Origin of the sequence: Alkalilimnicola ehrlichii MLHE-1 (assembly GCF_000014785.1) — a bacterium.
In the GTDB taxonomy this organism is placed as follows: Bacteria; Pseudomonadota; Gammaproteobacteria; order Nitrococcales; family Halorhodospiraceae; genus Alkalilimnicola; species Alkalilimnicola ehrlichii.
The window spans coordinates 2,787,771-2,899,737 of the sequence record NC_008340.1 but is presented as its reverse complement, the minus strand read 5'-3'; the positions used below and the strand labels follow the sequence as shown (position 1 = coordinate 2,899,737).

General features: G+C 68.6%; 104 protein-coding genes, 1 tRNA gene and 1 other RNA gene (2 of these 106 only partly in view). 55 read left to right on the top strand and 51 right to left on the bottom strand.

All coding sequences use genetic code 11. From position 1 onward, the window contains the following. A protein-coding gene (locus tag MLG_RS12925) for an RNA ligase partner protein (RefSeq protein WP_011630289.1) crosses the window boundary here: on the top strand, nt 1-363 show its 3' portion. Its footprint begins 216 nt before the window's first position; 363 of the gene's 579 nt are visible here — the last part of the coding sequence; the start codon falls outside the window, past its left edge; its stop codon occupies nt 361-363. Here MLG_RS12925 and MLG_RS12920 read toward each other — a convergent pair. After that, nucleotides 360-1,142: a TIGR01458 family HAD-type hydrolase gene (locus tag MLG_RS12920; RefSeq protein WP_011630288.1), complete on the bottom strand. Its 783-nt coding sequence runs from the start codon at nt 1,140-1,142 to the stop codon at nt 360-362. The two genes, MLG_RS12925 and MLG_RS12920, sit on opposite strands and share 4 nt — an antisense overlap. Nucleotides 1,143-1,389: 247 nt before the next feature. Between MLG_RS12920 and MLG_RS12915 the strand changes: the two genes are divergently transcribed. Then, a complete protein-coding gene (locus MLG_RS12915) occupies nt 1,390-2,706 on the top strand; it encodes a pyridoxal phosphate-dependent aminotransferase (protein WP_011630287.1) in 1,317 nt (438 codons plus the stop codon). A gap of 22 nt (nt 2,707-2,728) precedes the next feature. Here MLG_RS12915 and MLG_RS12910 read toward each other — a convergent pair whose 3' ends face one another. Next, nucleotides 2,729-3,829, bottom strand: a complete 1,101-nt coding sequence (locus tag MLG_RS12910) for an RNA ligase (protein WP_011630286.1) — start codon at nt 3,827-3,829, stop codon at nt 2,729-2,731. A gap of 54 nt (nt 3,830-3,883) precedes the next feature. After that, nucleotides 3,884-4,825, bottom strand: a complete 942-nt coding sequence (gene rluD, locus MLG_RS12905) for a 23S rRNA pseudouridine(1911/1915/1917) synthase RluD (RefSeq protein WP_011630285.1) — start codon at nt 4,823-4,825, stop codon at nt 3,884-3,886. Between the two features lie 70 nt (nt 4,826-4,895). On the opposite strand from rluD, the gene MLG_RS12900 reads away from it, so the two are divergent. Continuing rightward, nucleotides 4,896-5,660 carry an outer membrane protein assembly factor BamD gene (locus MLG_RS12900; RefSeq protein WP_011630284.1) on the top strand — a complete coding sequence of 255 codons (765 nt, stop codon included), beginning with the start codon at nt 4,896-4,898 and terminating at the stop codon, nt 5,658-5,660. Between the two features lie 60 nt (nt 5,661-5,720). Here MLG_RS12900 and glnB read toward each other — a convergent pair whose 3' ends face one another. The 4 genes from glnB to sucC form a co-directional block, all read right to left on the bottom strand. Beyond that, the gene (glnB, locus tag MLG_RS12895) at nt 5,721-6,059 is read right to left on the bottom strand and encodes a nitrogen regulatory protein P-II (protein ID WP_011630283.1); all 339 of its coding nucleotides are present in this window, start codon (nt 6,057-6,059) and stop codon (nt 5,721-5,723) included. A 126-nt stretch (nt 6,060-6,185) separates the two neighbouring features. Further along, a complete protein-coding gene (locus MLG_RS12890) occupies nt 6,186-7,811 on the bottom strand; it encodes an NAD+ synthase (RefSeq protein WP_011630282.1) in 1,626 nt (541 codons plus the stop codon). A gap of 108 nt (nt 7,812-7,919) precedes the next feature. Further along, nucleotides 7,920-8,792 carry a succinate--CoA ligase subunit alpha gene (sucD, locus tag MLG_RS12885; protein WP_011630281.1) on the bottom strand — a complete coding sequence of 291 codons (873 nt, stop codon included), beginning with the start codon at nt 8,790-8,792 and terminating at the stop codon, nt 7,920-7,922. Between the two features lie 29 nt (nt 8,793-8,821). Then, the gene (sucC, locus tag MLG_RS12880) at nt 8,822-9,997 is read right to left on the bottom strand and encodes an ADP-forming succinate--CoA ligase subunit beta (protein ID WP_011630280.1); all 1,176 of its coding nucleotides are present in this window, start codon (nt 9,995-9,997) and stop codon (nt 8,822-8,824) included. A gap of 148 nt (nt 9,998-10,145) precedes the next feature. On the opposite strand from sucC, the gene MLG_RS12875 reads away from it, so the two are divergent. Continuing rightward, nucleotides 10,146-10,412 carry a PP0621 family protein gene (locus tag MLG_RS12875; protein WP_011630279.1) on the top strand — a complete coding sequence of 89 codons (267 nt, stop codon included), beginning with the start codon at nt 10,146-10,148 and terminating at the stop codon, nt 10,410-10,412. Nucleotides 10,413-10,421: 9 nt separating this feature from the next. Further along, complete coding sequence (locus MLG_RS15895) at nt 10,422-12,089, top strand: sensor histidine kinase (RefSeq protein ID WP_049753596.1); 1,668 nt, start codon at nt 10,422-10,424, stop codon at nt 12,087-12,089. Here MLG_RS15895 and MLG_RS12865 read toward each other — a convergent pair. From MLG_RS12865 to MLG_RS12850, 4 genes are read right to left on the bottom strand one after another with little or no spacing between them, the layout of a single operon-like run. Further along, a complete protein-coding gene (locus MLG_RS12865; RefSeq protein ID WP_011630277.1) occupies nt 12,040-13,263 on the bottom strand; it encodes a UbiH/UbiF/VisC/COQ6 family ubiquinone biosynthesis hydroxylase in 1,224 nt (407 codons plus the stop codon). The two genes, MLG_RS15895 and MLG_RS12865, sit on opposite strands and share 50 nt — an antisense overlap. Continuing rightward, the gene (ubiH, locus tag MLG_RS12860) at nt 13,260-14,501 is read right to left on the bottom strand and encodes a 2-octaprenyl-6-methoxyphenyl hydroxylase (protein WP_011630276.1); all 1,242 of its coding nucleotides are present in this window, start codon (nt 14,499-14,501) and stop codon (nt 13,260-13,262) included. The genes MLG_RS12865 and ubiH overlap by 4 nt, the downstream gene beginning before the upstream one ends. Next, entirely contained in the window at nt 14,498-15,811 is a 1,314-nt protein-coding gene (gene pepP / locus MLG_RS12855; RefSeq protein WP_011630275.1) for a Xaa-Pro aminopeptidase, read from the bottom strand. The genes ubiH and pepP overlap by 4 nt, the downstream gene beginning before the upstream one ends. Nucleotides 15,812-15,822: 11 nt before the next feature. Then, nucleotides 15,823-16,398: a UPF0149 family protein gene (locus tag MLG_RS12850; protein WP_011630274.1), complete on the bottom strand. Its 576-nt coding sequence runs from the start codon at nt 16,396-16,398 to the stop codon at nt 15,823-15,825. 147 nt (nt 16,399-16,545) lie between these two features. Here MLG_RS12850 and MLG_RS12845 point away from each other — a divergent pair, with 147 nt between their 5' ends. The 5 genes from MLG_RS12845 to MLG_RS12830 all read left to right on the top strand — a co-directional run bounded on the left by MLG_RS12845 (nt 16,546) and on the right by MLG_RS12830 (nt 18,783). After that, a complete protein-coding gene (locus MLG_RS12845; protein ID WP_011630273.1) occupies nt 16,546-16,761 on the top strand; it encodes a TIGR02449 family protein in 216 nt (71 codons plus the stop codon). A 25-nt stretch (nt 16,762-16,786) separates the two neighbouring features. Next, nucleotides 16,787-17,071, top strand: a complete 285-nt coding sequence (locus MLG_RS12840; RefSeq protein ID WP_011630272.1) for a cell division protein ZapA — start codon at nt 16,787-16,789, stop codon at nt 17,069-17,071. Between the two features lie 73 nt (nt 17,072-17,144). Then, nucleotides 17,145-17,330, top strand: a non-coding RNA gene (gene ssrS, locus MLG_RS15270) — 6S RNA. Nucleotides 17,331-17,379: 49 nt separating this feature from the next. After that, nucleotides 17,380-18,009 (top strand): 5-formyltetrahydrofolate cyclo-ligase, encoded by a 630-nt coding sequence (locus MLG_RS12835; RefSeq protein WP_011630271.1) that lies wholly within the window; start codon nt 17,380-17,382, stop codon nt 18,007-18,009. A gap of 297 nt (nt 18,010-18,306) precedes the next feature. Then, nucleotides 18,307-18,783, top strand: coding sequence for an EVE domain-containing protein (locus tag MLG_RS12830; RefSeq protein WP_011630270.1), 477 nt, complete (start codon nt 18,307-18,309; stop codon nt 18,781-18,783). A gap of 71 nt (nt 18,784-18,854) precedes the next feature. Here the strand turns inward: MLG_RS12830 and MLG_RS12825 are convergent, their stop codons facing one another. Then, nucleotides 18,855-19,064 carry a cold-shock protein gene (locus MLG_RS12825; protein ID WP_011630269.1) on the bottom strand — a complete coding sequence of 70 codons (210 nt, stop codon included), beginning with the start codon at nt 19,062-19,064 and terminating at the stop codon, nt 18,855-18,857. Nucleotides 19,065-19,288: 224 nt separating this feature from the next. Between MLG_RS12825 and MLG_RS12820 the strand changes: the two genes are divergently transcribed. From MLG_RS12820 to prlC, 3 genes are all read left to right on the top strand, one after another. Beyond that, a complete protein-coding gene (locus MLG_RS12820) occupies nt 19,289-20,113 on the top strand; it encodes an alpha/beta hydrolase (protein ID WP_011630268.1) in 825 nt (274 codons plus the stop codon). 81 nt (nt 20,114-20,194) lie between these two features. Continuing rightward, nucleotides 20,195-21,550, top strand: coding sequence for a glutathione-disulfide reductase (gene gorA, locus MLG_RS12815; RefSeq protein ID WP_011630267.1), 1,356 nt, complete (start codon nt 20,195-20,197; stop codon nt 21,548-21,550). A gap of 346 nt (nt 21,551-21,896) precedes the next feature. Beyond that, a complete protein-coding gene (gene prlC / locus MLG_RS12810) occupies nt 21,897-23,936 on the top strand; it encodes an oligopeptidase A (protein WP_011630266.1) in 2,040 nt (679 codons plus the stop codon). A 495-nt stretch (nt 23,937-24,431) separates the two neighbouring features. Here the strand turns inward: prlC and MLG_RS12805 are convergent, their stop codons facing one another. After that, entirely contained in the window at nt 24,432-24,905 is a 474-nt protein-coding gene (locus MLG_RS12805) for an REP-associated tyrosine transposase (protein WP_011630265.1), read from the bottom strand. 183 nt (nt 24,906-25,088) lie between these two features. Here MLG_RS12805 and ubiD point away from each other — a divergent pair, with 183 nt between their 5' ends. The 3 genes from ubiD (at nt 25,089) to MLG_RS14955 (ending at nt 28,382) form a co-directional block, all read left to right on the top strand. Continuing rightward, entirely contained in the window at nt 25,089-26,555 is a 1,467-nt protein-coding gene (gene ubiD / locus MLG_RS12800; protein WP_011630264.1) for a 4-hydroxy-3-polyprenylbenzoate decarboxylase, read from the top strand. 28 nt (nt 26,556-26,583) lie between these two features. After that, on the top strand, nt 26,584-27,612 hold the full coding sequence (locus tag MLG_RS12795) for a CDP-6-deoxy-delta-3,4-glucoseen reductase (RefSeq protein WP_011630263.1): 1,029 nt from the start codon (nt 26,584-26,586) through the stop codon (nt 27,610-27,612). Between the two features lie 119 nt (nt 27,613-27,731). Further along, entirely contained in the window at nt 27,732-28,382 is a 651-nt protein-coding gene (locus tag MLG_RS14955) for an OmpA family protein (RefSeq protein WP_011630262.1), read from the top strand. Between the two features lie 36 nt (nt 28,383-28,418). Here MLG_RS14955 and MLG_RS12785 read toward each other — a convergent pair whose 3' ends face one another. The 7 genes from MLG_RS12785 to folB form a co-directional block, all read right to left on the bottom strand. Beyond that, the gene (locus MLG_RS12785; RefSeq protein ID WP_011630261.1) at nt 28,419-30,170 is read right to left on the bottom strand and encodes a potassium channel family protein; all 1,752 of its coding nucleotides are present in this window, start codon (nt 30,168-30,170) and stop codon (nt 28,419-28,421) included. A gap of 4 nt (nt 30,171-30,174) precedes the next feature. Further along, a complete protein-coding gene (locus tag MLG_RS12780) occupies nt 30,175-30,558 on the bottom strand; it encodes a DUF6394 family protein (protein WP_011630260.1) in 384 nt (127 codons plus the stop codon). After that, nucleotides 30,555-31,238, bottom strand: a complete 684-nt coding sequence (gene nfi, locus MLG_RS12775; RefSeq protein ID WP_011630259.1) for a deoxyribonuclease V — start codon at nt 31,236-31,238, stop codon at nt 30,555-30,557. Before nfi ends, MLG_RS12780 begins: the two co-directional genes overlap by 4 nt. A 9-nt stretch (nt 31,239-31,247) precedes the next feature. Continuing rightward, complete coding sequence (locus MLG_RS12770) at nt 31,248-31,538, bottom strand: DUF6763 family protein (RefSeq protein WP_011630258.1); 291 nt, start codon at nt 31,536-31,538, stop codon at nt 31,248-31,250. 286 nt (nt 31,539-31,824) lie between these two features. Then, a complete protein-coding gene (locus tag MLG_RS12765; protein WP_011630257.1) occupies nt 31,825-33,036 on the bottom strand; it encodes a class I SAM-dependent methyltransferase in 1,212 nt (403 codons plus the stop codon). Then, the gene (gene folK, locus MLG_RS12760) at nt 33,033-33,521 is read right to left on the bottom strand and encodes a 2-amino-4-hydroxy-6-hydroxymethyldihydropteridine diphosphokinase (RefSeq protein ID WP_011630256.1); all 489 of its coding nucleotides are present in this window, start codon (nt 33,519-33,521) and stop codon (nt 33,033-33,035) included. The genes MLG_RS12765 and folK overlap by 4 nt, the downstream gene beginning before the upstream one ends. Beyond that, nucleotides 33,518-33,874 (bottom strand): dihydroneopterin aldolase, encoded by a 357-nt coding sequence (folB, locus tag MLG_RS12755; RefSeq protein ID WP_011630255.1) that lies wholly within the window; start codon nt 33,872-33,874, stop codon nt 33,518-33,520. Before folB ends, folK begins: the two co-directional genes overlap by 4 nt. A gap of 385 nt (nt 33,875-34,259) precedes the next feature. On the opposite strand from folB, the gene plsY reads away from it, so the two are divergent. Beyond that, a complete protein-coding gene (plsY, locus tag MLG_RS12750; protein ID WP_041718069.1) occupies nt 34,260-34,856 on the top strand; it encodes a glycerol-3-phosphate 1-O-acyltransferase PlsY in 597 nt (198 codons plus the stop codon). 24 nt (nt 34,857-34,880) lie between these two features. On the opposite strand, the gene tsaD is transcribed toward plsY, so the two are convergent. After that, entirely contained in the window at nt 34,881-35,900 is a 1,020-nt protein-coding gene (tsaD, locus tag MLG_RS12745; RefSeq protein ID WP_011630253.1) for a tRNA (adenosine(37)-N6)-threonylcarbamoyltransferase complex transferase subunit TsaD, read from the bottom strand. Nucleotides 35,901-36,025: 125 nt separating this feature from the next. On the opposite strand from tsaD, the gene rpsU reads away from it, so the two are divergent. The 7 genes from rpsU to ggt all read left to right on the top strand — a co-directional run bounded on the left by rpsU (nt 36,026) and on the right by ggt (nt 43,752). After that, the gene (gene rpsU, locus MLG_RS12740) at nt 36,026-36,241 is read left to right on the top strand and encodes a 30S ribosomal protein S21 (RefSeq protein WP_011630252.1); all 216 of its coding nucleotides are present in this window, start codon (nt 36,026-36,028) and stop codon (nt 36,239-36,241) included. A gap of 26 nt (nt 36,242-36,267) precedes the next feature. Further along, complete coding sequence (locus MLG_RS12735) at nt 36,268-36,726, top strand: GatB/YqeY domain-containing protein (protein WP_011630251.1); 459 nt, start codon at nt 36,268-36,270, stop codon at nt 36,724-36,726. Nucleotides 36,727-36,772: 46 nt separating this feature from the next. After that, nucleotides 36,773-38,626, top strand: a complete 1,854-nt coding sequence (gene dnaG / locus MLG_RS12730) for a DNA primase (protein WP_011630250.1) — start codon at nt 36,773-36,775, stop codon at nt 38,624-38,626. A 98-nt stretch (nt 38,627-38,724) separates the two neighbouring features. Next, entirely contained in the window at nt 38,725-40,521 is a 1,797-nt protein-coding gene (gene rpoD, locus MLG_RS12725; protein ID WP_011630249.1) for an RNA polymerase sigma factor RpoD, read from the top strand. A 68-nt stretch (nt 40,522-40,589) separates the two neighbouring features. Next, nucleotides 40,590-40,666 (top strand) — tRNA-Ile (locus MLG_RS12720). A 167-nt stretch (nt 40,667-40,833) separates the two neighbouring features. Next, nucleotides 40,834-41,772 carry a ring-cleaving dioxygenase gene (locus MLG_RS12715; RefSeq protein WP_011630248.1) on the top strand — a complete coding sequence of 313 codons (939 nt, stop codon included), beginning with the start codon at nt 40,834-40,836 and terminating at the stop codon, nt 41,770-41,772. A 213-nt stretch (nt 41,773-41,985) separates the two neighbouring features. Further along, the gene (gene ggt / locus MLG_RS12710; protein WP_011630247.1) at nt 41,986-43,752 is read left to right on the top strand and encodes a gamma-glutamyltransferase; all 1,767 of its coding nucleotides are present in this window, start codon (nt 41,986-41,988) and stop codon (nt 43,750-43,752) included. Between the two features lie 45 nt (nt 43,753-43,797). On the opposite strand, the gene fdhF is transcribed toward ggt, so the two are convergent. Beyond that, nucleotides 43,798-46,581 (bottom strand): formate dehydrogenase subunit alpha, encoded by a 2,784-nt coding sequence (gene fdhF, locus MLG_RS12705; RefSeq protein WP_011630246.1) that lies wholly within the window; start codon nt 46,579-46,581, stop codon nt 43,798-43,800. Further along, the gene (locus MLG_RS12700) at nt 46,581-48,182 is read right to left on the bottom strand and encodes an NAD(P)H-dependent oxidoreductase subunit E (RefSeq protein ID WP_232209258.1); all 1,602 of its coding nucleotides are present in this window, start codon (nt 48,180-48,182) and stop codon (nt 46,581-46,583) included. The genes fdhF and MLG_RS12700 overlap by 1 nt, the downstream gene beginning before the upstream one ends. Before the next feature lie 298 nt (nt 48,183-48,480). Here MLG_RS12700 and MLG_RS12695 point away from each other — a divergent pair, with 298 nt between their 5' ends. After that, on the top strand, nt 48,481-49,740 hold the full coding sequence (locus MLG_RS12695; protein WP_011630244.1) for a sensor domain-containing diguanylate cyclase: 1,260 nt from the start codon (nt 48,481-48,483) through the stop codon (nt 49,738-49,740). Then, nucleotides 49,725-50,717 carry a hydrolase gene (locus MLG_RS12690; RefSeq protein ID WP_011630243.1) on the top strand — a complete coding sequence of 331 codons (993 nt, stop codon included), beginning with the start codon at nt 49,725-49,727 and terminating at the stop codon, nt 50,715-50,717. The genes MLG_RS12695 and MLG_RS12690 overlap by 16 nt, the downstream gene beginning before the upstream one ends. Here MLG_RS12690 and MLG_RS12685 read toward each other — a convergent pair. Together MLG_RS12685 and MLG_RS12680 are read right to left on the bottom strand one after the other, a co-directional pair. Continuing rightward, nucleotides 50,689-51,720, bottom strand: coding sequence for a DUF6352 family protein (locus MLG_RS12685; protein ID WP_011630242.1), 1,032 nt, complete (start codon nt 51,718-51,720; stop codon nt 50,689-50,691). The two genes, MLG_RS12690 and MLG_RS12685, sit on opposite strands and share 29 nt — an antisense overlap. A 29-nt stretch (nt 51,721-51,749) precedes the next feature. Next, complete coding sequence (locus MLG_RS12680; protein ID WP_011630241.1) at nt 51,750-52,118, bottom strand: DUF6164 family protein; 369 nt, start codon at nt 52,116-52,118, stop codon at nt 51,750-51,752. 338 nt (nt 52,119-52,456) lie between these two features. On the opposite strand from MLG_RS12680, the gene MLG_RS12675 reads away from it, so the two are divergent. From MLG_RS12675 to MLG_RS12660, 4 genes are read left to right on the top strand one after another with little or no spacing between them, the layout of a single operon-like run. Further along, nucleotides 52,457-52,972 carry a glycine zipper 2TM domain-containing protein gene (locus MLG_RS12675; RefSeq protein WP_011630240.1) on the top strand — a complete coding sequence of 172 codons (516 nt, stop codon included), beginning with the start codon at nt 52,457-52,459 and terminating at the stop codon, nt 52,970-52,972. Between the two features lie 52 nt (nt 52,973-53,024). Beyond that, on the top strand, nt 53,025-53,258 hold the full coding sequence (locus tag MLG_RS12670; RefSeq protein ID WP_011630239.1) for a PepSY domain-containing protein: 234 nt from the start codon (nt 53,025-53,027) through the stop codon (nt 53,256-53,258). Continuing rightward, entirely contained in the window at nt 53,258-53,938 is a 681-nt protein-coding gene (locus MLG_RS12665; protein WP_011630238.1) for a response regulator transcription factor, read from the top strand. Before MLG_RS12670 ends, MLG_RS12665 begins: the two co-directional genes overlap by 1 nt. Beyond that, nucleotides 53,938-55,269, top strand: coding sequence for an ATP-binding protein (locus tag MLG_RS12660; RefSeq protein ID WP_011630237.1), 1,332 nt, complete (start codon nt 53,938-53,940; stop codon nt 55,267-55,269). Before MLG_RS12665 ends, MLG_RS12660 begins: the two co-directional genes overlap by 1 nt. On the opposite strand, the gene MLG_RS14950 is transcribed toward MLG_RS12660, so the two are convergent. Beyond that, on the bottom strand, nt 55,266-55,805 hold the full coding sequence (locus MLG_RS14950; RefSeq protein ID WP_011630236.1) for a hypothetical protein: 540 nt from the start codon (nt 55,803-55,805) through the stop codon (nt 55,266-55,268). The genes MLG_RS12660 and MLG_RS14950 overlap by 4 nt on opposite strands. Next, nucleotides 55,789-56,838, bottom strand: coding sequence for a DUF3179 domain-containing protein (locus MLG_RS12650; RefSeq protein WP_011630235.1), 1,050 nt, complete (start codon nt 56,836-56,838; stop codon nt 55,789-55,791). The genes MLG_RS14950 and MLG_RS12650 overlap by 17 nt, the downstream gene beginning before the upstream one ends. A 230-nt stretch (nt 56,839-57,068) precedes the next feature. On the opposite strand from MLG_RS12650, the gene MLG_RS12645 reads away from it, so the two are divergent. Further along, entirely contained in the window at nt 57,069-58,295 is a 1,227-nt protein-coding gene (locus MLG_RS12645) for a DcaP family trimeric outer membrane transporter (RefSeq protein WP_011630234.1), read from the top strand. A 26-nt stretch (nt 58,296-58,321) separates the two neighbouring features. Here the strand turns inward: MLG_RS12645 and MLG_RS14945 are convergent, their stop codons facing one another. The 4 genes from MLG_RS14945 to MLG_RS12620 form a co-directional block, all read right to left on the bottom strand. Then, the gene (locus tag MLG_RS14945) at nt 58,322-58,963 is read right to left on the bottom strand and encodes a ribbon-helix-helix domain-containing protein (protein WP_011630233.1); all 642 of its coding nucleotides are present in this window, start codon (nt 58,961-58,963) and stop codon (nt 58,322-58,324) included. Between the two features lie 126 nt (nt 58,964-59,089). Further along, nucleotides 59,090-59,635, bottom strand: coding sequence for a sulfur carrier protein DsrE2 (gene dsrE2, locus MLG_RS12630; protein WP_011630232.1), 546 nt, complete (start codon nt 59,633-59,635; stop codon nt 59,090-59,092). A gap of 40 nt (nt 59,636-59,675) precedes the next feature. After that, nucleotides 59,676-60,989: an OmpP1/FadL family transporter gene (locus tag MLG_RS12625; protein ID WP_011630231.1), complete on the bottom strand. Its 1,314-nt coding sequence runs from the start codon at nt 60,987-60,989 to the stop codon at nt 59,676-59,678. 220 nt (nt 60,990-61,209) lie between these two features. Then, nucleotides 61,210-61,863, bottom strand: a complete 654-nt coding sequence (locus MLG_RS12620) for a DNA-J related domain-containing protein (protein ID WP_232209257.1) — start codon at nt 61,861-61,863, stop codon at nt 61,210-61,212. Between the two features lie 31 nt (nt 61,864-61,894). Here MLG_RS12620 and MLG_RS12615 point away from each other — a divergent pair, with 31 nt between their 5' ends. Next, nucleotides 61,895-64,111, top strand: a complete 2,217-nt coding sequence (locus MLG_RS12615; RefSeq protein WP_011630229.1) for a primosomal protein N' — start codon at nt 61,895-61,897, stop codon at nt 64,109-64,111. 155 nt (nt 64,112-64,266) lie between these two features. Beyond that, a complete protein-coding gene (locus MLG_RS12610) occupies nt 64,267-64,494 on the top strand; it encodes a hypothetical protein (protein WP_011630228.1) in 228 nt (75 codons plus the stop codon). Nucleotides 64,495-64,530: 36 nt separating this feature from the next. On the opposite strand, the gene ruvA is transcribed toward MLG_RS12610, so the two are convergent. The 5 genes from ruvA to MLG_RS12585 form a co-directional block, all read right to left on the bottom strand. After that, nucleotides 64,531-65,157 (bottom strand): Holliday junction branch migration protein RuvA, encoded by a 627-nt coding sequence (gene ruvA / locus MLG_RS12605; RefSeq protein WP_011630227.1) that lies wholly within the window; start codon nt 65,155-65,157, stop codon nt 64,531-64,533. Beyond that, nucleotides 65,154-65,651, bottom strand: a complete 498-nt coding sequence (gene ruvC / locus MLG_RS12600; RefSeq protein ID WP_011630226.1) for a crossover junction endodeoxyribonuclease RuvC — start codon at nt 65,649-65,651, stop codon at nt 65,154-65,156. The genes ruvA and ruvC overlap by 4 nt, the downstream gene beginning before the upstream one ends. Then, nucleotides 65,651-66,391: a YebC/PmpR family DNA-binding transcriptional regulator gene (locus MLG_RS12595; RefSeq protein ID WP_041718068.1), complete on the bottom strand. Its 741-nt coding sequence runs from the start codon at nt 66,389-66,391 to the stop codon at nt 65,651-65,653. The genes ruvC and MLG_RS12595 overlap by 1 nt, the downstream gene beginning before the upstream one ends. A 68-nt stretch (nt 66,392-66,459) precedes the next feature. Then, nucleotides 66,460-67,500, bottom strand: coding sequence for a patatin-like phospholipase family protein (locus MLG_RS12590; RefSeq protein ID WP_011630224.1), 1,041 nt, complete (start codon nt 67,498-67,500; stop codon nt 66,460-66,462). 82 nt (nt 67,501-67,582) lie between these two features. After that, nucleotides 67,583-69,328, bottom strand: coding sequence for an AMP-binding protein (locus tag MLG_RS12585; protein ID WP_011630223.1), 1,746 nt, complete (start codon nt 69,326-69,328; stop codon nt 67,583-67,585). 104 nt (nt 69,329-69,432) lie between these two features. Between MLG_RS12585 and pabB the strand changes: the two genes are divergently transcribed. Then, nucleotides 69,433-70,785: an aminodeoxychorismate synthase component I gene (gene pabB, locus MLG_RS12580; protein WP_011630222.1), complete on the top strand. Its 1,353-nt coding sequence runs from the start codon at nt 69,433-69,435 to the stop codon at nt 70,783-70,785. A 43-nt stretch (nt 70,786-70,828) separates the two neighbouring features. On the opposite strand, the gene MLG_RS12575 is transcribed toward pabB, so the two are convergent. Next, nucleotides 70,829-71,656, bottom strand: a complete 828-nt coding sequence (locus MLG_RS12575; RefSeq protein ID WP_011630221.1) for an HDOD domain-containing protein — start codon at nt 71,654-71,656, stop codon at nt 70,829-70,831. 199 nt (nt 71,657-71,855) lie between these two features. Here MLG_RS12575 and phaR point away from each other — a divergent pair, with 199 nt between their 5' ends. Both phaR and phbB read left to right on the top strand, forming a co-directional pair. After that, nucleotides 71,856-72,383, top strand: coding sequence for a polyhydroxyalkanoate synthesis repressor PhaR (gene phaR, locus MLG_RS12570; protein WP_041718665.1), 528 nt, complete (start codon nt 71,856-71,858; stop codon nt 72,381-72,383). A gap of 189 nt (nt 72,384-72,572) precedes the next feature. Next, nucleotides 72,573-73,319, top strand: coding sequence for an acetoacetyl-CoA reductase (gene phbB / locus MLG_RS12565; protein ID WP_011630219.1), 747 nt, complete (start codon nt 72,573-72,575; stop codon nt 73,317-73,319). A 492-nt stretch (nt 73,320-73,811) separates the two neighbouring features. Here phbB and MLG_RS12560 read toward each other — a convergent pair whose 3' ends face one another. The 3 genes from MLG_RS12560 to MLG_RS12550 form a co-directional block, all read right to left on the bottom strand. Beyond that, nucleotides 73,812-74,903, bottom strand: coding sequence for an alpha/beta fold hydrolase (locus tag MLG_RS12560; RefSeq protein ID WP_011630218.1), 1,092 nt, complete (start codon nt 74,901-74,903; stop codon nt 73,812-73,814). After that, the gene (locus MLG_RS12555) at nt 74,900-75,775 is read right to left on the bottom strand and encodes a poly(R)-hydroxyalkanoic acid synthase subunit PhaE (RefSeq protein WP_011630217.1); all 876 of its coding nucleotides are present in this window, start codon (nt 75,773-75,775) and stop codon (nt 74,900-74,902) included. Before MLG_RS12555 ends, MLG_RS12560 begins: the two co-directional genes overlap by 4 nt. Nucleotides 75,776-75,858: 83 nt before the next feature. Further along, nucleotides 75,859-77,316 (bottom strand): M48 family metalloprotease, encoded by a 1,458-nt coding sequence (locus tag MLG_RS12550; RefSeq protein ID WP_156774680.1) that lies wholly within the window; start codon nt 77,314-77,316, stop codon nt 75,859-75,861. Between the two features lie 130 nt (nt 77,317-77,446). Between MLG_RS12550 and MLG_RS12545 the strand changes: the two genes are divergently transcribed. Further along, nucleotides 77,447-78,526 carry an AI-2E family transporter gene (locus MLG_RS12545; protein WP_011630215.1) on the top strand — a complete coding sequence of 360 codons (1,080 nt, stop codon included), beginning with the start codon at nt 77,447-77,449 and terminating at the stop codon, nt 78,524-78,526. 111 nt (nt 78,527-78,637) lie between these two features. On the opposite strand, the gene MLG_RS12540 is transcribed toward MLG_RS12545, so the two are convergent. The 3 genes from MLG_RS12540 to MLG_RS12530 are packed head-to-tail and all read right to left on the bottom strand — an operon-like array spanning nt 78,638 to nt 81,097. After that, a complete protein-coding gene (locus MLG_RS12540) occupies nt 78,638-79,990 on the bottom strand; it encodes a PhoH family protein (protein WP_011630214.1) in 1,353 nt (450 codons plus the stop codon). A 44-nt stretch (nt 79,991-80,034) separates the two neighbouring features. Further along, entirely contained in the window at nt 80,035-80,505 is a 471-nt protein-coding gene (locus MLG_RS12535) for a peroxiredoxin (protein WP_011630213.1), read from the bottom strand. A 40-nt stretch (nt 80,506-80,545) separates the two neighbouring features. Continuing rightward, complete coding sequence (locus tag MLG_RS12530) at nt 80,546-81,097, bottom strand: glycine cleavage system protein R (RefSeq protein ID WP_011630212.1); 552 nt, start codon at nt 81,095-81,097, stop codon at nt 80,546-80,548. A 143-nt stretch (nt 81,098-81,240) separates the two neighbouring features. Between MLG_RS12530 and MLG_RS12525 the strand changes: the two genes are divergently transcribed. From MLG_RS12525 to MLG_RS14940, 8 genes are all read left to right on the top strand, one after another. Further along, nucleotides 81,241-81,852, top strand: a complete 612-nt coding sequence (locus MLG_RS12525) for a bactofilin family protein (protein ID WP_011630211.1) — start codon at nt 81,241-81,243, stop codon at nt 81,850-81,852. A gap of 18 nt (nt 81,853-81,870) precedes the next feature. Then, nucleotides 81,871-82,497: a hypothetical protein gene (locus MLG_RS12520; protein ID WP_011630210.1), complete on the top strand. Its 627-nt coding sequence runs from the start codon at nt 81,871-81,873 to the stop codon at nt 82,495-82,497. Between the two features lie 115 nt (nt 82,498-82,612). After that, a complete protein-coding gene (dapA, locus tag MLG_RS12515) occupies nt 82,613-83,485 on the top strand; it encodes a 4-hydroxy-tetrahydrodipicolinate synthase (protein WP_011630209.1) in 873 nt (290 codons plus the stop codon). 12 nt (nt 83,486-83,497) lie between these two features. Then, entirely contained in the window at nt 83,498-84,538 is a 1,041-nt protein-coding gene (gene bamC / locus MLG_RS12510; protein WP_011630208.1) for an outer membrane protein assembly factor BamC, read from the top strand. A gap of 23 nt (nt 84,539-84,561) precedes the next feature. Continuing rightward, complete coding sequence (gene purL, locus MLG_RS12505; protein WP_011630207.1) at nt 84,562-88,449, top strand: phosphoribosylformylglycinamidine synthase; 3,888 nt, start codon at nt 84,562-84,564, stop codon at nt 88,447-88,449. 56 nt (nt 88,450-88,505) lie between these two features. Beyond that, the gene (gene galU / locus MLG_RS12500; protein WP_011630206.1) at nt 88,506-89,384 is read left to right on the top strand and encodes a UTP--glucose-1-phosphate uridylyltransferase GalU; all 879 of its coding nucleotides are present in this window, start codon (nt 88,506-88,508) and stop codon (nt 89,382-89,384) included. A gap of 61 nt (nt 89,385-89,445) precedes the next feature. Then, nucleotides 89,446-90,423 carry a quinone oxidoreductase family protein gene (locus MLG_RS12495; RefSeq protein ID WP_011630205.1) on the top strand — a complete coding sequence of 326 codons (978 nt, stop codon included), beginning with the start codon at nt 89,446-89,448 and terminating at the stop codon, nt 90,421-90,423. Nucleotides 90,424-90,668: 245 nt separating this feature from the next. Beyond that, on the top strand, nt 90,669-92,168 hold the full coding sequence (locus tag MLG_RS14940) for a biotin-independent malonate decarboxylase subunit gamma (RefSeq protein ID WP_011630204.1): 1,500 nt from the start codon (nt 90,669-90,671) through the stop codon (nt 92,166-92,168). 62 nt (nt 92,169-92,230) lie between these two features. Here the strand turns inward: MLG_RS14940 and MLG_RS12485 are convergent, their stop codons facing one another. Further along, nucleotides 92,231-92,854 (bottom strand): winged helix DNA-binding protein, encoded by a 624-nt coding sequence (locus MLG_RS12485; protein ID WP_011630203.1) that lies wholly within the window; start codon nt 92,852-92,854, stop codon nt 92,231-92,233. Between the two features lie 110 nt (nt 92,855-92,964). Beyond that, the gene (locus tag MLG_RS12480) at nt 92,965-93,522 is read right to left on the bottom strand and encodes a winged helix DNA-binding protein (protein WP_083761880.1); all 558 of its coding nucleotides are present in this window, start codon (nt 93,520-93,522) and stop codon (nt 92,965-92,967) included. Nucleotides 93,523-93,913: 391 nt separating this feature from the next. Here MLG_RS12480 and MLG_RS12475 point away from each other — a divergent pair, with 391 nt between their 5' ends. From MLG_RS12475 to MLG_RS12455, 5 genes are all read left to right on the top strand, one after another. Then, a complete protein-coding gene (locus MLG_RS12475) occupies nt 93,914-95,029 on the top strand; it encodes a WD40/YVTN/BNR-like repeat-containing protein (protein ID WP_011630201.1) in 1,116 nt (371 codons plus the stop codon). A gap of 6 nt (nt 95,030-95,035) precedes the next feature. Continuing rightward, the gene (locus tag MLG_RS12470) at nt 95,036-97,414 is read left to right on the top strand and encodes an efflux RND transporter permease subunit (protein WP_011630200.1); all 2,379 of its coding nucleotides are present in this window, start codon (nt 95,036-95,038) and stop codon (nt 97,412-97,414) included. Nucleotides 97,415-97,462: 48 nt separating this feature from the next. Continuing rightward, nucleotides 97,463-99,001: a DUF1302 family protein gene (locus MLG_RS12465; protein ID WP_011630199.1), complete on the top strand. Its 1,539-nt coding sequence runs from the start codon at nt 97,463-97,465 to the stop codon at nt 98,999-99,001. Between the two features lie 20 nt (nt 99,002-99,021). Further along, nucleotides 99,022-100,287 carry a DUF1329 domain-containing protein gene (locus tag MLG_RS12460; protein WP_011630198.1) on the top strand — a complete coding sequence of 422 codons (1,266 nt, stop codon included), beginning with the start codon at nt 99,022-99,024 and terminating at the stop codon, nt 100,285-100,287. Nucleotides 100,288-100,425: 138 nt separating this feature from the next. Further along, entirely contained in the window at nt 100,426-101,172 is a 747-nt protein-coding gene (locus MLG_RS12455) for a glutathione peroxidase (protein ID WP_011630197.1), read from the top strand. A gap of 143 nt (nt 101,173-101,315) precedes the next feature. Here MLG_RS12455 and MLG_RS12450 read toward each other — a convergent pair whose 3' ends face one another. The 4 genes from MLG_RS12450 to dmpE form a co-directional block, all read right to left on the bottom strand. Continuing rightward, complete coding sequence (locus MLG_RS12450; protein WP_011630196.1) at nt 101,316-101,924, bottom strand: FMN-dependent NADH-azoreductase; 609 nt, start codon at nt 101,922-101,924, stop codon at nt 101,316-101,318. Nucleotides 101,925-101,985: 61 nt separating this feature from the next. Beyond that, nucleotides 101,986-103,014, bottom strand: coding sequence for a 4-hydroxy-2-oxovalerate aldolase (gene dmpG, locus MLG_RS12445; RefSeq protein WP_011630195.1), 1,029 nt, complete (start codon nt 103,012-103,014; stop codon nt 101,986-101,988). A 10-nt stretch (nt 103,015-103,024) separates the two neighbouring features. Further along, nucleotides 103,025-103,927 carry an acetaldehyde dehydrogenase (acetylating) gene (locus MLG_RS12440; RefSeq protein ID WP_011630194.1) on the bottom strand — a complete coding sequence of 301 codons (903 nt, stop codon included), beginning with the start codon at nt 103,925-103,927 and terminating at the stop codon, nt 103,025-103,027. Nucleotides 103,928-103,959: 32 nt separating this feature from the next. Further along, entirely contained in the window at nt 103,960-104,742 is a 783-nt protein-coding gene (dmpE, locus tag MLG_RS12435) for a 2-oxopent-4-enoate hydratase (protein ID WP_011630193.1), read from the bottom strand. A gap of 211 nt (nt 104,743-104,953) precedes the next feature. On the opposite strand from dmpE, the gene MLG_RS12430 reads away from it, so the two are divergent. Both MLG_RS12430 and MLG_RS12425 read left to right on the top strand, forming a co-directional pair. Further along, on the top strand, nt 104,954-106,012 hold the full coding sequence (locus tag MLG_RS12430; RefSeq protein WP_011630192.1) for a ring-hydroxylating dioxygenase ferredoxin reductase family protein: 1,059 nt from the start codon (nt 104,954-104,956) through the stop codon (nt 106,010-106,012). A 51-nt stretch (nt 106,013-106,063) separates the two neighbouring features. Continuing rightward, a complete protein-coding gene (locus tag MLG_RS12425; protein ID WP_011630191.1) occupies nt 106,064-106,939 on the top strand; it encodes a VOC family protein in 876 nt (291 codons plus the stop codon). A gap of 76 nt (nt 106,940-107,015) precedes the next feature. Here the strand turns inward: MLG_RS12425 and MLG_RS12420 are convergent, their stop codons facing one another. After that, the gene (locus tag MLG_RS12420; protein WP_011630190.1) at nt 107,016-107,651 is read right to left on the bottom strand and encodes a NifU family protein; all 636 of its coding nucleotides are present in this window, start codon (nt 107,649-107,651) and stop codon (nt 107,016-107,018) included. A gap of 26 nt (nt 107,652-107,677) precedes the next feature. Next, nucleotides 107,678-108,514 carry an alpha/beta fold hydrolase gene (locus MLG_RS12415; protein WP_011630189.1) on the bottom strand — a complete coding sequence of 279 codons (837 nt, stop codon included), beginning with the start codon at nt 108,512-108,514 and terminating at the stop codon, nt 107,678-107,680. A gap of 162 nt (nt 108,515-108,676) precedes the next feature. On the opposite strand from MLG_RS12415, the gene MLG_RS14935 reads away from it, so the two are divergent. The 3 genes from MLG_RS14935 to MLG_RS12400 all read left to right on the top strand — a co-directional run. Further along, nucleotides 108,677-109,273: a hypothetical protein gene (locus tag MLG_RS14935; RefSeq protein ID WP_011630188.1), complete on the top strand. Its 597-nt coding sequence runs from the start codon at nt 108,677-108,679 to the stop codon at nt 109,271-109,273. Nucleotides 109,274-109,394: 121 nt separating this feature from the next. Then, the gene (locus MLG_RS12405; RefSeq protein WP_011630187.1) at nt 109,395-110,660 is read left to right on the top strand and encodes a Rieske 2Fe-2S domain-containing protein; all 1,266 of its coding nucleotides are present in this window, start codon (nt 109,395-109,397) and stop codon (nt 110,658-110,660) included. Nucleotides 110,661-110,732: 72 nt separating this feature from the next. Then, nucleotides 110,733-111,967 carry the 5' portion of an amidase gene (locus MLG_RS12400; protein ID WP_011630186.1) on the top strand. 169 nt of this gene lie beyond the right edge of the window, so the window shows 1,235 of its 1,404 coding nt (coding positions 1-1,235); the start codon lies at nt 110,733-110,735; its stop codon lies beyond the right edge, outside the window.

The following is a 111,967-nucleotide window of genomic DNA, read 5'->3' as shown; positions in this document are numbered from 1 at the left end:
TCACCGCGCCGGTTCAGCATGACCATCCCGGCGGAGATCCTCTACGAGTTCATCCACGAGCTGCGCGGCCGCATCGACCGCGGGCTGCGGATCGCCGAGGAGCACACTCGCCAGGCGGGGGCGGCCACCGACATGCGTCCGGAGCTGATCGCCAGCCTGCGCGAGCGCTACCGGGAGGCCATGCGCAAGGGGCTGGTGGACTCCCGCGAGGACGTGGACGCGGTGCTGCTGGCCATGGAGCTGGACGCCGAGCTGGTCAGCGCCGACGAGGGCATGCGCAAGTTGGGCAATCGGATGGGCGTGAAGCTGCTCACCGCGGACTATCTGCGCCAGGTGATGGAGAACCTGGGTGCCGGCCATTAGCCGTTCTCGCCCCCGGCGCCGAGCAGCCAGTCCACCAGCGCCGGGAAGTCCTCCAGCACCGGGGCGCGGTCGGCCAGGGTGGTTTCGTCCTCCGGACTGAACTTGCCGGTGCGCACCAGGGCCGCCTGCAGGCCGGCGTCCAGGGCGCCGATCACGTCCGATTCCACGTCATCACCCACCATCAGCAGCCGCTCCGGGGCCACCCCTAGGGCCTCCGCCGCTTCCCGGAAAAAGCCCGGGGCGGGTTTGCCGTAGACCTCCGCCGCCACACCGCTGGCATACTCCAGCGCCGCCACGAAGGGGCCCACGTCCAGCGACAGCCCGTCCTGCTCCCGGAAGTAGCGGTTGCGCGCCAGGGCGAGCAGCGGTGCCCCCTCCATCAGCAGCCGGAAGGCCCGGTTCAGGCCCCGGTAATCGAAGTGCTCACCGGCGTCGCCGATGAGCACGGCGTCGGGTGGGCCATCGGGGAAGCCGGTGAGATCGGGGCCGAGATCCGGGTGGACCAGCAGCAGCGGCCGCAGGCCCCGCTCGCGGATGGTCTGCACCGCGGCGAGCGGTGCGGTGAAGATCTCCTCGGCCGCCACGTCAAAGCCCAGCCGGCCCAGCTTTTCGGCCAGGGCGGCGCGGGTGGTGCGACTGGTATTGGTGGCGAAGCGCAGCGCCAGCCCGCTGGCGCGCAGGCGCTGCATCGCCTCCGGTGCACCGGGCAGGGCCTCTGCACCTTGATAGAGCACGCCGCCGATATCCAGCAGGAGCCCGTCCACGGGGGGTCTGGTCATAGCTGCCTCCCTTTATCTTTGTCATGACCACGAGGCGCACCGGCCCATGCGGCCGGCTACGCCGCGTTTCTGATAACCAAAACGGTAGCAGGAAGTGTGCCCGGTTCCCGTCCGGGAAGGGTGGGCATGACAGGCGGACGGGAGCGGCTAACCTTCGGGGAAAGGGGGGCGCTCGCCGTGGCGATGCGCTGCCCGGTGATGGTGAGCGGCCGGTCCGCCGGTCGCAGTCAGCAAGGGGGGCATCGCTGTGCCGCAATACGCTAACCACCCCGGGCGTCGCAACCACGCCCCGGAGATCCACCTTAATCTCAACGTCCGCGGGCTGGGCCAGTCCGCCACCCTCGTCATCAACGAGCGCAGCGCGGCCCTGGCCGCGCAGGGGCGCCACGTCTACCGCTTCGGTCTCGGCCAGTCCCCCTTCCCGGTCCCGGGGCCGGTGGAGGCCGAGCTCAAGGCCAATGCCCACCAGAAGGACTACCTGCCGGTGGAGGGCCTGCGCAACCTGCGCGAGGCGGTGGCCGAGTACCACCGGCGCAGCCAGGGCGTGGAGCTGTCGGCCGAGGATGTGCTGATCGGTCCGGGCTCCAAGGAGCTGATGTTCATCCTGCAGTTGGTCTACTACGGCGACCTGGTCATTCCCACCCCCAGTTGGGTCTCCTACGCCCCCCAGGCCCACATCATCGGCCGGCAGATCCGCTGGGTGCAGACCCGCTACGAGAACGACTGGCGCCTGCTGCCCGAGGAGTTGGAGAAGCTCTGTGCGGAGGATCCCTCCCGGCCCCGCATCCTGATCCTCAACTACCCGAACAACCCCACCGGCGAGAGCTATACCGCGGACGAGCTGCGGGGGCTGGCCCGGGTCGCCCGCAAGTACCGGGTGGTCCTGCTCTCGGACGAGATCTACAGCGAGCTGCACCACCGGGGCCAGCATGTCTCGGTGGCGCGCTTCTACCCGGAGGGCACCATCATCAGCAGCGGGTTGAGCAAGTGGTGCGGGGCGGGGGGGTGGCGGCTGGGTACCTTCGCCTTCCCCCGCGGGCTGCACTGGTTGCTGGAGGCCATGGCGGTGGTGGCCAGCGAGACCTACACCTCCACCAGCTCTCCGATCCAGTATGCGGCGGTGCGCGCCTTCCAGGGCGGCCTGGAGATCGAACAATACCTGCAGCAGTCCCGGCGCGTGTTGCAGGCACTGGGCCGGTACTGCTGGCGGCGCCTCGATCAGGCGGGCCTGTCCACGCCCCGTCCGGTTGGCGGGTTCTACCTGTTCCCCGACTTCAGCCCACAGCGCGAGCGGCTGGTGGCGCGCGGCATCCACACCGCGCCGGCGCTCTGCAACCGGCTGCTGCAGGAGACCGGCGTGGCGCTGCTACCGGGCAGTGCGTTCGGGCGGCCCGAGGCGGAACTGTCGGCCCGGCTCGCCTATGTGGACTTCGACGGCGCCCGGGTGCTCACTGCGGCGTCGGCGGAACCGGCGGGCAAGCTCTCCGAGGAGTTCCTCGAACATTGCTGTCCCAACGTCGTGGCCGGGATGGAGCGCATCGTGGATTGGGTGCAGCGCGCCTAGCGCGCCGGGGCGGGGTAGGCCGTCAGTCGAACTGGGCGCCGCCGGAAAGGCTGTGGGCCAGGGTACCGGTCATCCGCGGCAGCACGCGCTCAAACTCCAGCACCCAGTAGCCGTCCTCCTGGTGCGTGGGCTGGTAGAGGATCTTGACGTGCTGCGGGCCGCCGGTGGCCTCCAGGTGGGCGACGAAGTGCTCCAGGTTGCGCTTCTCGCGGAATCGGCAGCGGTAGCGGTGACCGACCCGGCCCACGCTGCGGCTGCGCTCCACCGCCCGGCCGAGGCCCCGGAGCAGGGCCCGGCCCAGCTCCTGTTCCAGCGCCGTGTCGTCGCCGCGGTGCTCACTCTCGAACAGCGCCAAGCGCATCAGGCGGTGGGTGAAGTACTCCGGTGGCAGGTCGAGCAGGGCGTCGCTGACCAGGGCGATATCGGTGATATTGGACCGGGCGGTGACGTACTTGCTGCGTGCCCCGCGTGTCTCGCCCTTGAACACCAGGCCTTCACAGCCGGCCTCATCCAGTTCCAGGATCAAGGCGTGCAGCGCCTGCTGGTCGTCGGCCCGGTAGCGACCAAAGACCCGGGCCAGGGGCAGCCGGTAGCGCTCGGCCAGGGCCAGCTTCTCCTCCTGCGGGAGGAAGCCGTTGGCACCGGCGCGCCGGATGTCGAAGACGAACAGGGCCACGTCCTCGGTGACGTGGGGCGGGCTGCCTTCCATGTAGGGGTTCTCCGGCCCTGCCAACTCGGCACACAGGATCAGCCCCGGGTGGTCGTCGAACAGGGTGGGGTCAAGCAGCTCGGGAACGCGGTCGGTGCTGAACGGGCAGAGATACCCGCCGCGGCTGAAGGCCAGCAGCCGGCCCTGGTGGGCGAGGATGCGGATGTTGAAGCCATCGATCTTCTCTTCCGCCCAGAAGAGCTCATCACCGTATTGCTTCGCCAGACCGGGGCCCAGGGCCTGGATGCGGCCGATGGAGGGGTAGCCCGGGACGACGGTGCCATCGTCGAGTCGCACGCTGCCCTTGGGCAGCCGGGCCACGCTGTCGTGCAGCCGGATGTAGTGCAGGCCCTCGAACTCGTGCCGACTGGCCTTACCCTTCTCCAACGCGGTCTTCGCGGTGAGTGCGTCCATGCCCCAAGCGTAGCGTGGTTGTGCCCGCGGCGGGAAGCACCGGCACCGGGGGTGTCAGGACCGCAGACAGGCCAGCAGCGCGGCCATGTCTTCGGGCAGGGGGGCCTCCCAGCTCAGGCGCTCGCCGCTCTCTGGGTGGTCCAGGGCCAGTCGGGCGGCGTGCAGGGCCTGGCGCTGGAAGGCGCGCAGGGCCTGGCGCTGCGCCTCGGTGGCCCGCGGCGGCAGCCGCAGCCGCCCGCCGTAGACGGGATCGCCCACCAGCGGGTAGCCGGCATGGGCCATGTGCACCCGGATCTGGTGCGTGCGTCCGGTCTCGAGAAAGCAGCGCAGGAGGGTGTGGGCGGCCAGGCGCTCCTCCACCCGGTAGTGGGTGGTGGCCGGGCGCCCGCGCTCGACCACCGCCATGCGTTTGCGGTCCCGCGGGTGGCGACCGATGGGGGCCTCCACGGTACCGCCGGCCACCGGACAGCCGTTCACCAGCGCCAGGTATTCGCGCCGGACGCTGCGGGCCTGCAGCTGGGCCACCAGGGCGGTGTGGGCGGCCAGGCTGCGCGCCACCACCATCAGCCCGGAGGTGTCCTTGTCGAGCCGGTGTACGATGCCGGACCGCGGCAGCTCGGCCAGTTGCGGGTCGTGGTGGAGCAGGGCGTTCTGCAGGGTGCCCTCGCGGTTGCCGGCCCCGGGGTGAACCACCAGGCCCGCGGGCTTGTCTATGACCAACAGGTGGCGGTCCTCGTACTGGATGCGCAGGGGGATCGGCTCGGCACTGACCCGTTGCTCTTCCTCCAGTTCGGCCCGTATCGTGACCTGTTGCCCGGCAGCGACTTTGTCCCGCGGCCGGGGGGCGGTGCCCTCCAGCCGGACCGCCCCCTCGCGGATCCACTGCTGGATACGGCTGCGGGAGTAGTCCGGCAGCAGGGCGGCCAAGGCCTGGTCCAGCCGCTGACCGGTCTGCTGCTCGTCGATGAGGATGTCGTGTTCTATGCGAGTGCCCATGGTGCTGTTCCGCTGCGCGCAGGCGCGTAGAATAAGCGCTTTCCCGCAGAATGTCAGATTGAGGTCCCCTATGTCGCGCAAGCCCTGGCTGTGGTCGCTGCTCCTGATCGTGCCGCTGTTGCTGGCCGGCGGCTGTTCCTCCAACGGTCCGGAGCGCCAGGAGGAGCAGGCCACCGCGGAGGAACTCTATCAGCAGGCGCGGCGCCAGCTGGAGAATGGCAACTACACCATGGCCGTGGAGACGCTGGAACGCCTCCAGGGGCGCTTCCCCTTTGGGCCCTTCGCCACCCAGGCGCAGCTGGATATCATCTACGCCTATTACCAGGCCGGTGAGCTGGAATCGACCATCGCCGCCGCCGACCGCTTCATGCGGCTCTATCCCCGCGACCCGAACGTGGCGTACGCCCGGTACATGCGTGGGCTGGCGAACGCGGGCGTTGGCGATGAGTTCTTCACCCGGGTTTTCAATCTCGACCGCAGTCTGCGCGACCCGCAACCGTTGCGTCGCGCCTTTGTGGATTTCCGGGAGCTGATCCAGCGCCATCCGGACAGCGAATACGTGGACGACGCCCGAGAGCGGATGCAGGAGATCCGCGACCTGCTGGCGCGGCACGAGATCTACGTGGCGCGCTTCTACCTCCGGCGGGATGCGCCGGTGGCGGCGGTGGGCCGTGCCCGCACGGTGCTCCAGGAGTACCAGGGCACCGGAGCGGTGGAGGACGCCCTGGAGGTGCTGGTGGAGGCCTACGGGATGCTAGAGCTGGCGGACCTGCAGCAGGACGTGCGCCGGGTGATCGGCGAGAACTTCCCCGGCCACCCGTTGGCCGCCCAATGACGGGACGGGGCCGGTGATGCCGCGGGCCGGGCCCCGGCGTCCCGGCCCGCTCGGCGGGGCTCAGATGGCGTTTTCGTCCTCCTCGCCGGTGCGGATGCGGATCACCCGCTCCACGTCGCTGACGAAGATCTTGCCGTCACCGATCTTGCCGGTGTGCGCGGCCTTGGTGATCACCTCCAGGCAGCGGTCCACCTGATCGTCGGCGATGACCACCTCCAGGCGCATCTTGGGCAGGAAATCCACCACGTACTCGGCGCCGCGATAGAGTTCCGTATGGCCCTTCTGGCGCCCGAAGCCCTTGACTTCGGTGACGGTCATGCCCGTGATGCCGATGTCCGAGAGTGCCTCGCGCACATCGTCCAGCTTGAAGGGCTTGATGATGGCCTCAACCTTTTTCATGCCTTGATTCTCCCTGGTCTGCGGGGCCGGGATGGTTCCGGCGTGCCCCGAGAGTTTACGCGCGTTCCCGCCGGCGTGGCCACGCCGGCCGGGGTGCAGCACCCCCTCGGGTCGATCTGAACGCCCTCAGGAGGTTACCGGTACGCCCGGCCAACCTGAGCTGATGGGATAGCGGCGGTCGCGCCCGAAGGCCCGGGGGGTTACCTTGGGGCCGGGGGCGGATTGGCGCCGCTTGTACTCGTTGCGCCGCAGCAGCCGGGTGACCTGGGCCACGGTGGCCGGTTCATGGCCGGCGGCGACGATCAGTGCCTCGCTCTCGTCGTGCTCCACGTACCTCTCCAGTATATCGTCCAGCACCGGATAGGGTGGCAGGCTGTCCTCGTCCTTCTGGCCCGCCGCCAGTTCGGCGGTCGGTGGGCGTGAGAAGATGTTGTCGGGGAATGCCGGTTTGAGGCTCTGGCGGTAGCGGGCCAGCCGGTAGACCTCGGTCTTGTAGACATCCTTGAGCGGTGCATAGCCGCCGCACATATCGCCGTAGAGCGTGGCGTAGCCGACGGCCAGTTCGCTCTTGTTGCCGCAGGCCAGCACCATGCGCCCGGTCTTGTTGGACAGCGCCATGAGCAGGGTGCCGCGGATGCGCGATTGCAGGTTCTCTTCGGTCACGTCCGGGTCCAGCCCCTCGAAACTGGGGGCCAGGCTGCTGAGAAAGCTCTGGAAGATGGGCTCGATGGAGGTGGTCTGGTAGCGAATGCCCAGCATGCGGGCGATGGCCTGGGCATCGTCCAAGCTCATGGGCGCGGTATAGCGGCTGGGCATCATCACCGCCTGGACCCGGTCGGCGCCGAGGGCATCCACGGCCACTGCCGCAGCAACGGCCGAGTCGATCCCCCCGGACAGCCCCAGGACTACGCCGGGGAAGCCGTTGCGCTGCACGTAGTCACGCAGACCGGTGACCAGCGCCTGGTACACGGCCCCCTCCTCCGAGGGCTGGGTGCTCTGCTCGCCGTTGACATTGCCGTGATCCGTGTCCACCTCCACGGTGCAGAGCCCGCTTCGGAAGCGGGGGGCGCGCGCCTGGACGGTGCCGCCGGCATCCACGGCCAGCGAGCCACCGTCATAGACCACCTCGTCGTGGCCGCCGACCATGTTCACGTAGAGCAGGGGGCGGTGGGTGTCCAGCGCGCGCTCGCGCAGGACCGCCTCGCGTTCCGCCTGCTTGCGCCGGTGGAAGGGCGAGGCATTGAGGTTGACCACGAACTCGGCCCCGGCGGCCACCGCCTCGCGGGCCGGTGTCGGCCACCAGATGTCCTCGCAGATGCTGAGCCCCACCCGGGTGCCGGCCACGTCGACCACACAGGGGCTGTCGCCGGCGACGAAGTGGCGGCTGTCGTCGAACACACTGTAGGTGGGCAGTTCCCGTTTGGCGTAACGCGCGATCACCCGGCCGTCCTGGACCACCACGGCGGCGTTGTGCAGTCCACGGCGATCGCGCAACGGCACGCCGACCACGGCGGTGACACCCCGACTGGCGGCCTGGATGGCCTGCAGTGCGTTCTCCGCGGCCCGGGTGAAGTCGTCTCGCAGCAGCAGGTCGTCCGGCGGGTAGCCGGTGACGGCCAGCTCGGGGAAGACGACCAGTTGAGCGCCCTCCCTGTCGCGGGCGGTCTCGATGGCCCCGACGATGCGGCGGGTATTGCCTTCGATGTCGCCCACCGGGCAGGTCAGTTGGGCCATGGTGACGCGCAGGCTCATGTCGCGGTTCTCCTGGGTTGGTGGCCGGACGTGCGAACGGCCCGCCCCGTCGTGCGGGTGCGGGCCGTTCGGCTGCCGGCAATGGCGTGGGCCATCGCGCGGCGGGGCTCAGCCGCTGAACAGTTCGTTCAGCTTCTGGCCGATCTCGGCCGGGGAGCGCACGGTGGCGACCCCGGCGCTCTCCAGGGCGGCGAACTTGTCGTCCGCAGTGCCCTTGCCGCCGGCGATGATGGCACCGGCGTGGCCCATGCGCTTGCCGGGAGGTGCGGTGACCCCGGCGATGTAGGCCACCACCGGTTTGTCCACGTTCTGCTGGATGTACTCGGCGGCCTCCTCCTCGGCGGTGCCGCCGATCTCACCCACCATGACGATACCCTTGGTCTGCGGATCGGCCTGGAAAAGCTCCAGGGCGTCGATGAAGGACATGCCGTGGATCGGGTCGCCACCGATGCCGATGCAGGTGGACTGGCCCAGACCGATGTCGGTGGTCTGCTTGACCGCCTCGTAGGTCAGGGTGCCCGAGCGCGAGACGATGCCGATGGAGCCGGCCTTGTGGATGTGACCGGGCATGATGCCGATCTTGCACTCGCCGGGGGTGATGACGCCCGGGCAGTTGGGGCCGATCAGGCGGGCGTCGTACTGCGCCAGGGCGGCCTTCACCTTGAGCATGTCCAGCACCGGGATGCCCTCGGTGATACAAGCGATCACCTTGATGCCGGCGTCGGCGGCCTCCAGGATGGCGTCCGCGGCAAAGGCGGCCGGCACGTAAATCATGCTGGCGTCCGCGCCGGTCTCCTGGACGGCATCTTCCACGGTGTTGAACACCGGGAGGTCCAGGTGGGTTTGGCCGCCGCGACCGGGGGTCACGCCACCCACCACGTTGGTGCCGTAGGCGATGGCCTGCTCGGCGTGGAAGGTGCCCTGCTTGCCGGTGAAGCCCTGGACGATGACCTTCGTGTTCTTGTCTACAAGTACGCTCATGTCGATTGGATCCTCTTCTCCGGCGTGGTTCAGGCGGCCTTGCCGACGGCGGCCACAACCTTCTTGGCGGCGTCGGTGAGATCGTCGGCGGGGATCAGGTCCATGCCGCTGTCAGCCAGCATCTGCTTGCCCTGCTCGACGTTGGTGCCCTCCAGGCGAACCACCACGGGGACATCCACGCCCACCTCCTTGACGGCGGCGATGATGCCCTCGGCGATCACGTCGCAGCGCACGATGCCACCGAAGATGTTCACCAGGATGCCCTCCACCGTGTCGCTGGAGAGGATCAGCTTGAAGGCCGCGGTGACGCGTTCGGTGGTGGTGCCACCACCCACGTCCAGGAAGTTGGCCGGCGAGCCGCCGTGCAGGTTGACCACGTCCATGGTGGCCATGGCCAGACCGGCGCCGTTGACCATGCAGCCGATGTTGCCGTCCAGGGTAATGTAGTTGAGGTTGTGCTCGGCGGCTTGGACCTCGGCCTCATCCTCCTGGGTGATGTCGCGCATGTCGGCGATCTGCGGCTGACGGCCGATCTCGACGGCGTTGTCGTCCACGTTGACTTTGGCGTCCAGGGCCAACAGCTGGCCATCGCCGGTCACGATCAGCGGGTTGATCTCGATCATGCTCAGATCCTTCTCCTCAAAGATCCGATACAGGCTTTTCATGATCTTGACCAGTTGGCCGATCTGCTTGCCTTCGAGGCCCAGCGCAAAGGCCATCTTCCGGCCCTGGTAGGCCTGGAAGCCGGCGGCCGGGTCGACGGCCAGGGTGAGGATCTTCTCGGGGGTGCTGGCGGCGACCTCCTCGATGTCCATGCCGCCGGCCGCGGAGCCCATGAAGGTGACGCGCTTGCTCGCGCGGTCCACTAGGGCGCCCAGGTAGAGTTCGCGGGCGATGTCGAGGCCCTGCTCGACCAGAACGGCGTGGATGGGTTGACCCTTGGCATCGGTTTGGTGGGTGACGAGGCGGGAGCCCAGGAGGGAGTCGGTGAATTCTTCTACTTCTTCTTTGGTCTTGAGGACCTTGACCCCGCCTGCCTTGCCGCGCCCGCCGGCGTGTACCTGTGCCTTGACGACCCAGACGGAACCGCCCAGCCGACCGGCGGCTTCGACCGCCTCGCCGCTGGAGCGGGCCACGTAGCCCTGTGGGATGGGGATGTCGTAATCAGCAAACAGGTGTTTAGCCTGAAATTCATGGAGATTCATGGATGGCCTGCCTCCTCCTCGTGAAAAGCCTGCGTATTCTCTATCAAAGCCCGGTCCAAAAGCAAAAAACGCGGCAAATTGTCGCCCCGGTGTGGAATCCGATGGGGTAAAGTGGGGGCTGAAGCGTCGATTCGCCCACGGAGACCCCATGCTCGGACAGATCCTCGTCATTATAGTGCTCATCCTGGCCTGGTTGGGGCTGCGCTCGGTGCTGCGCCAGCTGCGCGAACAACGGGAGCGGGCAGCGGTGGCGGACGAGCAAAGCCAGCGCCGGGGTCGGGGGCGTGACCGGGTGGAGGCGATGGTGCGCTGCGAGCACTGCGGGGTCTACGTGCCGCGCAACGAGGCGGTGGAGGACGCCGGGCGGTGGTACTGCAGCGACGGCCACCGTGACGCCGCCCGCTGGGAGGGCTGAGCGCCGGTGATGACCACCGCGCGGGCGAACGATTGGGCGGCGCTGCAGGTCTTCTGCGGCTACCGCCTGGTGGTGGTGCTGGCGCTGCTGTTGCTCTTCATCTGGGCCCGGGGCGAACCCTTACTGCTGGCCGTGCGCTGGACGGACGTCTTCCTGGCCACCCTGCTGGCCTACCTCGCCTGGTCGGTGGTGGCCTTATGGCTGCAGCAGCGACGGGTTCCGGCCTTCTCCCTGCAGCTTTACGCCCAGTTGGGCGTGGATGTCCTGGCACTGAGTCTGCTGGTAGCGGCCACCGGTCGGATGGACGGCGGGCTTGCCCTGCTGGTGTTGATCGTGGTGGCCGGTGGCAGCCTGATGCTGGCCAATCTGCGCCTGGCGCTGGGGTTGGCGGCCATGGCCACGCTCGCCCTGCTGGCGGTCCAGGGCTTCGTGGCCCTCTACGCCGACGGCGCCGCTGAGGGCTACACCCTGGTGGGGATGTACGGCATGGGCCTGTTTCTGCTCGGCGCCGGCGGTAGCCTGCTGGCCATCCGCGTGCGTACGGCGCAGGCCCTGGCCGAACGCCGCGGGGTGGACCTGGCCAACATGCAGGCGCTAAACGAGCACATCGTCCAGCACATGGAACCGGGGGTGGTGGTGGTGGACGGGGCCGGCATCATCCGGCTGCTCAACCATTCCGCCATGGGCTGGCTGGCCAGCGGCCGCGGCGCGGCGCTGGAGCATGTGGCGCCGACCCTGGATCTCGCAGTGCGGCGCTGGCGGCGGGGCCGGGTGGGTTCCGGCCTGGTGGTGCCGGTGCAGGCGCGTGGCGCCGAGGTGCGGGTGAACATCTCCGCGCTGGGCGCGGACCCGGAGGGGCCGTTGTTGCTGTTGCTGGAGGACCAAGCGGAACTGCGTGCCCGGGTGCAGCAGGCCAAACTGGCCGCCCTCGGCCGGCTGACGGCCAGTATCGCCCACGAGATCCGCAATCCGCTCAGTGCCATTCTGCATGCCGGGCAACTGCTGGCCGAGTCGCCGGATCTGAGCGAGGATGACCGGCGGTTGCTGGACATCGTTCGCCGCCACGGCCGGCGGCTCAACACCATCGTCGAGGACGTGCAGCAACTCTCCCGGCGGGGACGGGCGCGGCGGGAGGCGGTGGCGCTGGACGCCTTTCTTCAGGAGTTCCTGCAGCGCTGGGGCGAGCAGCACGGCCGGGAGGGGGCCCGCATCCGCTGTCGGGTGACGCCGGCGGGGCTGTTGGTGCTGTTCGACCCCAACCACCTCCACCAAGTGTTGACCAACCTGGTGGAGAACGCCGTTCGCCACGCCTCGGACGGCCGCCCGAGGGTGACGGTCACCCTGAGCGGACGGCAGCCGCAAGCCGGGGAGGCGTGGCTGGAGATCTGCGACGATGGCCCCGGTGTCGGGCGGGATATCGCCAACAGTGTGTTCGAGCCCTTTTTCACCAGCCGGCCGTCCGGGTCTGGGCTGGGGCTCTTCATCTGCCGGGAGCTCTGCGAGAGCAATCGGGCCGATCTCCGCCTGAGCAACCCGGGCGAGGCGGGGGCCTGCTTCCGGCTGACGTTGCAGATGGCGCCAGCGGGGGTACCGGCGGGCTGGCAGGAGCCGGAGACCGAGGTCCGGCTCAGCCGGTCTGCGGATGGGGACGCGCCAGCGCCGGCAGCTCGCCGCTGAGTCCCATGGCCCGCGCCATGAACAGCGACTTGGCCGGCGCCAGCCGGTCAGTGAGACTCAGCCCCAGGCTGCGCAGCACCACCAGCGGTGGCAGGTCGTTGGCGAACAACCAGTGGAAGGCGTCCATGCCGGTCTGCATCAGGTGGTTGGCGCCCAGGCGCCGGCGCTGGAAGCGCTGCAGCACCGCCTGGCCGCCCGGGTCGCGGCCACGCTCGTGGGCCGCCAGCATCTCCTCGGCGAGGGTGGCGGCGTCCATGAAGCCCAGGTTGACCCCCTGGCCGGCCAGGGGGTGGATGGTGTGGGCGGCGTCGCCCACCAGGGCCAGGCGCCGGTCGATATAGCGCCTGGCGTGGCTGCGCCGCAGCGGGAAGGCCGCCCGCGGGCCGCAGGCGTTGATCGGCCCGAGCACGGCCTCACTGGCCTGGGTGAGCTGTTCGCGAAAGCGCGCCTCCGGCAGCTCGAGCAGCTCCGTGGCCTGGGCCTCCGGGCAGGACCAGACAATGGAGCAACTGCCGTCGGCTAGCGGCAGCAGGGCCAGCGGCCCGGTGGGCAGAAAACGCTGGCGGGCGATGCCGCCGTGGTGGTGCTCCGGCCAGACCGTCCCCACCACGCCGTGCTGCCCGTAAGGGCGCACGCTGTGGCCGATTCCGGCTAGCTCCCGCAGGCGCGAGCGGGCGCCGTCCGCGCCCACCAGCAGCCGGGTGGTGCACTCGCCACCGTCGTTCAGCCGTACCCGCAGGCCCTCCGGCTCCGCATCCCAGCCCTCGACGCTGCCGGGCACCATCAGGCGTACGTTGTCGTGTCGGGACAGGTGCTGCCAGAGGGTGGTCTGGATCAGCCGGTTCTCCACGATATGACCCAGGTGGGGCTCGCCGTAACGGTGGGCGTCGAAGTGGATGGCGCCACCGCCCTCGCCGTCCCAGGCATGGATGCCGTGGAAGGGACAGGCGCGGGCGCGGCGGATGTCCGCCCAGGCACCCAGCCGGCCCAGGTAGCGCTCCGAGGCCACCGAGATGGCGGAGACGCGCTGATCCACCGGGTCCTCGCGGCGCCAGCGCCGCGGGGTGTGGGCCTCCAGGACGGCCACCGGCAGGCCGGCCCGTGCCAGGGTGAGGGCCAGGGCCAGGCCCACCATGCCGCCGCCCTGGATGACGGCCTCGTAATCGATCTTCATCGCCGTTCCTCGCGATTCAGCGGGCAGCCCGCGGCCAGTGCCGGCAGCGGCGCCCCCAGTCCCATACCCAGTCTCATGAAGGCCCGCCGCGCCGGCGGTATGACGTCCAGCCATTTCAGCGCCAGGTTGCGCCCGGCACGCAGTCCGGGCAGGCGGTTGCCGAAGCTGCCCAGTAGCAGATGGGTGAAGCCCATGATCAGGCGGGTGTCCGCCTGGCGCTGGCGGGCATAGCGTTGCAGCAGGGCCGGGTGGCCCACGTCCTCGCCGGCCCGCTCCGCCTCGGCCAGCAGTTGGGCGAGCCAGGCGACGTCGCGCAGGGCCAGGTTGAGCCCCTGACCCGCCACCGGATGCATGGTGTGGGCGGCATTGCCGATCACGACCCCCCGGGGCGCCAGCGGCTGGGTGACCCGGTGGCCCCGCAGCGGGTAGTGGCCGCGTCGGCCCACCTGGCGGAGGCGGCCCAGGCGGTAGCCGAAGCGGCGCTGGACCTGGGCCAGGAAGGCGGCGTCGTCGAGGGCCAGCACCTGGTTCAGTTCGGCGTCGGCCACTGACCAGACCAGGGCGCAGCGCCCGCCGGTGGTGGGCAGCAGCGCCATGGGGCCATCCGGGGTGAAGCGTTCGAAGGCGCGGCCGCGGTGGTCCTCCTCCGGCGTGAGGTTGGCGATTACCGCGTGGCTGCCGTAGTCATGGGTCTGCAGGGGCAGGTCCCAGAGCTCGCGCAGCGCCGAGTGGGTGCCGTCGGCGGCAACCGCCAGCCGGGCCTGCAGCGGCCGTCGCCGGCCCTCGTCGTCCTCGATGGTGACCTCGATGCCCCCGGGGGTGGTGCGCGTGGCCACGGCGCGCGCCGGTGTCAGGTAGTCCAGTCCCGATTGTTGGCGCAGCCGCTGCGGCAGGACCTGCCCGAAACGCCGGTTGGGGACCAGGTAGCCCAGGGCCGGCACGCCCTCGCGATCGGCGCGCAGGCGGGCATAGCCGAAGCCGCCCTGCTCGGAGATGTGGATCTCGCGGATCGGAGTGATTTCCCCCTCGAGATCGGGCCACAGATCCAGGGCCTCCAAGATCCGGCGCGAGACCGGGGAGAGGGCGGTGGTGCGGTCGTCGTAGCTGGGCTGTACCGGGGCCTCCGGGGCCACCGCCTCCAGCACCGCCACCCGCAGCCCGGTCTGGCCCAGGGCCACGGCCAGACAGCCCCCCACCAGGCCGCCGCCGGCGATGATGATGTCGTAGCGCCCGCTCATGACCGAGCCTCCACCATCAGGGCCTCAATGGCGTCCGGGGCCTTGGGGATGTCGGGGGTCAGGTTCTCGTGGCCCTCCCGGGTGACCAGCAGGTCGTCCTCAATGCGCACGCCGATACCCCGCCAGCGCTCCGCCACCCCGTCGCTCTCCGGGGCGATATAGAGCCCGGGCTCGATGGTTAGGGTCATCCCCGGCTCCAGTTCCCGCCACTGGCCGTCGATGCGGTAGTCGCCCACATCGTGCACGTCCATGCCCAGCCAGTGACCGGTGCGGTGCATGAAAAAGCGCTTGTAGCTCTCTTCTTCCAGGATTTGCTCGCGGCTGCCATCGAGGATGCCCAGTTCCAGCAGGCCGTCCACCAGGGTCTCGGTGGCGCGCTCGTGGGCGAGGTTCCAGCTCACCCCCGGGGTCACCGCCGCAATGGCGGCCTCCTGGGCGGCCAGTACCACCTCGTAGAGGGCGCGCTGCTCGGCGCTGAAGCGGCCGTTGACCGGGAAGGTGCGGGTGACATCGGCGGCATAGCCGTCCAGCTCGCAGCCGGCGTCGATCAGCACCAGGTCGCCGTCGCGCAGCTTGTCCCGGTTGAGGATGTAGTGCAGCACGCAGCCGTTGCCCCCACCCCCCACGATGCTGGGGTAGGCCGGTTCGCCCCCGGCGCGCCGGAAGGCGGCCAGGAACTCCGCCTCCAGTTCGTACTCCATCATGCCCGGCCGGCAGGCCTGCATGGCCCGGCGGTGGGCCTTGCCGGTGACCCGGGCGGCGCGGCGCATGCAATCCAGCTCCGCCGGGCGTTTAATCAGGCGCATCTCGTGCAGGTGGTGCTCCAGGGCGATGAACTCGTCCGGTCCGCGGCGGGCGCCGCGGGTGCGGCCGCGTACCTGCCGGGCCCAATCGATCACCCGCTGGTCGAAGACCTTGTCCAGCCCCATGGTGTAGTGGACCCGCTCGCGGCCCTCCATCAGCCCGGGGAGGATGTCGTCGATGTCGTCGATGGGGAAGGCATCGTCGGCGCCGTAGTCGCGCACGGCGCCCTCCTGACCGGCGCGGGGGCCGTCCCACACCTCGCGCTCGGGGTTGCGCTCGCGGCAGAAGAGGAGGTAGGCGCCCTGTTCCCGTCCCGGCACCAGCACGGCCACCGCGTCCGGCTCAGGAAAGCCGGTGAGGTAGCGAAAGTCGCTGTCCTGGCGGAAGGGGTAGTGCACGTCGCGATTGCGCACCTTTTCGGTGGCGGCGGGGATGATGGCGATGCCCTCGTCCCCGATCAGTTGCATGAGCTCCCGGCGGCGGGCGGCGTACTCGGCAGGGGGCATGGCGACTCCGGTCAGTGCAGGGTGGATTTGTCCGGGGCGGGGCCGGCGTCGGGTTTCAGTGGGTGGAGGTTGTCGCGCACCAGCAGGGCGGCGACACGGACATATTCCACCAGCTCCGCGTAGGCGGACTCGTTGTCCTCGGTGGACTCGGGGTCCAGTTCCACCCGGGCGATCTCACCCAGGTCCGTGAGCACCTCGCGCACGTCCGTGGGCAGTTCGCTGAGCTCCGGGAGGCCGGCCACGCCCAGGCCGTAGAGAAAACCCTGGCACCACTGGGAAAGCGCATCGGCGCGCACCTCCAGGGCCTCCTCGTCAGGGGGGAGGAGCAGGTCGAAGGCCAGGTCCTTATCGTCGAGCTGGCTTTGCACCTGGTCATAGAGGCCGGCGAGCAGGGCCAGGACCCGTTTGGCGGCGTCGCCGCTGGGTTGGGTGCCGCTCAGCACCTGCGCGATCCAACGCGCCTTGTCGGCGCCGTCGGGCAGGGCGCTCATGCCACAGAGCACACCGTGGGCCTCGGCCGGGTGGCTGCTGGCGTTAATAGCTGCGAGGGCTTCCTGCAGGTCGTCGTAGGCTGCTTCCAGGCGCATGACGCTCACTTGGGTTGTTTACGGACATCCAATGCTAACACCACTCGGGTTGGGAGTCGGGATTGTGGTGGCTGTGGCGCTCTTTTTGCGTTGACCTTAAGGGGCGCGCACACTATATTCCGGATTAACGTCAAAAGAGGTCGTCAAGTGGCTGATTCCGTTACCGAAGAGCTGGTGCGGCTTGAGCAGCGCGTGGAGGCGCTGCTGAAGGCCGACGCCCGGCTCAGGGAAGAAAACCGGGTGCTGCGCCAGTCCCTGGAGCAGCTCAATGCCGAGCGTGCCAGCCTGAAGGAGAAGAACGACCTGGCCCGCTCACAGATCGAGGCCATGATCAGCCGTCTGCGCGCCATGGAGCACGGTTGACCTCACCCCCGCCGGAGACCCTGTCATGACCGAACCCGTCAAGATCCAGATCCTGGACAAGGAATACATGATTGCCTGCCCCGAGGACGAGAAACAGGGGCTGTTGCAGTCCGCCGATTACCTGCATCGGAAGATGAAGGAGATCCGGGATCGCGGCAAGGTGCTGGGCACCGACCGGATCGCGGTGATGGCCGCGCTCAACATCACCTACGAACTTCTGGAGGCGCGCCAGGAGAACGCCAGCATGGAGGACGTGCGGCGCCGGCTGCGGGCGTTGGATGCGCGCATCGCCGAGGCCACCGGTGAGTAGCGCTGCCGCACCCTAACGGGGTCGGGGCGAAAGGACTGGACGGCGCCGGTGCCCCTGGTCCATCATGGACTCACGCCCCCTGCGGTGTACGAGCGCGGGCTAAGTATTCTTGAGCCTCAACGTAATCGCCAGGGGATAAGGCGTGGAGTGGCTGGTGTGCATGTCCGCCCTGGTAGCGGAAAGCCTAAGGCGCTCCCGATATCCCCACCTGGACCTCAGGGTTCAAGGGCGATGCCCGCACGGCACAGGCGGGGGGCGTCTTTCTTTCCCTATCGGGGCCGTGTGATGGCTCTGGTAAGCTGATCGGCATGTCGGTCGAACCCCCTCAGGACCCCTTGGACAGGCAGCAGGTGCGCCACGCTATGCGCGCCCGCCGCCGTGCGCAACCCATGGCCGTGCGCCGCTGGGCCGCCCGCCAGCTCGCCCGCCGCGTGGCCCGCCATCCGCTGTTGCGCAACGTCCGCCGGTTGGCCGCCTTCATGCCCGCCGACGGTGAGATGGACCCGCTGCCCCTGATGCGGCGTCTGCACCGGCGGGGGATCACCCTCTACCTGCCGGTGGTGCGCCCCGGCAGCCGGGTGTTGCGCTTCCGGGCCTGGTGCCCGGGGCGGCCGCTACGACCCAACCGGTTCGGTATCCCCGAGCCGCTGCCCAACAGCTCCCCGTTACTGCGCCCCCGGGATCTCGACTTGGTGCTGACGCCGCTGGTGGCGTTCGACCACCGGGGCGGCCGGCTCGGCATGGGCGGCGGCTTCTACGATGCCAGCTTCGCCTTCCTCGGGCGCTGGCGCTGGCGCACCCACCCCCGCCTGCTGGGTGTGGCCTGGTCCTTCCAGCACGTCCCGGAGCTGCCCCTGGCCCCCTGGGATATCCCGCTGCACGGGGTGGCGACGGAGCGGGGAATCTGGATCCCGCGAAACGGCTCGGTCAGGCGCTAGCCAAGGTGGCTGTTGGGACATGCCGGGGAGGGGCGGAGATCGGGATGGGGCTCCGAATGCGCACCCCTTCGGGGTCCCCTGCGCTACTCGCAAAAGAGCGGCGGCGCGAACTCGCTTCGCTCGGACAGGCGCGCCTTTTTTCCGCTCTTTTGCTGCGTTGCTCGGTGCGCATAAGTCGCCCCATCCCGATCTCCGCCCCTCCCCGGCATGTCCCAACAGCCGCCCGGGCCGATAAGACAAACCCCGTCGCGCTGTGCAAAACTGGCGCCGATTATTGGCTTGCAACCGGGGGAGTGCATGAACTACTGGCTGATGAAGTCGGAGCCGGACGAGTTCGGCATCGAGGACCTGAAGCAGCGCCCGGACCAGATCGAACCCTGGGACGGCGTGCGCAACTACCAGGCGCGCAACATGATGCGCGACCAGATGAAGGTCGGCGACCTGGCCTTCTTCTACCATTCCAACACCAAGCCGCCGGGTATTGTCGGCATCGTCGAGATCGTGCGCGAGGGCTACCCCGACCCCACCCAGTTCGACCCCGATGACAAGCACTACGACCCCAAGAGCGACCCGGAGAAGCCGCGCTGGTACCTGGTGGACGTGAAATTCAAGGCGATACTGCCGCGCAAGGTGACCCTGCACGAACTCAAACGCCAACCGCAGTTGGAGGGGATGAAGCTGCTGGCCCGGGGGAACCGGCTGTCGGTCATGCCGGTGGAGCCGGATCACTGGGCGCATATTATCGCCCTGGCCGAGCAGGACCCGGCGGGCTGAGTCGGCTCACGCCGGGCAGAACGCGGACGGGGGCCGTCAGGCCCCCGTCCGGACATGCAGTCGAGGCGGGCTCAGACCGCCGCCACGTCCTCCGCCTGCAGGCCCTTGGGGCCGCGAACCACGTTGAACTCCACCTGCTGGCCCTCGTCCAGCGAGCGGAAGCCCTCACCGCGGATCGCGCGGAAATGCACAAACACGTCCTCACCCTGCTCGCGCTGGATGAAGCCGAACCCCTTGGCGTTATCAAACCATTTGACCGTACCGGTCTCGCGTTCTGCCATGACAGCAACCTCTGAAAACCTTGACGTAAAGCGTTCCCCGCCGGGTTGCAAGCGTTGCCCGGACTGGCTGGGAGGCTGCTGAACACACGATGCACTCGAGGGATTCGGCAGTCCTGAGTCAGACTGGTCAAGCATGTAACCCGACTTTTGCCATATTGGCAGACTGTCGCGAATAATCAACGTTGGATTCATGACAGGATTGCCGGGCAGATCACGGAGATAGCATGCTCAGAGCCGTCGTTATCATTGGTGGCACCGTCCTGCTGGCCTGGCTGGCGATGAGCCTCATCATGGCCCTGGGGCAGAACCGGCTGGTCTTCCTGCCGCATATTCCTGGGCGCGAGCTGGTGGCCACGCCGGAGGCCCGCGGGCTGCCCTACCAGGAGGTGTGGCTGACCACGGCCGACGAACTGCGCCTGCACGCCTGGTGGCTGCCCCACGACTCGCCGCGGGGCACGCTGCTGTTCCTGCATGGGAATGCCGGCAACATCTCCCATCGCCTGGATTCGCTGGAGATCTTCCACGAACTGGGGGTATCGGTGCTGATCCTGGACTATCGCGGCTACGGCCGAAGCGAGGGGCGGCCGGATGAGCCGGGGGTCTATAAGGATGCGGAGGCCGCCCTGACGTGGCTGGAGGGGCAGCAGGGCCTGGCTCCGGAGGAGGTCATCCTGTTCGGCCGATCCTTGGGTGCGGCCGTGGCGGCCCGGACCGCGGCCCGGCAGCCGGTCCGCGGCCTGATCCTGGAGTCCGCCTTCACTAGCGCGCCGGACCTGGGGGCCGAGCTTTACCCCTTCCTCCCCGTGCGCCTGCTGGCGCGCCTGCAGTTGGATGCCCGCGAGGCGGTCAGCCGGGTGGAGGCGCCGACCCTGGTGGTCCACAGCCGGCAGGATGATATCGTCCCCTTCCACCACGGTGAGGCCCTATATCGGGCGGCCGCCCGCCCGGTGGGGCTGCTCGAACTGCGGGGCGACCACAACACCGGCTTCCTCGTCAGCCGGGAGGATTATGTCGCCGGTCTGGATGAGTACCTGAGCGAATTACCCTGATACAGGCCTCGTGTAACATAGAGCGATTCTGTATCGCCGGGGGCTGACCCGGAAACCGGGCAACGAACAAGGAGCTGACCGATGGAACCGCATTACGACCTGCTGGTGATTGGGGGTGGCAGTGGTGGTATGGCCACCGCGCGTCGGGCCGCCAGCTATGGTGCGAAAGTGGCGCTGGTGGAGCGTTCGCGGCTGGGAGGGACGTGTGTCAATGTCGGTTGCGTGCCCAAGAAGGTGATGTGGAGCGCGGCGCACACGGCCGATGCGCTGCACCGGGCCGCTGATTACGGTTTCCGGGTGGGCCCTGCCACCCTGGACTGGGCCGAGCTCAAGCGTCGGCGTGACGCCTACATCCGACGCCTGAACGGGATCTATGAGCGTAATATCGACAAGTCCGGTATCACGCTGCTGACCGGTGAGGCGCGCCTGGCCGATGCGCGCACGGTGGAGGTGAACGGCGAGCGCTACACCGCCAGCCACATCCTGCTGGCCACCGGCGGGCGGCCGAGCCGTCCCGACATCCCGGGCCAGGAACTGGGTATCGACTCCGACGGCTTCTTCGAACTGGCCCAGCAGCCACGCCGCGTGGCGGTGGTGGGGGCGGGCTACATTGCGGTGGAGCTGGCCGGCGTGCTGCACCACCTGGGCACTCAGACCGACCTGGTGGTCCGGCGCGAGGCGGCGCTGCGCAGCTTCGACCCGCTGGTCCGGGACAGCTTGCTGGAGGCGATGGATCAGGACGGCATCACACTGCAGACCCACTCCGTGCCCAAGGCGCTGGAGCGTGCCGATGACGGCACCCTGACGCTGGCACTGGAGGACGGCCGTCATATCGGTGGTTACGACCAGGTCATCTGGGCGATTGGCCGTGATCTGTGCACCGACGGCCTGGGGCTGGAGGCCGCCGGCGTGGCGCGCAACGCGGACGGCAGTATCCCGGTCAACGCCTACCAGGAGACCAATGTCCAGGGCGTCTACGCGGTGGGGGACATCATCGGTCACCACCCGCTGACCCCGGTGGCCATCGCCGCCGGCCGCCGTCTGGCCGACCGCCTCTTTGGCGGCCAGGCCGACCGCCACCTGGACTACCGCTACGTGCCCACTGTGGTCTTCACTCATCCGCCCATCGGCACGGTGGGGCTGACCGAGCCGGAGGCCCGGGCGGAGTACGGTGATGACGAGGTGGAGGTGTTCACCACCCGGTTTGTCGCCATGGACTACGCCTTGGGCGAGGACAAGCGGCGCAGCGCCATGAAGCTGGTGACCGTGGGCGACAATCGTCGCGTGGTTGGTGCGCACCTGTTCGGCGTGGGGTCGGACGAGATGTTGCAGGGCTTTGCCGTGGCCATCCGCATGGGCGCCACCAAGCAGGACCTGGACGATACCGTTGCCATCCACCCCACCGCCGCCGAAGAGCTGGTGACCCTGCCGGGTTGAGTCGAGTGTCGGGCGGCCGGGCGGGGGATCGTCCGCTGGGGCGACTTATGCGCACCGAGCAACGCAGGGAAAAATCGGGAAAAGCGCGTGCCTGTTCGAGCGAAGCGAGTTCACGCGCGCCGATTTTTCCCGAGTAGCGCAGGGAACCCCCGAAGGGGGTGCGCATTTGGAGCCCCAGCGGACGATCCCCCGCCCGGCCGCCCGACACTCGATCCCGCCATCCCCCGCGGTCGCGAACCAAGCCCCCCGTTGAACGGTCTGCTGAAGTAGACTGGACGCATTCCATAGCCCGCGGCCTGGGTTTTATTGGCAGGCCGCTCCGAGTGATCGAGTGAGAGAGACAAGCATGAGCGACAATCCGCTGCTGCACGACGAGCCGCTGCCGCCCTTCCCCGAGATCCAGCCCGAGCACGTGGAGCCGGCCATCGACGAGTTGCTGGCCCACTGCCGGCAGACCCTGCGTGAGGTGCTGGAGCGGGGCGACTGGACCTGGGACGGGCTGGTGGCGCCGCTGGAGGCCGCCGACGAGCGCCTGAGCCGGGCTTGGTCGCCGGTCTCGCATATGAACGCGGTGGTTAACAGCGAGGCGCTGCGCGCCGCCTACAATGCCTGTCTGCCCAAGCTCAGCGCTTACGCCACCGAAGTGGGGCAGAACGCCGAACTGTGCGCCGCCTTCCACGCCCTGCGCGACAGTGAGGAGTACCAGGCGCTGGATAGTGCCCAGCAGCGCACCATCGACAATGCCCTGCGCGACTTCCGCCTCTCAGGCGTGGACCTGCCGGCGGACCAGAAGCAACGCTACGGAGAGATCGCCCAACGCCTGTCCGAGCTCTCCGCCAAGTTCGGCGAGAACGTACTCGACGCCACCAACGCCTGGCACAAGGACCTGTCGGACGCGGAGGTCCTGTCCGGCCTGCCCGACTCCTCCCTGGCGCTGGCCCGGCAGACCGCTGAGCGCGCCGGAGTCGAGGGCTACCGGATCAACCTGGAGTTCCCCAGCTTCTTCGCGGTCATCACCTACGCCGACGACCGCGCGCTGCGCCGCGAGGTTTACGAGGCCTGGAGCACCCGGGCCTCCGAGCGGGGGCCCCACGGCGGCCAATGGGACAACCTGCCGCTGATGGAGGAGATCCTGGCCCTGCGCCACGAGAAGGCGCGGCTGCTGGGGTACGACAACTTCGCCGAACTCTCCCTGGCCAAGAAGATGGCCGGCTCCACCGATGAGGTCCTGGGCTTCCTGAATGACCTGGCTGAGCGCGCCCGGCCCCGCGCCGAGGATGAGCTGGCCGAGCTGCGCCGCTTTGCCGGCGAGGAGCTGGGTCTGACCGACCTCCAGGCCTGGGATATCCCCTATGCCTCGGAGAAGCTGCGCCAGGCCCGCTTCCAACTCTCGGACGAGGACCTTCGTCCCTATTTCCCGGCCGAGCGGGTGATGGCCGGGCTCTTTGAGGTGGTGCAGCGGCTCTACGGCCTGCATATTGAGGAGCGCCAGGGCGTGCCCGTCTGGCACGAGGACGTCCGCTACTACGAGATCCGCGACCGGGACGGCGATCTGCGCGGGGCCTTCTACACCGATCTCTATGCCCGCCCCCACAAGCGCGGCGGCGCTTGGATGGACGAGTGCCGGGCGCGGATGCGCCAGGGGGAGCGGGTGCAGGTGCCGGTGGCTTATCTCACCTGTAACTTCACGCCGGCGGTAGGCGACCAGCCGGCACTGCTCACCCACGGCGAGGTGACCACGCTGTTCCACGAGTTTGGCCACGGGCTGCACCACATGCTGACCCGGGTGGAGGCGCCGGCGGTGGCCGGGATCCGCGGGGTTGCCTGGGATGCGGTGGAGTTGCCCAGTCAGTTCATGGAGAACTGGTGCTGGGAGCGCGAGGCGCTGGATCTGTTCGCGGCGCACTATCAGACCGGGGCCCGGATCCCGGAGGATCTCTTCCGGCGTATGCGGGCGGCGCGCAATTTCCAGTCGGCCATGCAGATGGTGCGCCAGCTCGAGTTCTCGCTGTTCGATTTCCGCCTGCACGCGGGGTATGACCCGGAGCGGGGCGCGCGCATCTATCCGCTGTTGGAGGAGGTGCGCGAGCAGGTGGCGGTGGTCCGGCCGCCGGAGTGGAACCGCTTTGCCAACAGCTTCGGGCATATCTTTGCCGGCGGTTATGCGGCCGGCTATTATAGCTACAAGTGGGCGGAGGTGCTGTCGGCGGATGCCTATTCGCGGTTTGAGGAGGAGGGCATCTTCAACCAACAGGCCGGGCATGAGTTCATGACCCACATCCTGGAGAAGGGCGGCTCCGAGGACCCCATGGTGCTGTTCCGCAACTTCCGCGGGCGGGCGCCGCGGATCGACGCCCTGTTGCGGCATTCCGGGCTGGCGGCGTGACCTCTGCTTTGGGAGGTTCGTTGTCGGCATTGGGTGTCGAGGTCTGAGGATACGGCCATCGCAACCCCCAACCCCGGCCTGCGCTGGTGTCTCCCGTGGTCTCTCAAAGATGGGGTGAAGTGCCGCTTGGTGCAGGTCGTGTCCCGGCACACCCCCCTCAGCAGCCATCCGAAAGCCCAAAGCCGACCATCTGGAGGGGTGCGGCGGTGGTTCGGGTGCGAATCGTAGGCAGCAGGGATGCTGCCTACGAGCCCCCATGGATGGGTTCACGGCGTATTCGCACCCGAACCACCGCCGCACCCCGTCCTGAGCCCCATCGCAGTCGCCCAACCAACAGACCGCTCCACCCAACGAGCCTGATCGCAGTCGCCCAACCAACAGACCGCACCCGCCCAACGAGCCTCATCGCAGCCGGCCAACGAGCCGATCACTCAAGCCCAATTACCCGATCTCGCTTCCGCCAAAGCGCAGCATCCCGTGACCAAACCGTGCGACCTACCGGGTGCCGGCTGGCTCCGGCTGCCAGTCCTGGGCATACAAGCCCCGCTTGACCCAAAACCGGAAGGAGCTCTGCGGCCAGTCCGCCGGGGCGTCGGCCAGGCCGTGGCGCACCGGGTCCGCGTGCAGGCGGTCCAGGGTCTCACGCAGCGCCGCCGGGGACTCCAGCGGGAGACTGCGCACCGCCGGGTCCCAGTACCCCCGTAACCCCGCCGCGCGCGACACCCGCAGCTTGACCCGCTTCCAGCGCCCGGCATGATCCTCGTCCGGCAACGTCCACACCGTATGCAGATGGTCCGGCATCACCACCGCACCGACGATGTGGAAGGGATGGTCGCGCATCACCTGGCGCAACGCCGTGCGCAGGTACTGCACCTGAAGGGGGTTACGGAAATGGGGCTGACGGCGCCCGGTGGCCAGGGTGAAAAAGAAGGTACCACCGGGACGGTATACGGGTTCCAGTAAATCCATGGCGTCCTGCCTTGTTGTGGTGGGTCTCGCTCCATGCGACTGCAGGCAAGGCCTGCGCCTACCAGATTATCAGAACCCGCCCGCCGCTGCCGCCGCGCCATTCGCGCCCCGGGGCGGCCCCGTAAAGTCGGTGGCGCCAGAGTGCTATCATCAACCGACGCCAACAGTCAGAAAGGACGGCCCATGAAATACCGCGATCTGCGCGACTTCATCAGCAAGCTGGAGGCCGACGGCGAACTGCGCCGGGTCGACGTCGAGGTGGACCCGCGGCTGGAGATGACCGAGGTCTGCGACCGCACCCTGCGCGCCGAAGGCCCCGCCATCCTGTTCCAAAAGCCCAAGGGGTACAGGATGCCCGTCCTCGGTAACCTCTTCGGGACGCCGCGCCGGGTGGCCCTGGGCATGGGGGCCGAGGACGTCTCCGCCCTGCGCGAGATCGGCGAGCTGCTCGCCTTCCTTCGCCAGCCGGAACCCCCCAAGGGGCTGCGCGACGCCTGGTCGCAGTTGCCGGTCTTCCGCAAGGTGCTGGACATGGGCCCGAAAAAGGTCCGCCGTGCCGCCTGCCAGGAGGTGGTGGTGGAGGGCGATGACGTGGACCTGGGCCGGCTGCCGGTGCAGACCTGCTGGCCGGGGGACGCCGGGCCGTTGATCACCTGGGCGCTGGTGGTGACCCGCGGCCCGGAGAAGGAGCGCCAGAACCTGGGCATCTACCGCAACCAGGTGATCGGCCGCAACCGAACCATCATGCGCTGGCTCGCCCACCGGGGCGGGGCGCTGGACTTCCGCGACTGGCAGCGCGAGCGGCCGGGCGAACCCTTCCCCGTGGCCATCGCCCTCGGTGCCGACCCGGCCACCATCCTGGGGGCCGTCACCCCGGTGCCCGACAGTCTGTCCGAGTACGGCTTCGCCGGGCTGTTGCGCGGCAGCAAGACCGAGCTGGTCAAGTGCCTGGGCCCGGACCTGCAGGTGCCCGCCTCGGCGGAGATCGTCCTGGAAGGGCACATCCACCCGGACGACACCGCACCGGAGGGGCCCTTTGGGGACCACACCGGCTACTACAACGAGGTGGACCACTTCCCGGTGTTCACCGTGGATCGCATCACCCACCGCCGCGACCCCATCTACCACTCCACCTATACCGGCCGGCCGCCGGACGAGCCGGCCATCCTCGGGGTGGCGCTCAACGAGGTCTTCGTGCCCATCCTGCGCAAACAGTTCCCCGAGATCAGCGATTTCTACCTGCCGCCGGAGGGGTGCTCCTACCGCATGGCCGTGGTCACCATGAAAAAGCAGTACCCCGGCCACGCCAAGCGGGTGATGCTGGGCGTGTGGTCCTTCCTGCGCCAGTTCATGTACACCAAGTTTGTTATCGTTACCGACGACGACGTGAACGCCCGCGACTGGAAGGATGTCATCTGGGCCATGACCACGCGCATGGACCCCAAGCGGGACACCGTGATGATCGATAACACGCCTATTGACTACCTGGACTTTGCCTCGCCGGTCTCCGGCCTGGGTTCCAAGATCGGCTTCGATGCCACCCACAAGTGGCCCGGCGAGACCGACCGCGAGTGGGGGCGGCCTATTGTCATGGATGACGAGACCCGGGCGCGGGTCGATGCGCTCTGGCCTAAGCTGGGATTAGACTGAATTGCACCACGACCACAGGGATGACTGCATGAGCTACAAGGTCCTTATCGAACCCACCGGTCATGAGTTCACCGTCGAGCCGGGTGAGGCCGTCCTCACGGCGGCCCTGCGCCACGGCTTGATCCTGCCCTACAGCTGTCGCAGCGGGACCTGCGGCGCCTGTATGGGCAAGGTGGTCTCCGGCGAGGTGACCTACCCGGAGGGGCGGCCCGAGGCCCTCAGCGATACCGAGGAGGCGGTGGGCCAGGCCCTGTTCTGTCAGGCGCAGCCGAATACCGACCTCAGTATCGAGGTGCGCGAACTGCGCGAGGCCGGCGAGCTGACCCCGCGCACGATGCCGACCCGGGTGGTGCGGATCGAGGACCTGGCCCACGACGTGCGCCGGCTCTGGCTCAAACTGCCCCAGAATGAGCGCCTGCAGTACCTGGCCGGGCAGTATATCGACGTGCTGCTGCGCGACGGCCGCCGGCGCGGCTTCTCCCTGGCCAACCCGCCCCACGACGACGAGTTGCTGGAGGTACACGTGCGCCATGTGCCGGGGGGCGAGTTCACCGGCTATGTCTTCAATGAGCTCAAGGAAAAGGCCCTCCTGCGCATCGAGGGGCCGCTGGGGACCTTCAGCCTGGACGAGGAATCCGACCGGCCCATCATCATGCTGGCGGGGGGGACCGGCTTTGCCCCGATCAAGGCAATGGTGGAGCACGCCATCTATGTGGGGATCCAGCGCCCCATCCACATCTACTGGGGGGTGCGCGCCCGCCGCGACCTCTACCTGGACGGCCTGCCGCGCCGCTGGGCCAGCGAGCACGACCACATCCATTATGTCCCGGTGCTCTCGGAGCCCCGGCCCGACGACCGTTGGGAGGGGCGCGTCGGCCTGGTCCACAACGTGCTGCTGCAGGATATTCCCGTCCTCTCCCGTTACGAGGTCTACGCCGCGGGGCCACCGGCCATGATCGCCGCCGCCCGGCGGGACCTGGTGGCCCACGGCCTGCCGGAGGACCGGTTTTTCTACGACGCCTTCGAGTACAGTAGGGACCGCCCGGGCGCAGAATGAGACATTGCGCAATATCTGCTTGAGCAGGCCGCTGGTAATGGTCTACCTTTCACGGCAGGGGCTGAGGGGTTGTAGCCAGACCCTGACCTTTGATTTCCCAAAATCGTTTGGAGCACGGAATGATGATGCAGAACAACAACGAAGGATATCGACGCACCGGCCTGGGTGCGATGTGCTCCGGCCTGGTGATGGCCGGTATGCTGGCGGTATCCGGCGCGGCGTTTGCCGGCGGGCACGACAGTGGCCAAGGGTTTCTGACCGACACCCGGGGCAATGAAGTGCGCAGCGGCTTCGGGCTCTGCTGGGGGGTGACCTGGGAGACGGCCACTCAGCCGCCCGCATGCCTGGATGAGCCCGAGCCCGAGCCGGCGCCCGAGCCGGAGCCGGAGCCCGAACTGGAGCGGATCAGCGTCGACAGCGAGGCGCTGTTCGGCTTCGACAGCGACGAGCTCACCCCCGGTGGCCGCGCCAACCTGCGCAATGTCATCGAGCGCATCAACGCCATGGAGCGGGTCGACAGTATCCGGGTGAATGGCCACACCGACCATATCGGCAGCGCCGCTTATAACCAGGAACTGTCCGAGCGCCGTGCCGCCGCCGTGCGGACCTTCATGGTCCAGCAGGGGGTGGACGACAACCTGATCACCTCCCGTGGTTACGGTGAGGACCGGCCGGTCAAGGAGTGTCCTGACAACCTGTCCGGGTCCGCGTTGATCGAGTGCCTGGCACCCAACCGCCGGGTGGAGATCCACGTGGAGGGCGTGCGCTGAGGCGTCACCCTTCACCTTCGGACGAAAAGGCGCCCTTCAGGGCGCCTTTTTTGTATCCGCTGCCGGTTGTCCCTCATCCGTTGCCCGGTCCCGGCTGCGGGCCCGCCGGGCCAGCCAGCGCCAGAGCGAGCCGTCGGGCCTCAGCTCGCCGGTCCCCAGGTAGCGCAAGGTGTTGATGTTGTGGAGGCTCGTCTCCAATTGGCGGCGCGCCTTCGCCGTGCCGCAAAGCAGGACCTGGTCATCGGGTTCGATCACGGTGTCCTCTTCCGGCACCAGATGCACCTCGTCGCTGCGGGTCAGCAGCAGGGGCAGGACGTCCAGCGGGGCCTCGCGGTCGCCGGGGTCGCGTAAGAGCTGGCCCAGCCGCTTGATCAGGCCCTCGCGCAACGCCGCGATCAGCACGGGACAACACTCTTCGCCCAGGCGGAGGGTCCAGATCTCCGGCACCATTTCCCCGGACACCAGGCGCATGCGCGTCACCAGGTTGGCGTGCCAAGCCGGCTCCTTCTTCCGCGCCAAGCGGAGAAAGTCGGGCAGGAGCGGGGCATTGACCAACGACAGGATGCGGGTGGCGATGATGTAGCTGGGTTCCACGGGCAGGTGTAAATCGGCTGCCCGGAAGACCGCCTTGTTGGCCAGCTGGTTGTTGCGGGCCCCGAGGAAGATCTCGGGATTGAGATCGCGTGCGGTCATGATGATGGACAGGTTGTCGGCATCGTCGGTGGTGGCCGCGAGGATGGCCGCCGCCGACTTGACGCCGGCGGCCTCCAGGGTGTGGGCCTCAGTACCCTTGCCGACGATGGCTGCTTCAGGCGCGCCGCTCTCCTCCGGCGTGGCGTCGACCACCCTGGTGGCAACCCCGCCATCGTCCAGGTAGCGGTGTACCGCGCGGCCCAGCCGGCCGTAACCGCAGATGATCCAGGTGCCGGCCGGAGGGCGGGGCCGTTCCACCAGCGGGGAGCCCGGCATGCTGGAGAGCCATTCGTAGGCCTGGTGCATGCGGGGGCTGCGGATGGCCATCGCCAGCCGATCACCGAAGGCCTCAAAGGGGTTGACGATGTGGTCGGTGCCGAACGAGGCCATGTTGCCGGCCGCCTCCTCACTCTCGGCCCGGCAGATGACGGGCAGCGAGGGGTTGAGCAGCTTGCTGCTGATAGCGACCTGCAGGTTGGCGTGGTCGCTGTCAGTGACAGCGAGCACCCCGACACAGCACGGATGCTGCAGGCCGGCATCCAGCAGAGCGGTAGGCTGGCCGGCGTCGGTGCGCAATCCGGGTACGTAGCTCACCAGGTCCCGGGTGCCGAGCAGGTCGATCCGGTCCTGACGGATGTCCAGCACCACGGCGCGCAGGCCGCGCTCGGTGAGCGAGCGCACCAGAAGATGCCCGGTGTCGCCATAGCCGCAGATGAGGTAGAAGGGGTCGCGCAGGTGGCGCACCGTGCGGCTGAAGCGGGTCTGGGTGACCGTCTCCCGAAACTGCCGATCCTGGACCAGGGCGATGATGGTGACCAGGGCGTAGAACCAGGTGATGACCGTGAGGTAGATGGCGACCAGGGCCCACAGGCGCTGGGCGGGCGTGAAGTCGTAGGGCACCTCGCCGAAGCCGATGCTCGGTGCGGTGTAGGTGACGAAATAGAAGGCGTGCAGGAAGTCCATGCGCCAGGGCTCGCCCTGGTCGTCCACCCCGGGGATCAGGACCAGCCCCAGTATGGCGATGGCGTAAGCGCCGATCACCAGCAACAGCGGCCCCCGCATCCGCCGCAGGACCAGTGCGATCACGGTATGCATGGTGCTAGCGGTGCATCTTGGTCGTCTCGATGATCAACAGGGTCACCGAGACCAGGTTGGCGAGCAGGGCGCCGCCGGAGAGCGAGACGATGCTGGCGGTGACCATGGGCGTCAGCCCCACCTCGGTGCCGTAAACGGCGACCCCCCAGAGCACTGCGGCGGCGATCAGTTGCAGGTCGGCCACCAGGCTGGAGGCCAGCAGGATGGCGCCGATCTGCGTGCGTTCCCCGAACTTTAGGACGGTGGCGATCAGGTTGACCACGATGGCGGCGTAGAGCTCGTATACCGCGTGGTGTTCCGGGTTGTCGATCTCGCCGATGAAGAAGCCGAAGTTGAGGGTCAGGGCCAGCAGGATGAAGAATCCGAAGACGACTTTTTCCAGGTTCATGCAGGCGCTTCCTTGGCGGACGCGAGTCGGTCGGCAGCCCGTTGCGGTTCGGGTAGACGGTAGCGGGTGCAGCAGGTGAGCACCCAGTGTACGGCATCCTCGTGGCTGATCCGATGACCGGGGGAGACGTAGAGCGGGCGGACGTGGTCGCGACTGCGCAGCACCGTGCCGATACGCTCATGGCCGTCGTAGAGGCCGCTGGTGGCGCCCTTTTCCGGTCGGGGCTCGCGGTAGGTGCCCACCAGGCGGCTCTTACCCACGCCGATGGCCGGCAGGTCGGTGATCAGGCCGAGATGGGCGGCTATGCCCAGGCGGCGCGGGTGGGCGATGCCCTGCCCGTCGCAGAGCAGCAGCTCGGGGGTGACGTCCAGTTGTTCCAGCGCGCGCACCACGCCGGGTAGTTCCCGGAAGGAGAGCAGACCGGGGACGTAGGGCATGATCGCCGGGGCCCGGGCCACGCTCTGGGTGACCACGGCCAGGTCGGGTAACGACATCACCACCACGGCGGCGCGGATGGTGCGCCCACCGTCCACGACGCCGGCGTCCACGCCGGCGACCAGCCGGGGGCGGAAGCCACGCGGGGTCTTTAGGCAGAGCTGCTCACGCAGGGTCTGTTGCAGGCGGCGGCCTTCAGCGGCATCCACGGCCCAGGGGTGTAGTGCGCGGATGCTGACACCCATGGCCTTGCCTCACTCCTGGCGTTCCAGGGTATCCAGGGCCTGTTGAACCGGGTCACCGTGCAGGTGGTTCCAGCCTTCCAGGTTGGGGTCCATGTCCATCGAGGCGACCCAGTCCTCCGGTGGTTCCACGCGCTCCTTGCGGAATTCGGCCCAGGTCTCCAGGTCCAGTTCCTCCACGTCGCCGTCCATGTATTGGATCTCGACGGTTTCGTCTTGTTCGTCCGAGGCGACGACCTCGAAGGTACGGCCCAGGTGGTCCATGTACCAGGCACCGACCTCCGGTGGGTTCTGCCAGGCCATTGCGGTTCTCCCCCGTCGGGTGTGTTGGTGCGCCTGCTCCTATCTATAGGCTTGATAGGGGGGTTGTGCAACTTGGGGCGGTGGGCCGACGGGGCCCCATCCGCCTGGGCTCCGATTGCGCACCCCTTCGGGGTCCCCTGTGCTTCTCGCTTTCAGGGGGAGCGCGCGAACTCGCTTCGCTCGGACAGGCGCGCGCTTTTTTCCCCCTGAAAGCTGCGATGCTCGGTGCGCAAAAGTCGCCCTGGCGGATGGGGCCCCGTCGGCCCACCGCCGGCGTCAGTCTGCATCAAAGGCGGTGGCGCTGGTCGGTGCGGATGAATTCCGGCAGGGGGGCCAGGTCGCGGCCCAGGGGCAGGACCTTGAAGCGCTCGCCCAGTTCGGAGGGCAGGGTGAGGCGGCGGACCTGTTGCGCGATCTGAAGGCGGTGCATGTCGTCGTCGTGCTGCGCCATGGCCTCGTCGGCCAGGTGCGCCAGGCCGGCGGCGAGCAGGTATTGGGCCTGGCTGGTGAAGCCGAGCACGTCCAGGTCGGCGGCCAGTGCCGCCTCGGCCACGGCCGTGAAGTCGACGAAGGCGGTGATGTCCTGCAGCCCGGGCCAGAGGAAAGGGTCCTCGTGGGCGCGGTGGCGGTAGTGGCAGAGCAGGGTGCCCATGTGGCGGTCGGGCAGGTAGTACTCGCGCCGGGGGTAGCCGTAATCGATGTAGAGTACCAGGCCCCGCGCCAGGCAGCGGGTGGTGTCGCGCAGCCAATCGGCCAGTTGCGGCAGGCACTCGCTGCGGTAACCGGGGGGCAGCCGCCGGCCGGTCTCGGCCTCGATGTGGCGGACGTGGCCGGCCAGGGGCTCATCGGCGGGACGGGTGGCCCACTGCGGGTGGTCGTCGTCGTCCAGCGCCACGCCGCGTTCCAGGATGTCGTCGCGCCCGCGCTCGAAGCAGCGAAAGGGCAGGGCGTCGAGGACTTCGTTGGCGAGGAGGGCGCCGGTAATGGGGTGTTCCGGGAGCTGTTCCAGCCACTCCACCCGGTCGAGCAGGTGGGGGGCGTGTTCACCCAGGGTGCGGTGCTGTTCCTGGCGCAGGGCGGCGCTGACCTCGAGGATGAGGTAGCGGGCGGGAAGCTGCCCCAGCCGCTCCAGCTCCAGCAGGATGTCGGCGGCCATCCGTCCGCTGCCGGCGCCCAGTTCCAGCACCTCGCCCTGGCCGGTGGCGAGCTCCAGGGCCTGCAGGGCGCGCTGTACGGTGTGGGCCAGGGTGCGGCTGAAAAGTGGCGAGATGAGCGGTGCGGTGGTGAAGTCGCCACCTTCGCCGAAGCGCGGCGCGCCGGCGCTGTAGTAACCCAGTCCGGGCTCGTACAGGGCCATGCCCATGTAGCGGTCGAACGGCAGCCAGCCGCCGGCGGATCGGATGGCGTCGCGGATCCGCGCCTGCAGGGCCTCGCTGTGGGCGCGGGCGCTGGCATCGGGCTCGGGCAGGTCGAGGGCCGGGTGGCGTTGCCGGGTCATGGGGTCAGCTCCAGGCGGGTCATGCCCTCGTGCTCGCCCTGAAAGTCGGCCCACAGGTCCCGGTAGCTTCGGTGCAGCTCCGGGTGGTGCTCGTCACCGGCGATGTCGGCCAGGGGTTTGAGCACAAAGGCGTAGCGAAGGATTTCATCACGCGGCAGGCGCAGCCCGGGCCGGTCGATCACCGCCTGGTCCCAGGTGAGCAGGTCCAGGTCCAGGGTGCGGGCGGCAAACTTGCCCTCGCCGCGGCGCCGGCCGTACTTGGCCTCCAGCTCGCGGAACCAGTCGGCGAGTGCCTCGGGCTCAAGGTCGGTGTCGAAGCCCACCGCCAGGTTGTAGAAGTCGTTGCCGTCGAAGCCCACCGCCGGGTTGCGGTAGACGGGGGAGACGACCAACTCGCCGAAGCGCTCGCGCAGGGCCCGCACCGCGGCCCGGACGTGGTAGTCGGGCTCGATATTACTGCCGATGCTGACGTAGACGCGGGTCATGGCCGGGTCCCCCGCTCGATGCAGACGCCGACGGTGCGGCACCGGGGCAGGATGCCGGGCTTGCTCAACCGCAGGCGCACCCAGGGCAGGTCGAACCGGGTGCGCAATTCGTCAGCGATATGCTCCGCCAGGGTTTCGAGGAGTTGGCATTCGCCCTCGGCGGCGAGGGTCTGCACGAACTGCGCGACCGCGGCGTAGTCGACGGCGGCTGCCAGGTCGTCACTCTCGGCGGCCGGCCGGATGTCGGTGCCCAGGTCCAGGTCGAGTAATAGGGTCTGGCGCACCTGTCGCTCCCAGGCGGTGACGCCTATGGTGGTCTCCAGGCGAATCTCGCGTAGAAAGACGGTGTCCATGACGGCTCCGGGTGGTGCAAAGCGGGCACTATAGCGAGTTGCGGTTAGTGCGCCAAATCGTGCGGACCACGTTTGCTAGCGTCCCGTTATTGTGCACCCCTTCGGGGTGCCGGCCTGCCGTGCCGGGGCGGGTGGATCGCTGGGGCTCCAAATGCGCACCCCTTCGGGGTGCCCTGCGCTACTCACAAAAAGTCGGCGGCGCGAACTCGCTTCGCTCGGACAGGCGCGCCTTTTTTCCGACTTTTTGCTGCGTTGCTCGGTGCGCATAAGTCGCCCCAGCGATCCACCCGCCCCGGCACGGCAGGCCGGCGGTGCCGTTGCACATTGCCAGCCGGTGCACCCTGCCACTTGACCCGGGGCGCGCGGCGCATTGGAATACAGCGTCATGATCATGACCATACTGCTTATCATCGCCGCCTACCTGTTCGGCTCGATCTCCTCGGCCGTGCTCGTCTGCAAGGCCTTCGGCTTGCCGGATCCGCGCCGGGAGGGGTCCGGGAACCCCGGGGCCACCAACGTGCTGCGCCTGGGCGGTAAGGTGCCGGCCGGGCTCACCCTCGCCTTCGACTGGGTGAAGGGGACACTGCCGGTGCTGGTGGCCCTGTGGTTGCTCGACGGTGACTGGGGGATCGGTTTCGTCGGCGTAGCGGCCTTTCTGGGTCACCTGTTCCCGGTCTTCTTCGGCTTCCACGGTGGCAAGGGGGTGGCCACCGGGCTGGGGGTGCTGTTGGGCTGGTCGCCGGTCTCGCTGCTACTGACCGGCGCCACCTGGCTGCTGGTGGCGGGGGTGTTCCGTTACTCCTCCATGGCCGCCCTGGTCGCCTTTGTGCTGGCGCCGATCTGGCTGGCCCTCGTCACCGGCAGCGTCGCGTTCACCACCTGCATGTTCGTCGTTACCGTCTTCAGTTGGTGGCGCCACCGGGGCAACCTCAAACGGTTGGCCGCCGGCGAGGAGCCGAAGATCGGGCAGCGCAAGGCCTGAACAGCGTAAGGCCTGAGCCCCGGCTCAGACCGGCTGCCCGGGCGGGGTCAGATCGGCCAGCGGCCAGCGGGCGGTGACACTGAAGTCCAGATCGTCGTGCTGGCCCTCGCTCAGGCGGCACCAGCCGGTGTAGGCCACCATGGCGCCGTTGTCGGTACACAGCGCCAACCGCGGGTAATGCAGGCTGGCCCCCGCCTGATCCGCCATGGCGCGCATCTGCTCACGCAACAGACCATTGGCCCCCACACCGCCGGAGATCACCAGCCGCTGGCTGCCGGTCGCCCGCAGCGCCCGCCGGCACTTGATAACCAGGGTATCCACCACCGCCGACTGGAAGGCCGCGGCGATGTCCGCCCGGTCCGCCTCCCGGCTCTGCTGCACGGTCTGCAGCACCCGGGTCTTGAGCCCACTGAAGCTGAAATCCAGCCCGGGGCGGTCGGTCATCGGCCGGGGGAAGCGGTAGCGCCCCGGGTCACCCGACTCCGCGAGTTTCTCCAGCTCCGGACCGCCAGGGTAGGGCAGGCCGAGCAGCTTGGCGGTCTTGTCGAAGGCCTCGCCCGCTGCGTCATCCAGGGTCTCGCCCAGCACGCGGTAGCGGCCCACGCCTGCCACCTGGACCAATAGCGTGTGGCCGCCGGAGACCAGCAGGGCCACGAAGGGGAAGGCCGGCGGGTTTGGCTCCAGCATGGGCGCGAGCAGGTGGGCCTCCATGTGGTGTACGCCCAGGGCTGGGACCCCCAGCCCCCAGGCCAGGCTGCGCGCCATGCCGGCGCCCACCATCAGCGCGCCCACCAGGCCGGGGCCGCGGGTGTAGGCCACCGCATCGATATCCCGCAGCCGGCACCCGGCCTCGGCCAGTACCCGCCGGGTCAGTGGCACCACCCGCCGGACATGATCGCGGGAGGCCAGCTCCGGCACCACGCCGCCGTATTCCGCGTGGGTGGCCACCTGACTGTGCAGGGCGTGCGCCATCAGGCCCTGGGCGCTGTCGTAGATGGCCAGGCCGGTCTCGTCGCAGGAGCTTTCCACACCAAGTACGCGCATGTGCTATCTTCTTCCGCTTAAGGATTTTGCATTCGCTGCAGGGGGCGGATAGAATACCGCGCCTTCACCCCGTGTACAGGGGTAATCCGACAATTCTCAACAGCATTTAAAGGGTGTGATCACGCATGCCGATAGTTAAGGTTCGCGAAAACGAGCCCTTCGAGGTGGCGCTGCGGCGTTTCAAGCGCTCCTGCGAAAAGGCGGGTGTCCTGTCCGAGATCCGTCGCCGGGAGCATTACGAGAAGCCGACCCAGGAGCGCAAGCGCAAGGCGGCTGCCGCGGTCAAGCGTCACATGAAGCGCCTGTCTCGCGAACAGGCCCGTCGGCGGCGTCTCTACTGACCTCGCGGTTGATCGGGTAGCAGCAGATGGCCGCGGCCAGCGAACTGAAAACCCGCCTGCAGCAGGCGGTCAAGGACGCCATGCGAGCCAGGGACAAGACCCGTCTTGGCGTACTCCGCATGGTGACCGCCGCGGTCAAGCAGCGCGAAGTGGACGAGCGCACCGAGCTGGACGATGTCCAGGTGCTCGAGGTGCTGACCCGCATGGTCAAGCAGCGGCGTGAGTCGATTGCGCAGTATCGCGACGCCGGGCGGGATGACCTGGCGGCGGTGGAAGAGGCCGAGCTGGACGTGCTCGCCGGGTTCATGTCCCAGCCCCTGAGCGAGGCCGAGCTGCAGGCGATGGTCGACCAGGTCATTGCCGACACCGGCGCCGGGGGCATGCAGGACATGGGTCGGGTCATGGGGCAGCTCAAGCCCCAGGTCCAGGGCCGGGCCGACATGGGTGCGGTCAGCAAGATGGTGAAGGCCCGACTGGCGAGCTGAGCCCTGTGCCGGTCGGTGTCGCCCGCGCCACACAGCCCGGGGTGATATGTCCGGCAGGATTCCCGACGAGTTTATCGACGAACTGCTCCACCGCACGGATATCACCGAGGTGGTGGGTGCCCGTGTGCGCCTGAAAAAGACCGGCGCCAACCTGCTCGGTCTCTGTCCCTTCCACAGCGAAAAGACCCCTTCCTTCACCGTGGCCCCGGCCAAGCAGTTCTACCACTGTTTCGGCTGTGGCGCGCACGGCACCGCCATCCGCTTTCTGATGGACTACGAGCGGATGGATTTCCGGGAGGCGGTGGAGTACCTGGCCCGCCAGGCAGGGATGGAGCTGCCGGCCGCCGCCGCCGCCGCGCCCGTCCCCGACCGCCACGCCCGGCTCTACCATGTGCTGGCGGAGGCCGCCATCTACTATCAGGAGGCGCTGCGCCGGCACCCGGCCAGCGCGAAGGCGGTGGACTACCTGAAGCGGCGTGGGCTGTCCGGCGATATCGCCGCCCGCTTCGCGCTGGGCTTTGCCCCGCCCGGCTGGGACAACCTGCTCAAGCGCCACCGCGACCGCCAGGCCGACCTGGTGGAGGCGGGGCTGCTCATCGAGCGTGACGGCGGCCGCGTCTATGACCGTTTCCGCGATCGGGTCATGTTCCCGATCCGAAACCGGCGGGGCACGGTGGTGGGTTTTGGTGGCCGGGTGCTGGGCGACGGGGAGCCCAAGTATCTCAACTCGCCGGAGACACCCGTCTTTCACAAGGGCCGCGAGCTCTACGGTTTGTACGAAGCGGTGCAGGCCCAACGCAACCCGCCACTGCTGCTGGTGGTGGAGGGGTACATGGACGTGGTGGCGCTGGCCCAGCACGGGGTCCAGGGGGCGGTAGCCACCCTGGGGACCGCGGTCACCCCCGATCAGGTCAGTCGCTTGTTCCGCGCCACCGATCGGGTGGTGTTCTGTTTCGACGGCGACCGCGCCGGCCGTCAGGCGGCGTGGCGAGCGGTGGAGAACAGCCTGCCGGCCATGCGCGAGGGGCGCTCGGTGGAGATCCTGCTGCTCCCCGAGGGCGAGGACCCGGACAGTCTGGTGCGTGCCGAGGGTGCGGAGGCCTTCCTCCGGCGGCTGGAGCGGGAGACCCGGCCTTTGGCCGAGTACAGCCTGGAGGAGCTGGCCGACGGGTTGCGGCTGGATGCGGTGGACGACCGGGCCCGGCTGGTGCAGAAGGCGGTGCCGTTGGTGCGACGACTGCCGGTCGGAATCTACCGGGACTTTTACGTCGAGAAGCTGGCCGAGCTGGCCCATACCGGCGTCGGGCGGATCGAGCAGGCGGTGGAGCAGGGCGGCGAAGGCGCACGGCCCACGGCGCCGGAGCGCCCGCCCGCCGCCCGCCGTCCGGCGGGCGGCGGGCGGGGTGCGGCGATGGTGCGCCGGACCCCGGTGCGCCAGGCCCTCACCCTGCTGCTGCAACGGCCCGCCCTGGTGGCCCATGCCGGCCCGCTGGACCAATTGCATGGGGACTTGCCGGGCCTGGATCTGTTGCGGCAGATCCTTGAAATCGCCCGGGATCACCCCGATGTAAACACTGCGGGGCTGTTGCAGCGCTTTCAGGGGCATCCGCAGGAGGCCGCCCTCTGGCGGCTGGCCACCTGGGAGCTGCCGGGGGGCGATCTCGAGGGGGAGTTCACCGACTGCCTCGAGCGCATTCGCCAGGCCTGCAGCAGTCGCCAGACCAGCGAACTTCGCGCCGAGCTCGATGAAGAGCGGGATTTTGATGCGGCCAAGGACAAGCTTCGTACGTTGATGCAACGGCGAAGACTGCAATACTTGCGGGAGAAAGCCAGCCGTGGCGCCCTCACTGATCGGGAGAGCGCGGAACTGCGGGCCCTGGACGAGGGTCCATCTCAGTAACGGAGTGGTCTTGCCATTGAGCCACGCCGCAACCTATACTGCCGGGTTCACCGAACGGCCCCCGGCAAGATTATCGTCGCCTCAGGTAACTGTACTCTATGACACAGGATCAGCAGTCTCAGATCAAGCAGCTCATCGCCAAGGGCAAGGAGCAGGGGTTCCTCACCTATGCCGAGGTGAACGACCACCTGCCCGATGACATCGTCGATCCCGAGCAGATCGAAGACATCATTGGCATGATCAACGACATGGGTATCAATGTCCATGAGGTCGCGCCGGATGCCGATGAGTTGCTGCTCAGTGATGCTGCGGTCAGTACCGACGAGGACGAGGCCGAAGAGGCGGCGGCGGCGCTGGCGGCGGTGGACGCCGAGTTTGGCCGCACCACCGACCCGGTGCGCATGTACATGCGCGAGATGGGTACGGTGGAGCTGCTGACCCGTGAGGGCGAGATCGAGCTGGCCAAGCGCATCGAAGAGGGGTTGGACCAGGTGCTGGCCGCGCTCTCCGCCTATCCCGGTGCGGCGGCCAAGCTGCTCGACCTGTACCGCAAGGTGCAGGACGGTGAGATGCGCCTGAACGAACTGATGGGCGGCTTCCGCAACCCCGACGAGGAACTCTCCGCCTACTCCGCCGACGCCGGCAAGGAGGAGGACGAGGACGGCGAGGAGGCCGTGGTCGACAACGGGCCCGACCCGGAGATGGCCGCTGAGCTGTTCCGGCGGCTGGCGGAGGCGGATCAGCGCATGCAGGAGGTCCTGCGGCGACAGGGCTCCGACAGCCCCGAGTGCGCGGAACTGCGTGAGCAGCTGGCGGAGATCTTCCTGACCTTCAAGTTCCCGCCGAAGATCATCGACCAGCTGGTGGATGGGCTGCGCCGGGATGTCAACGTGCTGCGCCGCAACGAGCGCCACATCCTCAAGGCCTGCACCAAGGCGGGCATGCCGCGCAAGACCTTCGTGCGCAGCTTCATCTCCCGCGAGACCGATCCGGGCTGGCTGGACGAGATGCTGGCCAGCAAAGAGCCGTGGGCCCAACGCCTGGCCGAGCACGAGGACGATATCCGCCGTGCCCAGCAGGTGCTGATCGACGCCGAGCGTAAGGTGGGTATGACCATCGGCGAGATCAAGGACATCAACCGGCGCATGTCCATCGGCGAGGCCAAGGCCCGCCGGGCGAAGAAGGAGATGGTGGAGGCCAACCTGCGGCTGGTCATCTCCATCGCTAAGAAGTACACCAACCGCGGCCTGCAGTTCCTGGACCTCATCCAGGAGGGCAACATCGGCCTGATGAAGGCGGTGGACAAGTTCGAATACCGCCGGGGTTACAAGTTCTCCACCTACGCCACCTGGTGGATCCGGCAGGCCATCACCCGCTCCATCGCCGACCAGGCCCGCACCATCCGCATCCCGGTGCACATGATCGAGACCATCAACAAGCTCAACCGGGTCTCTCGGCAGATGCTCCAGGAGATGGGCCGGGAGCCGAGCCCGGACGAGCTGGCTGAGCGCATGGAGATGCCCGAGGACAAGGTGCGCAAGGTGCTCAAGATCGCCAAGGAGCCGATCTCCATGGAGACGCCCATTGGCGACGACGAGGACTCCCACCTGGGGGATTTCATCGAGGACATCAACGCCATGTCCCCGGTGGATTCCGCCACCCGGGAGGGGCTGCGCGAATCGGTCAAGGGCGTGCTCTCCGGCCTGACCCCCCGGGAGGCCAAGGTGCTGCGCATGCGCTTTGGCATCGACATGAACACCGACCACACCCTGGAAGAGGTCGGCAAGCAGTTTGACGTCACCCGCGAGCGCATCCGCCAGATCGAGGCCAAGGCCCTGCGCAAGCTACGCCACCCGACCCGCTCCGAGGGTCTGCGCAGTTTCCTCGACGAGTAAACGCCCGATGAACCGCTGGCCGGGCCGGTGACCCCGGCCCGGTCCTCGGTATATACTGCTTGCCCGTCGGGCCTGTAGCTCAGTTGGTCAGAGCAGGCGACTCATAATCGCTTGGTCGCAGGTTCAAGTCCTGCCGGGCCCACCATATCCCCCTCCCGAACCTCGCCCCGCGGATCGGTGTGCCCGGCTGCGGGCGATTGCCCCGTACCTGCCCGGATCGCTGCGTTCGTTCACGCGCCATGCCACCCTTTGTGGAGCGGCTTGGCGGGCCGATCTGGACGGACGGGATAACGGGTTACGGGAGACGACACCATGCAACTGAAAGGCATTCACCATCTTACCGCCGTCACGGCGGACGCCCCGGGCAACCTGGCCTTCTACACCGGCACCCTGGGCATGCGGCTGGTCAAGAAGACGGTCAACCAGGACCAGACCGAGGCGTATCATCTGTTCTACGCCGACGGCGAGGGCTCGCCGGGTACCGACATCACCTTCTTCGATTTCCCCGCGCCCCCGGAGCGGCGGGGGAGCCAGAGCATCTGCCGCACTGCGCTGCGGGTGGCCGGCGAGGAGGCTCTGGCGTGGTGGCAGGCCCGCCTGGAGGCCGCCGGCGTCCCCTGCGGTGGGATCGCCACCCGCGACGGCCGCCGGGTTATCGACTTCGAGGACTCGGAAGGGCAGCGCCTGAGCCTGGTGGACGACGGTGGTGAGGGCGAGCCCGCCCGGCCCTGGTCCGCCAGCCCGGTACCCCTGGACTACCAGATCCGGGGCCTGGGCCCCATCACCCTCAGCGTCCGCGAGCCCGAGGCGCTGGACGCCCTGCTGACCGGTGCCCTGGGGATGCGGGAGGCGCGCCGCTACCGGGATGACGGGGTGGCGGTGCGGGTGTACGCCATGGGCCCCGGGGGCGCCGGCGCGGAGTTGCATGTCGCCGAGGAACCGGGCCGGGCCCCTGCCGGCCCGGGGGCCGGCGGGGTGCACCACGTGGCCTTCCGGGTGGCGGACGAGGAGTACGAGGCCTGGGCCCGCCACCTGGCCGAGATCCGCCTGCCCAACAGCGGCCCGGTGGACCGCTTCTACTTTCGCAGCCTCTATTTCCGGGAGCCCAACGGGATCCTCATGGAACTGGCCAGCGACGGGCCCGGGTTCGCGACGGATGAACCGCTGGAGCACCTGGGCGAATCCCTGGCGCTGCCGCCCTTCCTGGAGCCCCGGCGGGAGGCCATTGAACGCCGGCTGAAGCCCCTGTAAGCGCCCGGCCCGGTAGGCGGCAAGCCACCGGGCCGGCGTCGGCCTCAGCCGGGCCGGTGCATGCGAAAGCGCTGGGCCAGCCCGTGCCCCTTGCCCGGTTCGTAAAAGTAGTATTGCGTGGTCATGCCGTCATCTTCGCAGGAGCGCCCCGCGGCGCGTCAATAGCGAGCATACACGGCAAGCTGAAAACAACGCACGGCTGGATAGACCGACATGAGTGAACCCTTGCCACCACCCGCCCCGATGCGCCGCTGGCGCCTCCGCCTGTTACCGGCGGCGTGTGCCCTGGTCGCCCTGTTGATGGCAGCCAACGCCAGCGGCGACGTCCAGCCCTGGGTACCGGAGGAGAAGCGCAGCGCCCAGACCGAGGGGGCCATGGCGGTGACCGCCAACCCCCACGCCACCCGGGCGGCCCATGAACTGCTCGCCGCCGGGGGCAGCGCGGTGGATGCCGCCATCGCCGCGCAGTTGGTGCTTACCCTGGTGGAGCCCCAGTCCAGCGGCATCGGTGGCGGCGCCTTCCTGCTCCATCACGACGCCGGGACCGGTGAGACCCTGGCCTACGACGGTCGCGAGACCGCGCCGGCGGCCGCTGACGCCGGGCTCTTCCTGCAGGATGGCGAGCCCATGGACTTCCGGGAGGCGGTCAGCGGCGGCCTCGCCGTGGGTGTCCCCGGCGTGGTGCGGCTGTTCGAGCAGGCCCATGCGCGGCACGGCGCCCGGCCCTGGGCGGAGCTGTTCCAACCGGCCATCGAGCTGGCCCGGGAAGGGTTCGAGGTCAGTCCCCGTCTGAACGACATCCTTCAGCGGGAGTGGGCCATCCTCGACAATGAGGCCGCCCGGGCCTATTTCCACACCGACGAGGGCGAGCCCCTGCCGGTGGGCCAACGCCTGCGCAACCCGGCACTGGCCGACACCCTGAGCCGGATCGCCGAGGCGGGGGCGGAGGCCTTTTACACCGGCCCCATCGCCGAGGCTATCGTCGACGCCGTGCAGGGGGCGGCCCACAACCCGGGCCGGTTGACCCTGGAGGATATGGCCGGCTACCGGGCGGAGGTGCGGGAGCCGGTCTGTGCGCCCTACGCCGGGCACCGGGTCTGCAGCGCCCCACCCCCCGCCGGCGGCTTCGTCGTGCTGCAGATCCTGGGGCTGCTGGAACGGGCCGAGGCCGTCCACCCGCCGGAGGATGAGGCCGATCGGGCGCACCTGCTGGCGGAGGCCTCGCGCCTGGCCTACGCGGACCGGGCCCGTTTCGCCGCCGATCCGGACCACGAGCCGGTGCCGGTGGCCGACCTGCTGGACGCCGACTACCTGGACGAACGGGCTGCCCTGATCGACCCGGTCCGGAGCATGGGCGAGGCGGAGGCCGGGTTAGCCCTGGAGCCGGAGCAGGCCGCCATGCCCCGGAGACCGGCGCGCCCCTCCACCTCCCACCTCTCCATCGTGGATGCCCAAGGCAATGCCGTGTCCATGACCTCGTCGGTGGAGATGCCCTTCGGCTCCGGGCTGTTCGTGCGCGGCTTTATCCTCAACAATCAGTTGACCGACTTCGCCTTCGAACCGGAGGACGGGAATGGCGACCCGGTGGCCAACCGGGTGGCCCCCGGCAAGCGCCCCATGAGCGCCATGTCGCCCACCCTGGCCTTCGAGGACGATGCCCTGCGCCTGGCCGTGGGCTCGCCGGGCGGCCCCTGGATCATCGGCTACACCGCCCGCCACCTGGCGCTGGTGCTGGGGGAGGGGGCGCCCCTGGCCGAGGCGGTGGCGGCACCCAACTGGAACAACCGCAACGGCCCCACCAAGCTGGAGGCGGTGGAGGGCAGCGAGGCGCTGGCCGGGGCTCTGCGCGAGCGCGGCCACGAGGTGTCGGTGCGGGGGATGACCAGCGGGGTGCACGCCATCTTCGTGGACGGTGACGGGGTGCGCCACGGGGCCGCCGACCCGAGGCGGGAGGGCACCGCCCTGGGCGTGGCGCCCTGATCGGAGGCCGTGCGACCCGCCGGGGCCCCGCGCCGTGGCCGTGGTTCAGGCCGTCGGCGCAATCCCGAAGCGGGCCGCCGGTACCTGGCCGCCGGCGCTGATCCGCACCGCGCAGAACTTGAACTCCGGGATCTTGCCCCAGGGGTCCAGGGCCGCGTTGGTGAGCAGGTTGGCGGCGGCCTCCACGTAGGCGAAGGGCAGAAAGACCTCGCCCCGCTGCAGGCCGTCGTCCGCCCGGGCGTAGGCGGTCAACCGCCCGCGCCGGGAGTGCAGGGTCACCGCCTCGCCGGGGCTCGCCCCCAGTGCCGCCAGGTCCTCCGGGTGGAGGCAGACGGTGGGCGCCGGCTCCAGCGCATCCAGTACCCGGGAGCGCCGGGTCATCGCACCGGTGTGCCAGTGTTCGAGCTGGCGGCCGGTGATCAGCACCCAGGGGTAGGCCTGGTCGGGCAGTTCGTCCGCCCTGCTGAAGGGGGCGGGGACGAAGCGGCCCCGGCCACGGGGGAAGCGGTCGCGGAAGAGCACCGGCTGGCCCGGGTCCGCCTCCGTATCACAGGGGTAGGTGACCGAGTCCTCCCGTTGCAGTCGTGTCCAGGTGATGCCGCGGATGGCGGGCATGGCCCGGCGCATCTCCTCGAACACTGCGGCCACGCCGTCGTACTGCCAGTCCAGGCCCATGCGCCGGGCGATGGCCTGGATCAGCCACCAGTCCTGGCGGGCGTCGCCGGGCGGGTCGAGGGCCTGGCGGCCGATCTGCACCCGACGGTCGGTGTTGGTGAAGCTGCCGCTCTTCTCCGGGAAGGCGGAGGCGGGCAGCACCACGTCGGCGAAGGCGGCGGTCTCGGTGAGGAAGATGTCCTGCACCACCAGGTGGTCCAGCCGGGCCAGGGCCTCCCGGGCGTGGTTCAGGTCGGGGTCGGACATGGCCGGGTTCTCGCCCAGGATGTACATGCCGCGAACGCCCCCGGCGTGGATGGCGTCCACCACCTCCACCACGGTGAGCCCGGGCTCCGGGTCGAGGGCCGCCACGCCCCAGAAACGCTCGAACCAGCGCCGGGTGTCGGGGTCGCCCACCGGGGCGTAGTTGGGGTAGAACATGGGGATCAGCCCCGCATCGGAGGCCCCCTGGACGTTGTTCTGACCCCGCAGGGGGTGCAGCCCGGTGCCCTCCCGGCCCAGGTTGCCGGTCATCAGCGCCAGGGCGATCAGGCAGCGGGCGTTGTCGGTGCCGTGCACGTGCTGGGAGACGCCCATGCCCCAGAAGATCATCGAGCGGGAGCGGGCGTACTGGCGGGCCACCTCGCGGATGGTCCTGGCCGGGATGCCGCAGACCGGGGCCATGGCCTCCGGGCTGTAGTCGGCCATCACCCTATCGCGCAGGGCCTCGAAGCCCTCGGTGCGCTCGGCGATGAAGCCCTCGTCGGTGAGCCCCTCCTCGATGATGGTGTGCATCATGGCGTTGAGCAGGGCCACGTCGGTGTCCGGGCGGAACTGCAGGAACCGGTCGGCCTCGCGCGCCAGCTCGGTGCGGCGCGGGTCCATCACCACCAGGTGCTTGCCCGCCCGGGCTGCGTTCTTCATGAAGGTGGCCGCCACCGGATGGTTGACCGTGGGGTTGGCGCCGATGACCAGGATCAGCTCGCAGTGGGCCACGTCGCTCACCGGGTTGGAGACGGCCCCCGAGCCCAACCCCTCCATCAGGGCGGCCACCGAGGAGGCGTGGCAGAGCCGGGTGCAGTGGTCCACGTTGTTGCTGCCGAAACCGGTGCGGACCAGCTTCTGGAAGAGATAGGCCTCCTCGTTGGAGCCCTTGGCCGAGCCGAAACCGGCCAGCGCCCGGGGGCCGTGGCGGTCGCGGATGCGAAGCAGCCCGTCGGCGGCCCGGTCCAGGGCTTCCTCCCAGTCCGCCTCCCGGAAGTAGCGCAGCGGGGCACCGGGGTCGAAATCCACCGGGAGGGTCTTGGGGGCGTCCTTGCGGCGGATCAGCGGTCGGGTCAGGCGGCCCGGGTGGCGGACGTAGTCCTGGCCGAAGCGGCCCTTGACGCAGAGCCGGCCCCGGTTGGCGGGGCCATCCGGTCGGCCCTGCACGCGTAGGATGCGCTCCCCTTTCAATTCGTAGGTGAGCAGGCAGCCGACACCGCACCAGGGGCAGACGGAGTCCACCCGGCGGTCGGGGGCTTCCGGGGGGCGGTCGCCCGCCGGCAGCAGGGCGCCGGTGGGGCAGGCCTGGACGCACTCGCCACAGGCCACGCAGGAGGAGCGCCCCATGGGGTCGGCCAGGTCGAAGACCACGGCGGTGCGGTCCCCGCGATGGGCCATGCCGATGACGTCGTTGGCCTGCTCCTCGCGGCAGGCGCGCAGGCAGCGGGTGCACTGGATGCAGGCGTCCAGGCGCACGCTCATGGCCGGGTGGCTGGCGTCCGGCGCGGGCTGCGATCGCGCCGGGAAACGGGGGGCGTCCACCCCCAGCCGGTCACACCATTGCTGCAGTTCGTTGTCGGGGGTTCGGGCCGCCGCCGGCATGTCCGACTGCAACAGCTCCAGCACCATCCGCCGGGCCCGGGCGGCGCGCCCGCTGGTGCTGTGGACCACCATGCCGGGGCTGGGCTGGCGGACGCAGGCGGGGGCCAGCACCCGTTCCCCCTCGATCTCCACCATGCAGGCGCGGCAGTTGCCCGCCGGGCGGTAACCGGGCTGGTGGCAGAGGGTGGGGAGGGCCTGACCCTGACGCCGGGCCACCTGCAGCAGGGTCTCGCCGGGGCCTGCGGTGACCGTCTCGCCATCCAGGGTGAAGGTGATGGCCCGGGTGGTGTCGGACGCCGGTCGGGTCATCAGCGCACCTCCTCCGGGAAATACTTGAGCACGCAGCGCAGCGGGTTGGGCGCCGCCTGGCCCAAGCCGCAGATGGAGGCGTCGGCCATGCAGTCGGCCAGCTCCTCCAGCAGGGGCGCGTCCCAGACCGGCCGCGCCATTAGGGCGGCGGCCTTGGCGGTGCCCACCCGGCAGGGGGTGCACTGGCCGCAGGACTCGTGCTGGAAGAAGCGCATGGCGTTGAGGGCGGCCTCGCGCACGCTGTCCTGTTGGGAGAGTACGATGACCGCCGCCGAGCCGATGAAGCAGTGCGGGTCGTAGGCCTGCAGGGTGTCGAAGTCCAGCGGGGTGTCAGCAGCGGCCGCCGGCAGGATGCCGCCGGAGGCCCCGCCGGGGAAGAAGGCCTTGAGTTCGTGCCCGGGGGCCATGCCGCCGCAGTACTCGTCGATGAGCTCGCGCAGGGTGATGCCGGCCGGCGCCAGGTGGACCCCGGGGTGGCGCACCCGGCCGCTCACCGAGTAGCTGCGCAGCCCCTGGCGCCCGTGCCGGCCCTGGTCGGCGAACCAGTCCGCGCCGTGCGCCAGGATGTCGCGCACCCAGTGCAGGGTCTCCAGGTTGTGGGCCAGGGTGGGGTGGCCGAAGAGCCCCACCTGGGCCACCAGGGGCGGCCGGAGCCGGGGCAGGCCGCGCTTGCCCTCGATGGACTCGATCAGGGCCGACTCCTCGCCGCAGATGTAGGCCCCGGCCCCGCGCCGCAGGTGCATGGCGGGCAGGGGACCGGGCGGATCGGCCTGCAGCTCGGCCAGACACTGGCGCAGCAGGGCCCTGGCGGCGGCGTATTCGTCCCGCAGGTAGAGCCAGATCGCATCGGCCTCGATGGCCCAGGCGGCGATCAGGGCCCCCTCCAGGAAGCGGTGGGGGTCCGATTCCAGGTAGTGGCGGTCCTTGAAGGTGCCGGGTTCCCCCTCGTCGATGTTCACCACCACGTGGCGGGGGGCGGGCTGGTCGCGTAGGGTGCGCCACTTGCGCCCGGCGGGGAAACCGGCCCCGCCCATGCCCCGGAGGCCGGCCCGCTCCAGGGTGTCGATCACAGACGCGGGCTCACGGCGACCGGACAGGCAATCGGCCAAGACCCGGTAGCCGCCGGCGGCGCGATAGGCGCTGTACCTGACGGTGCCTGCCGGCAGCTCGGGCCGCAGCGCCCGTTGCGCGATCCGGGCCTGAACCGTCGCCAGCGATGCCTGCCCCACCGGGTTGCACCCGACCACCGCCACCGGGGCCTGGTCGCAACGGCCCACGCAGGGCACCCGTTGGACCCGCACCCCGTCCCCGAGTCCGGCCTCCAACGCCTGCACCAGGTCATCGGCGCCGGAGAGCGCGCAGCCGATGGCGTCACAGACGCGGACGGTGATTGGCGGTGGTGGCGCCGCATTGTCGTGGACCACGTCAAAGTGGTGGTAGAAGGTGGCCACCTCATAAACCTCGGCCGGGGCGAGGTTTAGTTCGTGGGCCAATGCCACCAGGTGCTCGGCCTTGAGGTGGCCGTAGTGGTCCTGCAGGCAGTGCAGGTGTTCGATGAGCAGGTCCCGGGTAGGGGGCAGGCCGCCGGATACCGCCCGCACCGCCCGGATGTCCGCGGGGCGGGGGCGGCGGCCCCGCGGCTGTGACCGGCGAGGTGAGGGGGCGGGCGGTGATTGGGGCGGTTGTGGCATGACCGGCGATCCTCCGCTCGCGGGGTGGTGGCGGGCCGCTGGCCGTTACCCCGCTGGATGGCTTGTCTCGCCATGATCATGGCACATCAGGGTGCGTCGCAGGGGGCGGTCACTGCATCACAGCGGCATTCCCCCACCACACCGAACAATCGGAGCCGACATCCGCTACCATAAACACCTTAGGGACACCCATGGTCGAGGTCCGGATATGGAGCAGGGGCTGGATGAGAGCCTGTTGAGGGCGGCGGTGGAGCAGTCCTACAACGCCGTCGTGGTCACCGACCCCGGGCTGGAGGGTGCCGGGCAGCGGATCCGTTATGTCAACGCCGCCTTCGAGCGCATGACCGGCTACACGCGGGAGGAGCTGATCGGACACACGCCCAAGATCCTGCAGGGTGCGGCGACCGATCCGGCGGTGCTCCGGACCCTGCGCCAGCGGCTGGCGGCGGGGCAGGGGTTCGAGGGCAGTGCCATCAATTACCGCAAGGACGGCCGGCCTTACCACGTGGAGTGGTTGATCTCGCCGGTGCGCGACGATAGCGGCCGGATCACCGCCTGGTTGTCGATCCAGCGGGATGTCACCCACGAGCGCGAGTTGGAGCAGGAGGCGCGACTGTTGAGCACCGCGGTGGAGTCCTCCGCTGCCAGCATCCTCATCACCGACACCGAGGGGTGCATCGTCTACGTCAATCGCGGCTTCGAGCAAATCACCGGGTACCGCCGCGATGAGGTGCTCGGCGAGACCCCGGCTGTGCTCAACTCCGGTGAGCAGAGTGCCCGCTTTTACCGGGACCTTTGGACCACCTTGGAGCGCGGCGAGACCTTCCGCGGCACCTTCCTGAACCGCAACCGTTCCGGAGCGCTGTTCTACCTGGAGCAGAGTATCACCCCCGTGCGGGCGGACCAGGGCCAGGTGGTGCGTTACGTGGCCACCGGCAAGGACATCACGGAGCGGGTGCGGATGGAGGAGGAACTGAAGCGTGCCGCCACCACCGACGCCCTCACTGGGCTGGCCAACCGCCTCAGCTTCGAGCAACTCCTGGAGCGGGACTATGAGCGCTGCCGGCGCTATGGTGGTGCGCTGTCCCTGCTGATGTTTGACCTGGACCACTTTAAGGCCGTCAATGACGCGCATGGCCACGAGGCGGGTGATGCCGTGCTCCAGGCTCTGGCCGGGCTGGTGCTGGCCAACGTGCGCACCGCCGACACCGTCGCCCGCTGGGGCGGGGAGGAGTTCATGGTGCTGTTGCCGGAAACGCCGCTGGCGGCGGCCGGTGAGCTGGCGGAGAAGCTGCGCGAGCGGGTGGCCGCCCACCGCTTTCCCCACGGCGCACCGGTGACGGCCAGTTTCGGGGTCTGCGCCCTGCGCGATGACGACACCTGCAGGACCCTCGTGCGGCGGGCCGACGAGGCCCTGTACCGGGCCAAGCACCTGGGACGTGACCGGGTGGAATGCCTGAGCCGCTGAACCCGCCGCCGTTCACCCCGCCGGCGTGGCTGGCCAACCCCCATGCCCAGACCCTGTGGCCGGCGCTGGTCCGCCGGCCGCCCCGGGTCCGGCAGGCGGCGGAGCGTCTGGCCCTGCCGGATGGGGATGTGCTGAACCTCGTCTGGGGGCCTGATCCGGCCGGTGGCCCGCTGGTGCTCATCTTGCACGGCCTGGCCGGCTCCGCCCGCTCCACCTACGTGCTCGCGCTTAAGGCCGCCCTGGCGCAGGCGGGGATGGGGTCGGTGGTGATGGAGGCGCGTGGCGCCGGTGGTCGGCCCAACCGTCTGCCCCGGTTCTTCCATGCCGGTGAGACCGGCGATCTGCAACAGGCCGTGGATTACATCCGCCGTCGCCACCCCGACCGGCCGCTGGCGCTGGTGGGCTTCTCCATGGGGGGGATTGTGGCCTTGAACTGGCTCGGCCGGACGGGGGCAGAGGCCGGGGTGGCGACGGCGGTGGTGGTCTCGGCCCCGCTGAGGCTCGCCGAATGCGCGCGCCGGCTGGATCAGGGGTTCGCCCGCCTCTACCAGTGGGCCATGGTCCGCGACCTCAAGGCCATGCTGCGCCGCAAGCGGGCCGCTGGCTGCGCCCCGCCACAGATCGAGGCGGCGCTGCGGGTCCGCAGCCTGTGGGCCTTCGACGACCGGCTCACCGCCCCGCTCCATGGCTTTGCCGGCGCCGCCGATTACTACCGCCGCTGTGCCCCGGAACAGCGCCTGGATGGCATCCGGGTGCCCACGCTGATGATCAACGCCGCCGACGACCCCTTCTGCCCGGCCGCCACCCTGCCGCCGCCCGGCGCCCTGTCACCCTGGGTGCGATTGGCCCTGAGCCCGGGTGGCGGCCATCTGGGTTTCGTTCACGGCCGGCCCTGGCGGCCCCGCTACTGGCTGGAGCCTACGCTGGTCGAGCGGCTGCGGGCGGGCTTCAGCCGTCCTCGCGCAGGGGCAGGTTGATCAGCAAGTTCTGCGGCTTGAGGCGCAGAAAACCCTGGCGGCTCATCGCCAGCCCCAGGTGCACCGGGTAGCCGACCGCGTCGGGTCGTAGCCGTGCCTGGTCGTCCAACTCCAGGGTGAACAGGGCCAGAATCTGGCGCTGTTCCTCGGGGCGCGGTTCGTGCCCCTGGTAGAGGCGGTTGAGCAGATCGGTACTGGCGGCGTCCAGGCCCACATGCCAGCGCCAGCGATGGTCGTCGATGGCCTTCACCGGTGCCAGCCGGCCTTCCAGCCCGGTGAAGTGGTACAGCCAATCCCGTAGCAGCCCGGCCAGTGCCAGCAGACCGGGGCTGTCGTAGCTGATATCCAAGGCCAGGTCGTGGGCCTCGCTCGCTTCCAGGTAGTGCGCTGCCGTCTCCATGTTCAGCACGTCCAGGGTTGGCCGGCCATCCGCAGCCAGGCCCTGCGCCTCGCGCAGCAGCGACTGGAGGATGTCGGGGCCGCCGGGGGTGCCCCGTTGAGTCTCCAGGTAGGCGTGGTCGGCCAACACCACACCGCCTTCCAGGGCCACCTTCTGCTCGCGGAAGAAGAGCTCGCCGGCGCGGGCGCGGAAGGCATCGGGCTGCGGGCCCAGCAGGTGGCGGACGATGAGTTGGGCCAGCCAGTCCATCAACACCGGGGGCACCGGGCCGTCGGTCTGGCCACGGGCGATGCGCAGGTAGGCCACCTCCAGGGTACCGGCCTCTTCGAGCAGGTCGCGGAACCCGCGGTAGACCTGGTAATTGGCCTCGGCGTCGGGGTCGCCCAGGGTCTGGAGCACCGTTGCGTTGAGCGGCAGCAGGGGGTCATCCAGCAGCCGGCGGTGGAGACGTTGTTCCGCCGCGGCGGCCTCTTCCGGCGGGGCAAGCTCAGGGCGGCGCAGCAGGTGGCGGTAGAGATCGGCCGTGGGGCGCAGGCCGCCGGCGGTGGCCTGCAGGGTCGTATAGCCGCAATGGGGCCAGAGGTCGCGTGGCGCAGTGGTCATGGCAGCCCTTGATCCGTTGCGGGGGCCGGTCAGCCCGCCCCCAGGGAGAAGAACGGTCGGATGGAGAAGTAGAGGATGGTGCCGACGATGCCCAGGTAGAGGATCACCTTGAGCGGGTTGCGCAGGAACAGGCTGGTCACCGTCTCGGCGGTGCCGTCCCGCCTTTGTTGTTCGTAGGCCTCGCGCGCGCGGCGCTGGCGTTCGCGCTGGTAGTCGTCCAGCAGGCGGCGGGCCTCGGTGTATTGGGTCTCGTCGCGCAGCCAGATACCGCCGGCGCTCAGGCCCCAGCGGTTGGGCGGCGTCTCGTAGAAATCGATCCCTTCCCGGGTCAGCAGGTCGCGCACCTCGTCCGCCTCGTCGGTGGGGACGTTGCGAAGGTTCATCAGTCGTTTGGCCATGGGGCCATTCTAAACCAAGTCGTGGTGTTGGCGCGGGCGCCGGGGCGGGGGGTCGTCCCCCGGGGCTCCAAATGCGCACCCCCTTCGGGGGTTCCCTGCGCTACTCGGGAAAAATCGGCGCGCGTGAACTCGCTTCGCTCGAACAGGCACGCGCTTTTCCCGATTTTTCCCTGCGTTGCTCGGTGCGCATAAGTCGCCCCAGCGGACGATCCCCGCCCCGGCGCCCGCACCAACGCCACCACCACCGTCCAGCCGTTCGTGTCGCCGTTCAGCCTGCGTTCAGCCACGTCCGGGCATCCTGTCCCCGTCTGGCCGAACAAGAACAGGAGAGGTGTGCCATGAACAAGCCGATGATCACTGCCCTGGCAACCGCCGGCCTGCTGGTGGCGGGGCTGGCCCAGGCCGCAGGTGACCAGTATGCCTACGGTGAAGTGCTCAGCGTCACGCCGCAGTACCGCACGGTGGAGGTCTCCAACCCGCGCCAGGAGTGCTGGGACCAGCCGGTGCAGCGGACCACCCAGGGGCAGCGCAACACCGCCGCGGTGATCGCCGGCGGCGTGGCCGGCGGCCTGGTGGGCAGCCGCTTTGGCGGCGGCCGCGGGCGCGATGCCGCCATCGCCGCGGGCACGCTGGCCGGTGCCGGCATCGCGGACGGTTTGAGCGGGAGCGAGTCGCGGACCTACACAGTCAACGAGCGCCAGTGCCGGACCGTCTACGACCGCCGGACCGAGGAGCGCCACGACGGCTACCGGGTGCGCTACCGCTACGATGGCCGCGAGTACACCACGCGCACCAACAGTCACCCCGGCGACCGTATCCGCCTGCGCGTCTCGGTCACCCCGGACCACTACTGACGGCGGCCGCGGGTGGCGGCACCGGGCACGCGCACTGGTGTACATTAACGGCATGAACCGTAGAACCTGCCTGCGCCTGCTTTGCGCCACGCCGTTGCTGCTGCTCGCGACCCCGGCGCCGGCCGGCTTGAGTGAACGCGAGGCCGTGGCCCGGGTGCGCGAGCACACCGACGGCCGGGTCCTGGGGGTCGAGCGCCGCGGCAATCATTACCGGGTCCGGGTGCTGGTCGCCCCGGGCCAAGTGCGTGTCTTCCGGGTCGATGCCCGCACCGGCGAGGTCCGTTGATGCGGCTGCTGGTGGTCGAGGACGAACCCGCCCTGCGCCGGCAACTGGCCGACGCGCTCGGCCGCGCGGGCTACGTGGTGGACCAGGCGGCAGACGGTCGCGAGGGGCTGCACATGGCCCGCGACTACCCGCTGGATCTGGCGATCATCGATCTGGGCCTGCCGCGGTTCTCCGGCCTGGAACTCATCCGCGCGCTGCGCGCGGACGGACGCACCCTGCCGGTGCTCGTCCTCACCGCCCGGGGGCACTGGCAGGATCGGGTGACCGGCCTGGAGGCCGGGGCCGACGACTACCTGGTCAAACCCTTCGAGATGCCGGAGCTGCTGGCCCGGGTCCAGGCGCTGCTGCGCCGTGCGGGGGGCTGGGCCGACCCGGTGCTGCGGTGCCCGCCGCTGGCGCTGGACACCCGCAGCCAGACCGCCTGGCGCGACGGTGCCCGGATCGAGCTGACCGGCAGCGAGTTCCGGTTGCTGCACTACATGATGCTGCACCAGGGCGCGGTGCTGTCCAAGACCCGGCTGGAGGAACACCTCTACCCCGACGCGGCCGAGCACGACAGCAACGTGATGGAGGTCTTCATCCGCCGCCTGCGCCGCAAGCTGGACCCCGACGGCACCCTCCAACCCATCGAGACCCTGCGCGGCCGGGGTTACCGGTTAAGGCTGGCGAGGGCGGGGTGATGCGTCTGCGGCGCCTCCCGCTGCTGCACCGGGTGCTCTGGGTGGCCGGCGCCTCCCTGCTTCTGCTGTTGGGCACCACCGGACTGGTGGTCGACCACGCCTTCCGCGAGGGTGCCGAGGAGGCCCGCAGCCAGCGCCTCCAGGGGCAGATCTTCGGGCTGCTGGCCGCCGCTGAGCTGCGCGATCAGGCCCTGGTCCTGGCCGGGGAACTGCCCGATGCGCGGCTGCGCAGCGCCGGCTCCGGGCTCTATGCCCAGGTGATCGACGACGGTGGCACCATCCGCTGGCGCTCGCCCTCACTGTTGGACCGGACCCTGCCCGCGCCGCCCCGGCTGGCGCCCGGCGAGACCCAGGAGGGTGGCGTGGCCCCCGCCGACGGGGCGCCGCTGCACGGCCTGGCCTACGGGATCGCCTGGGAGGAGGCGGATGGCGAACGCGGTCGCTTCACCCTGCAGGTGTTGGAGGAGCAGGCCGTTTTCGCCGGTGAACTGGCCCGCTTCCGCCAGGCGCTCTGGGGCTGGCTGGCGGTGGCCGCCGGGGGATTGCTGCTCACCCAGTTGCTGTTGCTGCGCTGGACACTGCAGCCGTTGCGCCGTATCGGCCGTGAGCTGCAGGCGGTGGAGGCCGGCCGCGTCCGCCGGCTGGGTGAGGACCACCCGCCGGAGCTCAGCGCCCTGACCCGCCGACTCAACCAGCTCCTGGCCGCCCAGCAACAACGGATGGAGCGCCACCAGCAGGCCCTGGGGGACCTGGCCCACAGTCTCAAGACCCCGCTGGCGGTGCTGCGCAGCCAGTTGCCCGCCGACGGGGCCGATACGGCCACCGCCCAGCTCCGGCGGATGGACCAGGCCATCGACTACCACCTGCGCCGGGCCGGCCACGGACCGGCCCCGCTGGGTGACCGGTTGCCGGTGCGGCCGGTGCTGGAACGGCTGCTGGCGGCGCTGCGGAAGCTGGACCCTGGCGTGCGGTTGCGGCTGGACTGCCCGCCGGATGTGCGCTTCGCTGGTGGCGAGGCGGAGCTGATGGAGCTGGCCGGCAACCTGCTGGACAACGCCGTGCGCCATGCCCGCTCGCAGGTGGTGGTGAGCGCGGGCCAGCGCAACGGCGAGGGCCTGTGGCTGCAGGTGGAGGACGACGGCCCCGGTGTCCCGGCGGCACAGGTGGAGCGGATCCTGGCCCGCGGTGGCCGGGCCGATGAACGCCACCCGGGGCAGGGGATAGGCCTGGCGGTGGTGAGCGACCTGGCCGCCGTCCGGGGTGGCCAGGTGACCGTGGACCGCTCCGAAACCCTCGGCGGAGCGCGTTTCGACGTCACCCTGCGGTACTAGCGCCCGAGGAGCGGGGGCGCGCCCCACCACCGCTGCCAGCCGCGGCTCAGGGCCAGCAGCAGCAGGGAGAGGGGGATCAGCCAGGCGAACAACCCGACAAAGGCCCCCAGGGCCGGAATGCCCAACAGCAGCAGGATGCCGGGGGCGCAACAGGCGGAGCCGGCCAGCAATGCCGGCAGGGCGCCGCTGGCCGCGCCCCCCCGCCCGCTGCGGCAATGGGTGGCCGCGCCACGGCGCAGGGTCAGCATGCCGTGCACATTGGCGGCCAGCAGGCCCGCAAGCAGGGCGGTGATCAGCAGGTTCAGCGGGCTGATGAGCCACATCAGGCGGCCCGCCTGGACGAGGGCAACGGCTTCGTAGAGAAACGGCGCGCGTGCCTGGATTACATGTGCCCATTCCAGGCGCCCCAACTGCCAGCGCCAGGCCGTGTCGCCCGTGAGGTCGAGATCACCGGTCAGCCAGAGATAAAGCGCCGCGTAGCCCAGCCCCGCGGCCAGGGCGGCGCGGCGGGGCACCGGATCAGCGGCCAGCGCCATCGACCACCACCGTATCCGGATAGAAGGCGTACCAGGCGAACCACATGGCCTCGAAGCCGTTCACTCGCTCCAGGTCCGCCAACTCCGGGTGTACCGGGCCCTCGGGCCCGAACCGCAGCGCTGTCGGGTCCAGCGCCACCGCCTCGTCGGCACGAAAGGCCCAACCGGTATCCAGGCCGGGGTCGTGGACCACCACCAGGTGGTCATCACCCAGCGGAATGTTCACCACGCCCGCCGCCGCGAGGTGGTCCCGATCCAGCGCCACCGCGGCACTGGCGGTGCGGATGCCGAAGACCTCCTCTTTCGGCGGGTAGCGGTCGCTGCTCGGGCGGACCGGGAAGATGGGCGATGCGTTGGGGGCGTAATAGCCCCGGACCGGGTTATACCCGCCGTAGGGGTCGCGGTTGTAATTGCGCAGGTAGCCGGTGTCCGTGGTCAGCACCCGGGTGTCCGGGTGGCGCTCGCGCCAACGGCCCCAGGTGGTCCAGACCACGCGCACTTCCTCCAACCCCTGGCCCTCGTGGGGGCCGCCGATGCCGGCACTCAGTATCTGGGGCCAGAGGCTGTCGCTGGCCCGGTCGAACATGATCAGGTTGCTGTTCACCAGGCGGCCGGAGACGCCCAGCGTGGTCTCGCCGCGCAGGTAACCCAGGGCGGTACCGGTGAGGGGGCAGTAGGTGACGGCGATGTTCTCGCCGGCCACGGTGTCGTTGACGATTTCGTGCCAGACCAGGATGGATTGGGGATAGGCCCGGGCTTCGCCGTCATGGTAGAGGCCCACCACCCGGTCGCCGTCGTCGAGCCGGGCGTCGGCCTCCGAGGCGGCCTGGAACGCGGGGTTGTCGATGGCCGGGATGCCGTCCTTCCCGGGCCCCCCGGAGAGGCTGGCGGCGCGGTAATCCGCCGGCGCCTCGGGCATCAGCGGCGGGTCGACCACCGGCAGGCGGGCGTGGGCCTGCCCCGTCACCGCAAGGGCCACAGCCAGCGCCGCGATCCTGGCGCTGCCCCACTGTCGTCTGCTGTTGCTGGGCATGGCATCGGGTCTCCTGAACCGGATCTCCCGCCAGTCCAGCAGAACAGGTGCCCCGGGCGCATCCGGGGAATTGCGTAGGCAACCGGAAACTAAGTAAAAACCGAGTAAGTATTAATGCGCATGGTGGGTCGGCTGGGGCCGGCGACACTCCTACGGGACGGTGTCTGGGGGCCTTCGGGCACCGTCGCTTTGTCATCGCGAACACTGCACACCGTCAGGAGATAACGACCATGCGCAGCACATGCCATACCAAAAAACCGGTTTGCCTGGGGGTGGCCACCGCCGCACTGCTGGGGCTGATCATCTCACCGGCGTGGGCGGAGACCACCGTCGATTTCGGCGGCTACGTGAAGATGGATGCCCACTTCAGTGATGTGACCAACCGTGCCGCCAACGACCGCAGCGAGGCCTTCATGATCCCCGCCCTGATCCCGCTGGACGGGCAGGAGGACTCACGGAATGTCACCCGCTACAGCGTGCGTGAGAGTCGGGTCAACCTGCGCACGCAGACGCCCACCGGCCTGGGGGATCTGACCACGTTTCTCGAAGTGGACTTTCTCGAGGATGCCGCCATCGACCGCAACCGCCTGGTGGGCAACCAGCCCCCGCGGCTACGGCACGCCTTCGGTCAGCTGGGCAACTGGCTGGCCGGGCAGACCTGGGGCACTTTCTACAACGTTACCACCAAACCGGAGACCCTGGATTTCGTCGGGCCCGCCGGCACGGTGTTCAATCGCAATATCCAGGTGCGCTACACCCTGCCGTTGGAGCAGGGCAACAGCCTGATGCTGGCGGTGGAACAGCCCTTCACCACCCTGGCCTCCGAGGCGACGTTGGGTGAGGCCGATCCGGGCGATGCCATCCGCAACGCCCGGGATGACCGCTGGCCGGAGTTCGTCGCCCGCTACAACGTCTCGGGGGATTGGGGCCACGGCTCCCTGGCTGGCGTCGCCCGGAATCTCCGGGTCGATCGCAGCACCTCGCGGGAACTCGGCGCCGACGTGGACGACGACGAGTGGGTGGGCGCACTCAGCCTGACCGGCGTGGTGAAGGCCGGAGGGCGCAATGATGTCCGCTTTCAGCTCAACTACGGCGACGGACTCGGCCGTTACCTCGGCCTGAACGCCTTTCCCGATGCCTTTATCGACGACCAGGGCAATCTGGACTCCTTGAGCATCTGGGGTGGGTATGTGTCCTATCGGCACTGGTGGAATCAGACCCTGCGCAGCAGCCTGGTCTACAGCCTGGCCAAGGCCGACAACCCCAGCAGCGCCCCGGAGACGGCCAACGAGCAGATCCAGTCGGTGCACCTCAACCTGATCTATACACCGGTGCAGAACGTGGACGTGGGCGTGGAGTACATCTGGGCCGAGCGGGAGATCGAGGGCGAGGACGCCTATGGTGAGGACAGCGGCGAGCTGAACCGCGTGCAGGTCTCGGCGAAGTACAGCTTCTGACCCCGCCCCTGGCGCACCGGCGGCCCTCAGACCGCGCCGCCGGTGCCCTTCTGCAGCAGGAAGACGTAGGCCTCTTCGGTCTCCCGCTCCCAGACCAGACGGTGGCCCATGGCCTGGCAGAACACGTCAAAGTCCATGGCCGAGCCGCGGTCGCTGGTGATCACCCGGAGTTCCTCGCCCGGCTCCAGGCCGCGCAGGGCCTTCTTGGTGCGCAGGATCGGTTGCGGACAGCTCAGGCCCCGGGTGTCCAACTCCATGCGCGGGCCGGGCTGGGGCAGGGCTGGCGTCCCGGGAGTGCCCTCGCCCGGTGTGGCCCAGGCGCAGGTGTTGATGTACTTGAGGCAAAGCACCCGCAGGCAGCTGGCCATATTCTTGTCGTTGACGCTCTGACAGTGGTATTGCACCTGGGCGATGATCTCCGGGATGGTCATGCCCTCCTCGGCGGAGATCTCCTCCAATACGGACCAGAAGGCCTGCTCCAGGCGGATGGTGGTGCAGTGGCCGTCGATGCGCAGTGAGCGTCGTCCGGGTTCGTACCCCTTGCGGTCCTCCGGGGCACACAGGCTGAACAGGCGCTCCAGCGGGCTGGGGCCACGGCGCAGGCCGCTGTCGGCCTCGCCCGCCCGGGCCCGGGGTTCCTCCATCAGTCGATCGCTGACCACGGCCATGCAGACGCCCTCTCCATCGATGATGCGGGTGCCGCCTGCGGCGGCGGCACCCCTTGCTGCAACAGGGATCGATTTCGAGTATACGGCGGCCCATGGGCGGTCACACTATCCCAAAGGGAATAGCGCTCAGACGTAGAGATTGATGTCGGAGTTCAGCGCCGTCTCCATGTAGGTGGCGGCGCCGGCCAGTTCCACCCCGTCGATCAGGTCCTCGCGCCGGAACTCGAACAGGTCCAGGGTCATCTGGCAGCCGACCATGCCGACATCGCAGTCCAGGGCAGTCTGGCGCAGGTCCTCCACCGAGGCGACGCCCTTCTTTTTGATCAGCCGGCGCATCATCCCCGAGGCCATTCGGTCCACCCCGGGCAGTGCCGAGACCAGATTGGGCATGGCCATGTGCATGCCCATCATCGGCATCTCCATGGCCGGATTGCCCAGGGTAGAGATGCGCAGGTGGCTGAGGTCCTTCTTGAGCAGTTGCAGGCCGTAGAAGGTGAAGAACAGGTCGACCTTGACGTCCATGGCCGCCGCGGTGGTGGCCAGGATGAAGGGGGGATAGGCCCAGTCCAGTGTGCCCTTGGTGACAATGATGGACATGCGCTTGGGCTGCGGTTCCGGCTGTTCCTGCGTGGGGTGTTCCACCACCGTGGTTTGCTCGCGGGTCGTGCTCATGGTGCTCTCTCCTGTCTGGCTTGGCTGCTGTCGCTAGGGGTCAAAAGGCGTAGCCGATATTGAGTCCGGCGGACCACTGGTCCATCTCCACCGAGACGCCGTCAAAGGGGCCGCCGTCCTGGGTCTGCTTGTTCTTCAGGGCGTGCTTGAGGTGGAAGCCCAGGTCCCAGCCGTTGACCATCCGCACTGTGCCGCCGAGGGCGACATGGCGTTCCACCACCGCCGGTAGCAGGAGGTTGGTGGCCACGTCCTCGTCATCGAGGGGGGATTCGGCGTAGTTGACGCCGGCGCGAAGGGTGAGCCGCTCGGGGTTCACCACCCACTCCGCGCCGGCGGCGAAGACCCACTGGTCGTCCCAGCCGGGGTCCAGGGCGAAGCGGCTGCCATTGGGGCCCTTTACGGTCAACTCATCCATGGTGTCGGACCAGTTGAGCCACTTCACGTCGGCGGAGAGGGTGAGGGTGTTGTTTGCCGCCCAGGCCAGGCCCACGCTGGCCTGTTGCGGGTAGTCGAGGCCCAGCCGCCAGGTGCCCGCCTCGCCGTCGACGAACTCGCCGTTGCTGTCCTGGCCATGAATGTCGCCGGCGGCCAGGTTGTAGCGCAGGTCTTCGAAGTGGATCTTGCTCTGGTAGGTGGCGCCCAGCCGCCACCGGGTGCCAAGGTCGTAGATCAGGCCCAGGCTGACACCAGCACCAAGGGCGCTGCTGGCCTTGCTGAGGTCAAAGTTGGTGTCCATCACCATGCCCGGCCCGACCGGCATGTCGTGGAAGCGCTGTTTCAGGGCCACCTGCTGGCGCGCGAGCACCGGGCCGGCGCCAACGGTGAGGCGGTCGTTCACCCGCAGTGAAAGCACCGGCGTCATCTGGGCGAAGAAGATCGAGCTGTAGCCGTCCCACTGGGTGTGGCCGTTCATGAGCTGCCCGTTGGGCATGACGTCTGTCACCGCGTAATCGACACCGAGCCCGGAGGTGCCGAAGAAGCCCCCGCCGAACCACAGGCGGCGGTCTTCGGTGATGGGGGCCGCCCAGCCCAGGCTCGGAATGATATAGGTGTCGGTGTCGCTGGTGACCTTCTCGCCCCCGAGGGCCCGGAAGTCGGTGCTCCGCTCGGGGCTGAAGACCTCCATGGAGAAGTCGACGCGGGACCCGATGCGGCCGATACCGGCCGGGTTGCTGATGGCCGTCATCGCGCTGCGCGGTGCGGCGGTGACCGCCCCGCCGAGCGACTTTTCGTGGCTGCCCAGGCCGGTGAGCTGGTAGCCGTTGGTGGCGAGGGCCAGCCCCGGGATCAGCAGGCCCCCAAGACCCGCGCCGGTGATCAGGCCGCGAACAGTGGTTGCGGTAAGACGTTTCATTATGGACTCCCCTTGTACCGCTGTAGCGGAGCATCGCGGGGCGTGTCAGCGGCCCGGTGCTCCTCCATCCTTTGATGCGCTCTCGCCCTGGTGTGGGGGGCAACGGCGCACGGTTGAAAGGCTATCGGGACGCAGGGAGGGGGCGGTGGTACATAGTGCCCACCGGTAAAATAATAAATATTGAATACATGGGTTGGCGGTCGGGGCCGCCCGGGGGGTGTCAGCGATTGCGGGCCAGGCCCAGGGTCTCCATGGCCCTGACCACCTGCTGCATGCGGGTCGTGTCGCCACCGCGGTCAGGATGGTGGCGCATGACCAGGCGCCGGTACTGGCGCCGGATCTGCTTGTCGCTCACCGGTTCACGGAGTTCCAGTTCAGCCAATGCCTGCTCGCGATGGCCGCCCCGGCGGATCCGGCGCCAGCCGTCGGCGAGCATGGCCTCCACGCTGGCCAGGTCGGCGGCGGCCAGGTGCTTCAGGTCCAAGTAGTAGGCCGCCAGCGGGTCGGCGACGCTCAACGGGGTGGCGGGCGCGTTGGTGGACGCCGCCGGCGACGGCCCCGGGGCCAGCGCAATGCGGGTGCAGTGGATGAGCAGGTCCTCGCCCCGCTCGCGCAGTCGCTGGCGCAGGCGGTAGAGGCAGTGGAAGAGCAGGAAGTGGCTGCGGAAGAGTTCGGCCGTATCGCGCAGGGCCTCGCGCCGGAAGGGGCCCACGGCCGCCTCGTCCAGGGCGCGGACCAGCTCGAATTCGCTAAGCCCGTCCGGGTTTGCCCGCAACACGGTGAGGATCTGCGGCAGCAGCGGTTCCAGGTCCTGTTCCGGCGGCACATGCATGGCCGGCAGTATAGGATAGGGGGCGCCGGCGGCCCAGCCCAATCCCGCCGCTGGCCGCACTCATGGAGGACCGATGGCTCGCATCCTGCGCGTGGCGCTGCCCGTGCCGCTCTACACCTGTTATGACTACCTGCCACCGCCCGGCCCGGCACCGGCCGGCGCCGGTCGTGGCTGCCGGGTGCGGGTACCCTTCGGGCGCGGCCGGCGGGTGGGGGTGGTGGTGGGCACCGGGGACCACACCGGGGTGCCTCGTCACAAGCTGCGCCGGGCCCAGGCTTGGCTGGACCCGGCCCCGCTGCTGGACGAACCGCTGCTTTCGCTGCTGGAGTGGGCCGCCGGCTACTACCACCACCCCCTGGGTGAGGTGCTGGATGCCGCCCTGCCCACCCTGCTGCGCCAGGGCGAACCGGCCGAATGGCGCGCCCGGGAGCATTGGTTCATCACCGCGCAGGGGCGTGAGACCGACCCCTCGGAACTGAAGCGCGCCGTGCGCCAGGCACAACTGCTGGCCCGGTTGCAGGCCGCGGGCGAGCGGGGGTTGGATGCCGCCGAACTGGCGGAGATCCCGGGCCAGGCGCGGCGGGCGGCCCGGGCCCTGGCCGATCGCGGCCTGGCGGTGAGCGAACAGCGGGCCAACCCGGAACTGCTGGAGGGGGAGGGCTGCGAGCCGCGCCCCGAGCCGCTGCCGGAGCAGCAGGCGGTGCTGGACCGGCTGCAGGCGGCGGGGGATGGTTTTCAGCCTATCCTGCTGGAGGGGGTGACCGGCAGCGGCAAGACCGAGGTCTACCTGCGGGCCACCGAACAGGCCCTGGCCGCCGGCCGGCAGGTGCTGCTGCTGGTGCCGGAGATCGGCCTGACCCCGCAGTTGCTGCACCGCTTCCGCCGCCGTCTGGCGGTGCCCATGGCGGTGTTTCACTCCGGGCTGAACGACCGCGAGCGCCTGGACGCCTGGCTGGCGGCCCGCGAGGGGCGCGCCCGGGTGGTGATCGGCACCCGGTCGGCGGTCTTCGCCCCGCTGCCCGAGCCGGGGCTGATCCTGGTGGACGAGGAGCACGACACCTCGTTCAAGCAGCAGGACGGCTTTCGCTACTCCGCCCGCGACCTGGCGGTGATGCGGGCCCGGCGGCTGGGGGTGCCGGTGCTGCTGGGCACCGCCACCCCCTCCCTGGAGAGCCTTCAGAACGCCCTGTCCGGGCGCTACGCCCACCTGCACCTCAGGCACCGCGCCGGCGGTGCGGCGATGCCCTCCTTCCGGGTATTGGACGTGCGCGGTCGGCCGTTGCGCGAGGGCCTGTCCCCGGCGCTGCAGGAGGCCATGGCCACTCATCTGGCCGCCGACGGCCAGGTGCTGCTCTTTCTCAACCGCCGGGGCTTCGCCCCCACGCTGCTCTGTCATGAGTGTGGTTGGGTGGCCGAGTGCCGCCGCTGTGACGCCCGTTACACCTGGCACCGCCGGGCCGGCCGATTGCGCTGTCATCATTGTGGCGACGAGCGACCGGTGCCGCGGGCCTGTCCCGACTGCGGCAGCGTCGACCTGCGGGCGGTGGGTCAGGGCACCGAGCGGGTGGAGCGGGCCCTGGCAGAGCTCTATCCGCAGGTGCCGGTGCTGCGCATCGATCGGGACAGCACCCGCCGGCGGGGCGCCCTGGATGCCCTGCTGGCGGAGGCCGGCCGGCCCGGCCCCCGCATCCTGCTTGGCACCCAGATGCTGGCCAAGGGCCACCACTTCCCCGATGTGACCCTGGTGGGGGTGCTGGACGCGGACCATGGTCTGTACGGCGCGGACTTCCGTGCCCTGGAGCGCATGGCCCAGTTGCTTATCCAGGTGGCCGGGCGTGCCGGGCGGGCCGAGCGCCCCGGTGAGGTGCTGATCCAGACCCACCACCCGGAGCACCCGCTGCTGCACACCCTGCTGGGGCAGGGCTATGACGCCTTCGCCCGCGCCCACTTGGAGGAGCGGCGCGCCGCGGGGCTGCCGCCCTTCGCCGCCATGGCGCTGTTACGGGCCGAGGCAGTGCAGGCGGGACAGGCGCGCGGCTTCCTGCAGGCCGCCGCTGAGCGGGCGCGCGCGCTGACCGGGTCGGAGGCGGGTGGGGTGATGGTGCTGGGTCCGGTTCCCGCCCCCATGGAGCGGCGGGCTGGCCGCTACCGGGCCCAACTGCTGCTGCAAGCCGGGCGCCGTGCGGCCCTGCATCGGCTGCTGGAGCGCTGGGTCCCCGGGTTGAGCGAACTGCCCGCCGCCCGGCAGGCGCGCTGGTCACTGGACGTGGACCCCCAGGACATGTTCTGAAAACGGGTAGCGCCGCCGGTGCCGGCAGCGGGGCGGCCCGCCATGGCCTATCCTGGGGGGACCATTGGGCAGCGTGGCACCCGGTGGGCGGGCAGGCGGGCCATGGCCCGTTGTCCGGCCGTAGCGGGTGCCCCACCGGCCGCGAGGAGCCCGTCATGTGGTACCGCATCGTTCGCCCGCCGCCGGGGCTTTCCGAAGAGGACCGGGCCCGCCACCCCAGTTGGCGCCGGACCACCCGCCACTACCGGCGCAAGCAGCGCCGGGTCCGGGACCTGTGGATCGGGGCCGGTCTGCTGATGATCCTGGCGCCGGTTACCGCCATCCCGGCGATTTTGCTGGGGACGGTGCTGGCGGCGTTCACGATCCTGGATGAAACCCCTTGAGCCCGGTCGCAGGCGCCCGGTACCGACGCTGGTGGGTCAGCGTACCGCCGCCTGCAGCGCGCGGCGGATGAGTTCCTCACTGGGCAGGTCGTTGGCGCCGGGCACGGCGTTGACCAGCCGGCCGGCCTCGGCGGGCTTATAACCCAGGGCCACCAGGGCGCTGACCGCATCCTCCCGGGACCCCTGGGGGCCGGCTGGCGCGTCTAGCTGTTCGCCGGACCCGGTCCGGGCGGGCACGCCGCCCGATGCGGCCGGCAGCAGCCCGTCCAGCCGGTCGCGCAGTTCCACGATCAGCCGCTGAGCGGTCTTGCGACCCACCCCGGGGAGGCGGGTGAGGGTGGCCACGTCCTCGCGCTCGATGCAGCGTTGCAGGCCCTCGGCATTCATGCCGGAGAGCAGGGCCAGGGCCAGCTTGGGCCCGACGCCGCTGATCCGGATCAGCACCCGGAAGAGGTCGCGTTCGGCGCGGCTGGCGAACCCGTACAGGGCCTGGCCGTCGTCGCGAACGGCCAGGTGGGTCCACAGAGTGACCGCCTGGTCGCCGGCGGGCAGGGCGTAGAAGGTGGACATGGGCGCCTCCAGCTCATAGCCCACGCCCCCCACATCCAGTAGCAGCGCCGGTGGATGGCGTTCCGCGACGGTGCCGTGCAACCGCCCGATCACGCCCCGGCCCTCCGCAGGCGGGCCTGCATGTCCGCTTGGTGCAGGTGGCACAGGGCCGCGGCCAGGGCGTCCCCGGCGTCCTCCGCAGGGGTGGCGTCCAGGCGCAGCAGCATGCGGACCATGTAACCCACCTGGGCCTTGCCCGCACGACCGTGGCCCACCAGGGCCTGCTTGATCTCGCCCGGGGTGTACTCGGCCACCGGCAGCCCGGCGTTGACGCAGGCGCAGATGGCGGCGCCCCGCGCCTGCCCTAACTTGAGGGCGGAATCCGGGTTTCGGCTGACGAAGACCTGCTCGACCACCGCCGCCTCCGGCCGGTGTTGTGCCAGCAGCTCGCTCAGGGCGCGGTAGAGCACCCGCAGCCGGTCCGGGAAGGGGCCGGTGGGCAGGCGCACGCAGCCGCTGGCCACGTGGCGCGGGGCACTGCCGCTGCCCTCCACCACGCCGTAGCCGGTGATGCGGGAGCCGGGGTCGATGCCGAGGATGCGGGGCATCAGTCGGCGTAGGCCTCTTCGGCGATGTCGGCGTTGGTGTAGACCCGCTGCACGTCGTCCAGATCCTCCAGCATGTCGATGAGCCGGGCCGTGCGCCGGGCGTCCTCGCCCTCCACCGTGACCATGATGTCCGGGCGCATGGTCACGTCGGACTCGGCGGGCTCCAGCCCCGCGGCCACCAGGGCGTCGCGCACCGGCCGGTAGTCCTCGGGAGTGGTCAGGACCTCCAGGGAGTCGTCATCGTTGTGCACGATGTCCTCGGCCCCGGCCTCCAGGGCCGCCTCCATGAGCCGGTCCTCGTCGGTCCCGGGCGGGTAGAGGAGGACACCGCGGTGCTGGAACAGATAGCTCACCGAGCCGTCGGTGCCCAGGTTGCCGCCGCACTTGGTGAAGGCGTGCCGCACGTCGGAGACGGTCCGGTTGCGGTTGTCGGTCATGCAGTCGACCATCAGGGCGGCGCCGGAGGGGCCATACCCCTCATAGCGCAACTCTTCGTACTCGACGCTCTCATCCAGGCCCGCGCCGCGCTTGATCGCGCGCTCCACGTTGTCCTTGGGCATATTCTGGGCGAAGGCCCGGTCGATGGCCAGGCGCAGCCGCGGGTTGCTGTCCGGGTCCGGGCCGCCCATGCGGGCCGCCACGGTGATCTCCTTGATGTGCTTGGTGAAGATCTTGCCCCGCTTGGCGTCCTGCGCCTTCTTGCGGTGCTGGATGTTGGACCACTTGCTGTGTCCTGCCATAGCCCCGTCCATCGTCGTGTTGCCGTCGTTGGCCGGGATTCTACCATCCCCGGCGCTGCGGGCGGCGGCTAGTCGGTGGGCAGAAAATCGCTCAGTGGGCGGCTACTGGTCCGGCCCACCTGCCCGCCATGAGTGGCGAGCCAGTCATCGGCCGCCTTGCGGCCGGCATCGCGCAGGTGGCATAGGAAGGGCCAGTCGGCGTTCAACTGGCTGGCCGTGCCCAACCCGGCCAAGTCACGGTCGCCGGTCAGGTGGTGGAAGCGCAGCCGGGCGATCCGCCGGCGCAGGGGCGAGAGCGACCAGCGCGACCCGGGGCCGCAATCGGCCTGCTGCAGCGCCAGCCACTGCAACTCCCGGTAGAGGTGGGTGCTGAAGCTCAGCTCCCGGGACCGGCGCAGGATCTCTCCCGGCTCGCGCGGCGGCCCGTCGGCCGTCCGCTGGGGCATGAGCTGCAACAGCAGCAGATCATCGGCGCTGGCGTGGGTGAGCAGCGGGTGCAGCGCCGGGTTGGCGGCGAAGCCGCCGTCCCAGTAGTGGCGTCCGTTGCGCTCCACCGCCTGGAACAGGGTGGGCAGGCAGGTGGAGGCGAGCAGGGCGGTGACGTCCAGGGAGTGGTTGTCGAAGATGCGCAGGCGGCCGGTCTCCACTTCGGTGGCGCTGACAAACAGCGGCGGGGCGTCGGGCCCCGTCAGCGCAGACCAGTCCAGGCAGTCCTGCAGCAGCTCGCGGAGCGGATTAAAGCCGGCCGGGTTGAACTGATAGGGCGAGGCCACCTGGGTGGTCGCCTTGAAGGCCTGGTAGCGCACCGACCAGTCCTGGTTCCAGCCGTGCACCAGGTAACTGGCCGGCGACGGCTGCAGCGGTCCACCCAGGGCGCTGACCCCCTCCCAGAGCGTGGTGAGGGTGGCGCGCGCACCCTCCTGGCCGGCGCGCGCCCAGCCGGAGGCCAGGGCCGCGGCGTTGAGGGCGCCGGCGCTGGTGCCACTCAGGCCCGCGGGCCTGAGTCCGGCCGCGAGCAGGTGGTCGAGCACACCCCAGGTGAAGGCGCCGTGGGCGCCGCCGCCCTGAAGCGCTAGGGCCAACGGGTGGGACAGTGGGGCTTCTGTCATACGGGGCACTCCTTGGCCGGATCGGGGGTGGCGCAGGCCGGTCCTGCCGGGGGCGGCAGTGGGGCCAGTGTACCCCCCGGGATCAAGCCGGGCCCACCTCCTCGCGGGCCTGTTCGCGCAACTCCCGGCGCAGGACCTTGCCCACCGTGGTGACCGGCAGGCTGTCGCGGAACAGGATACGGCGGGGGATCTTGTAGCGGGTCAGGTGCCGGTTCAGGAACTGGCGCAGGGCGTCCTCGTCCGGGGCCGACTCGCGCTCATCGCAGACCACGTAGGCCACCACCTGTTCGTCACCGGCGTCGCCCCCGGCGGGGACCCCCACCACCGCCGCCATGATGATGGCAGGGTGTTCCAGCAGCGCCTCTTCCACCTCCTGCGGGAAGACGTTGAAGCCGCCGACGTCAATCATGTCCTTTTTGCGGTCGACGATGCGCAGGTAGCCCTGTTCATCCATCACGCCCACATCGCCGGTGTGGAACCAGCCGCCCCGCAGGGCGTGTTCGGACTCCTGCGGTTGCTTCCAGTACCCGTCGAAGACCTGTGGGCCGCGGACCACCACCTCGCCCCGTTCCCCGGCCGGAACCGGCCGGTCGTTGTCGTCGACGATACGCACCTCAGTGCCTGGCACCGGCAGGCCCACGGTGCCCAACCGCGCCTCGCCCTGGGGCGGGTTCACCGCCACCACCGGTGCGGTCTCGGTCAGCCCGTAGCCCTCCAGCACCCGACTGCGGGTGACCTCCGACCAGCGTTCCGCCACGCGGGGGTTGAGGGCGGTGCCACCGGCCACCGTTAGGTCCAGTTGCGGTGGCGGTTGGCTGCGGAACCACTCGGCCTGACAGAGGCCGTGCAACAGCAGATTAACGCCGGAGAACTTGGTGACCGGGTAGCGGGCGAAGGCCTTGCGCAGGCGGTCCACCGGGCGCGGCGACGGGCAGAGCACGTTGTGCGACCCCTGCCGGTGAAAGACCAGCAGGTTAAAGGTGAAGGCGAAAATGTGGTAAAGGGGCAGGGCGGTGAGCACGGTGTCCTGGTGCCCGCGCAGTGCCGGCCCGGCCACCGCCTCAATCTGGGCGACATTGGCCAGAAGGTGGCGGTGGCGCAGCATCGCGCCCTTGGCCCGGCCGGTGGTGCCGCCGGTGTACTGCAGCAGGGCCAGGTCATCCGCCGCCGGGCTCGGTGGGGTAAACTGGCCCAGATGCGCCGCGCCCTCTTCCAGGGTGCGGCCGAGGTGGTGTACCCCGGCGGGCGGCGGCGGCCGCTCACCGCGCCAGCGCAGCACCCCCTGGATCAGCCAGCGTAGCGGTTTCGGGAAGAAATCGGCCACCGAGGTCAGCACCACGTGCTCCACCGCGGTATCGTTGAGCGCCTGCTCCAGTTTATCGGCGAACAGGTCCACAATGACCAGCACCCGCGCGCCACTGTCGGCGAGCTGATGGTGCATCTCCGGCGCCGTGTACAACGGGTTCATATTGACCAGAGGGGTGCCGGCCTTGAGGGCGCCGAAGGCGGTGACCGGATAGGCTAGGCAGTTGGGCATCTGGATGGCCACCGGCTCGCCGGGGCCCAGCCCCGCCTCCCGCAGCAGCCAGGCCATGAAATGGTCCGAGAGCCGGTCCGTGGTGGCGTAGTCGAGGCTGGCGTTCAGACCGTTGTCCAGACAGGTGGTGAAGGCGGTCCGTTCGGGATGGTGATGGGCGGCCTGGCGCAGCATCTCCGCCAGGCTGCTCTCGGGCAGGGGTTGGAACTCGGTGGACACCCCCTCGCCATAGTGGTGTTGCCAGGGGAGACCGTCGTAGAACGCCTGCGCTGAGTGCTGACTGGTCGCCATGACTGGTCTTCTCGTCGGGGTGCGGTAAACGGCCTGCCAAAGTGCAGCAAACCGCCCGATCAACTCGGGCCCATAGTTGATTCTGAGCATAGCAGGATTCACAGATGCCCGCGTATTACCCCATGCCATATCTGGCGGATGGCACCCGGCTGCTACGGCGGATCGGGCGCCAGCCCTGGTGTCAGTGGCTGGACAGCGGCTGGCCGGGCAGTGGCGCCGGACGGTTCGACATCCTGGTGATGCGCCCGCGGATCACCCTGGAATCGGCCGGTGGCCGGACCCGGGTGGCCGGTCGGGGCCCGGTGCAACAAACCGACGAGGATCCGCTGGCGGTGTTGCAGCGCTGCCTGGGTGAGGCCGGTGGTGGCAGCCCCAGCGCGCACTGGCCCTTCTCGGGCGGGGCGGTGGGCTACTTCAGTTACGACCTGGGCCGGCGGCTGCACGGCCTGCCGGTGCGGTCCGGGGCCGGTCCGGAGATGCGGGTGGGGCTGTACGACTGGGCACTGGTGACCGACCACCACCAGCGGTTGACCGCTGTGCTGGGCGAAATCGACGAGGCCTCCCTGCTCTGGTTGCGGCACCAGGTGTTCGCCGCCCGGGACGGCGCCGCCCCGGCCTTTGCCCTGCGCGGGCCGTTGCGGCGGGCGCCGGATGCCGAACACTACGGGCGGGCCTTTCACCGGGTGCGCGATTATCTGCACGCCGGTGATTGCTACCAAGTCAATCTCGCCCGCCGGTTTCACGCCGCCTACCGGGGCGATCCGCTGGGGGCCTGGTTGCGCATGCGTCGCCGGGCGCAGGGGCCGTTCGGGGCCTGGCAGTGCTTCCCCGACGAGCAGGTCCTGTGTCTGTCACCAGAGCGGTTTCTACGCCTGCAGGGGGGCGAGGTGGATACCCGCCCCATCAAGGGGACGCGCCCCCGTGGCGGGGACCCGCAGCAGGATCGCCGCCTGGCCGAGGCCCTGCAGCAGAGCCCGAAGGATCGGGCGGAGAACGTCATGATCGTCGATCTGCTGCGCAATGACATCGGCCAGGTGTGCGAGACCGGCTCGGTGCGGGTACCGGTCCTCTGCCGGCTGGAGAGTTACCCGGCGGTGCACCACCTGGTCAGCCACGTCAGCGGCCGGCTGGCGCCGGGACGCACCGCCACCGACCTGTTGCGCGCCTGCCTACCGGGCGGCTCCATCACCGGGGCCCCGAAACGGCGCGCCATGGAGATTATCGACGAGCTGGAGCCCGGGCCCCGCGGTGTCTACTGTGGGGCGATCGGTTACATCGGTTGGAATGGCGACATGGACACCAACATCGCCATCCGGACCGCCGTGTGCCGCGATGGCGAGATCCGCTACTGGGCCGGTGGTGGCGTGGTGGCCGACTCCGAGGAGCAGGCAGAACTGTGTGAAACGGTCGACAAGGCCCGGCCCTTTCTGCTGCTGGCGGATGATGGCCGGCGGTAGGGCCGAAATCCCGGGCGGCGGCGGTGGCTTGTGCCCGGGCGGTTCAGGCGAGCAGCCTGGCGAAGGCGGCCAACCGCTCGGTCTCACGCTGGCAGTGGCGCGCCTCCGTAGCCCGTACCGCGGCGGGCAACGCCCGGTTGAGGGGGTGCGCCTCCGGCAGTTCGAAGCCCGCCTCGTGCCATTCCGCGGCATGTCGGACCAGGTGCACCAGCTCGGCGTGTTCGCCACGATAATGGGGCGAGTGGAAATGCGAGGCCACGGCCACCACCGGTTCCGGCAGCTCCCAGGCCTTGAGCAGTAGCCGGCCCGCCTCGCCGTGGTCGCAGCCCAGCGCCGACCGGGTCAGCGCCACCAGGGATTGTTCCGGGCGCCTCCCGTACTCGCCGAGCACCTCGTTCATCGGGCCGGGGAAGAAATGCACCAGCAGCAACAGGCCGATATTGTGGAGCAGGCCGGAGATGTAGGCGGCGTCGGCGGTGTCCGAAGGGGCCAGGTGGGGGGCCAGCCGGGTGGCCGTGTAGCTGGTGGCGATGGCGTCATGCCAGTAGCGCGGCGCGCTGAAGGCCGGGCAGCGGCCCGGGTCGAAGAGCTTATTCAGCAGCACCGAGGCGGCCAGCACCCGGACCCGGACCAGCCCCAGGCGCATGATGGCATGCTGGATGGAGTAGAGCGGTTGTTGACCGGCGAAGAAGGCCGAGTTGGCCATGGCCACCACCCGCGCGGACAGCCCCGGCTCGCGGGCCAGCTTGTCCGAGACCTCGGCGATGTCGGGCTCTTCCCGGTTGGCGGCCAGCAGGATCTCGTGGGCTACGTAGGGTAGCGGCGGCAGGGTGTCGTGGTCCTGTAGGCTTTCCAGGGCGGAGGTGCTCATGCCGACCTCGCGTTGCCGCTTACGAATGGGGGTCAATGCTGCACTTTGGCGCACTGGCTTGACAGGCTTGGCCCCGCACCATACTGTGGTTTTAGCGAATGGTGCGGCGCCGCAAGCCAGGGGGTGTCACCCCGGCCCTGCCCGGTCACCATTATACCCCAGTACACACCTGAAGCGTCCTGCCCGGAGCGTAATGGTCATGAGTGAAATCCGCGTCATCAAAAAGTATCCCAACCGCCGCCTCTACGATACCGCCATCAGCAGCTACATCACCCTGGCGGACGTCAAGGGGTTGGTGTTGGATGCGGTGGATTTCCAGGTGATTGATGCGAAAACGCGGCAGGATATTACCCGTAGTATCCTGCTGCAGATCATCGCCGAGGAGGAGGAGGGTGGTGAGCCCATCTTCAGCAGTGAATTGCTCGCCCAGCTGATCCGGGCCTACGGCGGCAACATGCAGAACGTGTTGACCACCTACCTGGAGAAAAGCCTGGAGCTCTGGTTCGACCAGCAACGGATGCTGCAGGAGCGGACCCGCACCTTCATGGACCACAGCCCCATCAACGTCCTCACCCAATTCGCCGAGCGTAACCTCTCCATGTGGCAGGCCATGAGCGGCCTCGAGCCCCAGGGTGCCGAGGATGATGAGCAGGGCTCGGGCGCCGACGGGGAACGCGGCGGGAAGTCCACCGGAAAGGGCAAGGGCGGCACCCGCACCAAGCGCTGAGGCACAGATCACAAAACCGACCTGAACGACGCGTCACCCGTTGACACCGGGGTGAACTGACCCTACTATCAGCTCCAATCAGCGATTGTGCACCGCAACACGGGGCCTTCGGCCTTGCTGGTCACACCGCTTTCGGGCGTGAGCGGCATCTGCTCCGTCGCCATTTTTGATTGGAAGAGGGGTATCGTCATGGCAGAACGCGTGGCACTTGTAACCGGTGGCAACGGTGGTATCGGCACCGAGATCTGCCGTCAGTTGGGGCAGTCCGGCTACCGGGTTATCACCACCTGCCTGGACGCCGAGAAGGAGAACCTGGCCGGATGGCAGGCGGAGCTGAACGCCGAGGGCGTCGATGCCGCCTACGTGGAGTGCGATGTCGCGGACTTCGAAAGCTGTGCCCGCATGGCCCGGCAGGTCGAGGAGTCCCACGGCCCGGTGGACGTGCTGGTCAACGTGGCCGGGATCACCAAGGATGCGTTTCTCCACAAGATGGACGCGGACGCCTGGGCCGCGGTGCTCAACGTCAACCTGAACAGCGTGTTCAATGTCACCCGGCAGTTCGTGGTCGGCATGCGCGAGCGCGGGTTCGGGCGGATCATCAATATCGCCTCGGTGAACGGCCAGACCGGACAGTTTGGTCAGACCAATTACTCGGCCGCGAAGGCGGGTATGCACGGCTTCACCATGGCCCTGGCGAAGGAGGGCGCCCGCAAGGGGGTGACTGTGAACACCGTCTCGCCGGGCTACATCGACACCGCGATGACGGCCGCCATGCCGGACGATGTCCGTGAGGCCATCGTGGCCCAGGTGCCCGCCGGCCGTATGGGCCAGCCGGCCGATATCGCCCGGGTGGTGCGGTTCCTGGCGGCGGATGACGCCGGCTACATCACCGGCGCCAACATCCCGGTCAATGGTGGGCTGTTCTGCAGTTTCTAAGGGGGGCAGGGCGCCGCCGACCAGGACGCGCCCTTCTCTGAGTGACGGTTCGGTAAAATTACCTGACCAGGCGTTGACAAGGTGAATCGGCCGTCATAGAATGTTGCACAGCAACATCAGAGGGGCAAAAAAATAGGGAGCGGTGGCGGCTCCCCGGCGGGTAGTGGCGCTGTTGTTTGCCCTGTCTGATGACAGGCGCTTTTTATGGAGCGCCTTGGCAAGGACTGCTTGTTATAGTTATTAGTCGGTCTCCTCCTGGCGGCGCGTATCCTAGGTAAACGTCGCCTTCCTCTTGCCCCCTCTCCCGAGGGGGTTTTTTTTGCCTGCTACACCGTCCGGCTGGCTGCTCTGCGGCATATTGTCTCAACCAGCTGATGGGAAGCCATTGTAGTGCGGCAAATCGTCATGGCAAGTACTTTCGTTGACGCGCCGCATCATGAGCAAGGCGTCATAACGTGCTGTCTTGCCGGTTTTTCCAAGCGGGCCACTGGGCTATGGGGCCGCTGGGAGGGGCTGTGCCAGCCAATCCTGCAGGCGCTGGTGCAGGCCCAGTCGGGCCTTCTTGCTCAGCATCACCCCCAGGTGTCCCCCGGGCACCGCCTCCTCCCGGTAGTCGGCATTACTCAGCAGCGTGCCCATGGCGCGGGCCGCGGCCGGGGGTACCAGGTGATCCGCGGTGGCGTAGGCGTTGAAAACCGGCTGCCGGATGCGGGTCGGGTCCACCTCGCGGCCGCCGATGGTGAGCGTGCCGCGGGCCAGGGCGTTGTCCTGATAGAACTCGCGGACGAACTCCAGAAAGGCCCTGCCGCTGAGGTCCGGGCTGTCGTACATCCAGCGCTCCATGCGCAGGAAGTCCTGCAGGGCATCGCGGTTGTGGCGCAACTGCGGGAGCTGCTGGAGGTAGCGCCGGGACAATAGTTCGGCCGGTTTGAGGCTGATAAAGACCAGGTTGAGCAGATCGGCGGGGATGTTGCCCAGGGTCTCCACCGCCAGCCCCAGGTTCAGTTCCCGGGCCAGGGCGCCGAGGGTGTCCCCGGGGCAGTGGAAATCGACGGGGGTGACCAGGGTCGCAAGCCGCCCGATCCGCTCCGGGTGCAGGGCCGTGTAGCAGAGCGAGAAGGTACCGCCCTGGCAGACCCCCAGCAGGTCCACCGGCTGACCGCCATGGCGGCGGCTCACCTCCTTCACCGCCTCATGCAGGATGTCGCAGAGGTAGTCGTCCAGCCCGAGAAAACGGTCGGCCGGCTCCGGCCGACCCCAGTCCAGCAAATAGACCGGCAGGCCGCTGTCGCGCAGACCCCGGAGCAATGAGCGCTGGGGAGAGAGGTCCAGTAGATAGGGGCGGTTGACCAGGGAGTAGAGCACCAGCAGCGGGCGCCTTGCCTCTGGTTCCGGGGCTTGGGTATCGGCGGGCGGAGGGTAATGGTAGAGGGTGGCGGGCGGCAGGGTGTGGATGGCGGTGCGCGGGGTCTCGCCCACGGTGACCGGCTGCAGAGCCGCGCACTCATCCAGGACCGCCTGCAGAGCGGCCATTGACGGGTTAAGGGAGTCTTCCCCGCGTTCCGGGGGTAGGCCTGAGGTCACGCCGGCCTCTCCCCGGTCCGCCCATCAGCGCCGGTCCCCCGCAGCCGGCGGACCTCCTCACGCAGCGCGCGGACCTCGTCCCGCAAGCCGTCGAGATCGGCCCGTTCCAGTTCCTTGGCCAGGGCCCGATGGCTCTGGCGGAGTTCATGCAGCCGCTTCTGGGTACTGTGCAGGCCGCGCCGGGTGGGCAGATCCAGCAGGCCCAGCCAGTGGTCCAGGTGTTGCTGCAGCGCACGGGTGTAGCCCAGGCTGCTCTCGCTGAGGGCGACGAAGGCCTGGCGATAGTCGTCGGTGCCCAGCCGCTCCTCCCAGGCCTGCTCACTCGCTTGCAGGTAGCGATCACGTACCGCCTGCAGGGTGGGTGGGGCCGGCGGCGAGGCCGCCAGCTCATCGGCCAATCGCTCCACTCCAGCAAGGGCGGCCTCGCGGGTCTGCCCCAGGAAGCGTTCCAGAGCCATCTGGTGGCGAAGCCCGGCCTCTATCAGTGCCTGTTGACGGGCCTGATGGTCCGCCCAGGGGCCGAGCCGGGCGGCGACCAGGTCGAGCCAGGGACGCAGCCAGGCGGGCGGCGGGGTGTCCTGGGTGTCGCTGCCCAGGGTTTGGCGCAGGCCCTGCCCCCAGTCCAGGGTCTGGTGGAGATGACGGAAGCCCTGCTCGAGTTGCTGTCGCAGGGGCGCCAGGGCGGCGTGCAGGGCCGCAGGGTCGGGGCGCTCGCCCTCGCTCTCAGCCGCCTGGAGGACTGCCAGTGCCGGGCCCAGGTGCTGCTCCGACCACAGCTCAACCGTGGTGGACCAGAACGCACGGACCTGCTCCCGGGCGGCATCCGCCCAGGCGCGCCAGTCGCTATGGGTTTGCTCCCCTTGGTCAGACACTGCGGCCGATTTCCCCCTGTGCTGGGGCGTCAGTCTATCACCGTTACCAGTGTGGGTAAGGGGGCGGCTTGTGTCCGAGGCGATCAGTCCCGTTGCGCGGCCTCTTGCTGCCAGTCCCGCTTCAGCGCCGCCGCCCGGGACGCCTGGTAGTAATCGGCTTGCGGGTGGTGCTCCACCTCTCTCAACTGCCCCAGGGCACTGTTCAGGTCCCCGAGCTGGTGGTAGTAGCGGGCCATGGCCAGGTGGGCGTCCACCGGGCGCCCGGCCTCGTTGGCCGCCTCCGCCAGGCGCCGCTTGAGTTCCGGGTGGTTCGGGTGGTCGCGTACCGCGCGGGTGAGCACCTGCCGGGCCTCATTGGGCTGCCCGGCATCCAACAGGGCGTCCGCCAGGTAGGTGGGCGCGGCGCGGTTGCCCGGGAACAGCTCCTGAGCCTTGCGCAAGGTGGCCGCCGCCTGTGCCGGGTCGCCGGAGCGCTGCTGCAGGCGGCCGCGCGCCAGCAGCCATGCCGGCTGGCCGGAGAGGTCCGCCTCCAGCTTAGAGAGCAGGGCCTCGGCCTCGTCGAACTGCCGATCGCGGATCAATGCGAGGGCCAGCCCGTAACGGGCGGCGATCTGCTCCGCACCCCGGGTCTGCTCCGCGCGGGCGCGGAAGCGCTGAACGGCCTCGCGGGCATCGCCCTGCGCGAGCACCTGCTGGCGGGCCTGCATGACGTGGAACCGGCCGCTCTCCAGGGGGGCGTCCACGGTGTAGGCGTCGGCGCGGGCGCGGGCCTCGGTGATGCGGTTTTCTGTCAGCGGGTGGGTGCTCAGGTATTCGGGGGCGCGCTCGCGGTAGCGGCTGGCCTCAAGCAGGCGCTCGAAGAAGCCGGGCATGCCTTGCGGGTCGAGCCCGGAACGGGCGAGGATACGCAAACCCACGCGATCGGCCTCGCGCTCAAAGCCCCGGGAGTAGCTCAGTTGCTGCTGAAGGGTGCCGCCAATGCCGGCCATGGCGGCGGCGCTGCCGGCCTGGGGGTCGTAGGCGCCGATCAGTACCGCGGCCAGCAGGGCGGCGGCTGTTTGCAGATTCAAGCGCTGGGCCGAGGCATAATGCCGGGCGATATGGCGTTGGGTGACGTGGGCGATCTCGTGGGCCATGACCGCGGCCAGTTCGCTCTCCGAGCGCGCCGCGTCCAGCAGGCCGGTGTTGATGCCAATGTAGCCGCCGGGCATGGCGAAGGCGTTGATATTGTCGTCCTCCACCACGAAGAAGGTGAAGCGCAGCCCCGGCATGTCGCTGTGAGCCGCCAGCCGTTGGCCCAGCTCATCGATATAGGCGGTGATCTCAGGGTCATCGGCGAGCGGCAGGTGTTGCCGGAGTTGGCGCATCAGCTCGTCCCCGATCGCCTGCTCGTCGCTGGGCGAAAGGACTTGAGCGGCGGGGTTGCCCATATCAGGCAGGCGCAACTCCTCGCTGGCCCGCGCGGCGGTCACGCTGGCGAGCAGCATGGCCACTGCCACGAGCGCCGCGATGAACAACTGAAAGGCTTGGCGGGCGTTCATGATCACCTTGTTGAGACCCCCGGGCTTGATGAGGGGTTCCGTCACTGGCTACAGGTTACCGCCGGGGGGCATTTGTGGCTATGATGTCGGGGCGCCGGCGGACAGGACGACCGAATCCCACGGGATACCCATGCAACTGATCAGAGACTGGTTCTCCCGAACGTTCAACGACCCCCAGGTGGTGGTGCTGGGCCTGGTCCTGCTGCTGGGCTTCGGCGTGGTGCTCTTCATGGGCAATATGCTGGCGCCGGTGCTGGCGAGCCTGGTGTTGGCCTATCTGCTGGAGGGGTTCGTGCGCTATCTGGAGCGGTGGCGGGTGCCGCGACTCGCTGCGGTCACGGTGGTGTTCCTCAGTTTTACCGCCTTCCTGCTGGCCCTCTTCCTGGTCCTCTTCCCAGTGCTCTACCGGCAGTTGGTGCAGCTGGTTGAGCAGTTGCCTGCGATCCTGGCGCGGGGGCAGGCGCTGTTGCTGCAACTGCCGGAGCACTATCCCCAGTTGTTCAGCGAGGCCCAGATGCGGGAGATCATCGACGGCCTGCGCCGCGAGCTCATCGACTGGGCCCAGCGGGTGGTGACCTCGTTCTCCTTCCAGTCGGTGGTGGTCATCGTCACCCTGCTGGTCTACATGGTGCTGGTGCCGTTCATGGTGTTCTTCTTCCTGAAGGACAAGCGGCTGATGCTGCAGTGGCTGAGCGACCACCTGCCGCGGGACCGGGGCCTGGCCTCGGAGGTCTGGCGCGAGGTGGACCTGCAGATCGGCAACTACGTTCGCGGCAAATTCGTCGAGATCATCATCGTCTGGGCGGTCACCTTCATCACCTTTTCGTTGTTCGGGCTCCAGTTCGCCATGCTGCTGGCGGTGATGGTGGGGCTGTCGGTGATCGTGCCCTACGTGGGTGCGGCGGTGGTGACCCTGCCGGTGGCGATCATTGCCTACTTCCAGTGGGGGGTCAGCCCGGAGTTCGCCTGGTTGATGGTGGCCTATTTCATTATCCAGGCGCTGGACGGCAACGTGCTGGTCCCGTTGCTGTTCTCCGAGGCGGTCAACCTGCACCCGGTGGCCATCATCGTGGCCATCCTGGTCTTTGGTGGGGTGTGGGGCTTCTGGGGGGTGTTCTTCGCCATCCCGCTGGCGACCCTGATCCAGGCGGTCATCAAGGCCTGGCCGTCCGCCGCCAGCCACCGGGAGCAAGCCCAGGGCGAGGCCTGATGAGGCAACCATCCTTTCGCTGGTGTCGCCGTTGGGTGGGGTCGCGGCCGCGACCCCACCCAACGGCGCTATCCGAAGCCCCTCCGTCCGTGGTGATGCTGGGTCAACGCGTCACAGCGCTTCGTTGGCGAAATCCGCCAGCCGCGAGCGCTCGCCCCGTTGCAAGGTGATGTGCCCGCTGTGGGGCCAGTCGCGCAGGCGCTGCACCGCCCAGCTCAGGCCGGAGCTGGACTCGGTCAGGTAGGGAGTGTCGATCTGCCCCAGGTTGCCCATGCAGACCACCTTGGTGCCCGGCCCGGCCCGGGTGATCAGCGCCTTCATCTGCTTCGAGGTCAGGTTCTGCGCCTCGTCCAGGATCAGCAGCCGGCGCACGAAGGTCCGGCCGCGCATGAAGGCCAGCGAGCGCAGCTTGATGCGCGACTGCACCAGATCGGCCGTGGCCGCGCGCCCCCAGTCGCCACCGCTCTCCGGTTGACCCAGCACCTCCAGGTTATCCGCCAGCGCCCCCATCCACGGTGTCATCTTCTCCTCCTCGGAGCCGGGCAGGTAACCGATGTCCTCGCCCAGGGCGATGGTGGCGCGGGTCATGACAATCTCCACGAAACGCTTCAGCTCCAGGGTCTGCTCCAGACCGGCGGCCAGGGTCAGCAGCGTCTTGCCGGTGCCGGCGGGGCCGAGCAGGCTGACGAAGTCGATCTCCGGGTCCATCAGCAGATTCAGCGCGAAGTTCTGTTCCTGGTTGCGGGCGCGCACCCCCCAGGGGCCGCCGTCGCCGCGAAAATCCTGCACCGGTTCCACCCAGCAGGCCCCCGGCTCCGCCTGCCGGACGATGCCCTCAAAGCCGCTCTCGTCGTGGTGCAGGCACTGGCCGGGGAACCAGTGGGTGCCCTCGGGCAGCGGGATGCGCACCCCCTCCTGACCGTTCTCCAGCAGCGTCTCGCGACGCGCCGTCCACACGGCGTCCGGGAGGGTGTCGATGCCGCTTTGGAGTAGGTCCAGATCCTCGGTGACCCGGTCGCTGCGGTAATCCTCAGCGCGCAGGCCACTGGCGAGGGCACGGACCCGCAGGTTGACGTCCTTGCTGACCAGCGTGACCTGGGTATGCCGCAGCTCCCGGGTGAGCTGGTCGGCACTGGCCAGGATGCCGCTGTCGCCGGGCCGGTCGTCGGCGTTGTGGAACCAGAGCCGGCCGGTGGCCCCCGGGTCGGTGTCGACCAACGGCACCCCGGCGGCCAGGGCCGCCCGGTCGGTGCCGCTGAGCAGGCCGTCCAGAAAGCGGGAGGCCTGGCGGGCGCTGCGGGCAATGTCCGAATGGCCCTGTTTGGCCGCGTCCAACTCGGTGAGTACGGCCATGGGCAGGCAGATGCCGTGCTCCTGGAAGCGGAACAGGGCGGTGGGGTCGTGGATGAGCACCGAGGTATCCAGCACGTAGAGCCGGCCCGGTGCCGATGCGGCGTTGATCATCTCAGTGGTATCCCTCTTCGGCGCCCGGGCAGGCGCCGGGCCGGCTATTGCATCGAGCGCAGGGTCTCCAGCACCTCCTGGGCGTGCCCCTTGACCTGGACCTTGCGCCACTCCCGGCGCAGCACACCCGACGGGTCGATCAGAAAGGTGCTGCGTTCAATGCCGCGCACCTTCTTGCCATACATGTTCTTGTCCTTCATTACCCCGAACTGCTCGCACAGGCTCTCGTTGGGATCGGCCAGCAGAGGGTAGGGGAACCCATGCTTGGCCTTGAAGTTCTCCTGGGTGCGCAGCTTGTCCCGTGAGGCCCCCAGCACCACTGCGCCGGCCTTGCGGAAGTCATCATGCAAGTCGCGGAAATCCTGCCCCTCCAGGGTGCAACCGGGGGTGTTGGCCCGGGGGTAGAAAAACAGCACCACCCACTGTCCGCGCAGACCGGCCAGGGTGACGGGATCGCCGCCGGTGGCCTCGGCGTGGAAATCAGGGACGGGTTGCTCGACTTGGATCGTAGTCACGGCTCTCTCCTCTCCCGTTCGGGTCGGCCGCCGATGGGCGTCACTGCTTCAGCGGCTCGATCATGGCATCGAGGTTGAGTTGGTCACAGAACTCCATGAACTCATCGCGCACGGTGGCCAGGTGGAGTGCCGCGGGCACATCGATGGTCAACTGCACCGTGGCCATGCGGGTGCCGGTGTGCTGGGCCTGATAGCTGGCGGTGGACAGATCCCGGATGTTGATCTCGCGCTGGGCGAAAAAGCCGGCCAACTGACTGACAATACCCGGCTGGTCAAGCCCGACCACCTCAGCGGCGTAGGGCAGCGACTGGCCGGTGGCGGCAGGCCGCTCGGTGCGGCGCGACTGCAACACCAGGCCCAGCCGCCGGCCCACGCCCGACAGCCCCGCCTCCAGACGTGCCAACTCGTCCCAGCGCCCGGAGACCAGCATCATGATGCCGAACTCGCAGCCGAGGGTGCTCATACGGCTGTCGAGGATATTGCAGCCGGTATCGCCGACGGCAGCGGCCAGATCGCTGACCAGCCCGGGGCGGTCGTGCCCCAGGGCCGTGATGACCAACAGGTTGGCGATGGCGGGGTCCGTGCTCGACATGGTGATGCGTCATCCTCGGCAGGGTGTCTGACTGCCGGAGTCTAGCACGGCTGCTGACCGGGTCCGGTCCGGGTCGGCCTTGACTGGGAGGGCCGGGCCGGTTAGCGTCAAACTCCCACCATAGAGACAGGGAAGCTCTGGACATGTTCAACAAACGTGAAGCCCCCAAGGCCGCTCCAGGCCACTTGGACGATCCCCGTGACGACACCACCGGCGAGCCTGTCTCGGTGCCGGTCGGCCGGACGCGGCCCACAGCGGTCATCGGCCCCTCGATCCATGTCGACGGGGAAATCCGTGGTGACGAGGATCTGGTTGTTGAAGGCAAAGTCAAAGGGAGTATCGAGGTCAAGAACCATAGCGTCACGGTTGGTGGTCAGGGTGAGGTGCAGGCCGATATCTACGCCCAGGTGATCTACCTCGACGGCGTCATGGAAGGTCAGTTGGTGGCCTCCGAGCAGGTGGTCGTGCGTCGGAGTGCCCGGGTCCGCGGCAGCATCGCCTCGCCTCGGGTCACGTTGGAGGATGGCGCCCGGTTCAATGGCTCCATCGATATGGACGAGCAGAGCGATGTGCTGGCCAGGACCTTCCCCGGTGGCCGCGCCGGGGTAACGACCGCATCGGGGTCGGGGGGCGTGAAGCCCAAGGCCGCCACGGGGGCCGGGGCCAAGGTGCGCGCTCCCGACACCGACGCTGATGACGACGCTGCTGCCAAGGCTGAGAGCAACCTCGGTTCGGACCAGGCGGTGGGCCGCTAGCCGGTCCGGAGGGGCGCTATGTTAACCGCCGAGGCGGGTGCCCGCCCGGACGCGAGCGGCGTCACGGTGCGGGCGCCTTTGTTGTCGTCCGTGGTGCAATCGTTGGACGACGGGCGGCGCCACCTGGTGCTTGATCTCGGTCCCGCCCGTCAGGCAGTGCTGGACCTGCTCTCCGGCCACCGCTGCCGGGTCGACGTGGTCGATCTACCGGGTGCGCTGAAGGCGGGTGGTGGCCCCCGGTCGGGTGCGGACCCGGCCGCCTGGTTCAAGGGGCTGTTCCCACCCGCTTTGGGTGAGCGCGCCTCCCTCGTGCTCTGCTGGAACCTGCTGGATGGTCTGACCCTGGAGGACATCAGCGTGCTGACCGGGATTTTGGCAACGCGCGGCCATTCGCGTTGCCTATTGCACGCCGTGATCCAGCGGCCCACCAAGCGGGGTGCGGCCGGCAGAGTTCATGCTGTGGTGCCGGCAGGAGCAGATCACCTCATGGTGTATCACGATCCGCCGGAAGGGCTGCAGGTGGCTGCCGGCCACCCGCTCTCGGAGTTAAAGCGTCATCTCTCCGGCTTCCGTTATGAGCACGGCAGGCTGCTGGCCAATGGGATGCAGGAGCTGCTGTTGCGGGTCGACCATCCGGTGTCCTGAGTGCCCGGGCGCGCTGCGTCCGGCCCGCTTGTGCCCGGCCTGCGCCTTCTTGTGTCTCACCCCCGCCGGAAGTACCATGCTGCCTCATCCCTGATCAGGTTTTGCGGAGGTGGCGATGTTCCATGGCAGCATGGTGGCGATGGTGACGCCCATGCACCCGGACGGCGCGGTGGATGAGGTGTCGCTGGCGCGTCTGGTGGATTATCACGTGGAGCACGGCACCGATGCCATCGTGGCCGTGGGCACCACCGGTGAGTCCGCCACGCTGGATTACGACGAGCACTGCCATGTGATGCGCAAGGTGGTGGAGGCCGCCCGCGGCCGTATTCCGGTCATTGGCGGCACCGGCGCCAACTCCACGTGGGAGGCGATCAAGCTCACCCGCTGCGCGATGGAGGGCGGCTGCGACGCCACGCTGCTGGTGGTGCCCTATTACAACAAGCCCACCCAGGACGGCCTTTACCGCCACTTTGCAGCGATCGCCGATGCGGTGGCGATCCCGCAGATCCTCTACAACGTCCCCGGTCGCACCGCCTGCGATCTGTTGCCGGATACAGTGGACCGGTTGGCGGACATCTCCAACATCGTCGGCATCAAGGAGGCCTCCACCATCGAGCGGGTGCACGATCTGGTCGAGCGCTGCAGTGACCGGCTCGATGTCTTCAGCGGCGAGGACGGCCTCAGCCGGGAAGCGGTGCTGGCGGGGGCCAAGGGCGTCATCTCGGTGACCGCCAACGTCGCACCGCAACAGATGCACGACATGGTCGCTGCCGCGCTGCGTGGTGATGAGGAGGAGGCGAGCCGCATCGACGCCCGCCTGGCGGCGTTGCACTCGGCCCTGTTCCTGGAGTCCAACCCGATCCCCGTGAAGTGGGCCGTCAGCCAGATGGGGCTGTGTGGCCCGAGCATCCGGCTGCCGCTGACGGAGCTTTCCGAACAGCACCACGAAACTGTACGCCAGGCCATGAAACTGGCCGGCTCGCTCTGAGTCAGACATACCATGCGACTGATTATCCGATTTCTGGCCGCCTCCACGGCGGCCCTGGTGCTGGCGGCCTGTGGCCGGCCGGAGATGGACCCGGAACGCCTGGATTATCCGGAGCGTCTCAAGCTGCCACCGGACCTGACCGCGCAGTACTCCGACGCCATGGGCGTGCCCGAGGTGCAGCGCGGCCGCCCCGATAGCCCCGAGGCGCTGTCGCGCACGTTGCTGCCCGATCCCGCCGCCGATGTGCGCGTCCAGCGGGCCGGAGGCCAGCGCTGGCTGGAGCTGCAGGCCGCCCCGGAGGACGTCTGGGAGTGGCTGCAGCAGTTCCTGGAGGTGCAGGATATCCCGGTGGCCGAGGTCTCGCCTCCGCTGGGGCTGGTCGAGACGGAGTGGCTGGAGGGGCGGGTGGATGCCGGTCGCGGTGTCTTCACCCCGGTGACCGTGGATGAGGCCGGCGACGGTGCCCTGGCCGAGCGTTTCCGCTTCCGGCTGGAGCCGGTCGACGGCGGAACCTCCGAGCTGCACGTTGCCCACAGCGCCGCCGTCCGCGAGGACGAACGCTGGCGATGGCGCCCTTCCGACAGCTTTGCCGAGGCGGAGGTGCTGCGCGGCTTCATGGTCTATCTGGGCCTCCGGCAGACCGAGGCCGCCCGGCAACTGGGCACGCTGGAGGCCACTCCGCGGGCCCGGCTCGACCAAGACGACGAGGGCCGGGCGGTGCTGCTGCTCGACGACGAACCCGCGACCGCCTGGCGCCGGACCGGTCTGGCGCTGGACCAGCTCGGTTTCACCGTGGACGATCGGGACCGCAGCGCGGGCGAGTATCTTATCCGCTATGATCCGCACGCGGAGGAGGGGGCGCCGGAGCGGGGTTTCCTGGATCGATTCGCGTTCTGGCGTGAGGACGAACCGGAGGGGCCTCAGCCCTACCGCCTGTTGCTCGAGTCCCGGACCGGGGGCAGTCAGCTGGTGGTGGAGACCGTGGACGGGGCGCCTATTGACGAGGACCTGGCCCAGCGCCTGTTGGCGTTGCTCTCCGAGCAGATGCGTTAGCCTATGCCTTAAGGGAAATTTCGATGCACGTGTTGCGATTGCAGGGCCGGCCGGCCCTGTCGGATTTTCGACTGCAGCGCCTCCTCGAGGCGCTGCAGTCCGTTCACGCCGGTGTTCAGGCGGTCGAGGCCCGTTTCGTCCACTTCGCCGCCAGCCGGGAGCCGTTGGACGACGGGCAGCAGGCCCTGCTGAACCGGCTGTTGGACTACGGGCCCGATCTGCCGGACCGTGGGGTCACAGGGCGCACTGTGCTGGTGACCCCGCGACCGGGCACCCTGTCGCCATGGTCGAGCAAGGCCACCGACATCCTGCACCACTGTGGGCTGGAGGCCGTGTCCCGGGTGGAACGGGGCATTGCGTACACCGTTGCCGCTGGTGATGAGCCCGACGAGGCCGCCTGGGGGCAGCTGGGCGCGGTGCTCCATGACCGCATGACCGAGACTGTCTGGCTGGCGGGCGAGCCGGAGACGGCGCTGTTCCGGGAGGACGAGCCGGCCCCGTTGCAGCGGGTGGCCCTGCTGGCGGGCGGGCGCAATGCCCTGGTACAGGCCGACAAGGCCCTGGGTCTGGCCCTGGCCGACGACGAGATCGACTACCTGGTCGAGCAGTACCAAGCCCTGGGCCGCGACCCCACGGACGTGGAACTGATGATGTTCGCCCAGGCCAACTCCGAGCATTGCCGGCACAAGATCTTCAACGCCGACTGGACCATCGACGGCGAGCGCCAGGCACGATCGTTGTTCGCGATGATCCGCAACACCCACCAGCAGCGCCCGGAGGGGGTGCTGTCCGCCTACGCCGACAATGCTGCGGTTGCCCGCGGCCACGAGGCCCGGCGGTTCTTTCCGGACCCGAGTACGGGGGTCTACGGCGAGCACCAGGAGCCGGCGCACCTGGTGATGAAGGTGGAGACCCACAACCACCCCACCGCCATCGAGCCCTGGTCGGGGGCAGCCACCGGGGCCGGCGGCGAGATCCGCGACGAGGCGGCCACCGGGATCGGTGCCCGCAGCAAGGCCGGGCTGGTGGGCTTCTCGGTCTCCGACCTGCGGATCCCCGGTTACGAACAGCCCTGGGAGTCCGACTACGGCCGCCCCGGGCGCATCGCCTCAGCGCTGGACATCATGCTGGATGGGCCCATCGGTGCGGCCGCCTTCAATAACGAGTTCGGGCGCCCGAACCTGGCGGGCTATTTCCGCACCCTGGAGGTGGAGGCCGGCGGCGAGCGGCGCGGCTACCATAAGCCCATCATGATCGCCGGCGGCATGGGCAACATCCGCGACGCCCACGTGCAGAAGGGCGCGCTGCAGGAGGGCACGCCGGTGGTGGTCCTGGGCGGTCCGGCCATGCTCATCGGCCTGGGCGGCGGCGCGGCCTCCTCGGTGGCCAGCGGTCAGGGGGACGAGGCGCTGGATTTTGCCTCTGTGCAGCGTGCCAACCCGGAGATGCAGCGCCGCGCCCAGGGCGTCATCGACGCCTGCTGGGCGCTGGGCGGTGACAACCCCATCGTCTCGATCCACGACGTGGGTGCGGGGGGGCTGTCCAACGCCGTGCCGGAGATCCTCGACGACTCCGGCCGGGGGGGGGAGCTGGAACTGCGTGAGGTGCCCAGTGACGAGCCGGGTATGTCGCCCATGCAGATCTGGTGCAACGAATCTCAGGAGCGCTACGTGCTGGCGGTGGCCCCGGAGCGGCTGGACGCCTTCCGCGCCCTGTGCCGGCGCGAGCGCTGCCCGGTGGCGGTGATCGGCCATGCCACCGCTGAGCGGCGGCTGCGGCTGGACGATCGCCTGCTCGGTGAGCCGGCGGTGGACGTGCCCATGGAGCTGCTGTTCGGCAAGCCGCCGAAGATGCACCGCCAGGTGGAGCGTGGCGAGGCGGTGGGTTCCTCCGACGACTTCGAGATGCTGGATCCGGAGCAGGCCGGCGAGCGGCTGCTGCGGCTGCCCGCGGTCGCCGCCAAGGACTTCCTCATCACCATCGGTGACCGCTCCATCACCGGCCTGGTGGCCCGCGACCAGATGGTTGGGCGCTGGCAGACCCCGGTGGCCGACGTGGCCGTCACCCTGGCCGACTACCGGGGCTATACCGGCGAGGCCATGGCCATGGGCGAGCGGTCCCCGCTGGCGCTGCTGGACGCGCCCGCCTCGGGCCGCATGGCGGTTACCGAGGCCCTGACCAACCTGGCCGCGGCCAATGTGGGTGACATCCGCCGGGTCAACCTCTCCGCCAACTGGATGGCGGCCGCCGGTCACCCGGGGGAGGACGCCCGGCTCTACGATACCGTGCGGGCGGTGGGCATGGAGCTGTGCGCCCAACTGGGCGTGGCCATCCCGGTGGGCAAGGACTCCCTGTCCATGAAGACCGTCTGGGAGCAGGACGGCGAGACCCGCAGTGTCACCTCGCCGCTGTCGCTCATCGTCTCCGCCTTTGCGCCGGTGACCAACGCGCGCCGCACCGTCACCCCCGAGTTGCGCACCCGGGGCGGCGACACCGTGCTGCTACTGGTCGATCTCGGTCGAGGCCGCAACCGCCTGGGTGGCTCCGCCCTGGCACAGGTGCATGGGCTGCTGGGCGACACCCCGCCGGACCTGGACGAGCCGGAACTGCTGGTCGGCTTCTTTAATGCGGTCCAGGACCTGCTGCGCGACGACCGCCTGCTGGCCTACCACGACCGCTCCGATGGCGGGCTGTTCGTCACCCTGGCGGAGATGGCCTTCGCCGCCCGCTGCGGCCTGGACATCCGACTGGATAACCTGGGCAGCGGTGTCATCGGTGCGCTTTTCGCCGAGGAGCCGGGGGCCGTGCTGCAGGTCCGCCGGGCCGAGTTGGACGCCGTGCTGGACCGCCTGGGCGAGGCCGGCCTCGACGCCCACAGCCATAACCTGGGCACGGTGCGCGACGACGACCGCTTCCTGTTCCGCTTCCACGACCAGGCGGTCATCGACCGGCCCCGGGTCGCGCTGCAGCAGGTCTGGGCCGAGACCAGTTACCGCATGCAGGCCCTGCGCGACAACCCGGCCTGCGCCGACGAGGCCTTTCAGACCCTGTCCGACCCGGACGACCCGGGGCTGAACCCGGTGCTCCGCTTCGACCCGGCGGAGGACGTGGCCGCCCCCTATGTCGCCGCCGGCGCCCGCCCACGGGTGGCGGTGCTGCGCGAGCAGGGGGTGAACGGCCACGTGGAGATGGCCGCCGCCTTCCACGCCGCCGGTTTCGAGGCGGTGGACGTGCACATGAGCGACATCATCGAGGGCCGCGCGCAGTTGGGCGACTTCGCCGGGCTGGTGGCCTGTGGCGGTTTCTCCTACGGGGATGTACTGGGGGCCGGTGGTGGTTGGGCGCGCTCGATCCGCTATAACGACCGGGCCCGCGACCAGTTCGAGGCCTTCTTCAACCGTGGTGATACCTTCGGTCTGGGGGTCTGCAACGGCTGCCAGATGCTCTCCCAGCTCAAGGATCTGATCCCCGGGGCGGAACTCTGGCCGCGCTTCGTGCGCAACCGCTCCGAGCAGTTCGAGGCCCGGCTCTCCCAGGTGGAGGTGCTCCCGTCGCCATCGCTGTTCCTGGACGGCATGGCCGGCTCGCGCCTGCCCATCACCGTTGCCCACGGCGAGGGCCGTGCCGCCTTCGGGCCGGAGAGCGGGCCGCGCAAGGCCGCTTCAGCCAACTTGGTGGCGATGCGCTATGTTGATGGTCGGGGTCGGGTCGCGGAGCAGTATCCGGCCAACCCCAACGGCTCCCCCGGCGGGATCACCGGGCTGACCACGGTGGACGGTCGTTACACCATCATGATGCCGCATCCGGAACGGGTCTTCCGCACCGTGCAGCATTCCTGGCACCCGGCGGACTGGGGGGAGGATGGCCCCTGGCTGCGGTTGTTCCGCAACGCCCGGCGCTGGATCGGATGAACCCCCGGGGGCTGACCGCCGCCACCCACTGACAACCAAGGACTCTGAGAGCACGCATGACGGAGCAGCGCATCAAGAAAGCCGTGTTTCCCGTGGCCGGTCTCGGTACCCGCTTTCTGCCCGCCACCAAGGCGAGCCCCAAGGAGATGCTTCCGGTGGTCGACCGGCCGCTCATCCAGTACGCCGTGGACGAGGCCTGCGCCGCCGGTGCGGAGACCCTGATCTTCATCACCGGGCGCACCAAGCGGGCCATCGAGGATCACTTCGACAAGGCCTACGAGCTGGAGGCGGAACTGGAACAGAAGCAGAAGCACGAGATGCTGGAGCTCGTGCGTTCCACGGTGCCGGACGGCGTCCACTGCATCTACATCCGCCAGGGCGAGGCGCTGGGCCTGGGGCACGCCGTCCATTGCGCCCGCGCCGTGATCGGCGACGAGCCCTTCTCGGTGCTGCTGGCCGACGACCTGATCGACGGCAACGGCCGCGAGGTCCTCTGCCAGATGGCCGAGCAGTACGCCGAGCACCGCAGCAGTGTGTTGGGGGTGGAGCGCATCCCAAACGAGGAGACCCACAAGTACGGGGTGGTCAGTGCCGAGTCGCTGGGCGAGCGCGTCTACGACGTCAACGGGATTGTCGAGAAGCCCTCGCCGGCGGAGGCCCCCTCCGACCTCGCCGTGGTCGGCCGCTACATTCTCACCCCGGCGATTTTCGACGAGTTGGCGCGCACGCCGCCGGACGCCAAGGGCGAGATCCAGCTCACCGACGCCATCGCCACCCTGCTGCGCCGGGAGCGCGTGCTCGCCTACGAGTTTTCCGGGCGGCGCTATGATTGTGGCAGCAAGCTGGGCTACCTGGAGGCCACCCTCGATTATGGGCTGAAACACCCCGAGCTGGGGCCTGCCTTTCGCGACTACGTGGCCCGCCAGTTCCGGTAGCCCGCCCATCGGCGGCGGGCAGGGGTGGGCACGATAACAACACCAAGCGGAGGAGCACACCATGCCCCATGCCATACGCATTCACGAGACCGGCGGTCCGGACGTCCTGAAGTGGGAACCGGTGGAGGTCGGTGAACCCGGCCCTGGCGAGGTGCGCCTGCGCCATACCGCGGTCGGCCTGAACTACATCGACGTCTACTTCCGCACCGGGCTCTATCCGCCCCCGGGCCTGCCCAGCGGTCTGGGGCTGGAGGCGGCCGGTGTGGTCGAGGCCGTGGGTGACGGGGTGACCGAGGTGGCAGTGGGCGACCGGGTGGTCTATGCCTCGCCCCCGTTGGGGGCCTACGCCGAGGCACGGTTGATGCCGGCCGACCGGGTGGTACGCCTGCCCGATGCCATCGATGACCGGACCGCTGCCGGCATGATGCTGCAGGGCCTGACCGCCTGGTACCTGCTGCACCGGACCTACCCGGTCAAGGCCGGCGATACCCTCCTTATCCACGCCGCCGCCGGGGGGGTCGGGTTGTTGGTCTGCCAGTGGGCCAAGCACCTCGGGGCGACGGTGATCGGGACCGTGGGCAGCGATGAGAAGGCGGAGCTGGCCCGTGCCCACGGCTGCGACCATCCCATTGTCTACACCCGCGAGCGCTTCCCCGACCGGGTGCGGGAGATCACCGCCGGTGAAGGGGTGCCGGTGGTGTATGACTCCATTGGCAAAGACACTTTCGAGGACTCCCTCGACAGCCTGCGACCGCTGGGGCTGATGGTGAGCTTCGGCAATGCCTCCGGCCCGGTGCCACCGCTGGACCTGCAACTGCTCTCCGCCAAGGGTTCGCTGTTCATCACCCGGCCCACGGTGATGACCTATACCGCCAGGCGCGAGGACTTGCTGGCCGGCGCCCAGGCGCTGTTCGACGTGGTGCAGAAGGGTGTGCTCAAGGTGGCCGTCAACCAAAGCTGGCCGCTGGCCCAGGCCGCTGAGGCCCACAAGGCGTTGGAGGCGCGGCAGACCACCGGGTCCACGGTGCTGACGGTCTGACACGCCTGCAGAGGTGCCGCTGTTGCGAAGTCAAGGGCTGCCGGTACGCCGGCAGCCCTTTTTGCTATTAAGTCGATAGATAGACTATTGAAAGTTTATAAAATGTAAGACAAGCTTCCAAACAGCCGCGGCCATTTGTCATCTATAACGAAACCGCCTAATACATCACATTGCCGCGGCTGGATGAACACCCTCGCGCGCGCCAGCAATAGGGCCAGTGCGAGGATGGTTGGCCGGGAGGAGACATGAGCCGTATCACCAAGCAAGATAACAGTGCCGTACCCGACGGCGCCGCCCGCCACTATCGTGAGGCCTCCGCCCGCAGTCGCATGGAGCACCTCGTCGATGCAGGCACCCTTCGCGGGCTGCCGGCGGAGACCGGCCTCGAGTTTGAGAGCGACGATGGTGTGTTGGTCGGCGTTGGCGATATCGATGGGTGCCGGGTGTTCCTGGCGGCCCAGGACAGCGGTTGCCGCGGTGGCACCTTCGGCGAGACCCATGCCGCCCGCCTGAAAGGCATGCTGGAGGCCGCCCAGTGGGCGGTGCCGGAGGCCGTTGTGCTGCTGCTGGACTCCGGCGGGGTGCGCCTGGAGGAGGCCGAGTCCGCCATGCTCGGGGCTGCGGAACTGGTCCGGGGCATCCAGGATTTGCGTGCAGCCGGCATCCCCGTGCTGGGTGTGGTCGGGGGGCGAATTGGATGCTTCGGCGCGGCGGCCCTGGTGGCCCGCTGCGCGGATCGGCTGATCATGGTTGAAGGGGCCCGCTTTGGCACCTCCGGGGTCCGGGTGATGGATGCCATGATCGCGGAGCAGGGCGGGCTGAGTGACAGCCAGCGTGAGGCCCTGGAGGGTGCGGTGTCGGCCGGACATCGGCTGCGGACGGGGGAGGCCGACAGGGTGGTGGTCAATGACACCCAGGCCATCCAGGAGGCCATCGTCCAGTGCCTGGATGAGTACCGACCGATGGGCTTCCATGATCTGGAGAGCACGCAGGCAAACCTGGCGGCACGCTTGCCCGCGGCCGTGGCGGAACAGGCGCCGCCGGAGAACCTGTGCGAGGATCTGCACCGCCTGTTCCCCAGGGGGCTGGAGGTGACTGCCAGCCACGGGCTTGTTGAGGGTGGCGGGGTCCGGACCTGCGGGGAGGCGGTCCGGATTCTCGGGTTCATCCCTGGAGAGCCGGCCGGTTTTGTCCAGGTGGTGCGCCTGGCGCAGTTGTTGCTGGATACCATGGCCGACGATCCGGGGCAGTCCATCCTGCTGCTGGCCGATGCCGAGCAGGCCTTCAGCGTGGAGAATGAGCAGCAGGGTTTCGCCCTGGCCCTGGCCCATCTGGCGAACGTGGTGGCCCATGCCCGCACCCGCGGGCACCGGGTTATCGCCCTGCTACGTGAGAGCGGCTGGGGCGCCAGCTTTATCGCCTCGGCGATGATGGCTGATGAGCTCTACGCCCTGAAGGGGGCACGGATCCGCGCCCTGCCGGAGCGGGCGGTCGCCCTGTTCGCCCCCCAAAGCCTGGGCGAGCGGGGCGATGGCAGCCTCGCATTGGAGCGCTTCTGCCACCTGGGCGCTGTGGACACCATCTGGGATCGTTGCCTGAGCCGCTACCTCAACGCCGGCCTGGCGGGGCTGCGGCAGTCGGACCGCCGCCGCCTGCGCGGGGCGCAACGCTGCGGCCGAACCGCGCCGCTGGCGGTGTGTGACCGGGTGGCCTGCGACTTGATGGAGTCCTTCCACGCCAAGTAGACGGCGCCACGAGAACCGGCGGCCCCACCAGCTGTGGCGGCCGCCGGTCCGGTGGCGATTGCTCAGGCGTCGCTGTCTGGCTCCCCGTCCTCGTCTTCCGCCATATAAGGGCTATAGGTCGCGGAAATGCGCCCTGCTTCATCGTACAGCCCGGTGAGCAGGCTGATCAGCCGGCCGGTCTCGAACAGCTTGCGATCGATCTGCTCGATGTTTTTGGTCTGCTCGGTCAGCAGTTCATGGCGCAGCCGCGCATAGTGTTGCAGCAGCTCCCGCCCCTTGTCGGTGGCATCGAAGCAGTAGGTCTTGCCGCCGGTGTCCTTCACCTTCTCCACCAGCCCCTGTTTGATCAGTTTGCGCAGGCTGTACTGGATGTTGGGCAGGTCGTCCCGGTTCAGCTGGCGCGCGATCAGGGCGGAGGGCTGCGGGTGGCTCTGCATATTGATCACGTGCAGGATGATGAGCTCCGAGTAATTCAGGCTGCCCAGCCCGCTGATGCTGGCCACCTGCAGGCAGAAGCGCTGGAAGGCCTCCTGGAAGCGGAGTAGGGACCACTCAAACTCCGTGGTCAGGGCCTCGTGCTCGGTGCGCGCCAGGTGCCAGCTGCGATACCGCTTGGTGTCCACCATTGAGTTCATGTTGTGCGCCACAATAACAGGGTTGCGGGGAACTGCAGTGATCTGGTCCATCCGTTTATCACCTCGAGAGTATAACGGCATCGGTTGCCGTGCATAGAGCCCGGGGGTGGGCCGGCATCCGTGGTCGGGGCTCGAGGTCCGTCGGCTGGCCAGTACGTTGCCTAGCGGGTGTTCGGCGCGTAGGTCGCGGAAATCCGGCCGGCTTCGTCGTACAAGCCGGTGAGCAGACTCAATACCCGGGCGCCTCGGCGTAGCCGGTCCTCAATGCCCTCCAGCGGCTCCAATTGATCGACAATCAGTTCCCGCCGGATCCTGGCGAACTGCTCGGTCAGTGCTCGCCCTGCCTCGGTCACCGTGTAGTTCACCTTCTTCCCGCGCTCATCCGCCGTCTTCTCCACCAGCCCGCTGCGTTCCAGCTTGCGCAGGCTGTACTGCAGGTTCGGCAGGTCGTCCCGGTTCAGCAGCCGCGCCACGATAGCGGCCGGCTTGGGGCGGTCGTGCAGCCGGATCATGTTAAGGATCCGCTCCTCCTGCGGACTGATATCGCCATGGCCAGCGGCGGCGAGTAGCCCCTTGGTCGACCGGTCGAAGGCCTCGGCCATCCGTATCACCGCCCACTCAAAGTTTTCAGTGACCGCCGTATGGGTGTCGCGGCGCCTGCCGCGCTGGCGTCGAGCCGGTTTGCCGGCCGTGCCCGGTGCCTCCTTGTCTGAGTCCATGTCTGCTTCCGTCGTCCGGCTGAGTGGTTTCACGGGCCCCGGCATGACACCCGGAGCCCGGCCCGGAGGGGATCCGGGCCGAGGCTGTTCCGCGAGACCGCAATTTTAGCAGACGTGAACCTCTATGGATACCGTGTTGAATTTTTTAACTGCCTGTTTTCCTGGGTTTTTCCTTTACCTTTTCAGTCTCCTGGGAAAAGCGTTCGATAGTCCTCCGCGATCAAAACGTGAGTTGCATCACGCCCCAGCGGTCGGTGAAACATCTTATCCCATTGCCAATCACGATGAAACCAAGCAAAGACCAATTGACTTTCAATTGAAAATTGTCCATCTTTCGTTTGACGTCGCTGCCACCCGCAGCCGGGTGGAGTTGTAAACGAGGAGCGAGACCATGCGGTTCGAATTGTTATTGACAGCCTTCCTCAGGGACAGCGCCCCGGATGCGCTGGCCACGGAGGCCAGCCCGGTCCGGCCCCAACCGGTTCGGTCGGCCCTCATCCGTGTGCTCGGAGTCCTGGGCCGCGCGGTGCTGGCCGTCGCGCCCTGGCTGTTCATCGCCGGCCTGCTTTGGGCGGCCATCTTCGTGCGGCCTCAGCCGCTGGGCTCCACGGTGCAGCCGCCCCTGATCGAGGAGCGGGACGCCTTCTTCGGCGCGGCCCTGCCGGCCCCGGGTGTGGCCTGGATCGTGGGCAGCGACGGCAAGATCCTGCGCTCCGAGGGGGGCCTCGACAACTGGCATCGCCAGCAGGCCGGCACCCAGGAGCACCTGCAGCACATCGCCGCTTGGTCGGGCGATGAGGCCGTCGCCGTCGGCAACGACGGCGTGGTGCTGTACACCCGGGACGGTGGTGAGACCTGGGCGGTGGGCGATGCCCCCCGCTCCGAGATCGCCAACAAGCTGCTGCGGGTCCGCACCGGGGCGGCGGGTGAGGCCTGGGCGGTCGGTGAGATGGGGGCCCTGCTCCGGACCGGCGATGGCGGTGCCACCTGGTCCCGGGCGATGCCGGAGGAGGATCTGGCCTGGGCCGACCTCTCCTTCAATGGCGCCGGCGTGGGCGTGCTCGTGGGTGAGTTCGGTGAGATGCGCCGGAGCACCGACGGGGGCGCATCGTGGGAAGCGCTCCCCCCTGTGGTCGACAGCAGCCTGACCGCCATCGCCTTTGCCGATGACGGCCGGGGCGTGGCCGTGGGTCTGGAGGGCGTGATCCTCACCAGCACCGATCACGGCGCCACCTGGACAGCGGCGGACAGCCCCACCGAGTTGCACCTGTTTGACGTGAGCTGGGACCCCGAGGCCGGGCATTGGCTGGCGGTGGGGGACCAGGGAGCCTGGGTGACCGGCCGGGTCGGGGGCGACTGGGCGAGCGGCCGGATCAGCGAGAACAGCATGCCCTGGCTGATGGACGCTCAGCCGGTCGGCGGCGCGGTGCTGATCGTCGGGGCGCAGGCGGGTCTCTGGGAGGGACCGGGTGGCGGCTGGCGGCCATTCACGACCAACGGGGAGTAAGCGGTTATGGTGCAACGTTTTGCCGATCTGTGTATTCAGCTCCGGGCCTGGTTGGTCGGTGTGCTGGCGTTCCTCACGCTGTTCCACGCCTGGAACGCGCTGAACATCAATGTCGAGACGGTGTTCGAGGACCTGCTGCCGCAGTCCCACCCCTACGTGGAGACCCACGAGCAGTTCAAAGACGCCTTTGGCAGCTCGAACATGGTCACCATCATGATCGAGCCGGTGGAAGGGGATATCTTCCAGACCGAGGTGCTGCGCAAGGTCCAGTTCCTGACCCGCGAGTTGCGCACCGTCCCGGCCGTGGATGACTACCAGATCGTCTCGCTGGCGGCCCGCAAGCTAAAGGAGGTCACCGGTTCCACTGCCGGGATTGATACCCGGTCGTTGATGTGGCCCGACGTGCCCACCACCCAAGCGGGCCTGGATCAGCTGCGCGAGGCGGTGGTCACCAACCCGGTAGTCATGGGCACCTATGTCTCCGAGGACCTGAGCTCCACCCTGATCACCGCCGACTTCATCGACCACCTGGTGGACTACGAGGTGGTGTTCAACGAGATCCGGGCGCTCATTGACCAGGTGGACGATGCCAGCGTCCAGGTGCGCCTGGTGGGCGACCCGATCCTCTACGGCTGGGTCAACCACTACCTGAGCGAGACCCTGCAGCTGGCCATGCTGGCGCTGTTGGTGATGGCGGTGGTGCTGTTTGCCCTGGTGCGCACCTGGCGGGGCACCCTGCTGCCGCTGATCTCCGGTTTCGCCAGCGGCAGTTGGGCATTGGGCACCGCCAGCCTGCTCGGCATCCATTTCGACCCGCTGGTAGTGGTGGTGGCGGTGCTGATCACCTCACGGGCCGTTTCCCACTCGGTGCAGATCGTCACCCGCTTTGAGGAGGAGCTGGCCAAACTCGGGGATGCCCCGGCGGCATCCCGCCAGGCGGCCAGCAACACCCTGCGGGAGCTCTTCCGCCCCGGGCTGCTGGGCATCGCCACCGATGCCGGCTGCGTCGCGGTGGTCGCCCTCAGCCCCATCCCGCTGTTACAGAAGCTGGCCTTCATGGCCATCACCTGGATCTCCACCGTGGCGGTGAGCGCCATCATTCTCACCCCGGTGCTGCTCTCCTGGGTCAGCCAGGCCCGCGTGCAGACCCGGCGCCGCCTGGACCCGCTGCGCCCGGTGCTCAACCTGGCCCTGCGCACGGTGGCCGGCCGTGCCCGGGTGCCGGCACTGGTCACCGCCCTGGTGGTGCTGCTCGGCTCCGGCTATTTCGCTTTCGGCCTGCAGGTTGGTGATGCCAACCCCGGCTCGCCCATCCTCTGGCCCGATAGCACCTACAACCAGGACTCCGCTGCCGTCAACGCCAACTACCACGGTGCCGACCGGATGTTCATCGTCGCCAGCGGCGAGGAAGAGGGGTTCGTCCAGCGCCCGGAGGTGCTCACCAACATGAACCGCCTGCAGCGTTTCATGGAGGCGCAGCCCCAGGTGGGTGGCACCCTCTCAGTGGCGGACATCCTGCCGACGGTGCACCGGGTGCTGCGGGAGGGCAACCCGCACTATCAGGAGCTGCCCAACGATGCCCTGATGACCGGCGAGCTGATGTATATCTTTGAGTCGGTCTCCGAGCCCGGTGACCTGGACCAGTTTGTCGACTCCGACAAAAAGAACGCCAGCATCACCCTGTTCTTCCGGGACCGCCAGGGCGACACCATTCGAACCGCCCTGGCGCGGCTGAACGAGTACATCGACAACAACCCGCTGCAAGGGGGGGAGTACCTGCTGGCCGGTGGCCTCATCGGGCTGCTGGGGGCGGTCAACGAGGTCATCCTGGCCGGCCAGATCCAGTCCATCGCCCTGGCGCTGCTGGTGTTGGTGGTGATGTGCACCCTGGTCTACCGCTCGAGCATGGCCGGCATGTTCTTCATGGTGCCGGTGATTATGTCCAACACCCTCACCTTCAGCTTCATGGCCTGGCAGGGCATCGGGATGAACATCAACACCGTCCCCGTGGCCGCGTTGGGGATCGGTCTGGGCGTGGACTACGCGCTCTATATCTGTGACCGCATCCGCGAGGAACTGCGCCGCAGCGGGGATGAACTGCGGGCCTACCGCCTGGCCCTGCACTCCGCCGGCCGGGCCGTGCTTATCACCGCCGCGGTGCTCATCGCCAGCACGCTGCTCTGGTGGGCCTCGTCGCTGCGCTTCCAGGCCGAGATGGGGCTGTTGATGGGCCTGTGGCTGACGGTCTCGGCGGTGACGGCACTGTTCGTCATGCCGTCGCTGGCCTACGTGTTCAAACCCCGGTTCATCTACCGGGACTTCCAACCAGAGCCCCGCCAGGAGGCCGCTGCCTCCGGTGACCGCCTGGTCCCCAATGAGGGCTGAGCGGGGCCGGTATCCATTGCCAAAGAGGTCAGAGAGGAGACCACGACCATGACCAATTGTCTGTTTGAACAGGGGGGAAGGCGCCGGGCCTCGGTGCTGGGCGTCAGTGCCCTGGCCCTGATGACGGCCTCCGGGGCCGCTCAGGCGCTGGATTTGGACGCCAGCATCAGCGGGGCCATCACCCAGGATATCTCCGTGAACCTGGACAACCCGGCGTCCTCCAATCCGGCGCTGGAGGGCAACCACCGCAACCGGCTCTCCATGGTGCGCACCACTCTCCACCTGGATATCGACGCCGAGACCGACTGGGCCAGCTTCGTCACCAAGTCCCGGGTGGTGCGCGAGGCCAGCACCCGCTACATGCGGCGGCTGGAGCGCGCCGGTGCCAATGGCGGTGACGAGGACAGCCTGCGCGAGTATTACAACGAGACCGAGCTGCGCGAGGCCTATGTCGATTTCTATCCCACCCGCAACACCGACGTGCGCCTGGGCAAGCAGCAGGTCGCCTGGGGCGAGACCGATTTCTTCCAGGGGACTGACTTGGTGCACGGCTTCGACTTCCGCTGGCGCAGCTTCCTGGAGCCGGCCAACGAGGAGCTGCGCAAGCCATTGATCATGGCCAACATCACCCAGCACTTCCCGAGCCTGGATGGCTCCCTGCAGGTGCTGGTGCGCCCGGGACTGGACCGGCGCACCGATATTGGCAACAGCTACGACCTGGAGGGGGGGCGCTGGGCCAATACCCCCAACAAGGGCGTCGACCTGACCACCCTGGTGCCCTACAACCTCGAGCACGATCAGGGGGATTACCAGGATGTCACTGGCGGCCTGCGCTGGGAGGGCTTCGCCGGCGGGGTCGGCTACTCCCTGGCCTACCTACACACCTTCTCCGCCGACCCGGTAGTGAGTCCGGCCTGGAACCCCTATCGCAGCGAGACCACCCGGGGGCCCTGGGGCGAGACCATCTACCCCACGGTGGATGTGTTCGGGGCCACCGCCAATGGTTACGCCCGCTGGGGTGATTTCGTCTGGAGCACCGAGATCGCCTACATCAAGGACCAGCCTTATAACTTCGGAACCGTGGCAAACGCCTCGGCGGACAACGCGGCGGCGGCCGCGTTGGGCCTGGCCGGGTTTGAGGGCATCGAGACCAAGGACGTGGTCCGCAGCATGGTGCGGATGGACAAGGATCTGCGCGGTCTGGGGCGTCTGCTGAATGCGGACCGGCCTGCCTTCTTCTCCGTGCAGGTGTTTGACACCTGGATCACCAGCTACGACCGCGACGACGAACTCGTGGAGCTGGTCGGCTTTGGCCAGCGCAGTCGCGAGAACTCGACCCTGGTGACCGGCATTCTGGGTCTGAGCTACCGCAACGGCCGAGTCAACCCGGAGCTGGTGGTCGGCTTCGACACCAGTTATGGCGGCGGCTTCGCCGTCCCCAGTGTCTCGTTCGAGTACGGCGATAGTCTGCGCTTCAAGCTGGAGGCGGACCTCTTCTGGGGCGGAGACGAGGTCGGCAGCCGCTCCCTGTTCGGCTATTTCGAAGACAGTAACCAGCTCTTTGCACGGGCCAAGTACCAGTTCTGATCCGATCGGAGGATGATGCTATGCGATTGACGACTATCGGTTATTCCGCACTTCTCGCGGGCCTGGTGGGGCTCCCCACCGGCGCCTGGGCGGAGATCCCCGAGGGCACGGTGCTCTCAGCGGACAACATCGATGAACTCTACGACCAGACCTTCCAGGGGCACCGGGTGGGTGACCTGCTGACCGAGCGCCTGGAGTGGCGCATCCGCGAGTCCGGGTTCGAGATGCCCATGTATCACAGCCAGGCGATCGAGCTCGATCCCAGCTACCTGGAGGCCACCGAGGGCAATCGGGAGGCGGTCAGCTTCAACCCGGACACCCGCCAGGTGGAGGGCTGGCAGGCGGGGATGCCCTTCCCGGAGATCGACGAGGATGACCCGCACATTGCCGAGAAGCTGATTTGGAACTGGTACTACGGGCAGCCCCGGGGCGATGTGATGAACGTGCCCAATGTCACCTACATGATGGTGGACGCCGACAGCGGCGTTGACCGCATCCAGAATTGGTGGTTCCTGCGCTACACCATGAAGGGGCGGCTGGCCGCGGATGACCCGGTGGCCGGTGACGGCAGTGAGCTGAGCCGGACCCTGTTCGTGGCCACCGAGCCGCGGGATGTGCGCGGCCTGGGCACCCTGAGCATCCGCTACGACTCCGACGCCATGGAGGATGTCTGGGCCTACATCCCCGCCGTGCGCCGGGTCCGCCGCCTCTCCGGTGGGGCCTGGATGGACCCGGTGGGCAGCACCGATCAGCTCCAGGACGATATCGAGATCTTCAACGCCCAGCCCTCCTGGTATGACGAATACCGCCTGGTGGAGCGGCGTTGGGTGCTGGCGGCGGCCAATGGCCGGGCGGACAACGTCAATGGCAATGCCGACGACGTTGACGCGCAGTATCCGCTGTTTGATCTCTCCCAGTCGCCGTACTGGAACGTCAACTTCGACCGCTACGAGCCGCGGGAGGTTTGGGTGATCGAGGCGATCCCGCCGAGCGAGCACCCCTATAGCAGGAAGGTGGTGTACATGGATACCCAATATCCGCGGCTCCACTACGGCGAGGCCTATAACCAGGCCGGCGACTTCTGGAAGTTCCTGCAGTTCAACTCCACCCCGGGGGAGGGTGACGACGGCTTCCGGGATATCCGGACCAATGCCGGCGTGGTCATCGATTTCCTGCGCAACCGGGCCACGATCTTCATCCCCGATCACTCCGAGTGGAGCACCAACACCCCGGGTTTCACCGAGGATGACATCGGCGTCTCCACGTTGCGTTCGGTGGCCCGCTGAGCATTGGGACCGGCACCCGTCGCCGGCAGGCGGCGGGCGCCTGGCCCGGGCCCCGGGCGGTTCAGCCGGATCGGGGTGTTTCGCAGTCAGCCCATGGGGCCACGTGCCTGAACCAATCGTGCAATAGGAGGAAATAACATGTCGGAAAATCGTGAAGGCCAACGCGTACCCGAGGTCGTGTTCCGCACCCGCAAGGACGGTGAGTGGGTGGACGTGGACAGCCGCGACCTTTTCAACGGCCGCACCGTGGCGGTGTTCTCGCTGCCCGGGGCGTTCACCCCCACCTGCTCGTCCACCCACCTGCCCCGCTTCAACGAGCTGGCACCGGTGTTCTTCGAGAACGGGGTGGATGAGATCGTCTGCATCTCGGTCAACGACGCCTTCGTCATGAACGAGTGGGCCCGGGATCAGCACGCCGAGAATATCACCCTGATCCCCGACGGCAACGGCGAGTTCACCGAGGGCATGGGCATGCTGGTGGACAAGACCGACCTGGGCTTTGGCAAGCGCTCCTGGCGCTACTCCATGCTGGTCAAGGACGGCGTGATCGAGAAGATGTTCATCGAGCCGCAGAAGCCGGGCGACCCTTTTGAGGTCTCCGATGCCGATACCATGCTGCGCTATATCAACCCGGAGGCGCCGCATCCGGAGTTCGTCACCCTCTTTGCCAAGGCCGGCTGCCCCCACTGCGCCCGGGCCAAGGCCCTGCTAGAGAGCCACCAGATGGCCTACGAGGAGATCACCCTGGGCGAGGGCGTGATCACCCGCTCGGTGCGGGCCGCCACCGGCTCCGGCAGCGTGCCCCAGGTGTTCGTGGATGGCCGACTGATCGGGTCCGCAGACGCCCTGGAGGCCTTCCTCACCCAGCGCCGCCAGGCCGCCTGACACCGGAGTGCGGAGACGCGCCGTAAGGGCGGGTCCGGCAAGCGGCCCGCCCTTACCTCTTCGTCGGCAGGATGGCTGAAAAGGGGCGTCGGCGTCGTCATATGGCCGGCCCGGGTTGCCGTCCCTTTCCCGGTGCCTCCCCCTCAACAGGCGTGGACCCACTCCCGGAGCTGAGCCGTGACCGTCCGGCGTTGGGCTGCCGGGTCGATGTCAGCACGAGCGGTACCCTCCCAATCGACGAAACGGGGGCTGTCGATCCCCATAAAGGCCAATGCGGTTTTCATATAGGGACGCAGGTGATCCAGTGACGTGTCGGCGAACAGGCCCCCGCTGGCGGTCATGACCAATGCCGGCTTGGGACCGGCGAGGCCCTCCAACTCGCCGTCGGCGACCTTCCTGAAAGTGCGCCGTGGCCGGATGACGTGATCCAGCCACGCCTTCAGGGTCGAGGGGAGTGAAAAGTTGTACATGGGGACCGCGAAGGCGAGGGCGTCCGCCTGCAGCAGTTGCTCGATCCAGGTGTCCGACAGCGCCAGGCTGGCGGTGGCCGGTTCCTCCGCTCCGGCCAGTCCGAAAAAATGGCGAATGGTGGCCGCGTCCACGTGGGGCGGTGGGGTATCGGCCAGATCTACCACCCGGACCTGATGATTATCGCCCCGGGCGTGCCATTCGGCGGTGAGGATGTCGGCCATCTCCCGGGTACGGGAGCCCCCGGTGCGCGCGCTGGAGTGCACGAGTAAGAGTGTGGTCATTGCGAAGTTCTCCTGCCTGGGGACCGACCCGGGGTCGGAGCCGCCGGGTCGGTCCGGGCCGTCAGGCGCTTGCGCTGCGCGCCCTGCTCATCTCCAGGGCGACGTCCTCGATCATGTCCTCCTGGCCGCCGACGGTACGGCGGGCGCCCAGCTCCACCAGGATGTCGCGGGCCGGTACCCCGTGGTTGGCCTCGGCGCGTTTGGCGTGGAGCAGGAATGAGGAATAGACCCCGGCGTAACCCAGTGTCAGCGAGTCGCGGTCGATCCGGGTGGGGGCGTCCATCATCGGCAGCGCGACGTCCTCGGCCACGTCCTGGATGCGGCCCAGGTCCACACCGGTGCAGATACCCATGCGCTCACAGACCGCGATGAAGACCTCCAGCGGGGTGTTGCCCGCGCCGGCGCCGAAGCCGGCCACGGAGCCGTCGATGCGCTTGGCACCGGCCTCCACCGCCGCTACCGAGTTGGCCACTCCCATTGCCAGGTTGTGGTGGCCGTGGAAGCCGACCTCCGTCTCATCGGCGAGCCCCTCGCGCAGGGCGGAGACTTTTTCGCGCACCTCCTCTGGCAGCATGTAGCCGGCCGAATCGGTCATGTAGACGCAGTTGGCGCCGTAGGACTCCATCAGCCGTGCCTGTTCCAACAGGCCCTCGGCGGGCAGCATATGCGCCATCATTAGAAAGCCGACGGTGTCCAGGCCGAGCTTGCGAGACAGCCCGATGTGCTGCTCCGCCACATCCGCCTCGGTGCACTGGGTCGCCACCCGCAGGCAATGGACGCCGCAATCGGCGGCCATGCGCAGGTCGTCCACGGTGCCGATACCGGGCAGCAGCAACGCCGAGACGCGCGCCTGCTGCATCCGCGGAATAACGGCCTCCAGGTACTCCCGGTCGGAGTGGGCGGCGAAACCGTAGTTGACCGAGTGGCCGCCCAGGCCATCGCCATGGGTGACCTCGATCAGGGGTACACCGGCCTCGTCCAGGGCGGTGGACAGCTCGATCATCTGCGCCAGCGAGAACTGGTGGCGGACCGAGTGCATGCCGTCGCGCAGGGACATGTCGTGGACCAGGATTTCCTTCTTGTCAGTCATGGTGTGCTCCTTAGGCAGTGGCCGGTGCGTCGGACGCCGATTGCAGGCTCTCGGCGAAGATCTCGGCGGCGCGGGCGGCTGCCGCGGTCATGATGTCCAGGTTGCCGGAGTAATGGGGCAGGTAGTCGCCCAGGCCCTCTACCTCCAGGAAAGTGCTCACCCGCTGACCGTCGAAGGTGGGGCCATTCTTGATCCGGTAGCCCGGTACGTAGCGCTGCACCTCGGCCACCATCCGTTCGATGGACTCGGTGATGGCCTTGTGGTCCGGTTTGCCTTGCACCAGGCAGTGCACGGTGTCGCGCATGATCAATGGCGGCTCGGCGGGATTGAGGATGATGATGGCCTTGCCCTGTTTGGCGCCGCCCACCTGTTCGATGGCCCGCGAGGTGGTGCGGGTGAACTCATCGATGTTCTTGCGGGTGCCCGGCCCGGCGGACCGGGAGGAGATGGTGGCCACGATCTCGGCATAGTCCACCGGCTGTACCTGGCTGACCGCCGCGACGATGGGGACCGTCGCCTGGCCGCCGCAGGTCACCATGTTGACGTTGGTGGCGCCGTCGCCGATTCGGTCCTTGAGATTGACCGGCGGGACGCAGAAGGGCCCGATGGCGGCCGGGGTCAGGTCAATGACCATGACCCCTTTCTCCTGGAGCTTGCGGTCGTTCTCGGCATGTACGTAGGCGGAGGTGGCATCGAAGGCGATGCGCACGCCGTCCCCCTCAATGTGCGGCAGCAGGCCGTCCACGCCTTCGTGGGTGGTCTTCAGGCCGGCCGCACGGGCGCGGGCGAGACCGTCGGAGTCCGGATCGATGCCCACCATCCACGCGGGTTCCAGCACCGGGCTGCGTTGCAGTTTGGCCATCAGGTCGGTGCCGATGTTGCCGGAGCCGATAATGGCGCATTGGATCTTCATAAGCGGTTCCTCGGGGTTGCGGAATCAGGGGGTTAAACGAAGCGCAGGGAGACAGAGCCCAGCCCGCCGATGGCGACCCGCATGTTGTCGCCGGGGTGGGCATCCACCATTGCGGTCAGTGCCCCGGAGAGGATGACCTCGCCGGCCTTCAGCGGGATGCCGAGACGGCCCAGGGTGTTGGCCAGCCAGGTGACGCAGTTGACCGGCGAGCCCATCGCGGCGGCGCCGGCCCCGGTCTGCTCCACCGCGCCGTTGCGCTCCAGCACGAGGCCGCACAGGCTCAGGTCCAGGTCCCGGGGCGGGACGCCGGAATCGCCCAGGACCAGCAGCCCGCAGGAGGCGTTGTCGGCCACCGTGTCCTGGATGCGGATGCGCCAGTCCCGGATCCGGGAATCGACGATCTCGAAACAGGGCATGACCAGCTCGGTGGCCCTGAGGACATCGGCGTTGGTGATGCCGGGCCCCTCCAGATCGCGGCCCAGCAGAAAGGCGATCTCGCCCTCCGCCTTCGGCCGGATCATCTGCGAGACCGGCACCGCGCTGGACTGGCCGTACACCATGCCGTCCAGCAGGTGGCCGAAGTCCGGCTGGTGCACATTGAGCATGTCCTGCACCGCCTTGCTGGTGACACCAATCTTTTTGCCCACCACGCGCTGCCCCGCATCCAGCTGCCGCTGCACCATGCGCAGCTGGATCTGATAGGCATCGTCCAGCGTCAGCTCCGGCTCGCGCTCGGTGAGGGGCTCCACGGGCTCGCTGTTGACCAGGGCCTGGTGCAGCGCCTCGCCGTAGTGGTCGATCTTCTCTGCCTCCATCTGCTTCTCTCCTGCCTATCGGCAAATCAGCTGTTGACTTCGTATAGATTAAATATAAAACTTCAATTGACCGTCAATACATAGTTTCATCATAGCGGGTCAGCAAGGCAGCGTCCAATGCATCCATTGCCCCTGGCCCCAGACGCGACAGGCCATTGCCGCCGGCAGGACGACCGGTGGTGGGGGGCCGAAGAGTCCGGAGGAGATGATCATGAGTGCAAATGCGGAGACCGTGACGCAGGGGGTGCAAGGGGTTCACCGAGTGACCTTGCGCTTTGCCGATGACGTGGAACACCGGGTGGAGGTGGCGCCCGGCCAGTCGGTCCTGGCTGCGGCGCTGGCGCAGGGGGTGCCCCTGATCTCGCAGTGCGAAAGCGGAAGCTGCGGGACCTGCGTGGCCCGGGTCTGCGACGGCGATGTGCGTATGAACAGCAAAAAGCAGACGGCGCTGCTCTCCAGCGAGCGCGAAGAGGGTTACCGGCTCACCTGTCAGGCCTTTGCCGAGGCCGACAGCGTGTTGGAGCTGGACTATCCCAGCACGCTGGGCGAGCAGACCCCGGAGCAGTCCGAGGCCGAGATCACCGAGCTGGAGTGGCTGAGCAGCAATGTGGTGCGCCTGGCCCTGACCCTGCCGGAGGACCAGACCTTCGAGTTCTGGCCGGGGCAGTATGCCCGGTTGCGTATTCCGGGGACCGAGGACTGGCGTTCCTACTCCATGTCCAGCGCCCCCGGCGAGGCGCCGCGGGTGGAGTTCCTGATCCGCATCCTGGAGTCCGGTGCCATGTCCGATTACCTGCGGGAGCGAGCGGCGGTGGGGGATCACATCGAGGTGGAGGGGCCCCATGGCGCCTTCTACCTGCGTGAGCCCGAGGGCCCCCTGGTGATGGTGGCCGGAGGCACCGGCCTGGCACCCATGATGGCGATGCTGGACACCGTGCGGGTGCAGGGCAGCCGCGCCCCCAAGACCCTGCTCAGCTTTGGCTGCGCGACACCGGATAACCTGTTCCATGGTGACGAGCTGGAGCTGCGCTGCTTCTGGATGAGCAAGCTGGAGGTGCGGACCTCGGTCGACCAGGCCCCGGAGGGCTACGCCGGTCGCATCGGCACCCCGGTGGACGCCCTGCAGGCCGCGGACGTGGCCGCCCCGGGCACCACGGCCTACCTTTGCGGCCCGCCGCCCATGATCGAGGCCGCCCGCGCGCGCCTGATCGAGCTGGGCCTGCCGGCCGATCGCATCTTCGCAGAGCAATTTACCCCAAGCGCTGAGTAAGCCCGGCACCGTTCCGGGCCACACACCAAGGCAACGCCAGGAGAGAAGACCATGCAACTGAGCTATCTGGGTATCAACGTGGAGCGCCTCGACGCACAGTGGGAGGCCATCCTGTTCGATGTGCTGGGCCTTGAGGCCCGGCCGCGCGAGGAGGGGGCGCCGCTGCAGCTGCGCGTCGACGACCGCCACCACCGCATCACCCTCTATTCCACCGGCGAGAACAGCACCGCCTATGTCGGTTGGGAGGCCGACACCCAGGCGGAGTTCGACCAGGTTCTGCGCGGGCTGCGCGAACAGGGCGTGGCCTGCGAGGAGGCGGATGCCCGCCTGTGCGAGGAGCGCGCGGTGATGCGGATGGTCTATTTCGAGGGCCCCGACGGCGTCAGGACGGAACTGGCCTTTGGCGGCGTGGTCGACGGCCAGCCGTTCAAACCCAGTCGGGCGATCAGCGGTTTCAACACCGGCGAGCAGGGCCTGGGGCATATCCTGATGGCCAGTGCCGATCCTGCCGCGACAGTGCAGTGGTACCAGGACAAGCTGGGCTTCAGGGTCAGCGATTACATCCACTGGGACGAGGCCCGGGCCACCTTCCTGCACTGCAACCCGCGCCACCACAGCCTGGCGATCATGAACCCCTGCTTCGGGACCGGGGCCGGGGAGCTCAACCACCTCATGCTGCAGGCGCGCTCCATCGACGACGTGGGCCGGGGCTATGATGAGGTGCAGCGTCGGGGTATCCCGCTGGCGCTGACCCTGGGCAAGCACACCAACGACCATATGACCTCCTTCTACATGATGACCCCGGGCGGTTTCGCCATCGAATACGGCTACGGCGGCCGAACCATTGAGGACGAGGAGGACTGGGAGGTGCAGTTCTACAACGCGCCCAAGCTCTGGGGGCATAACCTGGGCAAGGCTCAGGACTGACCGGCTTACCCGCAGCAAGGCGCCCCGCGCCGGCGAGAGCCGGGCGGGGCGTCGGCGTTGGGGCGCCCGCACCGGTCTAGCGTGGGGCGGCCTCTGCCCCCTGTTCCAGGTTGGAGCGGATGGCGTGGAAGGGGTTGGTCCCGGCCGCGTGGTTAGTGACGTCCCGGATGCCCGTGAGCGCCGGGACGCGGGCCAGCAGCGTCTTCTCCACCAGTCCGGTGAGGGTCTGATCCACCACTGCACAGCCTTGACAGCCCCCGGCGAAGCGGATCAGGGCACGGCCCTGTTCGTCCACCCGCTCCACGGTCACGCTGCCGTCGTGGGCGGCGAGGTCAGGATTAATCTCCGTCTCCAGCACGTGCGTGATCCGCTCCTCCAGTGACTGCATGGCGTCGGGCTCGGGAAGCCGGGCGGCATTGGGGGCCTTCATGGTCAGCCGGCCGCCACGCCCGGCGTCCCGGTAGTCCACCACCACGCCCTCCAGATAGAAGGCCTGGGTGGGGCGGTAGTGCAGTTCAAAGCCCTCAAAGGCGAGGGTTGCCTCGTCCCCGCCCGGTGTGTCGGCGGAGCGGTAGCCGATGCCGCAGTGGGCCTCCCGGCTGCCCGGGTTGAGCACGTAGATGCGCAGCGATGCGCCGGAGCGGGCCGGGTCACTCAGGAGCTGGCGGAAGTGCGCCTGCGCCTCCGGACTGATCTGGATCGTTGGCCTCATGAAACATCCTCCTTCTCAGGTCGGGGTCACTGCGCGTCCGCCTCATTGAGGAACTGGCGGACCAGGCTGATGAAGCGCTGCTTTTGCTCGATCTGGGTCCAGTGCCCGCAACGGCCAAAGATGTGCAGTTGGGCCCGGTCGATCTTTCGGAACAGCTGCTCGGAGACAGCGACCGGCACCACCCGGTCCTCGCGGCCGTGCAGGATCAGGGTCTCGTGGTCGATGCCGGCGAGCTGCTCATCAGAGAACACGGTGGCATCGGCCCAACGCTGGCGGGGTGGCGGGAAGATGCGCTCGAACCGCTCCTGCACCCCGGGACGGATGGTGGCCCGGTAGCGGATATCGGCGATGTCGTCGGTCACCAGCGAGCGGTCGAAGGCCATGATGTCGAGAATGCGGCGCATGTTCTCGAACGACGGGGTATAGCCCCACAGCGCCTCCAGCTCCGGGCTGACGGTGAAGGGCTGGCCGCCGCTGCCCATCAGGACCATGCGCCGCACCCGCTCCGGGTGGTGCACTGCCAGGGCGATGGCCAGCGTGCCGCCGAAGGAATTGCCCACCAGGTCGGTGCGCTCGATCTCCAGGGCGTCGAGCAGTCGGACCATCTGGTCCACCCAGGTGTCCATGAAGCGGTACTCGATATCGTCGGGCACCTCGGTGTAGCCGAAACCGGCCAGATCCGGTGCCACCACCCGGCGTTCCTGGGACAACTCCGGGATCAGTCCCATCCAGTTGGCCCAGGCGGTCACGCCGGCCCCGGAGCCGTGCAGGAGCACGACCGGGTGGCCATCGCCCACGTCGTGGTAGTTGGTCTTGATGCCGTCGGCCTCGTGGAACAGGCCGATTTCGGGGTTCTGCGTCATCGTGCGCTCTCCTTCCTCCTGTTTAAGGGTCACCGCGCCACCGTCGTGGGTGGTTTTCGTTCGCGGTTGAGATAAAATTACTTGACAGTCTATTGAACGTCAATCAAAAACAAAGATAAGGTGGCCGGCAGGCGACATCGATGCGAGGCATCCGGAGGAGACATGCACAACACGAAAGACGGTATCTGGCTGAGCAGCGAGTGGCATGTGCGCTGCGGGGAGGAGCCGGCGTTCCTGTCGGCCTTCGAGGAATGGCGGCGGGCGGTGGAGCGCAGTGGCGAGGCGGAGGTCTGTGACTTGGTCCGGGAACGCTGCCGCTACCGGCTGCTCCTTCGGCTCAAAGGCGAGGAGAGCCTGGAGCGGTTGCGCCGCTCAGCGCTGTTTCAGCGCTGGGATGATCTGGCCGGTGCGGTGGCCATCCGCTGGGGCTGCTGGCAGCTCTGGTCGCCGTCGTTGGTCGACGGCATGCCCACCAAGGTCAGTACCACCGCGTCCACCTGTGGCCGCAGGCCGTCGGCGGCCGCGACCAGAGCAGAGCCCCCGCGTTACAAGATGGCCCTGTTGGTATGGCTGGCCCTGTTCCCACTGCTCTGGCTGATCTTCTCCCTGGCCGGCGGTTGGTTGATGGCGCTGCCGCTGCCCGTGCGCCTGCTGGTGGTGACCGGGGTGGTGGTGCCGGTGATGAGCTACCTGTTGCTCCCCCTGCTGACCCGGGCCTTTGCGGGGTGGCTGCAACCAAAATGCATCGAATATCGATAAAAAATCAATTGACAGACGATCCTGTCATGTACTAAACAGTAGGCACGGTCGGCGATAAGCGACCGCTGGCTAACACGAGACGCCCCCCAGAGGGCACCGCACTATCCGAGGAGGATGAAAAATGGCTGCCGATCCCAAGGTCATCAACGACAAGCTGGCCAAGCGCATGTACCAGCCCTACCTGGAAGCCGAGTGGGGTTTCATCAATCACTGGTACCCGGCCCTGTTCACCCACGAACTGGAGGAGGGTGATACCAAGGGCATCCAGATCTGTGGTGTGCCCATCGTTCTGCGTCGTTCCAAGGGCAAGGTCTACGCCCTGAAGGACCAGTGCATCCACCGTGGCGTGAAGCTTTCGGCCAAACCCATGTGCCTTACCGATGACACCATCACCTGCTGGTACCACGGCTTCACCTTCGACCTGGCCTCCGGCAAGCTGGTCTCCATCGTGGCCGCGCCCGATGACGAGATCATCGGCACCACCGGCGTTCAGACGTTTGCCGTCGAGGAGCACAGCGGCATGATCTTCGTGTTCGTCTGCGACGAGGACTGGGACGAGGACGTGCCCCCGCTGGCCGCGGACCTGCCGCTGCGTTATCCGGAGAACAACGAGCGTTTCCCGCACCCCTACTGGCCCGATACCCCCAGCGTGCTGGACGAGCACTCCGTTGCCCTCGGTATCCACCGCAAGGGGTACGCCAACTGGCGACTGGCGGCCGAGAACGGCTTTGATCCGGGCCACCTGCTGATCCACAAGGACAACGCCATCGTGCACGCCCGTGACTGGGCGCTGCCGTTGGGGGTGAAACCGGTCACCGACCAGGCCATCGCGCTGATCGAGGACGACAACGGCCCCAAGGGCTTCCTGAACCGGTACTACACGGACCACTACGAACCGATCCTGGAGAACGAAAAGCTGGGTGTGAAGGCGCAGGGCACCGTGCCCCGCTACTTCCGCACCTCCATGTACCTGCCCGGCGTGCTCATGGTGGAGAACTGGCCGGAGGACCATGTGGTGCAGTACGAGTGGTACGTGCCCATTACCGACGACACCTATGAGTACTGGGAGGTGCTGGTCAAGCACTGCAAGGACGAGCAGGAGCGCAAGGACTTCGAGTACCGCTTTGAGAACCTCTACAAGCCCATGTGCCTGCACGGCTTCAACGACTGCGACCTGTTCGCCCGCGACGCCATGCAAAACTTCTACGCCGATGGCACCGGCTGGAACGAGGAGCAGCTGGCCGACATGGACGCCTCGGTGGTGACCTGGCGCAAGATCGCCTCCCGTCACAACCGCGGTCTGGCCCGCAAGCCCAAGGGCGTGCCGGGCGTGCTCAAGGACCAGAGCTACCGGTTTGCCGAGGCCTCTGAAGGCGCCTTCGAGTAAGCCCTGCCGGCGGGCCGCCCCGCGTGGGCGGCCCGCCCCGAATGACCGCCCACGCGACGGAGGTGACGCGTAATGTCCTGGTCTTTGTTCCAACCCTGTATGGCCTCCCATCCGCTGCAGCGCCCCTCCCTGGGGCAGACGGACGGGCGGGGCGCGGGGGCCGGTGGCGTGGGCCTCTACAACTGGATGACCGCCGCCGCTGCGGTGGACGGTCTCCGCCGCCATGAGCTGACCTCCGCAGGCCTGGTCGAAGCCTGCCTGGAGCGAATCCAGCGCCGGGATGACGCGGTGCGGGCCTGGAGCTGTGTCGCGGCCGACCAGGCCCTGGCGGCGGCGCGGCAGGCCGACGAGGTGGGTGATGAGGCCGGGCCGCTGCGCGGGGTGCCGGTCGGCATCAAGGACATCATCGATACCGCTGATATGGCCACGGAGTACGGCAGCCCGCTCTATCGGGCCTACGTGCCGTTGCGTGCGGCGGAATGCGTCCGGCGGCTCCGTCGGGCCGGTGCCGTGATCCTGGGCAAGACGGTGACCACCGAGTTCGCCTTCTATGCCCCCGGACCGACCCGGAATCCGCACCACCCGGGGCACACCCCGGGCGGCTCGTCCAGCGGCTCAGCGGCCGCCGTTGCGGACGGTCAGGTGACCCTGGCCCTGGGCACCCAGACGGCCGGCTCGGTGATACGACCGGCGGCGTTCAACGGCGTGCTTGGCTACAAGCCCACGTTCGGGGCGATCCCGCGGGCGGGCGTCTATGAGTTTGCCCGCTCCCTCGACACCGTCGGTGTCTTTGCCCGTGGGCCGGAGGACTTGAGCCTGGCCCGCCAGGCGTTGAGCAGTGAGCCCGCAGTGCAGGCGTCGGCGCAGGTGCGCCCCCGCCGGATCGCCTACCTGCGCACGCCAATGTGGAGCCAGGGTGATTCCGATATGCACCGGGCGCTCGATGGCTTCGCCGACGCCCTGGCCGGCCTGGGCGTCGCGGTGGAGGAGCCGCAGCTCCCGACCGGCATGGAGGCATTGGTCGAGGCCCAGCGCATGATCATGGCCCGCGAGGGCAGCGAGGCGCTGGCCGAGGATTGGGCCCGCTGCGCCGACGGGTTCAGTTCGGTGCTGAGCGAGTTCCTTGCCTTCGGCCGGACCGTCAGCGACGACGACTATGCCCGCGCCTGTGCCCTGGGTGAGCACTGGGGGCAGGTGATCGATGGCCTGTTCGCCGACTACGACCTGATCCTCACCCCGGCCACGCCGGGCGAGGCACCGGAAGGGCTGGAGAGCACCGGCGACCCGCTCTTCAACCGCACCTGGAC

Bases quoted from the DNA above. Each gene is read 5' to 3' on its own strand.
- MLG_RS12545 (WP_011630215.1), top strand. From the start codon at position 77,447: ATGCAACTGATCAGAGACTGGTTCTCCCGAACGTTCAACGACCCCCAG.
- MLG_RS12910 (WP_011630286.1), bottom strand. From the start codon at position 3,829: ATGGACGCACTCACCGCGAAGACCGCGTTGGAGAAGGGTAAGGCCAGT.
- MLG_RS12715 (WP_011630248.1), top strand. From the start codon at position 40,834: ATGCAACTGAAAGGCATTCACCATCTTACCGCCGTCACGGCGGACGCC.
- ubiH (WP_011630276.1), bottom strand. From the start codon at position 14,501: ATGAGCGGGCGCTACGACATCATCATCGCCGGCGGCGGCCTGGTGGGG.
- tsaD (WP_011630253.1), bottom strand. From the start codon at position 35,900: ATGCGCGTACTTGGTGTGGAAAGCTCCTGCGACGAGACCGGCCTGGCC.
- prlC (WP_011630266.1), top strand. From the start codon at position 21,897: ATGAGCGACAATCCGCTGCTGCACGACGAGCCGCTGCCGCCCTTCCCC.
- MLG_RS12890 (WP_011630282.1), bottom strand. From the start codon at position 7,811: ATGAGCCTGCGCGTCACCATGGCCCAACTGACCTGCCCGGTGGGCGAC.
- MLG_RS12865 (WP_011630277.1), bottom strand. From the start codon at position 13,263: ATGAAGATCGATTACGAGGCCGTCATCCAGGGCGGCGGCATGGTGGGC.
- sucC (WP_011630280.1), bottom strand. From the start codon at position 9,997: ATGAATCTCCATGAATTTCAGGCTAAACACCTGTTTGCTGATTACGAC.
- MLG_RS12900 (WP_011630284.1), top strand. From the start codon at position 4,896: ATGTCGCGCAAGCCCTGGCTGTGGTCGCTGCTCCTGATCGTGCCGCTG.
- MLG_RS12765 (WP_011630257.1), bottom strand. From the start codon at position 33,036: ATGACCCGGCAACGCCACCCGGCCCTCGACCTGCCCGAGCCCGATGCC.
- MLG_RS12420 (WP_011630190.1), bottom strand. From the start codon at position 107,651: ATGAGGCCAACGATCCAGATCAGTCCGGAGGCGCAGGCGCACTTCCGC.
- MLG_RS14955 (WP_011630262.1), top strand. From the start codon at position 27,732: ATGATGATGCAGAACAACAACGAAGGATATCGACGCACCGGCCTGGGT.
- MLG_RS12840 (WP_011630272.1), top strand. From the start codon at position 16,787: ATGACCGAACCCGTCAAGATCCAGATCCTGGACAAGGAATACATGATT.
- rpsU (WP_011630252.1), top strand. From the start codon at position 36,026: ATGCCGATAGTTAAGGTTCGCGAAAACGAGCCCTTCGAGGTGGCGCTG.
- purL (WP_011630207.1), top strand. From the start codon at position 84,562: ATGCACGTGTTGCGATTGCAGGGCCGGCCGGCCCTGTCGGATTTTCGA.
- nfi (WP_011630259.1), bottom strand. From the start codon at position 31,238: ATGGGTGTCAGCATCCGCGCACTACACCCCTGGGCCGTGGATGCCGCT.
- MLG_RS12595 (WP_041718068.1), bottom strand. From the start codon at position 66,391: ATGGCAGGACACAGCAAGTGGTCCAACATCCAGCACCGCAAGAAGGCG.
- fdhF (WP_011630246.1), bottom strand. From the start codon at position 46,581: ATGACCCGACCGGCGTCCGACACCACCCGGGCCATCACCTTCACCCTG.
- MLG_RS12480 (WP_083761880.1), bottom strand. From the start codon at position 93,522: ATGGACTCAGACAAGGAGGCACCGGGCACGGCCGGCAAACCGGCTCGA.
- MLG_RS12450 (WP_011630196.1), bottom strand. From the start codon at position 101,924: ATGACCACACTCTTACTCGTGCACTCCAGCGCGCGCACCGGGGGCTCC.
- MLG_RS12735 (WP_011630251.1), top strand. From the start codon at position 36,268: ATGGCCGCGGCCAGCGAACTGAAAACCCGCCTGCAGCAGGCGGTCAAG.
- MLG_RS12670 (WP_011630239.1), top strand. From the start codon at position 53,025: ATGAACCGTAGAACCTGCCTGCGCCTGCTTTGCGCCACGCCGTTGCTG.
- phbB (WP_011630219.1), top strand. From the start codon at position 72,573: ATGGCAGAACGCGTGGCACTTGTAACCGGTGGCAACGGTGGTATCGGC.
- MLG_RS12415 (WP_011630189.1), bottom strand. From the start codon at position 108,514: ATGACGCAGAACCCCGAAATCGGCCTGTTCCACGAGGCCGACGGCATC.
- MLG_RS12425 (WP_011630191.1), top strand. From the start codon at position 106,064: ATGCAACTGAGCTATCTGGGTATCAACGTGGAGCGCCTCGACGCACAG.
- MLG_RS12770 (WP_011630258.1), bottom strand. From the start codon at position 31,538: ATGGCCTGGCAGAACCCACCGGAGGTCGGTGCCTGGTACATGGACCAC.
- MLG_RS12615 (WP_011630229.1), top strand. From the start codon at position 61,895: ATGGCTCGCATCCTGCGCGTGGCGCTGCCCGTGCCGCTCTACACCTGT.
- MLG_RS12440 (WP_011630194.1), bottom strand. From the start codon at position 103,927: ATGAAGATCCAATGCGCCATTATCGGCTCCGGCAACATCGGCACCGAC.
- MLG_RS12685 (WP_011630242.1), bottom strand. From the start codon at position 51,720: ATGACCACTGCGCCACGCGACCTCTGGCCCCATTGCGGCTATACGACC.
- MLG_RS14945 (WP_011630233.1), bottom strand. From the start codon at position 58,963: ATGGCCGTGGTCAGCGATCGACTGATGGAGGAACCCCGGGCCCGGGCG.
- MLG_RS12920 (WP_011630288.1), bottom strand. From the start codon at position 1,142: ATGACCAGACCCCCCGTGGACGGGCTCCTGCTGGATATCGGCGGCGTG.
- MLG_RS14950 (WP_011630236.1), bottom strand. From the start codon at position 55,805: ATGGCGCTGGCCGCTGATCCGGTGCCCCGCCGCGCCGCCCTGGCCGCG.
- MLG_RS12660 (WP_011630237.1), top strand. From the start codon at position 53,938: ATGCGTCTGCGGCGCCTCCCGCTGCTGCACCGGGTGCTCTGGGTGGCC.
- folK (WP_011630256.1), bottom strand. From the start codon at position 33,521: ATGACCCGCGTCTACGTCAGCATCGGCAGTAATATCGAGCCCGACTAC.
- MLG_RS12665 (WP_011630238.1), top strand. From the start codon at position 53,258: ATGCGGCTGCTGGTGGTCGAGGACGAACCCGCCCTGCGCCGGCAACTG.
- MLG_RS12610 (WP_011630228.1), top strand. From the start codon at position 64,267: ATGTGGTACCGCATCGTTCGCCCGCCGCCGGGGCTTTCCGAAGAGGAC.
- MLG_RS12785 (WP_011630261.1), bottom strand. From the start codon at position 30,170: ATGCATACCGTGATCGCACTGGTCCTGCGGCGGATGCGGGGGCCGCTG.
- MLG_RS14935 (WP_011630188.1), top strand. From the start codon at position 108,677: ATGCACAACACGAAAGACGGTATCTGGCTGAGCAGCGAGTGGCATGTG.
- pepP (WP_011630275.1), bottom strand. From the start codon at position 15,811: ATGCCCCCTGCCGAGTACGCCGCCCGCCGCCGGGAGCTCATGCAACTG.
- MLG_RS12465 (WP_011630199.1), top strand. From the start codon at position 97,463: ATGACCAATTGTCTGTTTGAACAGGGGGGAAGGCGCCGGGCCTCGGTG.
- MLG_RS12825 (WP_011630269.1), bottom strand. From the start codon at position 19,064: ATGGCAGAACGCGAGACCGGTACGGTCAAATGGTTTGATAACGCCAAG.
- MLG_RS12625 (WP_011630231.1), bottom strand. From the start codon at position 60,989: ATGAAACGTCTTACCGCAACCACTGTTCGCGGCCTGATCACCGGCGCG.
- MLG_RS12690 (WP_011630243.1), top strand. From the start codon at position 49,725: ATGCCTGAGCCGCTGAACCCGCCGCCGTTCACCCCGCCGGCGTGGCTG.
- MLG_RS12485 (WP_011630203.1), bottom strand. From the start codon at position 92,854: ATGGACCAGATCACTGCAGTTCCCCGCAACCCTGTTATTGTGGCGCAC.
- MLG_RS12495 (WP_011630205.1), top strand. From the start codon at position 89,446: ATGCCCCATGCCATACGCATTCACGAGACCGGCGGTCCGGACGTCCTG.
- dmpG (WP_011630195.1), bottom strand. From the start codon at position 103,014: ATGACTGACAAGAAGGAAATCCTGGTCCACGACATGTCCCTGCGCGAC.
- MLG_RS12430 (WP_011630192.1), top strand. From the start codon at position 104,954: ATGAGTGCAAATGCGGAGACCGTGACGCAGGGGGTGCAAGGGGTTCAC.
- MLG_RS12675 (WP_011630240.1), top strand. From the start codon at position 52,457: ATGAACAAGCCGATGATCACTGCCCTGGCAACCGCCGGCCTGCTGGTG.
- rpoD (WP_011630249.1), top strand. From the start codon at position 38,725: ATGACACAGGATCAGCAGTCTCAGATCAAGCAGCTCATCGCCAAGGGC.
- pabB (WP_011630222.1), top strand. From the start codon at position 69,433: ATGCCCGCGTATTACCCCATGCCATATCTGGCGGATGGCACCCGGCTG.
- MLG_RS12645 (WP_011630234.1), top strand. From the start codon at position 57,069: ATGCGCAGCACATGCCATACCAAAAAACCGGTTTGCCTGGGGGTGGCC.
- MLG_RS12540 (WP_011630214.1), bottom strand. From the start codon at position 79,990: ATGATCAACGCCGCATCGGCACCGGGCCGGCTCTACGTGCTGGATACC.
- ubiD (WP_011630264.1), top strand. From the start codon at position 25,089: ATGAAATACCGCGATCTGCGCGACTTCATCAGCAAGCTGGAGGCCGAC.
- dsrE2 (WP_011630232.1), bottom strand. From the start codon at position 59,635: ATGAGCACGACCCGCGAGCAAACCACGGTGGTGGAACACCCCACGCAG.
- MLG_RS12650 (WP_011630235.1), bottom strand. From the start codon at position 56,838: ATGCCCAGCAACAGCAGACGACAGTGGGGCAGCGCCAGGATCGCGGCG.
- glnB (WP_011630283.1), bottom strand. From the start codon at position 6,059: ATGAAAAAGGTTGAGGCCATCATCAAGCCCTTCAAGCTGGACGATGTG.
- MLG_RS14940 (WP_011630204.1), top strand. From the start codon at position 90,669: ATGAGCCGTATCACCAAGCAAGATAACAGTGCCGTACCCGACGGCGCC.
- MLG_RS12585 (WP_011630223.1), bottom strand. From the start codon at position 69,328: ATGGCGACCAGTCAGCACTCAGCGCAGGCGTTCTACGACGGTCTCCCC.
- plsY (WP_041718069.1), top strand. From the start codon at position 34,260: ATGATCATGACCATACTGCTTATCATCGCCGCCTACCTGTTCGGCTCG.
- MLG_RS12850 (WP_011630274.1), bottom strand. From the start codon at position 16,398: ATGCGCCTGGAAGCAGCCTACGACGACCTGCAGGAAGCCCTCGCAGCT.
- rluD (WP_011630285.1), bottom strand. From the start codon at position 4,825: ATGGGCACTCGCATAGAACACGACATCCTCATCGACGAGCAGCAGACC.
- MLG_RS12795 (WP_011630263.1), top strand. From the start codon at position 26,584: ATGAGCTACAAGGTCCTTATCGAACCCACCGGTCATGAGTTCACCGTC.
- MLG_RS12875 (WP_011630279.1), top strand. From the start codon at position 10,146: ATGCTCGGACAGATCCTCGTCATTATAGTGCTCATCCTGGCCTGGTTG.
- gorA (WP_011630267.1), top strand. From the start codon at position 20,195: ATGGAACCGCATTACGACCTGCTGGTGATTGGGGGTGGCAGTGGTGGT.
- MLG_RS12475 (WP_011630201.1), top strand. From the start codon at position 93,914: ATGCGGTTCGAATTGTTATTGACAGCCTTCCTCAGGGACAGCGCCCCG.
- galU (WP_011630206.1), top strand. From the start codon at position 88,506: ATGACGGAGCAGCGCATCAAGAAAGCCGTGTTTCCCGTGGCCGGTCTC.
- MLG_RS12835 (WP_011630271.1), top strand. From the start codon at position 17,380: ATGTCGGTCGAACCCCCTCAGGACCCCTTGGACAGGCAGCAGGTGCGC.
- MLG_RS12590 (WP_011630224.1), bottom strand. From the start codon at position 67,500: ATGACAGAAGCCCCACTGTCCCACCCGTTGGCCCTAGCGCTTCAGGGC.
- MLG_RS12405 (WP_011630187.1), top strand. From the start codon at position 109,395: ATGGCTGCCGATCCCAAGGTCATCAACGACAAGCTGGCCAAGCGCATG.
- phaR (WP_041718665.1), top strand. From the start codon at position 71,856: ATGAGTGAAATCCGCGTCATCAAAAAGTATCCCAACCGCCGCCTCTAC.
- MLG_RS12470 (WP_011630200.1), top strand. From the start codon at position 95,036: ATGGTGCAACGTTTTGCCGATCTGTGTATTCAGCTCCGGGCCTGGTTG.
- MLG_RS12550 (WP_156774680.1), bottom strand. From the start codon at position 77,316: ATGAACGCCCGCCAAGCCTTTCAGTTGTTCATCGCGGCGCTCGTGGCA.
- MLG_RS12680 (WP_011630241.1), bottom strand. From the start codon at position 52,118: ATGGCCAAACGACTGATGAACCTTCGCAACGTCCCCACCGACGAGGCG.
- MLG_RS12460 (WP_011630198.1), top strand. From the start codon at position 99,022: ATGCGATTGACGACTATCGGTTATTCCGCACTTCTCGCGGGCCTGGTG.
- folB (WP_011630255.1), bottom strand. From the start codon at position 33,874: ATGGACACCGTCTTTCTACGCGAGATTCGCCTGGAGACCACCATAGGC.
- MLG_RS12530 (WP_011630212.1), bottom strand. From the start codon at position 81,097: ATGTCGAGCACGGACCCCGCCATCGCCAACCTGTTGGTCATCACGGCC.
- MLG_RS12455 (WP_011630197.1), top strand. From the start codon at position 100,426: ATGTCGGAAAATCGTGAAGGCCAACGCGTACCCGAGGTCGTGTTCCGC.
- MLG_RS12575 (WP_011630221.1), bottom strand. From the start codon at position 71,656: ATGAGCACCTCCGCCCTGGAAAGCCTACAGGACCACGACACCCTGCCG.
- sucD (WP_011630281.1), bottom strand. From the start codon at position 8,792: ATGAGCGTACTTGTAGACAAGAACACGAAGGTCATCGTCCAGGGCTTC.
- MLG_RS12525 (WP_011630211.1), top strand. From the start codon at position 81,241: ATGTTCAACAAACGTGAAGCCCCCAAGGCCGCTCCAGGCCACTTGGAC.
- MLG_RS12780 (WP_011630260.1), bottom strand. From the start codon at position 30,558: ATGAACCTGGAAAAAGTCGTCTTCGGATTCTTCATCCTGCTGGCCCTG.
- dmpE (WP_011630193.1), bottom strand. From the start codon at position 104,742: ATGGAGGCAGAGAAGATCGACCACTACGGCGAGGCGCTGCACCAGGCC.
- MLG_RS12695 (WP_011630244.1), top strand. From the start codon at position 48,481: ATGGAGCAGGGGCTGGATGAGAGCCTGTTGAGGGCGGCGGTGGAGCAG.
- dnaG (WP_011630250.1), top strand. From the start codon at position 36,773: ATGTCCGGCAGGATTCCCGACGAGTTTATCGACGAACTGCTCCACCGC.
- MLG_RS12520 (WP_011630210.1), top strand. From the start codon at position 81,871: ATGTTAACCGCCGAGGCGGGTGCCCGCCCGGACGCGAGCGGCGTCACG.
- bamC (WP_011630208.1), top strand. From the start codon at position 83,498: ATGCGACTGATTATCCGATTTCTGGCCGCCTCCACGGCGGCCCTGGTG.
- MLG_RS12830 (WP_011630270.1), top strand. From the start codon at position 18,307: ATGAACTACTGGCTGATGAAGTCGGAGCCGGACGAGTTCGGCATCGAG.
- MLG_RS12805 (WP_011630265.1), bottom strand. From the start codon at position 24,905: ATGGATTTACTGGAACCCGTATACCGTCCCGGTGGTACCTTCTTTTTC.
- MLG_RS12820 (WP_011630268.1), top strand. From the start codon at position 19,289: ATGCTCAGAGCCGTCGTTATCATTGGTGGCACCGTCCTGCTGGCCTGG.
- MLG_RS15895 (WP_049753596.1), top strand. From the start codon at position 10,422: ATGACCACCGCGCGGGCGAACGATTGGGCGGCGCTGCAGGTCTTCTGC.
- dapA (WP_011630209.1), top strand. From the start codon at position 82,613: ATGTTCCATGGCAGCATGGTGGCGATGGTGACGCCCATGCACCCGGAC.
- ruvC (WP_011630226.1), bottom strand. From the start codon at position 65,651: ATGCCCCGCATCCTCGGCATCGACCCCGGCTCCCGCATCACCGGCTAC.
- ggt (WP_011630247.1), top strand. From the start codon at position 41,986: ATGAGTGAACCCTTGCCACCACCCGCCCCGATGCGCCGCTGGCGCCTC.